The following is an 83,637-nucleotide window of genomic DNA, read 5'->3' as shown; positions in this document are numbered from 1 at the left end:
AGAGCGAAGGCGAAAACTAGAGCGGAGGTGTAAACAAACTTTTTCATAATAGTAGGATTTTGGTATTGTTATTTCGTATTGACAAGACAAACATACGACACAGAACACATGTGAACGACAAAATGCATATATATTTAACAATAAATTAACAAATAGAATGATCAAGCGGGGTTAAAGATGATCATAAATCGCGCTAAAATAATTTTATAACTATCATGATATCAGCATTATAATTACTAAATAAACAGTTAAACGAGTTGACGAGTGTATTTCATCGATGAAAGTTCATTGTGTCGGTGAAGTACAAGTAATGAATAATGCTTTAGTAAATTTGTTTCATCACAGGGCCTGTTTCTTTAGAGAAATCCTTTCTATTATATGTAATATCAAATCTTGGATCTGAAACGTAGGGCATACGTTTAAGCATCGTGACTTCAATGGTTATAAAATCAAATTCTGAAACTACCTTACCTGTAATTTTATAAATACCTTTTCCACTAAAGGGATACCTTTTAGCTACAGGCGGAAAATGAACTGTATCTACCCAGTAGCCTTTATAATCTAGAAAAGTTCCAAAGTACATTCGATCTCCTTTTGAAGTGCGTGTATTTTTAGCTGTGACTAAATATCCATAGATAATAATTTGTTCATTGATATAATTAGCTAAATCATCTGCTGCAAGTGTTGAAGAGATTGATTTTTCCAGTAGAATAAAAGGATATTGAAGTGTAAAGTGTAATAATTCTAATTGATCAAAAGCTTCTTCTAAGGGAGTAATATTAAAAGCAGGTAATGAAACTTTTTTAGAACCTAGCTTAAATAATTTTTGTTGGTTGTTATTTGTATAGCTGATATGATGAGATCGATAAGCTTCCCATAACAAAGTGCGTTTGTCTTTTCCAAAACTTCTCATTGCATCAATACGTATTAGCAGATCAAGTTGGTCTATGCTAAGTGAAACGCGTTCCATAAAATCATCCATAGAGATGAATGATTTAAAGATTCGTGCATTTACTATAGCGATCATATTTCGCTTTTCTAATCCTTGAATGTGTTGAAATCCCAGGTAAATGTCTTTTCCTGTAATAGTGGTTTCAATATTACTTTTTTCAATACACGGTGGGTGAATTGTAGCGCCGTGTTTTTTTGCTTCATGAATGTAGGTGTCAACCCTATAAAATCCACCTCCATTATTTATGGTAGCTACCATATACTCTAATGGATAATAACATTTTAGAAAAAGACTTTGATAGGATTCAACAGCATATGATGCAGAGTGTCCTTTAGCAAAAGCATATCCTGCAAAACTTTCAATTTGTCTCCATACTTCAAAGATTACTGTATCAGGTTCGCCGTTTTTTCTACAGTTGGAAATGAATTTATTTTTTACTGTTTGAAACTCTTCCCGCGATCTGTATTTACCGCTCATTCCTCTTCGTAAAACATCTGCTTCTCCAAGATCGAGATTAGCATAATGATGAGCTACTTTTATAACGTCTTCTTGATACACCATTACGCCATAGGTATCTGGCATTATATTCCATAAAACCGGATGAGCTTTTTTTCTTCGTTCAGGATATTTATGTCGTAAAATATATTCGCGCATCATTCCGCTCTTTGCGACTCCGGGGCGTATGATAGAGCTTGCTGCTACTAATGATAAATAGTTATTTACACCAAGTTTTTTTAACAACATGCGCATTGCCGGAGATTCTACATAAAAGCATCCAATACATTCAGCTTTGGAGATCATCTTGTTAATCCTTTTATCGGTAAAAAAAGGCTTTGCATAATGAATGTCTGGCAGAGTTACATCGGGATGGTTTTTTTTGATAATAGCGATAGCATCTTTAATTTTTCCCAAACCGCGTTGGCCTAAAATATCAAATTTATAGAGTCCTATATCTTCAGCAATGTGCATATCAAATTGCACCGTAGGGAATCCCTTAGGAGGTAGGTTTGTAGCAGAAAAATAATGAATTGGTTTTTCTGAAATTAGAATACCCGCTGCATGAATGCTTATATAATTTGGTTTTCCGTTCAAGTGCGTGGCATACTTCAATACTAATTTAGATAGCTCATCCAGTGTATTCAAATTGTATTTTCCATCACTTAATTTATCAATCTCATGTTTAGGTAGTCCAAATACTTTCCCTAATTCTCTAACAGCTCCACTGTGTTTGAACGTTACGTAGGCTCCTAACAAAGCAGCATGATAGTTCGTTCCAAAGGTCTCAAAAATGTATTTGGTGACATCTTCACGATCCCAGGTTGAAAAGTCAATATCAAAATCTGGCGGACTTGAACGATAAAGGTTCATAAATCGTTCAAAATATAGATCAAGCTCAATGGGGTCTACATCTGTGATTCCTAATAAATATGCCACGATACTGTTTGCACCACTCCCTCTTCCTACGTGGTAGAAATCTTTTTCTTTTGCATAGCAAATAATTTTCCAGTTGATTAAGAAAAAACTTACATAATCCTGTTGTTTAATCAGTAAAAGTTCTTTTTTAAGGCGTTCTTGAATTTCTATAGTAATTTCATCGTATCGTACAGGCAATTGTTGCTGGCATAACTTTACAAGGGTTGAATAATCAGCTTCAGGCGAACCAAATACAGTTTTTAAGTTTTGATTTTTTCGACGTGGACCAAAATCAAAGTGAATTGTGCAATCCTGTAGAAGCTTTTCAGTATTTTTTATAATTCCAGGGTAATCAGCAAAATTTCCGCATAAATCATTTATAGGAATCATTTTATGAGTTGGAGATCCTTGTTCTTCCTTTGGAAGCTTACTCAATAACACATTTTTATCTATTGCCCTAAGTAAGCGATGAATATTATATTCCTTCTTGTTTCTAAAGCTAACGGTATGTAGTATAACTAGTTTTTCTTTATATAAACTTAGCTTAGAAAACCGAAGCTTATTAATATCTTCGATACGTATACCGATGTATTCATTTGTAGAGAAATAGTTCTTTTCATAGGTCAACACTTGTTCAAAAGGATAAATGACATGACAATATTTAAAATAGGGTGCTTGAGCGGGAAACTCTTTTTTGTGGTGTAAATGATCTGATAGAAATTGATTTAGTTCTAAGAAACCTTCGTTATTTTTTGCCAAGCAAACGTATAGTTGCTGATTTTGATTTCTAACGTCAATACCGACACCAGGAATAATATTATTTTTTTGAGCTATTCGAACAAAATTCAAACATCCTGATGTGTTATTAATATCAGTTAAGATAAACTGCTTTAGTCCTTGTTGCAGGGCAAGTTGTATTAGGTCATCTTCTGCAATTGTCCCATAACGTAAACTATAATACGAGTGATTATTAAGAAACATATCTGCTTATTGATGTCTATGCGCAAGTACAATTGGCGGTTCACCGTTGAATGGATTGGTAAAATTACCTATGGTTTTAGCGCCTTTACCAATGGTAGCAGCTCTTGTGATACTTCGATCTCCAAACCGTATTCGTATATCATCCATCGCCCGGTATAAGTTCACCGTTTTTTTCTCATCATCGAATAAATTAATTTGATACGTGCCTGCTGTCAATGCGCTATAGCGAACACCTACCAGTCTAATGAGCATCCTACGCTCATAAAGCCGCTCAAATAACTCTATTACTTTTGGGATTAGATGATGGTCAGCAGAGGTGTAGGGGATTTTGAGCTGTTTTGAATAGGTTTGAAAATCAGAATACCTGATTTTTACGGTAATACATGAAGTTAATTTCCCACCGCGTCTTAATTGAAATGCTAAATTTTCGGCCATCGCTATAAGGGTAGTTTTGAGCATGGTAAGATCAATCGTATCTTGGCCATAAGTACGCTCACTTGAGATAGATTTACGTTCATGATATTGAGTCAATGGACTGTGATCAATACCCTGTGCCCGCTGCCAGATAATTTGTCCATTTTTTCCAAACACAACCTGCATCATTTCAAGAGGCATTTGTTGTACTGTATTAACTGTTTTTATCCCCATGTTACATAATGTTCTAAATGTTTTTTCGCCTACCATGGGAATCTTCTTAACAGAAAGCGGTGCTAGAAAAGCCTTTTCAAATCCGGCATCAATTTTTATTTGATTGTTTGGTTTTGCTTCATTTGTCGCAACTTTTGAAACTGTTTTATTGATCGATAATCCAAAAGAGATAGGCAATCCAGAATCCTTAATAATTTTAGTCCTGAGTTCTGATGCAAATTTGTAACAACCAAAAAAGCGATCCATACCGGTAAGATCTGCATAGAATTCATCTACACTAGACTTTTCTAGTACGGGGACATGGCTTTGAAGGATTTCGGTTACTTGTTTAGAGAATTTTGTATAAGTTCCTGCATTTCCCCTAATGTAAATTGCATCAGGACAAATCTCACGCGCCATTTTCATAGGCATCCCAGAATGTACCCCATACGCACGTGTTTCATAACTTGCTGCACTCACAACGCCGCGGTCCCCTGTCCCGCCAACAATGACAGGTTTATTATTTAGCCTGCTATCAAGCAATCGTTCACAGGATACAAAAAAAGTATCTAAGTCTAGATGGAGAATAGTTCTTAACATATTATGGAATAAAAACAAAATTATGGATTTATTCCATTTAAAATCCAATAGAGGGATATTTTTTAGTTAAATTTAAATAGGGCTTCAATTATCAACTGCTATGTACTATTCAAGTATTTATACGTGAGTTTTAGATTTTTATAGAAAACTCAATACATTACATATAAAAAGTATCTCTATTTTAATGTAGGAGACATAAAAAAACCCCACTTAAAATAAGTGAGGTTCATATAGCATAAAAAATTGTCTTAGAATGAGTAACTCAGTCCAATCAACCAATAGCTTTGTATTTCATTATCTATGGAGTCAAATGTAGGTTGTTCAAAATCAGCAGGAGGAGGATCAGATACAGCCGCAAGTGCCTGAGCTCTTTCAAAAGCCAGTGTTTCTTGTGAATTGTCTCTTAGACCCAATTCAAACCCAAGCCCAATTCCTTTCCAAAAAGTGTAGTTTAATGTGTTTATCCACGTCCAATTAGATAAATCAGAATCCTCATAGCTTTGAAAAGTAGAAAAATTACTTTTTAGATTGAGCTTTCCAATTTTACGAGTATAATCTGCAACTATTTTGGCACCTAATGATGATTGAAATATTTCGTCATTATCAGCAAAAACAAAGTTATAGTTTAGAGGATGAGCAACGATGATTAAATTTGTAATAGGTTTCCATGTGGCCCCGATCCCTACATCCAAATAACCAGGATTATTTGTATTATCTAAAAGTGTTGTTCTATATTCTGCCAATGCAGAAGCAAACAATTTCTTAGTAATGGTTCTACCATATAATGTTGAAATATTAAAGACATCTGTAGCTTCTCTGTAACTATCATCGTCTGTATCATCGTCTTCATCATCAAACTTTAACCATTGAAGGTTGGTATTAGCAGTGTTATTCCAAAAGAACTTTTCTTGTTTTAGATTCGCAAAAGCATTTAAAGTGATAGCGATGTTGCCAGAAGATACATTAGGAGTACCTTGAGAATACCAATTATTAAATTGAGAAATATTACCCCCTATAACTCCAAAAGCTCCAATACGCCATCCCGGAAGATTATCGATTTGAGCTTGTAATGCGTCTACTTCATTTTGTAATTCAGAAATACTATCTTTTTTAGGCTTCATTTGAGCTCTTAATTCTTCTGCGGTTTGCGCTGAAGATATGCCTACCATGGTAAGCAGACATACGATCGTCATTATTTTTTTCATGAGTAATTAGTATTAGTTAGTATATAAAAATAGAAATCCTATTTTAAACTAACGAACAATCTAACCTGAAATTACTTTATGGGCTAACTGCGTTTTTTCTTATACAGCGGAACAGCAGAACATGCTTCACCAAACATGATGCTTTTGGCAAAAGGCTGTAACTTCTGTAAAAGTAAGAGATACGCATTTTGAGGCACGGGTTTATAGGCGCAACCTTTAATGATGACAGGTTGATCAAGGAGTTCAGAGAAATCAAGAGAATCAATTAGTTCAGTATATAAGATAGTTTCTAATTGAACCAGATCCCCTACGATTGTCTTTTTTGCAATGCCATGTAAATGACTAGAGAGTAGAATATAAGCCCATGTCGGAATGATTGCATCTGTAGAACAATGTAAGGCAACATATGCATCCTTGTATTGTTGCCAATCACGAGTGTTGGCCTTTGCTCTAAACTCTTTTTCTTTTAAGATAAGACCTTCATATAACCAATCAGAGATATCGATCGGAATACGTTTTCCTACAGGATAAAAATCTTCCAAATCTACAGTCACGAGTTTGCTCTGGGCGACTCTATTGATGATCTCTCCTTCTGCCATCTTAGAGCATTCCTAATTCTAATTTGGCTTCTTCGCTCATCAAATCCTTGGTCCAAGGCGGATCAAAGGTAATTTCAACTTCACAGTCTTTCACCATATCCAGCGATTTGACCTTTTCTTCTACCTCAAGCGGAAGTGTTTCTGCCACCGGGCAGTTAGGCGTAGTCAACGTCATTAAAATCTTAGTGTCATAATCTTCATTCACAAAAACATCATAGATTAGACCTAATTCGTAGATATCTACAGGAATCTCGGGATCGTAAATGGTTTTAAGAACGCGAACGATTTTTTCTCCTAATTCTTCGGTATTTATTTCTGTGCTCATATTAATTTAATTGAGTTTGATAGGCAATCGCATACATTTTAAGTTGCTTAATCATGCTTACCAATCCATTTGCCCGGGTTGGTGATAGATGTTCTTTCAAACCGATTTCATCAATAAACGAGGTGTCAGCTTCAATAATATCCTTAGGATATTGGTTAGAGAAGGCTCTTATCAGAATAGCGATAATCCCTTTCGTAATAATCGCATCACTATCAGCGGTAAATTTCACTTTTTTGTCATCCATTTCGGCATGTACCCATACCTTGCTTTGGCAACCCTTGATGATGTTATCTTCAGTTTTGTACTTGGGATCGATCAAAGGTAGCGACTTTCCTAAGTCAATCATATATTCATAGCGTTGCATCCAATCATCAAACATGGCAAACTCCTCTACGATTTCCTCCTGCTTCTCTTTAATCTCACTCATAGGTTGCTTTTAAAAGAATATTATTTTCATCATCATACAACATAAAAATACGATCTTTTACGCTAAAACTTCTGGCGGAAGCTAACGCACTAAAAAAATCTTTTTCGTTATCCATTTTACCTTCGCACCACATTTCGGTAGCTATAGGATAGTTAAATTTGATCGTATTTCCTGAAAGTGTATAAGGAGCCGAAAATGTATTACAGCCCGCAAATCCAAACGCCTTATTTTCTTTGACGTTAAACTGAAATTTTGGGTGATCTCTTTGCACTGTGCGATCTAAAACTTCTATTACGGTCATTTTTTCTTCAGGAGCGAGATACACTTGCTTCCCGGGTCTGTTTCCGCAGGAAAAGAAAAATAATAAACCTATGGCTATTAATACTGGTCGTATCATGAAAGCATCATTTTTGCCTTATTCACTGCTTTAATAAAAAGGTCAATCTCTTCTTTTGTGTTATAGAATGAAAAGGAGGCCCTGATTGTTCCTGGGACATGGTAGTAATCCATAATGGGCTGTGCACAGTGGTGACCTGTTCGCACCGCAATGCCCAATTTATCCATAATTGTTCCCATATCATAGGGGTGGACACCATGTATATTAAAAGAGATCACGGCAGTTTTTTGTTTTGAAGTGCCTATAATTTTGACTCCGTCAATTTCCAATAATTTATCAGTCGCATAGTGAAGCAATTTCTCTTCATAGGCAGCGATTTGATCAAAGCCAATTCCATTCATATAGTCCAGAGCAGCTCCAAAAGCTATTCCACCACAAATATTTGGTGTTCCAGCTTCAAATTTATGAGGCAATCCTGCGTACGTTGTCTTTTCAAAACTCACCTGGTCGATCATCTCCCCACCACCTTGATAGGGTGGAAGCTTTGTTAACCACTCTTCTTTTCCATACAGCATGCCTACTCCCGTGGGACCACATACTTTGTGTGCAGACATGGTATAAAAGTCAACGTCTAATGCCTGTACATCTGCTTTTATATGAGGTGCTGCTTGCGCACCGTCAATCAATACAGCAGCACCAACTTCATGAGCTTTTTTGATAATCTTTTCAATCGGGTTAATGGTTCCTAAGGCGTTAGAAACATGATTCACCACAACAAGTTTTGTACGATCTGAAAGCAATTTGGCATACTCCTCAAAAGAGAGTTCTCCTAAGGATGTCATAGGGATCACCTTGAGCTCAGCACCTGTTTTTTCACAGAGCATTTGCCAGGGGACGATATTAGAGTGATGCTCTAAAGCAGACACAATGATCTCATCACCTTTTTCTAACATTGTGCTAAATCCACTAGCTACTAAATTGATACTGTGCGTAGTGCCAGAGGTCAATATAATTTCGTGTACGTGAGCTGCATTAAAATGGGCTCTTATGGTTTCACGTGCTTGTTCATACTTATCTGTGGCTACTTGCGATAAGTAATGAACTCCACGATGAATGTTTGCATTATAATTGGAATAATAATTCACAATCACATCAATGACCTGCTGCGGAGTTTGAGAAGTGGCCGCATTATCAAAATAGACCAAGGGATTTCCATTGATCTCACGCTGTAGAATAGGGAAGTCTTTCCTGATTTTTTCTACATCAAATGATATTTCTGCGGTTTTTGTGTTCATAGGATTAAAGGTTAAACCCAAGATTCACGTTTAACTTCATGGCGATAAGCTTAGTTATCCTCTTTTTCATCTCAGGAATTCGAACACTTTCCAATACATTATTCGCAAAAGCGTACATTAATAATGCTCTGGCCTCTTTAGCAGGAATTCCGCGAGAACGCATATAAAATAATGCCTCATCATCCAATTGTCCAATGGTACAACCATGACTGCATTTTACATCATCTGCAAAAATCTCTAATTGGGGTTTAGTGTTTATGGTAGCTTTGTCATTCACCACAATATTATTATTGCTTTGAAATGCATTGGTTTTTTGCGCCTCTTTTTCTACAAGTACTCTACCGTTAAATACACCAACAGCACGCTCATCATATATTCCCTTATAATCCTGATGACTTTCGCAATTAGGTTCAATGTGATGCACTAAGGTATGGTGATCAACATGTTGTTTACCTTCAATAATGGTCACACCTTTTAAGGTTGAATTGATATGTTCTCCTCGCTGATAAAAATTGAGGTTATTTCTGGTTAATTTCCCACCAAAAGAAAAGGTATGTACGCTACAATTGCTTTGACCTTTCTGCTCAATAAATGTGTGATCAATTAGAGATGCATTAAGGTGATCATTTTGAATTTTATAATAATCGACAACCGCACTTTTATCTGCAAAAATTTCTGTCACTACATTGGTCAACACCGAGTTAGACGTTAAACTTTGATGGCGTTCAATGATCTGCACCTGTGAATTCTCGCCTACCACAACTAAATTTCTAGGTTGAACGAGTAGACTGGCCTCACTACCGGTACTAAAACTAACAATTTGAATGGGCTTTTCTACGATAGTATTCTTTGGAACAAAAACATATGCCCCTTCTTGAGAAAAAGCTGTATTCAACGACGTCATTCCATCTTTTGCTACTATCTTATTGAAATAATTCTCAATCACAGATTTGTACTGAGGCTTATTTAGAGCCGATGACATGGTACATACATCAAACCTATCGTGCGTTGTTTGAGAGAGGTAAGAAGAGTACTTTCCGTCAATAAAGACTACTTTGTAGGTGTCAATATCATCGACAAAAAACCGCTTTACCGCACTGTATTCTAGCGCATTCTCTACTTTAGGAAAAATGGTGAAATCCTCTTTAATTAAAGAGTTGAGCGAAGTGTATTTCCAATCCTCCAGTTTTTTGGTAGGAAAACCTTCTTCTTCAAAATGCTTTATAGCCTCAGACCTGAGCTCATGTATATCGACATTAGTGTCGATCTGCTCTTCAAAGGCCATAAAGGATGATATCAATTTATCTTTTAATTCCATTTAATTGTTTCATGTTTGATGTTAAAAGTTTCAAGTGTTTTATTCCTTAAATTTTAACCCTTTAAAATCTTTCTTATTCAAATACTGTATAAAAGAGGAAATCCTTTTACTTAAAACTTCATACTCATTTACGAGATTTTGTAAATCTCCTTCATCAATATATTCTGAATCGTAAATTCGATATATTTGAGATCTCGCTTCACCTGCCGAACCTTTAGCAAAAGAAAGAAATTGTCTAAATTCTTTATTCCCATCTCTCTCGAAACCTTCAGCTATATTATCCATTACAGATCCTGAGGATCCCTTTATTTGATCTTTTAGTTTATAGTCTATCTTTAGGTCTGTGTTTTTTGATATATCAATTATTCTTTTAGAGAGTCTTCTAGCTTCCTTCCAAATATCTAAATCTTCAAATTTCTTTACAGTAGCCATGATATTATATTATTCAAACCTGAAACCAAAAACCAAACCTAAAACTTAAAACCTGAAACCAAAAACTACAAACTACTTACTTCCTGCTTAATCCAGTCGTACCCTTTTTCTTCCAATTCTAGAGCAAGATCTTTGGTGCCGGATTTCACAATTTTACCATCGTATAAAACATGTACGTAATCTGGAACGATATATTCTAATAGACGTTGGTAATGCGTAATAACAACAACAGCATTATCTTCACTACGTAATTTATTGACTCCGTTAGCTACGATTCGTAGAGCATCTATATCAAGACCAGAATCAGTTTCATCTAAAATAGCAAGCTTAGGTTCTAACATGGCCATTTGAAATATTTCGTTTCTTTTTTTCTCCCCACCAGAAAATCCCTCATTAAGCGATCTGGATAAAAACTTACGGTCAATCTCTAATAATTCAGATTTTTCTCTAATTAGCTTAAGCATTTGATTAGCCTTCATTTCTTCTTGACCATTTGCTTTTCTCGTTTCGTTAATGGCGGTTTTAATAAAGTTTGTTACCGAAACACCGGGAATCTCAATAGGATATTGAAACGAAAGAAAAATACCTTTATGTGCTCTTTCTTCAGCATCCATTTCAGAAATGTCCTCACCTTCAAAAAGCATTTCACCTTTAGTAAGATCGTATTCCTCTCTACCAGCAATGACAGAAGCCAACGTACTTTTACCAGAACCGTTTGGCCCCATAATCGCATGAACTTCTCCCTTATTGACTTCAAGATTGATGCCTCGCAGGATCTTTTTACTCTCAATGTTAGCGTGTATATTTTTAATCTTCAGCATAGCTGTATTTCTTAGTTTTTCTTGTTTGATGATAATTTAACGGCATCCTCTTTTTTAGGAGGAGATACCTTAATAATCTCTTTTATGGTGACTAATTCTTTCCAACCTTCGGCATTTTTGCTGCTATCTACTTTTCCTCTAATAACAACAGGAACCATATCCATTTCTTCGCGCTTTAAACGCTTTGTTTTTTCATTGAGTTCTTTGGCAAGACTGTCTATCACCACTCCATAGATAAATGATTTTCCCATGAGTACAGCGGCCTCATCGGTGTAAAAAAACTCACCAGAAATCACTTTGATAGAATCTTGAACAACTTCCTTATTTTCTTCGGAAGCTTTTTCAGGCTGCTGAGCATTTTCTTTACAACTAAGCACCATTAGAACAATTAAACCAGCGAAAACAATCGTTTTCATCTTACTGAAGCTTTTTTGCGACGGGTAAATGTTTTTTCTCATGTTGAATAATAACGTTAGCTTTCGTTTCATCTACAAAGGCTTCAAACTGTTTAATGGATTCTTCGGTTTCCGGAATATCATAATTGAATTGAGGCACAATGCGTTTTTCTCTGTTTTCTATAAAATGATACATGTCTCCAGCAAGAATTACAGGTCCTGCTTGAGGTAATTCAAGATAAAGTACTTGGTGACCAGGGGTGTGACCGGGCATAGATTTTATGATGACCGTACCGTCTTCAAACAAATCCAGATCACCACTAATTTGTTTTACGTTGTTGAGTTTAGAGAAACTATCTGGCGCATAGAAGGAATTGCCCTTAATGCTGTCTCCCTTAGCAAAGGTATACTCTGATTCCTGAACGATCCATTGCGCATTCTCAAAATGATTTGCTGCACCGGTATGATCGAAATGTATGTGAGAAAAAGCGATGTGATCAATATCTTCTATCGCTAATCCTTTTGCGTTTAATTGATTTTTGATTGAATCTTTACGAGAAATCGTAAATGCACCACCTTCAGGTGTAACGTCTCCCTGACCTACAAGACCTTCAGGCAATCCGGTATCCCAAATTAAGGTGCCTTTTGGGTGTTCAATTACGTAAAATGCATCGGCTAATGCTTTACGCTGTCCTTTGTAGGTGTCCCCTTGTGCAAACAAATTGAGGTTATTAGCCATGATGCTTCCGCCATCAAAGGTATGAAGCTTTATGGCTACTTTCTCTTCAGCAACTTGTTCTTTGGTTCCTTGAGTAGCTTCTTTAGTCTCATTTTTACAGCTGATTACCAGCGTCGAAAAAATAGCCAGTAGTATTAGAATTCTCATAAGTATATGGATGAATTTTCGATGATGTATTATCCTACGCTGCCTTCAAGGCTTATTTCCAATAATTTTTGTGCCTCTACAGCGAATTCCATGGGGAGTTTATTCAAGACTTCTTTACTAAAACCATTTACGATAAGCGCGATGGCTTTTTCAGTATCAATTCCGCGTTGGTTGCAATAAAAAATTTGATCTTCACCAATCTTACTCGTTGTTGCCTCATGCTCAATTTGTGCAGTACTGTTTTTAGCTTCGATATAAGGAAATGTGTGAGCACCACATTTGTTTCCCATCAACAGGCTATCACACTGCGAAAAGTTACGGGCATTTTCTGCTCTGGAGTTCACTTGAACTAAGCCGCGATAACTGTTTTGAGATTTACCCGCAGAAATTCCTTTAGAAATAATTGTACTCCGCGTATTTTTTCCTAAATGAACCATTTTAGTGCCTGTGTCAGCCTGCTGATAATTATTGGTAACCGCGATAGAATAAAACTCGCCAATTGAATTGTCCCCTTTTAAAATACAACTGGGGTATTTCCAGGTTATAGCGCTTCCGGTTTCTACCTGTGTCCAGGATATTTTAGCATTTTTCTCGCATAATCCACGCTTGGTCACAAAATTGTAGACTCCGCCTTTTCCTTCTTCATTTCCTGGATACCAGTTCTGAACGGTTGAATATTTAATTTCGGCATCATCCATGGCAATCAATTCTACCACTGCGGCATGTAATTGATTTTCGTCGCGACTAGGTGCGGTACAACCTTCTAAGTAACTCACATAACTACCCTCATCTGCTATCACCAAGGTGCGTTCAAACTGACCTGTACCCGCTTGATTAATTCTAAAATAAGTAGATAATTCCATTGGGCATTTTACGCCTTTTGGAATATAACAGAAAGAACCATCACTAAATACTGCCGAATTTAACGCCGCGTAAAAGTTGTCTTTTTGTGATACAACAGAACCAATGTATTTTTTGACCAGTTCTGGGTGTTCCTGAATAGCTTCAGAAATAGAACAGAAAATAATTCCTTTTTCGTTCAAGGTTTTTTTAAAGGTAGTGGCTACAGAGACTGAGTCAACCACCACATCCATAGCAACACCCGTAAGCTTTTTTTGCTCATCTAATGAAATGCCTAATTTCTCGAACGTTTTTAATAGTTCTGGATCAACTTCATCAAGGCTTTCATACTTAGCTTGTTTTGATGGAGCAGAGTAATATGAAATTGCTTGAAAATCTGGTTTAGTGTAATGCACATTTGGCCATTCTGGCTCAATCATCTTTTTCCAGCCTCGAAAAGCTTCTAATCGCCATTCTGTCATCCATTCAGGCTCATTTTTTTTAGCTGAAATACCACGTACCACATCTTCATTTAATCCAACTGGAAAAGTATCCGACTCAATATCTGTGTAGAAACCGTATTCATATTCCTTGGTTTCTAATTCTTTTTTTAAATCATCTTCGGTATATGCCATGCTTATCGATTCAATATTGTTTATTCAAAATTCAATGATTGTATTTTGAACCTTTAAATTCACTTGTTGACAGATATTTCATGAATCCGCCAATTTTTGAGCTTAATAATTTTGCTTGTGATTTGAGTTTGTCGAACTCATCCTCTGTAATAAAATTTCTATCCTTTACGCGATACAGTTGTGATCTTGTTTCGCCACAAGACGCTTTGGCAATAGATAAAAATTGAATGAACTCTTTATTGCCATTTCGCTCAAAGCCTTCAGCGATATTATCCATAACTGATCCAGATGATCTATCAATTTGCTGTGCTAATTTGTAATTTTTTTTCAGAGGAGTATTTTCGATTATTGTATAAATATTACTGCATAGCGAACGTGCATCTTGCCATATTCCTAAGTCTTCAAACTCTTTTATCGTTGCCATTGCCTTAATCCTAAATATTAAATTTTGAATCTTAAATTTCTATAACGAAAAACTCTCCCCGCAACCGCAGGTGCGTTGCGCATTAGGATTGTTAAATACAAATCCTTTGCCATTCAATCCACCTGAAAATTCAAGCGTAGTTCCGACCAGGTATAGAAAGCTTTTTTTATCCACGGCGATCTTTACGTCATTGTCTTCAAAGACTTTATCAGTCTCTAAGGTATTGTCATCAAATTTGAGTTGATAGGTAAGACCAGAACAACCCCCACTTTGAACCCCTACCCGAACATAATCTTTAGCAACATCAAATCCCTCTTCGCTCATTAAGACCGAAAGCTTTTGCTTTGCTTGTTCACTAACCTTAATCATATTCATTCTAAATTACGTGCAAATATACCACATCGTAATGGCTTTACAATGCGTGGTAACATTATTCTAACTTATCTTCACATAGGACTTGGCTATGCGATTTTAGGCTGGGAATTAGTTTGGATTTTGATAGGACGGATTACTGACAAAACCCTCATCAGTTAGGGACAATAAAAATGCTTTTAGATCTTCTTTTTGTTGGGGTGTGAGTTGAACTCCGCCCTGAGCGATACTTTTCATTAAGGGATCAATCGTTTCAGAAAACTGTAGTCCCTCACTATAATGATCAATAACTTCTTCTAAGGTTTCAAAACGCCCATCATGCATGTAAGGGGCAGTGTAGGCTAAATTACGTAAGCTGGGAGATTTAAAAAGGCCAAACTGAGAAGGATCTCCGGTTATCCCACCTAGTCCCAAATCATCAAACGCTTCGTCCAATCCATTGTTATGAAATTGATTATCTGTCCAGAGCGGATTATTTGGATTTCCATGGCAATGAAAACAGTCGCCTTTTTCTTCATTCATAAAAATTTCCAGTCCGCTTAATTCTTGAGGAGTCAGCTCAACTTCTTCACGCAAATACTGATCAAATCTAGAGTCGCCTGAAACTAGCGTACGAATAAATTGTGCAATGGCTTTAGAAACTGCAGTAGAATCAATGCGATTAATGGCAAAGGCCTGTTCAAAGAGTTGAGGGTATTCATCATCTGCATTCAGCTCATTTTCAACGGCTTCCCAGGTGTGATCCATTTCAATGGGATTGGTGACCGGTTCGAATATTTGCTCTTCTAAGGTGACGGCACTTCCGTCCCAGTTAAATCTATTGGAGATGTTCCACGCCAGATTCATTAACGGCATCGAATTTCTGATCCCTTTTTCCTCGTCCAGACCGTCACTAAAGCGTTTTGAATCTGAAAAAGCGTTTTGCGGACTGTGACAATCTGCACATGCAAGCGTATTGTCACGTGAAAGAATAGGATCAAAAAAGAGCTTTCGGCCCAAGGTAATGCCTTCTTGAGTTAAAGGGTTTTCCTGCGGAATGACAGGCGGAGGCAATAAACTTTGAAAGGTCGTAGGGAGCTCAATCGTTACCGGAATAGGTTTATATTGCTCCTCTCTTTCCGAAGAACAAGAACATAAACATAAAAAAAACAGTATGCCAAGGATTAGCTTCATTATTCTACCGATACTGAAAAAACGCTCTGGGCATTGTCCTGCATCATTTTTTGCGCGGTATAATTGGGCATGAGTTGCGTATCTAACTCATTGAGATTCCACGTATGCGGATTTTTAAACCATTCTGCTATATCCATATTGATCGTGATCATCGCCGAATTTTCTCCAATTTCAATATCATCAAATGAAAATGGCACAAAATTCTGCTCAAAGACTCCATCGCTAACTCTTGCAGTGCCATTATGAAAATTAAACGGACTGGGCTCTATGTTTACGTTATATGAACCATCCATCTGTAAAAAGTGATATCCCCCACCAAGCATCTCTGGCCAGTTCCAGGAAACGATGTTGAGATTTTCATACTCACCATCAATATTATCTTCTTCACTAAAGCCATAGATAAAGGAAAGCTTATAGGTGCCGGGAGGAACAGTAAAACCAAGTGAAGGGGAGGTGCGAGTTGTTTCTGAAATATCTCTTAAGAAAAATCCAGCCCCAGATTGGTAGCTTTGTCCAGTTTCATTGTTAGTAAGAACCATGTTCGAGATTAAATACCTTAATCCGTCAAGTTGAAGATTATCACCGTTTTCATTAGTAAAAACTGTTGCATTGAGATCTGTAAATGTTACTGGTGATTTGTCCCAACTCTCTGAAAAAGTAATCCCTACGCCCTTATTAGAAGTTTTATCATCATCATTATCACAACTCCAAAGTGTCATGCTTACCACGAGTAATACGATTATCTTTTTCATCTATTTGTATTTTACGAGTAAGATGTCCTTTCCTCCTTTATTTACAGCAATATCTCCGTCTGTACTTTCAGTTGATCCTACCACATACAAGACGTTATTTTCAGTAAAGGTAAACGCATTAAAAAAATCCAGTCCTGAACCTCCGATAGTCTCTTGCCAGATCACATTCCCTTCTAGCTCTAGCATCAAGATCCAGGCATCGTTTTGCCCATTATTCACAATTCCATCTATATCTTCGCTTCTGGTATTCCCGGCGATAAATAGATTAGTTGGGCTAGCGATAATTGATTGAGCTGAGTCGAACCCTGTGCCGCCATATGTGTATTCATTTAATAGCGTTCCTTCCTGATCTATTTGAACTAACCAAGCATCGGCATTTTCGCCATTAGAATTGCTAATGTCACCGTCATTGCTTCGGGTAACGCCAATAAGCATCATGTCGCCATTGGGTAGCATAGTAATTGCTTTCCCCTGATCAATAGCTGAGCCACCGTATGTATTTTCCCATAATTTGTTTCCTGCTTGATCGACAGCAACCACCCAATATTCATAGCTCCCATTGGTTTGAGAGATATCAAAATCTTCACTTTCAGTATGACCCATGAGGATAAAATTACCGCTCTGATTTTCGACTACATCATAACTCTGATCGTTATTGGTACCTCCAAAATACCTTCGCCATTCAAGCTCACCTTTTATATTGAGCTTTATTCCCCAAAATTCTCCGATCCCATGTTCGGCAGATTTTATAGAAGTTATTTTACCATCTTCATTGCCCTGTCCACCGCTTGCTGTTACATCAAAATAGCCGGTTAAAAAGTAACCCCCATCTTTAGTTTGAATAAGTGCCTGACCACGATCGCTTCCATCAAACCCAAAGGTTTTTTGCCATTGAATTGTTCCGTTAAGATCTGTTTTTACCATCCAGTAATCGTAAAAGCCGTTGTTTATGTTCACATCACCATCAAAAGTTGTTGGATTATCATCTCCGCTTCGTGTAGAACCTATCATAGCAAAGCCACCATCATTGGTGAGAATGAGGTCACTGGCTTCATCATTCTGACTACCACCATAAAATTGTGACCATATCAAATTTCCTTCAGCATCAATTCGCATTAATACAAAGTCCTTATCATTTCCAGTTCTGCCGGCAAAATCTCCATCTGTGCTTCTTGTGTTGCCTAATACGGCTAATCCGCCATCTGGTAAGTGTATTACTGAAGTTGCTTCATCTTCATCGCTACCGCCAAAAGTTTTGACCCAGTCCAACTCTTGTGAAAACGGCACAATAGTATTTGTAGTATCTCCAGTTGTGGATTCATCTTCTTCACAACCTGCAACAAAAATTACCAGAATGATATGGAGAAGATATTTTTTCATTACTGAATAATTAATTTTTGAGATGTATCACCATTAACTTGAACGATATAAATTCCTGAAGCTAAGGCAGAGATATCGATTTGTTCTGCTACACCAGATAATTGATTAAACTCGGCTACATTTTTTCCTAACACTGAAAAGATTTTAATGGTTTGAAGGTCTGTGTGATCAGATGTGATAGTAACTTTTGAAACGGCTGGGTTAGGATAAATTGTAAAATTAGACGTTTGAGGTTCTTTGACTGACAAAGGACTACTACTATCCCTTACTAAATAGAATCCTGTATTGATATCACTGATAACAATATTACCGCTATCAAAAAAGGGATAGATGTTCCAGACTCCATCAAAACCAGCCCCGTCAGAAGAAGGATAAGAATCGAAGAAACCTATTTCTTGTAAATTGCCATTTTCAATATCACTAATATCAATAACGCGCATCCCTGCCCTGTAGTTGGAAAGATAATATTTATCCCCAACAACATATCCATTATGATCTACTGCCGGAGAAGGACCGAAGTATTCTGAGCTTAAAAACGGATCATCAAGATCACTCACATCGAATATAAGGGTTCGAGTATTAAAGCCAAAACTCAATTCATCAATTTCATCTCCAACGATAAAATAGCGCTGATCCTCGGTAAACCATCCTTGATGCGTATAGCCTGTATTTCCATATCCTAACCCGCTGATTCTCGAAGGATTATTTTTATTTGTAACGTCAACAATGACTAACTCATCTTCGTTGCTTCCAAGATATAGTTCCTTGTTTTGATGATCGGGATCAGGACCAGAGTAGGTAATGACTTGTGCATCATGGGTATATCCATCATTTGAGTATCCGCCAGCAGCTTGTGGATTCGTAGGAAATTGAATATCGACAAAATGAGCGCCACCAGAGAAAGTATTTGTTCCAACCCCGTATGCATAGCCAGTACTTTCATTTATGACGATATTATGTGCGCTGCCAAATCCATCGTAATGACCATCTTCTGTAAAAACTACAGGAGGATTTGTTACATTTCTTAAACGCGTTAAATCAAATACCTGCATACCATGATCAAAGGCCTCACTTACAACAAACACGTGATTTAAATACGTTTTTGCGTCCCTCCATGTACTGGAAGAAGTATGGGTGGGTAATTTACCCAGATACACAGGATTAATTGGATCGCTTATATCAATAAATGCCGTCCCGTTAGTAAGGCACATGATCGCATACTCTTTTCCATCTAATGGATCTGTCCATCCCCAATTATCATTCGCTTCAAAGGCATCCAGCTCATTGAGGTCAATAGCAGAGAGTAAATCATATCCATCACACGGATATTGTCCTGCAAGACCATTGTCACAAGGTGTTTGCGCTTGTATAATAAAACTAAAAGAGAATGTAAAAAAGAGAATAAAATTTTTCATAAGGTTTGATCGCTAAAGAAGTACCTTTGCAAGATATAACTAATGATTGGTAGTTTTAAATTTAGGCATGTTAAAATCAAAAGAATACACTAGTACAAGTCTCTCACAATTAGGGGAATTCGGATTAATAGATCACCTTACTCAACACATAAAACTAACTCAAAAATCTACCATTAAAGGTGTTGGTGATGATGCTGCTGTACTAGAGGTCAAAGATCAGCAGATGGTCCTTACCACGGATTTACTGATCGAGGGAGTTCACTTTGACTTATCCTATATGCCTTTAAAGCATCTGGGATACAAAGCTGTCATGGTAAACCTTTCTGATGTGTACGCCATGAATGCGCAAGCTTCTCAACTCACCATCTCTATTGCGGTATCTAATCGATTTCCGTTAGAGGCAATTGAAGAATTGTATGCAGGTATTTATCTTGCTGCAAATACCTATGGCGTTGATGTAGTGGGGGGAGACACCACCTCTTCTACGAGTGGGTTATTGCTTAGCATTACGGCTGTTGGTCACGCTGTCGCGGAAGACATTGTCTATAGAAGTGGCGCTAAACCTACCGATTTGTTAGTCGTAACAGGCGACCTAGGGGCAGCTTATATGGGCTTACAAATTTTAGAGCGCGAAAAAGAAGTGTTTAAAGTCAATCCTCAAAATCAACCTGATCTTGATCCCTATGCCTATTTGATTGAACGCCAGCTAAAGCCCGAAGCGCGTAAAGATGTCATTGAGCTCTTTAAAAAAATGGAGATCGTACCCACCAGTATGATTGATGTGAGTGACGGCTTATCCTCAGAAATTATGCATTTGTGTAAGGCGTCTAAGGTTGGGGCAAAGTTATATGAAGAAAAAATCCCATTAGATCCTGCCATGATCAACGTTTGCGAAGAATTTAAGCTGGATAGTACAACGATTACGTTGAGCGGAGGCGAAGATTACGAATTGCTCTTTACGCTTGATCAAAAGGATTATGACGCGATCAAAGGCAATCCCAATTTCACGGTAATCGGTCATATGACCGAAGAAAAAGAAGGCGCTCACTTAATCACCAGAGCCAACCAACAAATTAAACTGGAAGACAGGGGCTGGAACTCCTTTGAAGAATAAAATTAGACTCCAACGTTTTTAAAAGCTTTTAGGTTTTATTCTTTGAATAATTCCACTAGAATACCTCTAAGTTGAGCTGTATCCTCCAAATAACTCATATGCCCCCCAGGTAATTCGTAATACTTGGTTCCGGTTTCTTTCGCAATTTGCCTACTTTCCTGTACAGGAATTAAAGGATCATCTTTTCCGGCGATAAACGTTTTTTTACCTGTAAAATTCGTTAGAATGTCCGTGCGATCCGGGCGGACTTTCATGCCTTGTAATGCGGCGATAATACCTTCGCTGGGAAACTTTTTTGCGCGCTGCTTCAGCTGAGTAATTGTCTCTTTAAATTTCTTATGATTTTCAGGCAAAAACAAATTTGAAATGGCCATGCTTATAAAGACGTCCTTATGTTTCGCTACCTGGCGAATGCCCCGGTCCCGGTTCTGCTTCCGCGTAAGCGAGTCTGCTTTAGTGGTTGAATTTAACAGGATGAGGTGATCAAGAAGCTGCGGATATTTTTCGACGAAAGCCAATCCTACATAACCGCCCATGGAATGACCGATGAGCGTAATATGTTGAAGCTTGTGTTTTGTACAGTAATAAAACACCACATCTGCCATAAGTACCATCGTATGCACCTCTGCCAAAACAGGCGCATCACCATGCCCAGGCAAATCCATAGTGTGAACCTCAACATGCTGTTCAACATGCGGAATGATCTCCTGCCAGATGTGACTGGATTCTAAAAAACCGTGTAAAAAAAGTACGACCGGCTTAGCCATTCATAAGATCTTCAATCTCTTCAACCTCAATAGGAATATCGCGCATGAGGTTGAAGGGTTCACCCTGTTCTTGAACCACCACATCATCTTCTAAGCGAATGCCAAAGCCCTCATCCGGAATATAAATTCCCGGCTCAACGGTTAAGACCATATTGGGTTTGATGGGTTCGTGTAAGAGTCCGTAATCGTGGGTATCCAATCCAATGTGATGTGAGGTGCCGTGCATAAAGTATTTTTTATAGGCAGGCCAGTCTGGATTTTCATTCTCGACCTCTTCTTTGGTGATTAACTTAAGGTCAATCAAGGCTGAGGTCATCATCTTGCCTACTTCCATATGGTATTCTTCCCAAAGTGCGCCCGGTACTAAGAGTTGAGTGGCTTCATTTTTCACCTTAAGAACCGCATTGTAGACTTTTTTTTGACGATCGGTAAATTTACCCGAAACCGGGATCGTACGCGACATATCGCTTTTATAATTGGCATATTCTGCCCCAACATCCAACAGGATCAACTCTCCTGCTTTACACTCACCTTTATTTTCAATATAATGCAACACATTGGCATTTTGGCCAGAAGCAATAATGGGTGTGTAGGCAAAACCGCGGGAGCGGTTATTGATGAACTCGTGTAGAAATTCGGCTTCAATGTTATATTCCGTCACTCCGGGTTTAACAAAGCCAAGCACTCGTCTAAAGCCTTTGTTGGTAATATCACAGGCCTGCTGCATCACCTCGAGTTCAATGGGATGTTTTACTGCTCTTAGGCGTTGTAAAATAGGATTGCTTTTGGCTACCGCATGTGCAGGATACTTCTCCTTGATATCCCGAATAAAACGATCTTCACGGGTTTGGGTTTCAACCGCTGCACGGTAATGCTCATTTTTGTTAAGGTAGATGGTTTCGGCTTGTGCCATGAGTCCAAAGAGTACCTTGTCAAAATCTTGCAGCCAATACACGGTTTTGATTCCGCTGGTTTCAAACGCGGCTTCCTTGGTGTATTTTTCACCTTCCCAAACGGCAATATGTTCGTTGGTTTCTTTTAAAAATAAGATTTCGCGGTGTTTTTCTTTTGCTGCATCTGGAAACAAGACCAAGATACTTTCTTCTTGATCAATCCCGCTTAAATAAAAGATGTCCCGGTGTTGCTCAAAGGGCATGGTGCTATCTGCACCCACGGGATAAATATCGTTGGAGTTAAAGACCGCGATGCTGCTTGGCTTCATTTGAGCCATAAAGTTGTTGCGGTTATGGATAAAAAGTTGGGAGTCTAGTTTTTCGTATTTCATCTATTTGAAAATTTTATTGTTAAGCATGTTATCTAAAATTTTCTGCTTAGATCAACCGCTTCGCTTTCGCATTAAAAATTTAATTGCTTAGTTAGAAAGTAAACAATTAATTTTTTAATGCTCATTTCATATTTATCTTCCGCGAAAGCGGAAATCTTTTTAATTAGTAAAATTTTTATTCAGAAAGATTTTTTTGTCTCATAATTACCTGGCATCAAAGACTTTTCAAAAATTCGTGTGCTGACATAATGGGTAAGGCTGATTTTTTAAACTCCTTGGCATTTCTAGTAATTATGATGGCGCAATCAGAGTCTAACGCACAGTAATATTGAAGCGCATCTTCAAAATCCTTAAAATCTGATTGAAGTGATTTCTCAACAGTCATTTTATTGATAGACGAAATTTCACAAATAACCTCAAACTTTCTTAGTTTCTCCTTAGCTATTTTTTCATTTTCAAATTTAGTCAAGAAATAATTTACTGTTGCAAGCGAAATAGGGGAAACCACTAAGGTTAGTTTGTCTTTTTCAGCTAACGTAGCAATTTTTGCAATGGCCTCATAGTATGGCTCTCTGTCACCAAGTAAATCCAACATGATGTTTGCGTCAAGAAAAAGGCGCTTTTTCATGTATATTTTTCGTTTAGAAAAGAGCGATAACCTTCTTTAGCGTCAATATCTGAAGGGATCTGAGTCCCTGTTGATATGCTCTTAACAAATGCTGAAATTTCTAATGTATCCTGTTTTTTATCTGAAACTAACGACTGTAAATACGCTTCTATGATTCTAGATAAACTCATTTTTCGTTTAGCAGCATACTTTTTTGCCTGCTCAATAACCTCTTGATTAAGTTTTAATGTAAGCTTTGTATCCATGAGATGCTTATTATACGTGCAAATATACAAAATTAAGACGTATCGCAAGCTAGTTCGATTTTTTTGTGTCCGGTGCATTTTTGCGTGGTATGTTAGAAAACATTATTTTCAAGGATTCTAAAACAAACTTATGTCACCACAATTATTTGTTATCAAGACCAACTTAAAAGGGTTTTTCTCTCTTTTCCCATTTCTCTTTTCTTTTGTCATTGCAGCACAGTCAACTTCCAGTTCGTCAGGCGAAGTGATGCAAAGTAATACTCAACGCGCAATGCTTCAACAACAATCTCTGGTGAAAAATGTACCTTTTAGAAACATAGGACCCTCAGTCATGAGTGGTCGTGTGGTTGATGTAGCAGTCAATCCGGATCGCCCTCAGGAGATGTATGTGGGATATGCCAGTGGAGGGTTATGGTACACCACTAATAATGGGACCACCTTTACTCCGGTGATGGATAATGCGCAAACCATCAATGTAGGCGATATCGCGGTAGACTGGAAAAATGATGTGATTTGGGTGGGTACCGGCGAAAATAATGCCTCCAGATCGTCTTATGCTGGTATAGGAATTTTAAAATCTACTGATCGCGGGAAGAGCTGGAAACATTTAGGACTTCAAGATTCCCATCATATCGGGCGAATCTTATTGCATCCTACGAATCCAGATCAAGTAGTGGTCGCCTCTACGGGTCATTTATATACTCCAAACGACGAACGCGGAATCTTTAAAACTACCGATGGTGGTAAAACCTGGTCAAAGACACTTTTTGTTAATAATGAAACAGGAATCATTGACCTTGCCATGTCACCAAATAATCCTGATATCATGATGGCCGCAGCATGGGAAAAAGATCGAAAAGCATGGAATTTTAAAGAAGCCGGTAAAAGTTCTGCGATCTACAAAAGTACAGATGGAGGCTCAACCTGGGCAAAAATCAGCGAAGACAGCGGCTTTCCTACGGGTGATGGTGTGGGTAGAATTGGGCTGAGTTATTATGATGATGCCACTATTTATGCCGTGCACGACAGCCAATTTAGACGGCCTGCCGATAAAAAAGATGGAAAAGACGATCGCCTGAGCAAGGATGACTTTAAAACCATGAGTAAAGAGGACTTTTTAGCGCTAACCGATAAAAAACTCAATGGTTTTTTAAAAGAAAACGGCTTTCAGGAAAAGTACCGGGCAGACAATGTGAAAGCCATGGTGCGTAGCGGAGTCGTAAAACCTGCAGATTTAGCCAGTTATTTAGAAGATGCGAATTCTCTGCTATTTGATACGCCTGTGGTGGGTGCCGAAGTATACCGAAGCGATGATGGCGGAAAAACCTGGAACAAAACACACAACGATTACCTGGATGATATTTTTTACAGCTACGGGTATTACTTTGCTCAGATCAGGGTGAACCCGAAGGACAAAGATCACATTTATATTATGGGTGTTCCTATTTTGACCTCAAAAGACGGTGGAAAAACCTTTAAAAGCATTAGTGCAGAAAACGTGCACGCAGATCACCACGCACTATGGATTAACCCAAAAAATCCTGATCATATCGTGAACGGGAATGACGGCGGACTCAACATCTCGTACGATGGCGGTGAAAACTGGATCAAGAATAACCAACCCGTCGTGGGGCAATTTTATGCCATACAAGTTGACAATCAAAAGCCCTATCATGTCTACGGCGGGCTGCAAGATAATGGGGTTTGGGTTGGCGCTCACACCGCGCAGGAGAATAAACGCTGGCAACAAAGTGGCGAATATCCATGGAAGAGCATCATGGGCGGTGACGGGATGCAGATTGAAGTAGATAACCGCGATCCAAATATTGTGTACACCGGTTTTCAGTTTGGAAACTACTTTAGGCTTAATCGCAAAACCGATGAGCAAACATACATTCAGCCAAAGCACGAGTTGGGAGAACGCCCCTATCGATTCAATTGGCAAACCCCCATTCTGCTTTCTTCACACAATCAGGATATTTTGTATTTGGGCGGAAACAAATTGATGCGTTCCATGAATCAGGGCGATGATTTTACTGCCATTTCTAAGGATTTGACGCAAGGCGGAAAAAAAGGCGATGTGACCTATGGGACGATTACTACGATTAGCGAGTCTCCCTTTCAGTTTGGATTGATCTATACCGGAAGCGACGACGGACTCATTCACGTAACTAAAGACAGTGGCGGAAGCTGGAAAAATATCTCTGCCGGTTTGCCTAAAGATTTGTGGGTAAGCAGAGTGGTGGCTTCACAGCATGATAAGGCAACCGTATATGCTACGCTTAATGGATACCGCAACGACAATTTCACCTCCTATATTTATAAAAGCACGGACTATGGTATGACCTGGAAAGATATTTCAAGCAATATCGCTGATAGCCCGGTGAATGTTATTGCTGAAGATCCCAAACAAAAGGATATTCTCTACGTAGGAACTGATAATGCGGCATATGTGAGCCTTAATGGCGGAAAGGACTGGCAGTTATTTAACAATGGATTACCACCTGTTGCGGTGCACGATATTAAGATTCAGCCGGAAGCGAACGACTTATTGTTAGGAACCCACGGCCGAAGTATTTATATCGCGAACCTAACGCCTGTGCAGGCACTTTCTGATTTATCTGCTAAAAATGAGGCGCTTTCAATTGTTGAGGTGCCTAGCGGAAAATGGTCAACCCGCTGGGGAAGCTCATGGAGTAAATGGTTGGATGCGTATGAGCCGTCAATTACGCTTCCGGTGTACGCTAATGCGGCAGGTGAAGTAACGATGAAAGTACTTTCGCCTAAAGGAAAAGAGTTATATACAACCAACTTTTCAGCTGAACAAGGACTCAATTTTGTGGAGTATAATCTATCCCTTTCCGAAAAAGGAAAAAAAGCTTTAGAAAAAGAACGTGACGATGTTCGGATTTCAAAAAGTAAAAATGGGATGTATTATTTGCCTAAGGGGGAGTATACAATTGAGGTAGTTTCTGGAACATCAAACGATAAAAAGGAGTTCAAGGTTGAGTAAATTTTAAGTTTGGTGTTAATGCCACTAGTTAGAGGATAGTGTTAGTGGTATTGTAATAAAATAGATTGAGGAGGGTGAGTATTTATAATAGCAAGTTAATATATATCTTACTAAATATAATGATAGCTGTAATCCTATCATCGTGTGGTAAATCTAACTATTGTAGTAAAGAAATAATTAGACTGACGAGTATAAATTTACCAGATGAAGCATACCTTCAAAATATTGAGTGTTATGATAATCTAGAGTATCAATTCATATTTGAATATCAAATCTTGGACTTTTCTGTTATAGATCAATTCATTGAGCAAAATGAATTAATTCAATATTCAAATGAAAAGTTATCTCCCATCGATAATGAACAGTATTCAATCATAAAAGCGTTAGAGGAATATTTCAGTCCAAATAGACATTACCCGAGACAAAAATCAACTTATTATATACAAAGAGAAAATTATTCTATAGTCCTTGATAAAAATAATGGGAAGTTCATAGGAGTTGTAGAGAACTAATTTTATTACTGGTTTATTTACTCTACCCAGTTCCCGCTAGCCTTTGGCTAGTGGTTTCAAGTATAAATACATAATAAGAACTCCGCTAGCTTGTGACTAGTGGCCATAATTATAGACGATAGAACAATAAAGAATAGTAGCTCATAAGCTGTTTTACCATAAAGGGATTAATCCGTTTTAACCCATTTTTGTATTTTACACACTATGATTAGAAACTACAAGTTTAATAATAAATCAGGGCTTTATTTTGTAAGTTTTGCTACCGTGTATTGGATTGATGTTTTGTTCGCGAAGCATATCTGTCTATTTTGGCAGACAGCATTTCCTACTGTAGAAAGCATAAAGCTATGGAAGTGTATGCATATTGTTTTATGCTATCTCATGTGCATTTAATCTTTAGATCAGGCGATGAAAATCCATCAGGATTATTAAGAGATTTCAAAGGATTCACGTCTAAAAAGATAGTTGAAGCTATTGAGCATAATCCAAAAGAAAGTCGAAAGGAATGGATGCTAAATATGATGAGTGAAGCTGGCCAGAAAAAAGCGACCGTAAAGAATAGGCAATTTTGGCAACAACACAACCACCCCATTGAACTTTGGAGTGAGAGCGTTATTCAGCAAAAAATTAAGTAAGAAATGAGATATAGTAATAATGGATTAGTAATCTTGTTTATCCTCCTTGCTTCATGCGTATTCAAAAACAACGATGAAAAATTTGATATTTATGGTTTTGAAAAAATAGATACTCCTTTGCTAATTTATTGTTACGATGGCAATGTGTCAAAATTACACGATTCTATTAAGGCTAAAGTGATCAATAAAATAGTCAAATCATTCAAACAAGAAAGAGATATTTCAATTTATACTTATACAAGAATTGAAGGGCAACGAGATTTTGCAGAAATATTTGATGGAATGGAAGAAAACTTGGATTATTATATTGATGTAAATAAAGATAAAAAAGACCGTTTGATTTTCAATTATTTTTATAGGGTTGGAGACTCAAATTTTAGAAGATATTACGGTGCAAGTATTATGGACGGTAATGATAGGGATTATTTTGTGTCTATTTTAGAGCTACATGGATTTTGTCAATAGGAGATTCTGATAAGCCCACACTCTTTGTTCCCGCTAGCCTGAGGCTAGTGGTTTCAAGTATCAATAAAACCTCAAAACACCACGTTTCTGTTCAATCCTTTCCCGTAAACCTCAATCGTTTTCGCCCTTACTCCTTAACAAACATTAAATGATCGTAAATGCAGCATGATAAAGTTTGTGTAAGAGCGGGTTGAGCCGTATTTTTGTTCCCCGAATAAAACCAATTCAACATGAGTATAATTTCCTCTTCCATTGCTAGAAAAGTAGTAATGGCATTGTCAGGACTTTTTTTAGTCGTCTTTTTAGCACAACACTTTACCATTAACATCACCTCGGTCATTGCGCCAGACACCTTTAACGAGTGGTCGCACTTTATGGGGTATAATCCCTTAGTTCAGTTTGTGTTGCAGCCTATTTTAATTGGCGGTGTAATCGTACATTTTGCCATGGGGATTTATTTGGAGATCAAGAACAATAAGGCCAGACGAGTAAAATATGCGAAATACAACGGGGGTGCCAATGCACCTTGGGTTTCACGCAACATGATTTACACAGGACTAGTTGTACTTGCTTTTCTTGGGTTACATATGTACGACTTTTGGGCCCATGAAATTGCCTATAAATTCATCAATGCTGTTCCCGAGGATGCTACACGTTACCACGCAGAAACCGTGCATAAGTTTGAGCCTATTTGGCGTGTCGTACTTTATGTGATTTCATTTGGTTTATTGGCCTTGCATTTATTGCATGGATTTGCCTCTTCATTTCAAACGATGGGAGTCAACAATAAATACAGTCCCGCTATCAATACCGTGACAAAAATATATGCGATCGCAATCCCTGCGGGGTTTGCATTTATCGCTATTTACCATCACCTAAATCCAATACATTAGATTATGGCAGTATTAGATTCAAATATTCCACAAGGCGAATTAGCGCAAAAGTGGACCCAGCATAAAAATAAAATTAACCTGGTTAATCCGGCGAACAAGCGTAACATAGATGTGATCGTGGTGGGTACGGGATTGGCCGGTGGTAGTGCAGCTGCTACTTTAGCAGAGTTGGGCTATAACGTAAAGACTTTTTGCTATCAGGATTCACCGCGTCGTGCGCATTCTATTGCCGCTCAAGGCGGAATAAATGCCTCTAAGAACTACCAGGGAGATGGAGATAGTGATTATCGTTTATTCTACGATACCATTAAAGGGGGTGATTACCGAAGCCGTGAAGCCAACGTACACCGTTTGGCAGAAGTTTCGGGTAATATCATCGACCAGTGTGTCGCGCAGGGAGTTCCCTTTGCCCGTGAATATGGTGGATTACTAGATAACCGTTCGTTTGGTGGAGTATTGGTATCACGTACCTTTTATGCCAAAGGGCAAACCGGTCAGCAGCTATTGTTAGGAGCATACTCTGCCATGAACAGACAGATTAATCGGGGTAAAATCACGCCGTTTAATCGTCATGAGATGGTAGATTTGGTCAAAGTAGATGGAAAAGCCCGCGGAATCATCGCCAGAAATTTAGTCACCGGTGAGATTGAGCGTCACGCTGCACACGCTGTAGTATTAGCTTCAGGAGGATACGGGAATGTATTTTTCTTATCCACCAACGCCATGGGAAGTAACGTCATGGCTGCCTGGAGAGCACACCGCAGGGGAGCGTACTTCGCCAATCCGTGCTATACGCAAATTCACCCGACGTGTATCCCAGTTTCGGGAGATCATCAGTCAAAATTGACCTTGATGTCAGAGTCCTTACGTAATGACGGACGGATCTGGGTGCCAAAGAAAAAAGAAGATGCCGAAGCTATTAGAGCCGGTAAATTAAAACCAACCGAACTTAAAGAAGAAGATCGCGATTACTATTTAGAGCGCAGATATCCTGCTTTTGGTAACTTGGTGCCTCGTGATGTGGCCTCAAGAGCGGCCAAAGAGCGTTGTGATGCAGGTTACGGAGTAAACAAAACCGGTGAAGCGGTATATCTTGATTTTGACGCTGCAATTATGCGTTATGGTAAAGAAAAAGCATTGGTGAGCGGGATGAAAGACGCTAGCGATGCAGAGGTGAGAGCACTAGGAGAAGAGGTGATCGAAACCAAATATGGGAACCTCTTTGAAATGTACGAGAAGATCGTTGATGAAAACCCGTATAAAACGCCGATGATGATTTATCCTGCGGTGCATTATACCATGGGAGGAGTTTGGGTGGATTATAATCTTCAAACAACAATCCCGGGATGTTACGCCATTGGTGAGGCTAACTTTAGCGATCACGGCGCGAATAGATTGGGAGCCTCAGCCTTGATGCAAGGATTGGCAGATGGGTATTTTGTATTGCCCTATACTATTGGTGATTATTTGGCAGATGACATTAGAACCGGAAAAATTTCTACCGAAACGGCAGAATTTGACGAAGCTGAAAAGTCCGTTCGCGCACGTATCGAAAAATTGATGAGTGGAGCCGGGAATCATTCGGTGGATTATTACCATAAAAAATTAGGTAAGATCATGTGGAATAAATGCGGAATGTCCCGTAACGCCACGGACTTGCAAAGTGCGATTGATGAGATTGCCGAGTTGCGAGAAGACTTTTGGAAAAACGTAAGCGTTCCCGGAAGCGCAGACAGTAAAAACCAAGAACTGGAGAAAGCCGGAAGGGTAGCAGACTTCTTAGAATTAGGAGAGCTTTTTGCACGAGATGCGCTGGAGCGCAATGAATCCTGTGGAGGGCACTTTAGAGAAGAATATCAAACTCCAGAAGGTGAAGCTTTACGTGATGATGAAAACTTTACGTTCGTTTCGGCTTGGGAATACACGGGTAAACCAGCAGATGCGGTATTGCATAAAGAAGAGCTGGTCTTTGAAAATGTTGAATTAAAGACTAGAAGTTATAAATAGAGGATTAGATGTCACCCTGAGCTTGTCGAAGGGTAGTTTGGGTACTGTGCTTCGACAAGCTCAGCATGACTCATCATCAAAATATAAAGGACGAAATAACAACACGTTATGAAATTATACTTAAAAGTTTGGAGACAAGAAGGACCTAACGCCAAAGGTAAAATGGTAGATTATACCATCGATGGCGTAGACGGCGATATGTCTTTTCTTGAGATGTTAGATATTTTAAATGAAGATCTAATTAATAAAGGAGATATTCCGGTAGAATTTGATCATGACTGCAGAGAAGGGATTTGCGGAAGTTGTTCCCTTCAAATTAATGGAGAGCCTCATGGACCACAGCGCTTAACTACTACCTGTCAATTACACATGCGTAAATTTAACGATGGTGACACCATTGTGATAGAGCCCTTTAGAGCGACAGCATTTCCTGTAGTAAAAGATTTGATTGTTGATCGAAGTGCTTTTGACCGCATTCAGCAAGCTGGAGGATATGTATCAGTCAATACTTCTGGAAACACGGTTGATGCAAACGCCATCCCTATTGAAAAAGACGATGCAGATGAAGCTTTCTACTCGGCAGCATGCATTGGATGTGGAGCTTGTGTAGCAGCATGTAAAAATGCGAGTGCGATGTTATTTACCTCAGCTAAGGTATCTCAGTTTGCATTGCTTCCGCAGGGTAAAGTAGAAGCCACAGATCGCGTACAGGCTATGGTGAAGCAAATGGATTTGGAAGGATTTGGTAACTGTACTAATACCGGTGCATGTATGGTAGAATGTCCTAAGGGCATTAAACTAGAAAACATTGCCCGTATGAATAGAGAATATCTTTCGGCTAGTTTAGAGGGGTAATTCTTTTTTATATATTAAATCAAATCCTGTCATGTTATGGCAGGATTTTTTAATTCATATAACCTAAAGTAAAAACTGGGCGTATTCTATGCTTAAATTAGAACTACCAAACAGTGAACCTAATCACTTCTCAATCCCTCAATCATAACCTGTACCATCTTTTTTAGATCATACGTTGATGACCAACCCCAGTCTTCTTGTGCAGCTGTATCATCAATACTACTAGGCCAGGAGTCTGCAATAGCTTGTCTAAAATCTGGAGCATAAGAAACACTAAATTCTGGAAGATGCTCTTTTATTTCTCGGGCAATTTCTTCAGGAGTGAAACTAATGGCTGCTAAATTGTATGAAGATCGTACATTGATATTAGCTTCAGCTGTTTCCATGATTTGTATGGTTGCATTAATAGCATCATCCATATACATCATGGGGAGTTCGGTTTCTTCCGAAAGGAAACACTCATAATGACCATTCTTAAGAGCTTCATGAAATATATCGATGGCATAATCTGTCGTTCCGCCCCCGGGCAAAGTTTTATAACTAATCAAGCCGGGATATCGAATGCTACGTACATCAACTCCATATTTTTGATGATAATATTCGCACCAGCGTTCGCCGGTTTGTTTACTTATGCCGTAAACTGTTGTCGGCTCCATCACTGTAGTTTGTGGTGTGCTATGTTGCGGAGTTGAAGGTCCAAAAACTGCAATGGACGAAGGCCAGAATACTTTTTGAATTTTACCTTCCTTTGCCAGATTAAGCACATTAAAAAGAGAGTTCATATTGAGGTTCCAGGCTTTCATGGGGAATTTCTCCCCGGTTGCACTCAACATTGCCGCCATTAAGTATATTTCACCTACCTCATAATGTACAACTACATCTTCAATAGCATCAATATTAGTGGCATCCAATACCTCAAAAGGGCCTTTAAGAAGTGTTTGATCGTTAGGTTCTCGTATATCGCTTGCGATAATATGATTATTTCCATGTTTTGCACGTAAGCTGGCAGTTAATTCTGATCCAATTTGACCACAAGCTCCAATAATAAGTATGGTAGAAGGCATTGATGAAGTTTAGGGTTAAAGATATTTAAATTTAGGCGTAAGAATCGTTTAAATAATGAGAATTATGAACTGAAATAGTGTGATTAATGATAATACCACAAATTCTTTAAGGTAAACAAACCAGAATAGTGACGTAAGCCTTAAATTCACAGGATATTATGACTATTTTTGTTGGAATGAAAAAAATGCACATCATCTATTTCTTTCTTCTTCTAATACTATCCGCCGGTTGTAAGAAAAAAAAAACAGATATAGCTGTCGCTGGAAATAAGGTGGATACGATAGCGGTGATCCAGCCGGATCAACTCAATGATCGGGATTTAGTAGCGCTTAGCGCGGAAGCTGAAGAAGAAGTTTCAAAGTGGTTGGAGTATATTACAGCAACGGCAGAAGTTAAACGCTTACAGGAAGCCAAAGTTTCCCAGATTAGCGGAATCATAGAAACACTCCTCCTGATAGCCGAAGAATTAGAACGTAGTGTTCCTAAAAGATTTGAGCGATTGCCCGTAGAGTCACGAATATTGGTATTTGTAACAAAGATTAATGTCCTTAATGCCGCAGTTAACGAACGTAAGCCTGATCAAGAAAAAATCAGAGTAAACGCAGCTGAGGTAGTTTCGGCGTTTGATCATCTAACCATCCAATTAAATGAAACGTTTTTAACTTCTATTGATGCGTTTGAAATTGAACTTGACAAGGATGCAGAAAAAAATTTGTTAGACGAAATGCCTGAAGAGTTACTCCCAAATCAACAGAAACCTTCTGTTTTAGAGCCTAAAAAAGAGAATCAAAAAGAACTATTACTAAGGGAGTCGATAGAACGTAGAAAGAAAAACGATTGACATGAAACATTTTTTTTTACTCTTTACAGGGTTATTTTTTATTGGCATAAATGCGCAGAACAACGTTAAAAAAAGTATTAATAATACGCTGGAAAATTGGCATGAGGCCGCCGCAGAAGCAGATTTTGACGCCTACTTTAATTTAATGACTAAAGATGCGGTATTCATTGGAACAGATGCGACTGAAAATTGGCAACTAGAAGAATTCAAATCCTTTTCCAAGCCTTATTTTGATAAAGGAAAAGCCTGGAGTTTTAGCCGTCTTGAGCGTAATATTTATCTTGATAGGAACGGGACAATCGCATGGTTTGACGAATTACTGGACACCCAAATGGGAATTTGTAGAGGCTCTGGAGTAGTAGTTAAAACCAACGATGGATGGAAAGTAAAACACTATATATTGTCTATTGCAATTCCAAATGAAAATGTCTCTCAAGTGACCGCATTGAAAAAGAAATTTGACGAAATATTGAAAGACAAGTTGCGTAATAACGAAAATTAAAAAGTATACAAATGAAGAATCTTATTCTAAACCTCTTACTATTACTTGGGTCAATTGCTATTCTTGCTCAAACAGGGATGAACACACCCTGGATGCAGGAGCTCTCAGCCGAAGGCGATAAATCAAGCGCTATTGATTTTAGTACAATCCAACAATCGTTTGAGAACTACTGGAAAGGAAAAGATACGACCCTAAAGGGGATAGGATATAAACAATTTAAACGTTGGGAAGAGCATTGGAAATATAATTTGCACGAAAACGGTACACTGATCACTCCTGCTGAGTTTTGGCGTCTTTGGCAAGAGAAAAATGCCATCTCAAATAGGATGAATGATGAAAGTGATTGGACCTCATCAGGACCTTATGATCATGTAAATTCAGGTTCTTGGTCTTCAGGGCAGGGAAGGCTAAATGCAGTAGCTGTAGATCCTCAAAATGCGGATGTTATTTATGTAGGAGCTCCTGCTGGTGGTATTTGGAAATCTCTTGATGCCGGACAGACCTGGGAGCCTTTGTCAGATTACTTACCGCAGATAGGTGTTTCGGCAATCGCTATTCACCCAACTAATACTAACATTATTTACATAGGTACCGGGGATGACGATGCAGGAGACACTTATAGTGTTGGGGTTTTAAAAACGATTGACGGTGGTATAACCTGGAATATGACCGATCTTAGTTTTAATGGGACAGGTAAACGAATTAATGAAATTTACTTGGACCCGTCTGATTCAGATAAAATTTTTGTTTCATCTAACAATGGTTTTTATCGATCAACAGATGCCGGGGTGAATTTTACCAGGACCTTATTTCAGGATTTAGACGATATGAAATTAATGCCCGGTAATTCTGACGTTATCTATGCAGCTACTGCAAACAGAGTTTATCGATCTACTGATAACGGCGTTTCATTTTCGAATCAATCAACGGGTTTACCTGTTTCAGGTGGTAGAACAGTTTTAGCAACAAGCGCTGCTGCACCTAATAACGTATATGTTTTAAAGGCGACTAACGGATTTAATTTTCAAGGAGTCTATCAATCGAATGATGGGGGATCGTCATATGCAAGAATTGATAATGGCACAGATATTTTTGGAGGTTCCAGCCAAGCATGGTATGATTTAGCTTTTGATGTGTCTGATACAAATCCCAATGAGATGTTCATGGGAGTAGTAAACGTTTGGAAATCTGCCAATGGCGGTCAATCATTCTCCCAGTGGAATAGTTGGAATGCTCCCAACTCTGCGCGATATACACATGCAGATATTCATCAAATACGTTACATTGGGAATACGTTATTTTTCTGCACAGATGGAGGTCTATACACCTCAATGGATGGCAATACTACAACAGATCGTACTGAGGGTCTTGTAATCAGCCAGTTTTACAGAATTTCGGTAGCTGAACAAACTTCACAAAAAATGGTGGGGGGCTTACAGGATAATGGCGGATATGGCTACACGAATGATATTTGGCATAATTACTACGGTGCAGATGGAATGGATAATATCATTAATCCAAACAACGAGAATGAAATATGGGGTTTTACACAATTTGGAGGAGGATTATATTACTCAAATAATGGTGGGCAATCTATAGCAGGAAGCATTTCTGGTGCCGGTGGAGGTAATTGGATAACACCAATCGCGATTAATGGCGATGAAGAGATATTTGCCGGTTATGGAAGGTTGTATCAACTCAATGGGAACTCTTTTACACAAATTTCAAATAACACGGGTACCATCGATGTGCTTGAGCTTGACCCATTAGATACAGATATAATGTATGTTGGCGTTAACAATTTACTCAAGAAGAGTACAGATCATGGACAGTTGTTCACAAACGTTTCAAGTTTTCCAACAAATATTACTAGTATTGAAGTAAATAATAATAACAATAATCTCATTTATGTGACTACGTCTGGCAGCAACGGAAGAGTATATAAATCTGTTGATGGAGGATCATCGTTTCAAAATATATCTGAAAATTTACCCAACACGCCAAAGCTGGTGATTAAGCATCAAGCGCAACACCCGGATAATCCTTTATTTTTAGGAACTAGTCTTTCTGTGTACCGTTATGATGATGTGAGTGGAGACTGGAGTGTGTTTGCCAATAATCTTCCTAATGTTCCAATTAGGGATTTAGAGATTAATTTAGCTGATGGGAATCTTACAGCTGCTACGTATGGTCGTGGAGTTTGGCAATCTGATATACCTATAGTTCTTCCGGCTTATGACATTAGACTTTTATCTGTTGAAGTAAACAATGAAATTTCATGTGGGTCGTCTTTGCCAAAAGTACGTGTTGAAAACAAAGGTGTAAATGATATTACGCAGATTGTATTTGACTATATTTTAGATGGAAATTCAGATCAATTTATCTGGAATGGGAATCTATCTTCGTTAGAAGAAACCACGGTTGATTTTCCAATAACTATATCCTCTTCAGGACTTCATAGCATAGCTGTTATTGCGACTATTGCTAATGATACGTATCCTGCAAATAATGAAGGAGCAACCACATTTTCTATCAATAGTTCTGGTGTTCAAAATGACATCTATGATTTTGAAGGCGATGGTGATGATTTATTAGTAGTTCAGTCCAATGGTCCTGATTTATGGGAGAGAGGTGTTCCAACGGGGAATGTGCTGAATAATGCAGCTTCAGGAACCAGAGTATATGGAACAAATCTTGACGGCCAACATGGCAATAATGTCACATCTTATTTGTTATCACCTTGTTACAATTTATCATTGATGGATCAACCTGTTCTTAAATTTGAAATGGCGTTTCAGCTTGAATTAAATTGGGATGTCGCCTACGTTGAGTACTCTATAGACGGAGGTAATACCTGGGATATTTTGGGAACTGCTAATGACGCTAACTGGTATAACAGTAATTACTCGCAATGTACATTGTGCACAGGCGCCCAGTGGACCGGTGAAACAAGTACCACAATGGCATCCTACAGTTATGATTTGACCGCATTCTCTAATGAAGAAGAATTTATAGCCAGGTTTGTATTCAAATCTGATCAGGCAGTTACGCGTGAAGGAGTCGTGATCGATGACTTTGTGATCGAGAGTCAACAACTTTCTAATCCATCTGTAGAACTTGACGGTATGATCTCCATTTACCCAAATCCGTCAAAAGAAATTATTAACATATCATATCCGGCTTACTTGAAGGATTTAACCATAGAAATGATAGATGTTACTGGAAAATTGATCAAATCATGGAGAAATAATGATGTACAAGAAAAGGAGGCAGCACTGGATATTTCTCAATTTGCGACTGGAGTATATTTTGTGAGGATAAACTCTAATCTAGGGTCGGTGAGTAAAAGAATTATAAAGCATTAAGAGTAGGAGCTGTAACAAAATTTAACTTTAGTGTACTAATGAAACGATTAAACTATAACTAATGAAATCAATCGCAAAGAATATTTCAATCGTAGCTGCAGGATTACTGTTGTTAACAGGTTGTAAAGATGAGAAAAAGGAGCAAGTAGCTCAAAACGAGATGCCTCCAGGTATTATACTTGAGAATATGGACACGCTGGTAAGTCCTAAAGAGGATTTTTACAATTATGTGAATGGAAACTGGATGAAAAACACTCAGATTCCTGATGATCGCACTACCTGGGGCGGATTTAGCGTACTAAGAAAATCTACTGATCAAGATGTGCTTGAAATTATAGCTAAAGCACAAAAAGAAGGTACTTATGATGCTAATACAGATCAAGCTAAAGCATTGGCTATTTTTGAAACCAAACTGGACACTGCTGCTAGAAATGAAGCTGGAATTACTCCCATAAAACCGGCTCTAGAAGAAATTGAAAAGGTTTCTAACCTCGAAGAATTACAAACATTATTAGCAAGAAACCCGGTAGTTTCTTCGCCTTTTATAGGATTTGGTGTTCAGGCTGATCTTAACAACAGCAAAATGAATGCGGTCTACCTTGGTGCAGGCGGCCTGGGATTACCAGATCGTGACTATTACCTTGACCAGGACGAGAAGTCCAAAGAGATAAGAGGAAAATATAAGGAGCACATCGCCAGAATGTTACAAATGCTTGGAGATAGCAAAGAAAAAGCGGTCAATGCTGCCGAAACTATCCTTGCGCTTGAAACCGCACTAGCTGAACCAAGATTGAACAAAGTTGAACGTAGAGATGCGCGCAACTATAACAATCCCCGAACCATCGAAGAAGTGGATAATATGTTAACTTCTATTGATATCAAAAAGATGATTCAGGATCTGGGAATGAAGAAAAAATTTGATACGATCCTAGTGACGCAGTTACGCTATGCAGATGCACTGGATCAATTCTTAAATGAAACTCCGATAGAGGATATCAAAACATTAGTGCGCTGGGATACATTTAATAGTTCAACAGGCAGATTGACGACAGATATTGAGCGTGCAAATTGGGAGTTTTACAGCAAATATCTTAGTGGAGCAAAAGAACAACGCCCTGCAGATGAGCGCGCGTTGGCAACGGTAAATGGTACTGTAGGTGAAGCATTAGGTCAGTTGTATGTAGATGCTAAGTTTCCGCCAGAGGCGAAACAAAAAGCAGAAACTATGATTTCAAATATCATTGATGCCTACAAAGACCGAATTAGAAAACTAGATTGGATGTCTGATTCTACGAAAGTGAAAGCAATCGAGAAGCTAGATAAATTCACCGTGAAGATTGGTTACCCTGATGAGTGGGAAGATTACTCGGCAATGGAAGTCTCTGCCGATAAGTCATATTTTGAAAATATGGCGGCGGTTCAAAAATGGGCAAAGGACAAGCAATTTGAAGATATTGGAGAGCCCGTAGACAAATCAGAGTGGGGGATGTCTCCACAAACTGTTAATGCCTATTTCAACCCATTGAATAATGAAATCGTTTTCCCGGCAGCAATACTACAACCGCCATTCTATAATTATACCGCAGATGAGGCAGTGAATTATGGTGGAATTGGCGCTGTGATAGGACATGAAATTTCTCATGCCTTTGATGACAGTGGATCGCGTTTTGACTCTGATGGAAACCTGCGTAACTGGTGGACCGAAGCTGATTTGACAGCATTTACAGATCGCGGTAATGCATTAGCGAATCAATACGATAATGTTAAGGTATTGGATAGCGTCTACGTAAACGGAAAATTCACTTTAGGCGAGAATATTGGAGATTTAGGAGGAGTGCTAGGTGCTTACGACGGACTTCAAAAATACTATGAAGAAAATGGTCGCCCTGAAAATATCGACGGCTTTACCCCAGAACAGCGTTTCTTTATGAGCTGGGCAACAGTATGGAGAACCTTGAGTAGAGATGAGGCCTTACGAACTCAAATTAAAACTGATCCTCACTCACCCGGTAAAGTACGTGCAGTACAGCCTTTATTAAATATTGATGCATTTTACGAAGCATTCAATATTGAAGAAGGTGATCCTATGTACGTCAAACCAGAGAACAGAGTCAGAATTTGGTAAAAGTTGAATATCATTAAGATAAGAAAGCCTTCAGAAATCCTGGAGGCTTTCTCTTTAGTATCGCAATCGTAATAATGTACTATTGCGATGACGGTAAAACACATAGAAATTATACTTTTTGTTGATAGAAGAAATTCGGGATAAGCTCTTCTGCTTTGGAATGTATAATTTTTCCTGTTGGTTTACCAGAATGTTCAAACGTTGGAGGCTTTAATCCTATCATTTCTGCTTTATCTTGATAATAAATCTTTTTTGGAGTGTGATCAGGGTAAACAACATTCAACGTAGGAATACTTTCTATCCATTTGAGGCTGTTAAGTATTAATGAAATCACATCATTTCGATGCACCAAATTGATAGGTGCTGAACCATTTTTTAACGTCTTACCAGCTAAGTTATGAACTGGGTGTCGATCTTCACCTATTAGTCCGCCAAGGCGAAGAATTAAAGACGTTTGGGGTAATCCTTTGATCAATTTTTCGGCAGCTAACAATTGCTCTGCTGATCGAGTTGAAGAGTATAATGTAGAGTCCTCTGTATGAGTTGGGAATGGATATCCTTCTGCGTAGACAGAAATAGAACTTGTAAAAACTATTTGTTCAATGCTGCTTAATACAATACAAGAGCATAATTGTTCAATTTTAGCTATAAAACTTGAATTTGGGTCTTTGCGCAATCCAGGTGGAATATCGACAATAAGAATATCCAATTCGTCTAAAAATTGAGTGATAGTACCTTGAATAACATCTTCAAAGAGTTCAATGTAATACGATTTGATTCCGTGTTCTTCAAGATCAGGTAGTTTCTGCAAAGAAGTAGTACTTCCTTTTACAGTATGCTGTTTTGAAACCAGTTTTTTTGCTAAAGGTAGTCCCAGCCAGCCGCAGCCTAAAACTCCGATCCTCATAATGAATTTCCTGGAGCTACAGTAAGCGAATCTTGTTTTGGCTTTCTATATAGCTTATTTAAATCTATAGTTCCAGTAACAATGGTATTATTATTCCCTCTCACAGATTTTGGAGTCATGTATTTAGCCCGCTTAGGAATACTAAATTGATCATTCGTAAGTAAATCATATTTATGCTCACTATACGTGATTAAGGGTAATTCCTGATCTCTTTTTAACTTAAATCTCATGTGTAAGGTATCCTTTGTAGCGATTCGTACGCTCAATAACCTATCGCTCCAGCGTTTTTCAAAAACATGAAAAGTGATGCCTTTATCTTCTATAGAAGGAGCAGATAAACCATTGACGATGAAATCCTCAAAACTAACTTGTTTATCAGCAAAAAAGTAAAGTCGGTTTGCATCGCGGTTAGAGATAAACTTGACGTGATAATAATCAGTTTCAACGGCTAATGTATCATTTTTGGTTACCTGGATTGAAGGTGTTTCTAAACGCTTCACTGGAGCTGCACTCGCATAAGTCACTGCGGTTCCATACTTATTATTTAAATCTAATTGTTGAGCATTGTTTGTTGAAGTATCTTCAAAATATCCCCTGGTCCATTCATCCAGCGTGGCATCATACGTTTTCCAATACGCTTTATTTGTTGCAGAGTCCAATTCATACATTAGACTATTTGGTTTTGGATTTTCTTCGGAAAAACCTGACTCAAGATGAGCCATAAAAAACACAGCTAAGGCTGTCAACAAACTCACTACGCCCCACAGGCGCTTCATTTTAAGTAATCCCACTACCGGAAGAAGTAAGCCAAACAGGAATACAGACAGTACCCCCGAAGCAACTAGAATTTTAAGACCTAATCCTACAGGGAAAAAATACACCAGCGGAGCTATAATAAAAATAGCCGGCAAACATAAAAGAGCCAGTAAAAGGGCGTTGGGCTTCTTTTGTTGAATAAGAACAAATAGAGCTATAAGTACAACGTAAAACGGAATGATAAAAAAAGCAGCACCCCTAAGCTGTAGTGCAACAATAACATTAATCAACCACCAAAAAATAAGGGGTGCAACAACAAAATTGGGGGTATCTCTTTCTTTATAAAAATACCGGTACGAAAAAAAGCAAATTGAAGTACATAAAAGGGTCAGAAAAAATATATAATAAGCTCCATTGTACGTAAATCCTTGAACAATTTCATTGTACTCAGGATACATGACTTTTAGCAATGGCCATGTGAAATTACCAATCAAACCGCACAGTATCAACGAAATCAAAAAAGGAAGAAAACCAACAGCAACGCGTTTTAAAGAAATACTTTTTTTAGAAACACCATATCCCACCAAGAACAATAATAATAGTAATCCTATGATAATCATCGGCCAAATCCAGGTGAATGGGTAATGTACCACTCCAAAAAGCGGAAGATTGGTATATACATCATCAGTCTCTGCTTTAAGCGAAGACAAATCAGCCTGCGAAAAATAAGTCAACATCGGCATGATATAACTACCCTGATGTCCCAGTGAGGTCATGTCCAGTCGCTCTGGGGTGTCTAAAGCCGTATGATAATCAAAATGATCATCAATAAACGCAAAGAAAAAGCTATCTACATCGGCAATTTCTCTAAATACCGTTGAATCAGTATCATTAGGAAGCATTTTATAAATACTGTAAAAAAGAGAAGATGCTAAAGGATGAGAAGGATTGGCCTTAGCAAATTCAGAAATGAGTTGAGTATTTCCTTGATTTGTTTCTAGAATCGTATTGGATGGTCCACCGCTTCCGCGGGCTTCAAAATTAAAAATGAGTTTAATGTCTTTAATCCAGGGATGATTCTTAACAAATAAATCTGCTCCATTGAGCCCAAACTCTTCGGCATCAGTAATAATTATAACAATATCATTTTTAGGGGATTCCTCTTTAGCTAAGTATGCTCTAATTCCTTCTATTACAGTAGCTACTCCAGATCCTGCATCTCCTGCGCCAGGCACAAAAAAATTTCGCGAATCATAATGGGACATTACGGCTATTGCATCCCCGTTTCCGGTTCCTTTAATTCGTGCTAAAATATTACGTGGATACGTGAATCCTCCAGACGCATTTAAGCTGTAGCCCTCTTGGGTTTGTACCTCAAGACCATACGACTGAAGTTCTTGCACAATATAATTTCTTACTTGCGTGTGATTAGCAGAACCTGTGGGATGAGGTTTTTCGGCAATTTTTTTAACATGTTCAAATGCCCGGGACACTGAAAATGTCGAATCATCTATGTTTTCATCATCGGGCTGTGGATGTGGGGTAAGACTGTAAAAGCTGTACCAAATGGCAACAAGTATCAGAAAAAATGCGAATAAAGTATACTGGCGTTTCATTCTTAAAAGGTTTGACTAAAAGTAGTGAAAAATATACCACATGTGTTAAACATGAGAATAGATAAGTAGTAAGTGATTTGAAATCAATAACTTTAGGTGAAATAAATGATACGATTATGGGAATTAAAAGCTTTCAAGGAAAAAGAGCAGAAACAAAAATCGATACCAGCGCACCAATCAAGGTAAGCGATTATATGACTAAAAAACTAATTACCTTTCATCCAGATCAACCTGTAATTGAAGTAATGGATGCATTGATCAAACATAAAATAACCGGTGGACCGGTAGTAAGTGAAGATGGCGAACTTGTTGGAATAATTTCTGATGCTGATTGTATGAAACAAATTAGTGAAAGCCGATATTTCAATATGCCTGTCTCGTCTGAAACAGTATCAAAATACATGTCTACAAATCTTGACACAATGGATATCAACGAAACAGTATTTGATGCGGCAACAAAATTTCATCAAACCAGCCATAGAAGATTCCCGGTGCTAGAAAACGGAAAACTTTGTGGAATGATTTCCAGAAAGGATATACTAATTGCGGGACTTAAACTACAAGGGCAACGTTGGGGAAACTAGCGATTACGCTTTACCAGTGCGTAAAAGTCATTTTCTAAAGGTAGATAACCCTGATCGTAAATGAAATAGTAGACATTACCGGCTTTAGTAGTGTAAATGCTGGTGAAGTAATTAAAATCAAACCCTCTTTCCAATAATTTGTATTTAGAGGTTTTTATTTTTTCGTTGGGGTTTAGGGCTTCGAGAATACGGTAGTTCTTTCTCAATCTGTTATTGATATTGCGCACCAGATTTTTACTGTCTTTATTTAATTTGTTATTATACGCATTACGACAATAATCGCTACAAAACTTTTTGTCGATACGCCCTACTATAGTTTCGCCGCATTCTAAACACTCTTTTTTCATGTATTAAAAGTACTAAAAAAGAAAAAACCTTCATTTGCAAAGCAACTGAAGGTTGATAGAATATAAAATAAAGTTGTTATTCTCTATTCGTGAATTACACGCACGTTGATTGCGTTCATACCTTTACGGCCTTCTGCTTCATCATACTCTACAACATCTCCTTCGTTTAAAGCTTCGCCATTTAGACCAGTTACATGAACAAAAATTTCATTTCCTGTGTCCTCGTTTACGATAAATCCAAAACCTTTAGATTCATTGAAAAATTTTACTGTACCTCTCATAATTGTAATAAAAATAAATTTAAAAAAACAAAAGTAATAATAAATTCAGTAGTAAGAGGTGTTTTACAAAATAATACCCCTGATTTACAATTATTTAATGTTGTTTTTATCGCGCATTTTTTTAATATTTTCATCACTAAGCGTATAATCTTTGAGATGTTTTCCCTTGTAGCTGGTGTAAATAAAGAGGGGTAAAAAGATGAACGAGGTGAATAATATCGTCACTCCGATGATTTTTTTACCCACATCTACATCGGTCGTCTCCTTAATCCAAAAACCAACGGCGATGCTTATTAAAATAGAGATAAATAATATGGCGATTATTTTCTTCACCTTACAATGTTACCTTAATGTTAAGTTCGTTAAGCTGTTCTTCATCTAACGCAGCTGGAGCATCGATCATTACATCCCTCCCGGCATTATTTTTAGGGAATGCGATAAAATCCCGTATTGTTTCTTGTCCACCTAGAATAGCAACCAGCCGATCTAATCCAAAAGCGATCCCGCCGTGTGGAGGTGCGCCATACTCAAAGGCTTCCATTAAGAATCCAAACTGTGCCTGAGCTTCTTCTTTACTAAATCCTAGTAGATCAAATAATTGACTTTGCACCTCTCTATCGTGAATACGAATAGAACCACCGCCAATTTCATTCCCATTTAATACAAGATCATACGCATTGGCATTAGCTTTTCTTGGATCAGTTTTTAAAAGTTCAAGATGTTCTGGCTTTGGTGCAGTAAAGGGGTGATGCATGGCATGATAACGATTAGTTTCTTCATCCCATTCCAACAATGGAAAATCTACCACCCACAATGGTGCAAACTCATGTGGTTTTCTCAAACCTAAACGTTCACCCATTTCCATACGTAAGGCACTAAGTTGAGTTCTTGTAGTATGGGCTTCGCCCGAAAGAACTAACATAAGATCGCCTTTTTGGGCTCCTGTGGCTTTTGCCCAGGCTTCTAAATCATCCTGATCGTAAAACTTATCGACAGAAGATTTATAACTCCCATCTTCATTACATTTAACGTAGACCAATCCTAGTGCGCCTATCTGTGGTCGTTTGACCCATTCAATAAGTTTGTCAATTTCTTTGCGCGTGTAAGATGCAGCACCTGGAACGGCGATTCCTACCACTAGTTCAGCATTATTGAAAACATTAAACTCTCTGTGTTGGGCCACTGCGTTGAGTTCCCCAAATTTCATCCCAAAACGTATATCGGGTTTATCGTTACCATAGGCTTTCATGGCATCTGCGTACGTCATTCTAGGGAAATCTTGAATATCAACTCCGTTAATCTCTTTTAAAAGATGACGTGTTAGCCCTTCAAATGTCTGCAAAATATCTTCTTGTTCCACAAAGGCCATTTCGCAGTCTATTTGGGTAAATTCTGGCTGGCGATCGGCACGTAGATCTTCATCTCTAAAGCACTTAACGATTTGAAAATATTTATCCATACCACCTACCATTAAAAGCTGTTTAAAGGTTTGAGGAGATTGTGGCAGTGCGTAAAATTGACCCTCATTCATACGGCTGGGCACCACAAAATCGCGGGCACCCTCAGGCGTGGATTTGATGAGGTAAGGTGTTTCTACATCAATAAATCCTTGATCAGAAAGATATTTTCGTACTTCCATCGATACCTTATGTCTAAAGATAAGGTTCTCTCTAACCGGTTTTCGGCGTATATCCAGGTAGCGGTATTTCATGCGTATATCTTCTCCACCATCAGTTTCATCTTCTATCGTAAACGGTGGAGTCTTAGCTGAGTTTAGAATGGTAAGTTTTTGTACTAAAACTTCAATATCTCCTGTAGGAAGCTGTGGATTCTTTGATTCGCGTTCAATAACCTCACCAGTCACGGTGATCACCATCTCTCTGGTCAATTTTCGCGCCTGCTCCATCGCTTCTTGAGAGCTGCGCTCCTCATCAAAAATCAACTGCGTAATCCCGTAGCGATCCCTCAAGTCTACCCAAATCATAAATCCCTTATCACGGGTTTTTTGTACCCATCCAGACAATATAACTGTACTGGTGATATCTCGAAGACGTAATGCTCCATTGGTATGGCTTCTATACATAATATTCTTACTTATAAGGTTGCAAAAATAGCAAGTATTATATCAGCTACATACCTTTTCGTTAAAATATAATCTCAAAATCTATAAAACGTATAAAAAATAAATAACATTAAGTAGTTGATTTTAAGTTAGATATATCTTCAATGTAAATTTAATGTTACCTAAACTTTGATTTAAAGTAAATATAACGTTAACTTTGTATCATCAATGAACCCCATAAATTAGAACCTATGAAAAAGATATTCATGTTAGTAGCTATTATGCTAGGGAGTGTATTAAACGCACAAGACGTCAAACCTTCTTTTGAGAAGCAAGGAGAATTGGTGAAAGGAACTTTTTTCTATGAAAATGGTACTGTTAAACAAGAAGGAACCTATAAAAACGGAAAATTACATGGTGAATGGGTTTCCTATGATCAACATGGAGATAAACTAGCCATGGCAGAATATGACCAAGGTGTCAAAACCGGGAAATGGTTTTTTTGGACCGAAGATGGTTTAGTAGAAGTGGATTATAATCGTAATGCAGTTACACAAGTGACGAATTGGAAAAACGGTTCTACCAGAGTGGTGAGCAACGAATAATAGATTTATAAAAACATTTAAAGCTGGGTCAGAAGAATTTCTTTGGGTCCAGCTTTTTTATTGTGCAATAATCTGATAATTTTCTGGTTATATTTGCCGACTAATTTTAAAATAGCAATGATGAAAAAAGTAAATGCATTATTATTAGGTCTTTTTGTTGCCTTTTCATTCTCTTGTGGAGATGATGACGATGGTGGACCAAGTGGACCTCAAGAAGAAGATTTTGTAGGAGTTTGGGCATTAGCCAATGTAGAAGGAAACGAAGATCAAGAGACAACGGTCGGGAATAATTCTACTCCCTTTTTCAATACTACTATTAATGATACAAACGATACAGATTTTACACTTGACTTCACAGCAGATCCGAATACCGTAGAAGCTGAAGGAACGTACACTCTTATTTCTCAAAAGGAGTTTGAAGATGGTAGCGAAGATGAATTTACGACGGTTACATATGTGGATGGGGATGAATTTTCTTCAAGTTGGTCATATAACAATGATACAGATGAAGTTACATTTTCTGGAGCAGGTGGTACTAGAACGTATACGTTAACAACAATCAATGATAATTCATTAGTTTTGACTTTTGAAAATGTCGTTGAGGTAAACGCCAATAATGCGATTACCACAACTAGGACAGAAATCACCTATACATTTACGAAGCAGTAAATTGTATCTAGTAAATAAAACCCCGCCAATTGGCGGGGTTTTTTGTTTTAAGCAGCTTTTTTATAATCCGCTTTAGTCTCATTCGATTCGGTAGGTTTACCGCGCCAGCTGCGTATCTTGATTTTTGTGCGATAAACGATATAGAATAATAAGGGAACGATGATCAAGGTTAAAAAGGTCGCAATTATTAGTCCGTAAATAACCGACCAGGCCAAGGGTCCCCAAAAAATTACGTTATCTCCTCCTAAGTAAAACTTAGGATCGAATTCTGCAAACAACGAGTAGAAATCTATGTTAACTCCTATCGCCAATGGAATTAATCCTAATACAGTCGTAATTGCCGTAAGAATTACCGGTCGAAGACGGGCACGACCCGCTTTAACAATAACATCTTGAATGTCTTCCTTAGAAAGCAAAGCATCATCTGGTAACTCTAGCGCCACAATCTTACGATCTATAAGCAATTGAGTGTAATCTAACAACACTACACCGTTGTTAACCACAATTCCTGCCAGTGAAATAATGCCCATCATGGTCATCATAATCACAAAAGGTGCCCCGGTAATGACAATTCCACCAAAAACACCAATAAAACTTAAAAAGATCGCAATCATAATGATGGTCGGCTTTGAAATAGAACTAAACTGAAAAATAAGAATAAAGAAGATTAAGCCCAGACCTCCAAAGAATGCACTCATTAGAAATGCCATTTGCTTATTCTGTTCTTCAATTTGACCGGTGTAGTCAATTTTGATTGACTCAGGTTTTTCAGTAAAGCTTTGCATTTCATTTTGAACCTGTTCTACCACTGCTCCTGCATCAGTATATCCCGGTGCCAAGGCCGAGTATACCGTTACAACACGTTTTGTATCCCTATGCTTTATTGCGCTAAACGAAGAGGTGTTTTGCTGGGTCGCAACAGCGCTGATAGGAACTTCCTTGATCTTACCGGTTGCCTGATCTCTGAATGTTATGTTTTGATTAAACAAGGCAGATGCGTCATACCGATCATCTTCATTAAAACGTACGTAGATATCGTAATCCTCTCCGTCGTTTTTATAGATTCCGGCTTTTTCACCAAACAAGGAACGTCTTAATTGGTTTCCCACCATTCCTGCGGGTACACCTAACTCACCAGACTTTTGACGATCAACCAGTACTTTAGTAGAGGGTTTTCCTTTATTTACATCAATCTTTAGTTCGTCAATCCCTGCGATATTCTTTTGATTGATAAAATTTCGCATTTTTTCGGCTGTATTAATCAGCTCATCATAGTCTGTTCCCTCAAGTTCAATATTAATGGGATATCCCGCCGGGGGACCTACTGCATCTTTCTCTACAGAGATGGCAACACCCGGGTAGATTCCTTTCAGGTTTTCCTGGACTTTTGCGCGTAGCACTTCAGAGTCTTTTCCTTTGCGGTATTTGTATTCTCGCATGGTAGCTGTAATCTTAGCACGATGTGGCATTTCTGCACTGCTTCCTCCATCTGTTTGGGGATTCCCGGCACCTTCACCTACCTGTGAAACAGCAGATTCAACTAAGAAATTATAGTTACTATCAGCCTTGTACTCATCATCATTTACTACATTATAAACACGCTGTTCAATTTCTTTGGTGATAGCATTGGTTTTATTAATGCTTGTTCCTTCCGGATACTCAATGTATACTATGATTTGGTTAGGCTTATTATCAGGGAAGAATTCAATATTAGTTCTCTTTGCACCTACCGACGCTCCAAAACCACCTAAGGTTAGGAAGAGTAAAAGAAATATTCCGACCACGAAGAAAACAGGCTTTTTACCCTTTAGGGCCCAGGTTAGAAAACGTTGGTAACGGCTTTCCAGTTTAGTTAAAAAATTCCGTTGAAAATAGGTCGCAGCTTTTTTTAGGAAGTAGGTATATACCCAAAACATAAGTGCAACAAAAATGATGAGCGTACCCAGAATTTTTACGGCTCCTCCAATCAACATGATTAAAATACCTATGGGAATCATAACTGCTGATAAAAAGATGAGCTGTTTTCGTGTAAGTCTGCGTTCACGTACGTCCATAAATCGTGAAACTAACATGGAATTAATGAAAATAGCGACGAATAACGAGGATCCCAGTACCACTGAAAGCGTTATAGGAAAGTATATCATAAATTCACCCATAACTCCCGGCCAGGTCCCTAAGGGAACAAATGCTGCTACAGTTGTTAATGTTGAAATAATGATAGGAAAGGCTATTTCCCCAATTCCCTTTTTTGCAGCTTCAATGCGCGACATCCCTTCTTCATCCATGAGACGATAGACATTTTCTACCACAACAATACCGTTGTCAACCAACATCCCAAGGCCCATAATCAGTGCAAACAAGATCATGGTATTCATCGTATATCCTAATGCCGAAAGTATCATGAAGGACATAAACATTGACATGGGTATAGCGAATCCTACGAATAACGCATTTCTAAATCCTAAAAAGAACATAAGTACACCCACCACCAAAATAATCCCAAAGATGATGTTATTTACAAGGTCAGTAACTTGATTTTCGGTCTTCTCACTCTGATCGTTAGCTTTAGATAATGTAAGGTCCGGCGGAAAAATGCGCTCTTCCATATCAGCCATGATGTCATCGATTTTTTCTACCGCCTCAATCATATTTTTGCCCGATCGCTTTTTTACATCTAGCATAACTACGCTTTGACCAAATTCACGGGCATAGGTGGTTTTATCTTCTTCAGAAAATGTAACATTCGCTATGTCTCTTAGGTAAATGGGGGCATCATTTTCTGTCTTAATAACAAAATTTTCTAACTCCTGCGGAGTTTCGATTTCACCTAATACTTTAATTGTCCTGCGTTGACCACTTGATATAAGGTTCCCCGCAGACATGGTCATGTTTTCATTTCTAATGGCATTAATGATGTCATTAAAGGTCACTTGAGCAGCCATCATTTTGTAGATGTCTACAGCTACTTCAACCTCTTTTTCTTGGGCACCTCTTATGTCGGCTGCTTTTATCTCAGGTAAATCTTCTATACGATCCTGAAGTAATTCAGCATACTCCTTCAATTTTTCTACGGGATAGTTCCCTGTGATATTGATGTTAAGAATGGGAATCTCTTCAGACATGCTTAAATCAAATACATTGGGCTCTACTTTCGCACCATTAAAAGTCGGCCAGTCTTCTCCTGCTTTCTCACTATCTACTTCATCTTTTACATCCTGCTTTGCCTGCTCAACCGGTATATCTTCATCAAACTCAATTGTAATAATACCATAATCTTCTTGTGAAGTGGATAGAATTTCTACCACACCACTTAAATTTCGTAATTCATCCTCAAGAGGATCCACAATGAGGCGTTCAATATCTTCACTCGTGTTACCGGGATAGGGAATAGAGATGTAGATTTTAGTTTCATTGATTTCAGGAAAGTTTTCTCTGGGCATACTAAAATATGCACTCAAGCCCAATACAAAGAAAAGTGCCATCATTACCCAGATTACGGTAGGATTATCAATTGCCCAACTGGAGAGCTTAAATTCTTTATCTACTTGTTTTTTCTTTGCACTCATTATTGTTGTCTTTAGTCAATAGTTAATGGTAATTAGTTGATAGAATTTAGTTCGTACTAAATTTTATTTCTTTAAATGCTTTTGTAACCCTTTTATCATTTTAGCTAGCTCAACTAAGCGAAATCTAGCTGACTGTAATTGATCCTCTGATGTATTTTTGTCTCTTGGCAATTGTTATGCATACAATACATTCCCTGATCGACCCTTGCGAAATATTTAAAAACCGGTTGAACTGCTGGTTTGTATCACCAGCTCCTTCTGCTATATTTAATGCAATGGAAGAAGAAGCTCTTAAAAATTGAGATGAAAGCTCAAAGCGTTCAACACTTGGAAAATCCTTTACTAAAGAATAAACGACATCAATAAAAGCCAGTGACTTTTGATATACATTTAAATCCTCAAAGCTAAAATGAGTGCTTTCCATTTTATTATATTTCTAATAACTAAAGGCTATCAACTAACGTCTTATTAGTATTCAACAATCGATACCTCTTGACCGTCTTTAACACTTCTTGCACCCTCAACAATTATCTTATCTCCACTCGCCAATCCATTGGTTACTTCGATAAAATCTTGTTGGGATTTTCCGGTAGAGATGATCTTTCTATTGGCAATATTGACATCACTATTCGTTGAATCCTGTTGAACGAGATATACAAATTGCTCTCCATCGGCATTTTCAGAAATAATATTTAATGGGATCAAGATCGCGTCTTCTTTGGTATAATCATTTATCTTAAGACGTGCTGTAAGGTTTGGCTTGATTAATCCTTTTTTGTTGGGTACTGCTACTTCAATGGAAAAAGTACGGTTACTAGGATTAATGTAATTACTGGTTTGACGTACTTTTGTCTTAATTTGTTCTCCTAAAATGGGTAGATTAACAATAACTTCTTTACCGGGTTGAATGTCCTTTATATAACGTTCTGGCACATCTGCCTTGATGTACATATCATCTAGATTTACGATTCTAAAGAGTTGCGAACCAGGAGCCACAACAGTTCCCTGCTCTGTAATGACATCATCAACTACTCCGCTAAAAGGTGCCCTCACCGAAGTTTTTCCTAACATACTTTTCATTTGGTTTACTTGATTTTGAGCGGCTTCATAATTACTTTTTGCCTGTAGATACTGAATTTCTGAACCGATTTGCTGTTCCCAAAGTGCTTTTTGTCGTTCAAAAGTTGTTTTAGCCAAAGCAGCTTGTGTTTCAACTTGAGCGACCTGGCTGGATAATCCTCCATCGTCTATGGTAGCTAATAATTGTCCCTTTCTTACGTTATCACCTTCTTTGACATACACACGTTGTAATACTCCCTGCATTTCGGGATAAACGATTACATTCTTTTTCGTGCTAACATTACCTTGCAATTCTACATAATGATTGAAAAGTGTATCGCTCACTTGTTTTACGGTGATCAAAGCAGCATTATCAGATTGATCTAATTTTTTAATCGCTGCATCCAGGCGGGTTAATTTATCATTAAGTTCAGACTGTTCTGTTTTTAGCGAAGACCGCAACTCCTGAATTTCTTCAAGGTTTTTTGAAGCAATCGTATCTTCGACTGACTTTTTCTTGTTGCCGCCACATGAAATTAAGAGCAGGGATAGGGACAAGAATTTTAAAAATGTGAGTTTCATATTGAATGTTTTAATCGTAGTTAGTTTTGGTTGGATACGTTTATTTGAGGGATACTCAAAATAGTCTCCAGGTCGGCTTTATAATTAATCAAATCAACCATGGCCTGTAACACTTCTTGTTGCGAGTCGTACAATTGAGTTTGTGCCTGGCGCAGTTCAAAGCTGGTAGATAGACCCTCAGTAAATTTTATTTGATTTTTATTTTCTATGCGTTCTGCTAATGACAGATTATTTTGAACTGTTTCCAGATTTTGTACGGCAAAGAGATAGTTGCTTCTGGCAGAATCAAGTGCCAATTGTATTTCCTGCTGAGTTTGATCAAAATCTGTCTTGGCTTGTTCTAATGCAATCTTTGCTCTTGCCGTTTGAGCGCTTCGCATTCCAGAACTAAATAATGGGATTTGTAAGGATACTCCAAGGATTGAAGATTCAAACCATTCTGCATCACTAAAAAAATTAAATTCATTGCCTGCCGCATTTGCTCCATAATTGATAAAACCTGTTAAGGAAGGTAAAGCAAAGCTTTTCTGTTGTTTGAGTTCAAGTTCACGTTGCTCTGTGAGGTTTAGGGCAATTTTATAATCAACATTATTCGTAATATCTAATTGTTGCTCGACCAGCTGCTTACTAGTATTTTGCAGCGCTAGCGACGTAAGATCGTCTAAAAGAGTAACCTCATTCTGTACATCTAAACCAATTGCCAGATTAAACATTTGATAAGCAATGGATTGGAGGCGTTTAGTATTTTCAAGCTGATTTTTAATTTGTGCCAGGGTAATTTGTAGTTGCTCTACGCTCTCTTCTTCGGTGAGCCCATTTTTGAAAATTTGAATAGTTTCATCAAGATTTTTTTGTAGATTTTTCACATTTTTTTCAAAAATGGAAATAGTTTCATTGGTAAGTAAAACGCTTCCATATGCATTAATCACTCCTTTCCTGACTTCAAGCTGCGTTTTTTCTAAGGCATTGTCAGAAAATTGTAAAAAGGTTTTGGCAGCCTGCAAAGCCACAAGATAAGAACCATCAAAAATTAATTGTGAAAGTGTAGCGGTAGCGGCCATCGATTGCTCAGGACTAAAAACAACAGGAATCAGCTCATCACCTGAAGCATTAGGGTCGAAGGCATTAGCAGGGATAAATGTAACAGGTTGCTTTAGCTGATTTTGGTAATCTACCCCACCGTTAATTTGTGGTAATCCCATCGCGGTAGTTTCCCATTTTTGCTTAATAGCCTTTGCCACATCCCGACGGGCATTAATCGACTGATAGCTGTTTTCTAAAGCAAAATCTATTGCTTCCTCCAAGGTAAAACTATATTCACTTTCTAACGATTGGCCCCGTACAATAAACAGGCTAAATAGTAGAAAGATACTGGTGGTCATTCGCTGTATCATTCGTGGTTGGAATTTATTAATTGGTTAAGTCGTTTTCTACCCTTTGGAGTTACAATGCCCCTTAGATGATATTCTAGGTACATCTCAAGAAGATTTTCTTTATGAAAAATGTTCTCATCGAACATGTCGTTATCCTTAATCCCTGTCATACCTATAAAATAAATACGAGAAACAAATTCAACATTGAGATTTTCTCTAAAAAGCCCTTGTGCAATACCTCTTTTAATATTATCAATCATACAATCCTGCATATGTTCAAATTGGCGCTTGCGTATTGAAGCATGAATTCTAGGATAGTATTTTTGAAGCTGGTAAATAGGGGATGATTTCTCTCCCTTTAGATGCATGAGCACAAATTTTTTGATCTCGTATAATTCTTCTATGGGATTTTGTCGTTGCTGTGTTATATGATCAATCCCATTGCAGATAAGATGGTACAGTGTCTCAACGCTTTCTTCGACAAGAATAGTCTTATTTTTAAAATGCTGATAAATGGTCTTTTTTGAAATTGCCATATCCTGTGCAATATCATCCATTGTTACACTTTTAAATCCTCGTTCCAGAAATAAATCTGTCGACTGTTTCAAAATTTCGTCTCTCATTGATGCCGCAAAACTACTACGGAAACTTTTAAAACTTTTTAAGTTTCCTTGGTTTTTACATTACTTTAACAATTCCTGTAACTTTTGATCGAGATAAAAACCAGTATTTTAGCAAAAAAACTATGGACGCAATCACGGTCTATCGTGAATTATTTCTAAGCTACTTACGATCAAAGATTTTAATAAAAGAGCCTAAGGGGTTATATGATCCCATAGCCTATATCTTGCAGCTAAGGGCCAAGCGAATGAGACCAATTTTGGTATTAATGGCGACCGATTTGTTTGGAGAGGAGCCCAAAAAGGCATTAGATGCTGCCCTGGCCATTGAGATTTTTCACAATTTTACCTTGATTCATGATGATATTATGGATGCTGCGCCACTGCGACGTAATCAACCTACAGTTCACGAAAAATGGGATATTAATACCGGGATTCTATCCGGTGACGCTATGTTAATCCAGGCATATCAGTGTTTTGAATCATATTCACCTTTAGTAAACAAACAATTGATCACCTTATTTTCTAAAACTGCTTTAGAAATTTGTGAAGGGCAGCAATACGATGTTGAGTTTGAGACCAGGGATGATGTTACCATTGATGAATATTTGAAAATGATCGAGTTCAAAACCGCAGTTTTGGTAGCGGCCGCTTTACAAATGGGAGCTATTATTGGTGGCGCTTCTGCGGAAGATCAGGAACACCTCTATAATTACGGGAGGCTGTTAGGCATTGCGTTTCAACTACAGGACGACTATCTGGATGCTTTTGGCAATCCCGAAACATTTGGCAAGCAAGTAGGAGGCGATATCATTGAAAATAAAAAAACATACCTGTATTTAGAAGCATTGCTCAATGGATCTGAAACAGATAAAACCACCATAAACGAATTGTTTTCCGCTACAGCAATTTCAGATACTAAAGTAGATACAGTTAAAGAGATCTTTGTGCGCAGCAAAGCCGATCTATCGATCAAAGCCGAAATCAAACGTTACACAGATAAAGCATTTTATGAGCTGGATCAAATCAATGTATCGCCTAAGCGTAAAAAAGGATTAAAACAATTTGGAGAATCCTTAATGCATAGAGAGGAATAGAATCATTATATCAATTACTAACCTTGTTTTAATTAATATTTAAGATTGTTTTATATATTTATGATCTTAAACCTAAATATATGGCAAAACGTCTATTTTTTCGTGTTAGTTTTTTTATTTTTATGGTCAGTTCCTGTCAAGATGACTCAGCAGATCATTACATTGACCATGATACGCACCAATATGAAGCACTTTATAATGGTAAAAAAAGAATAAGCATACACGCTAAAGATATACCTAATGTATTGGAACAGATTGCCAAAGAAGATAGAGGATATTTGCCCATATTAGAAAAGAAGTTAGGTCTTACCGGTCGTTCAACGGGATTTGATAATCCCTTTGGTACATTAAATACGTCAACAATTCAAGCGCTAGAAGATCCCGCACAAAATAGAACCTATAGTTTTTTATTGACTCCTATTATACCTATGGATAACGTAATCTATAATTTAATTGTAGTGACAGATGCAGATGGGAACATATTGAAAAGTTACGTTAAGAAATATGAGGGTGTAGTAGATGGATTTGTAGGTTCAGAGTATAGTGGTAGAACGACATCGTTTGATTTAGATGGTACAGAGCTTCGCAGTTTTAATTTTGATTTAGGAATAGCAGATGCGACTAATTGTGTGGATTGTATGTTAGGAGACGATCCAGATGATCCAAATGATCCAGGAGATGATGACGATAATAGTACAGGAGGATCAAACTGGGATGACCCTACAGATCCAGATCCTACCGATGATGATGGCGGTAATGGCGGTTGGATAGATGGAGGGATAGACAGCTGTAATATCTCAATAGATGTACAGGCTTGCAGTGTAGGAGGCACAACTCCACATGCTCCTATACCGCAGGGGGATGGTAGTTGGAATTGTGGAGGTACAACTAGCATTATGATAATTGACTGTGGCAGATCAGATACCTCATTATTTACTATAGATGCATGCTGCGATGATGATGTGGTGGTGATTGATGATGATGCTCCTGAGATTACAGACCCAGACGACCTGGCGACATGCCAAAATATAAGTGATCTAATAAATGACCCTGACTACCAGGCTAAAGCCCAGGAGTGTAAAGATAATTTTGGCGGTGAAGATGAAAAAGGCTTTGTACAAAAGACAGATGGAACCTTTGTAGATGCACCGGTAAGTGATAATGGTCATACAGTTAGCTTTCCTACAGGAGCAGATAAAGTAGGCTATATACATAATCATCTTAATGATAAACCAATACCAGATTTTGACGGTGATGGTGAACCTGACCTAGAAAAACGGGTACGCCGACATTCTCCTGAAGATATACGTACCTTTATCACATTGGTGCAAATTGCTCATAATACAGGTAGACCCACCGGGGATATTTACGGGGATATGTATAGTAAAAGTGGTAACTTTCAATTACGATTTAATGGTAATGTAGTTGATCTGCCTACCTTTACCGATGATCAAATTGATAATTTTAATATTAAGTACAAAGATTATTTTCAAAATACTGTATCAAACAAAAAGTGGTTTAAGTTTGTTCAAGACGTAATGCAGATTGATGATAGTAAGGGGATTGAACTATGGCAGGTAAAAGATAACGGTACAATATTAAAAATATCCTTAGATGATACTGGCAAAGTTGATAAAGAAAAATGTCCAAAAGATTAATGTTATGAAAATTACAAAGATTTTATTCATTCTGCTAATTAGCATGGGTTGTAAAGCTCAAAATATAGTGCCTGTAGAAGATTTAAGTATGTATCAAGATGAAGAGTATGAAGATTTTCATGATGGTAAATACTTTAAAGATGTAAACGGTAAGCTGTCCAAATTCTATGGGCACTGGAGGGCAACGACATCAGATGGGAAAGTAGTGGATTTTTATATTACACCATATGTTATGTCAGATAATTTTACCAATGGCACTTATGATAAATTAAGAATACGATATACCATCAAAAATCAAAGTGGGAATATACTGGCAGATACTACTGATCTACCTGATGAAAATTCATATGTAATAAGAGGCGGCTTTTTCGGACCTAATAAAGTGACCTATCAGATTTACTATCAGGGATTAGAAGCCCGTTGTGGTCAAAACGGAAATATTTTTTTAGCCGTAATAGGTTTAGAGAGTACTCAAATGAAATATTACTACAGTGTAGCGGGTAGTATTTACGGTAGTAATTGCCCACCGGGTGGTGTAGATCAGGTAATGCCAATGGAGCAATTGACCTTTATAAAAGATCCTATAGATGTATTCGAAGATTAAAACATTCTGTTTAGGGGACTACTTTATAACACTTAATCCTTTAGGATATCATCAGGCTTTTAGTGTTAGAATATAGTATACAAACCTTTGGTCACTCTTTATGTTTTACTACTTTCTTTTAAGAGCCAAAAAATACCGGCAGACCTACAGAGAATATTTAGGGCGATATGTACAGCAGCAGCGGCAACTTTCAACTACTATTTAGTGGAGATTCCGGTACTTTGCCACTTTATGATCGTCTATAAATTCAAGTTCCTACAATAAGATAGTTAGAGTATTTTCAAGAGCATGGGAGACTTTAAGTCTTGATGACAATAACGAAGTAATTAATACACCGTGTCAATAAAATAAGAAATTATGAAAAATCAATTGCTATACTTATCGTTATTATGTTTCACAGCTGGAATATCTCAAACACCTGTATTTCCTGTAGAAGCACTATATCCTACGGAAGAAAATCATCCGAATGTTAAGGAATATTATAAAGATATTGATAATTTATTTAATCAATATGAAGGAACATGGTTGCATGAGAGTGACGGGAAGTCTCTGAAGCTTGAGCTCAAAAAATTTGAGTTATCAGATCATAATGCATACTACATTGATTTACTTATTGGGGAATATCAATATAGCGAAAATGGAACTATTATAGTAAATACTCTATCGCAGATTGAGAACTCTTATACCAGTGGATGTCGACACAGTATTTGTGGATATTCAATTGAGGATAGTTGTTTTTACCATCCGGTATCAGATTGTATAGAAGGTGAAAAGCGAATTGTATTACATATGAGAGATATTAATGAGCCTGGTATATCCTATGAATTGATTCTTCATAAACGCATCATCAACTTACAGGAGGCTTTGAGTGTAAGTATGGGAGACGCTTATGTTCAAGCATCATTCAAAGAGAATGAAACTCCGCCGACATCAACCATAGATTTGAATTTTGATAATGATTTAATCTTTCTAAAGGTAGAATAGTAAAGGTCTTGATTCTATTTACTTATAAATTCTTATAGAGATAAAAAGAAGTTTCAAAAAAAATGAAGCAGTAGTTGCTACTGGAACTTGCTATATAAGCTCAATAAAAGCCATAAAATCACAAGTAATGGTATGTTTTCATAGTATTAAGTCAGGGTATTATAAATAGAGATATAACAAATAACTTTAAGTATAAGCTAGTTATAATTTTAGTAAATGCCGATGATATAGTTTGTGTGTTATAGTTAGGTGACTTCGCTGAGCTATGTTCGACTAGTTGCATGGATGGTATGATAGGTGACGATCCAAATGATGCCGGAGATAATACTAGATTGCGTTAGATTAGATACCTCACCATTTACTATAGATGCATGCTGTGATGATGCTCCTGAGATTACAGACCCAGATGACTTTGAAACATGCCAAAACATAAGTGACCTAATAAACGACCCTGATTACCAGGCCAAGGCCCAGGAATGTAGAGACAATTTTGGCGGTCAAGGTGAAAAAGGATTTGTACAAAAAACAGATGGAACCTTTGTTGATGCACCGGTAAGCGATGATGGGCATAGCGTTAGCTTTCCTACAGGAGCAGATAAAGTAGGCTATATACATAATCATCTTAATGATAAACCAATACCAGATATAAATGGTGATGGGATACCAGATGTTGAAAAGCGCATACGCCGTCATTCTCCCAAGGATATTCAAACCTTCATTACTTTTGTACAAATTGCGCATAATACAGGCAGACCAGTTGAAGATATTTATGGCGATATGTTTAGCAGCAGCGGCAACTTTCAATTACGCTTTAACGGTAATGTGGCTGATCTGCCTACCTTTACCGATCAACAGGTTAAGGATTTTACAGAAAAGTATGAAGATGAGTTTGAGGACAGAGTTTCAAATAAGATATGGTTTGATTTCCTAAAGGATGTTATGCAGATTGATGAAAATATAGGAATAGAACTATGGCAAGTAAAAAATAATGGTACGGTGTTAAAAGTATTTGTGGATGATAATGGAAAAGTAGATAAAGAAAAATGTCCAAAAGATTAGAGATATGAAAACAATAAAAATTATAATTATCATAATTCTTAGCATAAGCTGTAAAGCACAAACTATTGTGCCAGTAGAAAATTTACACTTATATCAAGATGAAGAAAATGCAGATTTTCAAGAAGGGAAGTATTTTAAAGACATTAATGGGAAGCTAGCTAAATTTTATGGGCACTGGCAAGCCACGGCAACAGATGGAAAAGTGTTAGACTTTTACATAACTCCATATCTTAAGACAAATACTAACACAACATATGATAAAATAAGAATACGATACACAATCAAAGATCAAAATGGAAATATCTTGGCAGATACTACTACGCTGCCAGAGGATGATTCAGAGGTTATTGATAGGGGCTTTTTTGGATCGAATGAAGCCACCTACCAGATCAGTTATATGGGATTTGAAGGTGGATGTGGGCAGAATGGTAACCTTTTTTTAGCAGTGGTGGGGCTAGGAGATTCGCAAATGAATTATTATTACAGTGTTTATGGTGAAATTTTGAGTGATAATTGCCCACCGGGTGGTGTAGACCAGGTGATGCCAATGGAGCAATTGACCTTTACAAAAGATCCTATAGATGTAATCGAAGATTAAAACATTCTGTTTAGGGGACTACTTTATAACACTTAATCCTTTAGGATATCATCAGGCTTTTAGTGTTAAAATATAATGTACAAACCTTTGGTCACTCTTATATTCTACTACTTTCTCCTAAGGCCTAAAAAAAATTACAGGCATACCTGTAGAAGATATTTATGGTAGTATGTATAGTAGTAGTGGTAAATTTCAATTACGATTTAGTGGAGATCCCAGTACTCTGCCACTTTATGATAGTCTAGAAATTCGAATTCTTACCAGAAAATAGTTAGAGTATTTCCAAGAGGATGGGGACAAAAGTATAAGGTTACTAAGGTTTACGAAAGACTCAATGGACCTTAATGGCATAGAACTATGGAAAATAAATGATAACGGAAAAATTAAGAAGCTGTCGTTAGATGTCGATGGTAAATTAAAAAAAGAAAAATGTCCAAATTAAATGATTATGAGATTAATTAATTTTTTTATACTACTATTTGTAATAGTCAGTTGCAAAGCTCAGATTGTACCAGTAGAGGATTTGGTTGATTATATGGATTCAGATCAATCAGCAGCTGACGGAACTTATTTCAAAGATATCAATGATAAACTAAGCAAATTCTACGGGCATTGGCAGGCAGTAACTTCAGACGGAAAACAACTTGATTTTTATATAGAGCCAAAGCTTATTGAAAGATCTGAGACTGGTAAAAAATATGATAAGTTGAATATAAGATACACCATAAAAGAGAATGGCGTATTACTTGTCGACACAACTAATCTTCCAGATAACGCAGTAGAGGTAATTAGTGGCGGTTTTTTTGGAACCAACAAAGCGACGTATCAGATACCATATCAAGGATTTAGCAGTGCCTGTGGCCAAAATGGATATTTACTTTTGGATATCGAGGGTTTAGCTGATACATCTATGACGTATTATTACTATGTAAATGGTGAAATTTGGAGTGATAATTGCCCACCCGGGGGTGTAGATCAGGTGATGCCCTTAGAGTGGCTTACTTTTACTAAACATTAAAGCTAGGTAAGATGAAAATTCTATTGGTAACCATGCTATTAATGATAGGGTATTCATCAAACGCCCAATCTTATGTAGAAAGTGAATATTCTATTGAATTAATAGGTAATCCACAAAAGGTCAGATTAGTGGAATATTCAGATTCAACCTATAAAGGTCAGATTATAACAAGTCTATCCAAAGGAAGATTTCCCCGAAACTTTGTTGGTAGATTATGGCATGACATCTGGAAAATTGAAAGTGAAGATGTAGAATATAATCAAGAAATACATCCAATAGTTGCTAAACGTGTTATGCAAAGGCTAAAAGAATTGGGTATTGAAGAAATTGAACCCTGTAAGAAATTCAATGAGGACTGTGGTAATCTCGCTTATTTGGACTCAGACAGTGTTATTTTTAGAATAAAGAAACCTTCAATTAATCGTGTGGTTAGTTATGAAGAAATCCACCCTTTGCAATTGACAAAAAGGAATGAAGAAGAGTCGCCTAAAAGAAAAAAAGCGCAAGAAATGATTTCTTACATTCATGAAGAATTGGATTTAAAGCATGTATATCGCAATTTGTGGGATAAACTTGAGCCTGATACGTATTATTACTTTAGAGGTTATTCCTTTATTATTATGAAAAAGAAAAAATGTCGATAGTTCTTTATACAAATATTTTTGGATGACTTATTTTACTTAAACATTTAATATTCTTTAAATAGTTCCTAAAAAAACACCCCGATGAATGGAATAAGCGCAGAGCCATATACGCCATCATCGTCATCAAAAAGTACATTATAACGTATTCCGGCAGTAATGTTGCCTGTAGTAAACCCGGCTCCTAAAAATAGCGCGGGATTCCAAAAATTATCTTCTATGTCTCCTTCGGTTAATTCTATGGTTTGATTTACACGCAGTTGCTCATATTCCGCCGAAAGGCGAAACCCTTGATAAGGTCTAAAAAAGAATAATGCCGAGGGGCCGTAAACAGCACTCTTAAAATTACGTCCATCAGTATAAGATCCGATTATTCCTATACCGGTAGAGAAGTATCGGTTGACATCATAAATAGCTGATGGCGCCAACATACCGGTAAAAAAGCCATTACCAAAACTTAGTCCTATATTTCCGCCAAACCTAACGTTATCCATAAATCGTGATTGCTTTTGTGGCGGTACGTCTGTTTGTTGAGCCAAGGTGCTTGTACCTGTAAGAAATAAGAGAACACTAATGGTCTTAAGGGAGTATTTCAGCAAGCCGTTAAAGTTGTCTAAAATCATACAATAAATATAAGTCATAAAAGTGAGGTTTTGTTAAATAGTGTATTTTTGTATTGTATTTTAATACACTACATTCCACCTATGGATAAATTTTCATTCCTTAACGCAGCTTCAACTGCGTATTTTGCAGAACTTTACGATCAATATTTACAGCATCCTGATAGTGTTGAGCCTAGCTGGAGAGCTTTTTTTCAAGGGTTTGACTTTGCACAAGAAAAATATAACGGTGATACGATACAGGATACAAATCAACCGGCTGCTGCAACAATTAGCAATGGAATTACCTCACAAGAAATTCCCCAGCATGTCCTTAAGGAATTTCAAGTTGTAAAACTAATTGATGGATATCGTACACGAGGTCACCTTTTTACGAAAACAAATCCGGTTCGAGAAAGAAGAAAGTATGCACCAACGCTGGAGAAAGAAAATTTTGGGCTTACTGATGCAGACCTCAACACTACGTTCAATGCGGGTGAAATCTTAGGAATTGGTGCAGCTACTTTAAAATCAATCATTACGCACTTGGAACGTATCTATTGCGATGCGATTGGGGTAGAATACATGTATATAAGAAAGCCTGATGAAATACAATGGATTCAGGATAAGCTTAATAAAAACGATAATCATCCAAACTTCACGGCCGATCAAAAAAAGCATATTCTTAAAAAATTAAATGAGGCCGTATCCTTTGAATCCTTTTTGCATACCAAATACGTTGGTCAAAAAAGATTTTCTCTTGAAGGAGGCGAAAGCTTGATCCCGGCACTGGACGCCTTAATTGAACAAGCGGCAGACCAGGGAGTGAAAGAATTTATCATGGGGATGGCTCACCGTGGGCGTTTGAGTACTCTTACCAATATTTTTGGTAAAAGTGCCAAAGATATTTTTAGTGAATTTGATGGTAAAGACTATGCACAGGATATTTTTGATGGAGATGTAAAGTATCACCTAGGCTGGACCAGTAGCCGAATGACCGATAGCGGAAAAGAAATCAACCTCAACATTGCACCTAATCCCTCCCATTTAGAAACTGTTGGAGCCGTTGTACAGGGTATCGCGCGGGCAAAACAAGATAGAGACCACCAGGATAACTTTAGTGAGGTGCTTCCTATTGTTGTTCATGGAGATGCAGCGATCGCCGGTCAGGGGATCGTTTATGAAGTCATTCAAATGGCCAAATTGGACGGCTATAAGACTGCAGGAACCATACATATTGTGATCAATAATCAAATTGGTTTTACAACAAATTACCTGGATGCACGTTCGTCTACCTATTGTACCGATGTAGGCAAGGTGACACTTTCACCCGTATTGCACGTAAATGCTGATGATGCTGAAGCTGTAGTCCATGCGATGACATTCGCACTGGATTTTAGAATGAAGTATAAGCGAGATGTATTTATTGATTTGCTGGGGTACCGAAAGTATGGTCACAATGAAGGAGATGAACCCAGGTTTACCCAGCCAAAATTGTATAAAGCCATTGCGAAGCACGATAATCCCAGAGATATTTACGCCAAAAAACTTCAGGAAGAAGGTGTAATTGATGGTGATTATGTAAAGAAACTTGAAAAAGAGTATAAAGACAAATTAGAGAAGAAATTAGAAAAATCCAGAAAAGAGGATAAGACTGAAATAACTCCAATTATGCAGGATGCCTGGAAAGGTATTGGTACCGCACAAGAGGGCGAAATGATGGCAGATATCGATACCAGCTTTGATCTGGAGACACTTACTTCTATTGCAAAGACGATCACGCATTTGCCAGAGGATAAAAAAATCCTTCGCAAAATTGCTAAGCTGATTGATGCACGTCGTAAAATGTATTTTGAAGATAACTCCCTGGATTGGGCAATGGCAGAATTGCTTGCGTATGGATCATTACTCAAAGAAGGATACGATGTTCGCATGACCGGTCAGGATGTAGAACGGGGAACATTCTCTCACAGACATGCAGTAGTAAAAGCCGAAGAAAGTGAAGAAGAAATCGTCTTGTTAAACGAATTAGATAAGGATCAGGGGCATTTTTACATATATAATTCTTTACTTTCAGAATATGCTGTGGTAGGATTTGATTATGGCTATGCCATGGCAAGCCCAAAGACATTAACCATTTGGGAAGCTCAATTCGGTGATTTTAGCAACGGGGCTCAAATCATGATTGATCAATATATTTCTGCAGCAGAAGATAAGTGGAAATTGCAAAACGGACTGGTGATGTTACTTCCACACGGCTATGAAGGTCAGGGAGCAGAACATTCTTCGGCACGTATGGAGCGCTATCTACAACTTTGCGCAAAGGATAACATGTATATTGCAGATTGTTCGACTCCGGCAAATATGTTCCATTTGCTTAGAAGACAAATGAAGGCAGACTTTAGAAAACCTCTCATTGTATTTACACCAAAGAGTTTATTGCGTCATCCCAAAGTTGTTTCTACTAAAGAAGAATTTGCGAACGGCAGTTTCCAAACTGTAATAGATGATCCAGATGCAGAGGCTGGTAAAGTAAAAAGTTTAGTCTTTGTCACGGGTAAATTTTACTACGATTTACTAGCGCATAAAGAAGAAAACAATCGTGATGATGTGGCATTAGTTCGTTTAGAACAGCTCTTTCCTCTACCGGCAGAGCGTATGCGCGAAATGATGAAAAAATATAAAAATGCTAAGGACGTGGTATGGGCACAAGAAGAACCCCGAAATATGGGAGCATACAGCTTTTTACTGCTTCACCTGCCCGAAGCTAAAGATTTTAGAGTGTGTAGTAGAAGATTTTATGGTGCTCCCGCAGCAGGAAGCGCAGTTAGATTTAAGCGCCGTCATGATAAAGTAATTGAAAGCGTGTTTAATCAAGACGCGAATTAAAAATAATATAACCAAGATAACCTCATAACTATGGCGTTAGAAATGAAAGTCCCTTCACCGGGCGAATCCATCACCGAAGTTGAAATAGCACAATGGCTAGTAGAAGACGGTGATTACGTAGAAAAAGATCAGACTATAGCCGAAGTGGATAGCGACAAAGCTACGCTTGAATTACCCGCAGAAGCTAGCGGAATCATAACATTAAAAGCAGAAGAAGGCGATGCAGTCGCCGTAGGAGAAGTAGTTTGTTTGATTGATACCGAAGCTGAGCCACCCTCATCTAATGAAAGTGCGTCAGAAAAGGCCGGTAGCGGTGATGAAGGTGGAGCAGGCAATGCCGCACCAGATCTGGATGATCAAAAAGCGAATAAAGAAAATACCAATGAAAAAGCAGAAGCTTTAACACAGACTCCTTCAAAGTCATCGACACCAAACCAGCAGCAGGATAAAACCTACGCCTCTGGTACACCCTCACCGGCAGCCAAAAAGATTTTAGATGAGAAAGGGATGGATGCCTCACAAGTTCCAGGCAGCGGTCGCGATGGAAGAATCACGAAAAATGACGCTGAAAATGCGACGCCATCTATGGGGACACCGGGGCCAGGATCACGAGGCACTAGCCGCACAAAACTTTCTATGCTACGTAGAAAAGTAGCAGAACGATTGGTGGCCTCAAAAAATGAAACCGCCATGTTAACCACCTTCAACGAGGTGGATATGTCGGCGATCTTTGAACTGCGTAAGCAATATAAAGAAGAATTTAAAGCGAAGCACGGTGTAGGATTAGGATTTATGTCATTCTTTACTAAGGCAATTACCAGAGCTTTAGAACTTTATCCTGCGGTAAACAGCATGATCGACGGTAAAGAAATGATCACTTATGAGTATAAAGATATTAGCATCGCTGTTTCTGGGCCTAAAGGATTGATGGTTCCTGTGATTAGAAATGCAGAGAACTTAAGTTTTAGAGGAGTAGAAGCCGAGGTAAAACGCCTAGCTATTCGTGCCAGAGATGGTCAAATCACGGTAGATGAAATGACTGGTGGAACTTTTACAATTTCCAATGGCGGAGTATTTGGCTCAATGCTTTCAACCCCAATCATCAATCCACCTCAATCTGGTATTTTGGGAATGCACAATATCGTAGAGCGTCCTGTAGCGATAGAAGGTAAGGTGGAGATACGACCAATCATGTATGTGGCTCTATCGTATGATCATAGAATTATTGATGGGAAAGAATCGGTTGGATTCTTGGTTGCAGTTAAAGAAGCCATTGAAAACCCCACAGAGCATTTAATGGATGGGAATGTCAAAAAGGCGTTAGAGTTATAGAAGACCAATTTTACTAGTATCAATCCCGGTGCGTTGCGTATCGGGATTTTTTGGTTCTAATCTAATTGTTTATCTTAGAGTAGATTTAATCTGAGAAAATGAAAACACCCGAAGAAGAAACCGGCACCACAAAACGCACCTCAACTTCTAATCCTAAAAGCAAGAGCTTGCTTAGTGTTATCCTAGAATTTTTGTTTGGCGGAAAGAAAAAATAATTATAGTTTATAAAACGTTCCCAGACTAAAGAATAATCTGGTAAAGGTTTCTTGAGCATAGTTTTCAAATCTGTATTGAGTCGTCAATTGTACTTTGAGATTCGAAAGGATTCTATTTCCAAGCGTTACACTAAAGCGTTGGTCTATTTCAGGTGAATTGGACCGATTTAAACTTAGTAAGGACTCCAAACTACCTGCGATATAAAACTCTCTGGCATCTAATTCTAATCCTTCTAGCGGTAAATCTGCAGAGAATTGATATCTCAACCGATGCGTTATATCATTTTCTCTTATGCGTTGTTCTACTCTTGCACGATGCACTAATCTCAATTGATTATATCGTTTCCCGTAACTGTATTGTTCTGTTATTCTTAATTCTTCCGGGCGATCTTTGTCAAATAGTTCTCTATACATGATCCCCAAGGCTACTTTTCCGTAAAAACCAACTTCATAACTTGTAAAATGGGCTAGTTGCACATGAAGCGCTTCCTTGTTTTCTTCAACTTCTGTTCTATTTTCAATAGCCGTATTAAACGACCACCGTCCCTTTGAAGGCCAGGCAAGATTCATTCCCGGTTCAACGAGAATCTGATCTGCAACTTGTGCATATATCCCGGTGGATAACAAAACAAAAATGAGAATCGTGCTCTTAGAATAAGATAAAATCATAGGCAATACGGGTTACTTTTCTGGATTTGAGCAATTTTCCCTGGCGATCAAAAAGTAATTCTAATCGGTAAATAGTGCGATTATTTTTAAAAGCGACGACCAGCTCATAATGATCAAAATTCTTATTGGCAATACGCTTGTTGAGCTCATTGATATTTTCATTAGGCAAATATTGCAATTGAATTCGTTCTATTTTATTTTGTTGATCTATGCTGTCTAATTTCTGCTGGAGTAATTTTCTTTCAGCTTTAGACATAGACCGTTTTTTTATTTCTTCCTCTACATCTTCAAGCCTGCCCTTAGCATCAAACTCTATGCTGTAATCGGGATCGGTTCTTTTGGTTTTAGCTTCGTAACTTACAATGTTTCCATCAATTTCTTTATAATAGGCGTACCTCTCAAACGGGAACGCCAGTAAAGTTTTTAATGAAGCTGCAGGCATGGCAGATTTTTCAATCCGTTCTTCCTTTTCTGCTTTGATATCTTCTTGCGCTTTCGCGGAAGCTATGCCTAAAAGACAACAAATAACGAGGTAATAGAGTTGTTTATACATATCAAGTTTTGATATAAGATGTAAATTTAACCAGTAAAATTGAAACATGTTAGTTTTATTAGATAATGGTCACGGCGGATTAATTAATGGAAGCTATCAAACCGCCGGAAAACGTTTCGATCACGGTAACGGAAACATCATTTATGAAGGAGAATTTAACAGAGCCATCGTAAATGGAGTTGTAGAGCAGCTTACGGTGCTTAATATACCTTATGTAGTTCTAGCGCCCGAGTATCGCGATGTGCGTTTAGCCACTCGTATCAATCGCGCAAATCAATATAATGATCAACCATGTTTTTATTTAAGCATACATGCCAATGCTGGTGGCGGAGAAGGAAGCGAAATTTTCACATCACCCGGTAATACTAGAGCAGATCAAATGGCGACGATTTTTGGGGAAGAATACAAGAAGGTTTTTCCTGAAAGAAAACTTAGAACAGATTTTAGCGATGGAGACCTGGACAAAGAGCGCAGGTTTTATGTGCTAACCAAAACGAGTATGCCGGCAATCCTAACCGAAAACTTCTTTATGGATAACAAAGAAGAAGCCTTAAGCATTTTACTTTCTAAGACCGGCCGTGAAAAAGTAATCGCTTATCATGTAGCGGCGATTAAGCGGGTTGTGGGGTATGGGTTGTAAGGTTAATTACTCCACCTATAATACCTAGCCCCTCTTAATACAGGATTTTCTTGCTCAACAAAATCTAAGACAAATTCATTCTTCAGCGTCAAAATGGATTGATCCAATTCTTTTTTATGCAGTTGTTTGTATTGTTCAACGGTGATTGGAGTGCAATTACCTAGTGTTTCAAATAGCTTTGTAGGGGCCAAAGCATCTCTCCAATCCGGCTGTATAACTCCTTCAAAGGCTTTAGATTTTGAGCCACTTCCATACGCTAAGAAACCAAAGGTCTTTCCTGTGATATCATCATCTTGCTCTTCGTGATGGCTTAAGGCAGAAAGTAAGGCCATAAAAATAGAACCGGCATACATATTACCAATTTGACCCGAAGCAATCTCTGTAGGATAAATCTTTTGCTGGATAAAATTCTCATACTCTTCAGATTTGGAAAAGGTCTTTAAAAAATCCTTAGGATCTTCAGCTGTTTTGTACGCTTTAGCATGACTAGAATCGGCTATATAAAGCTGCGTAAAAATCCTTCGGGCTTGAAAACAATAGGGTAGATGCATGACTACACTATGCCAGGTTTCGTGTAGAGAGCCTTCACTGTTTTTCATTTCCTTCAGCCTAGTATACGCGTCTTTAACACGATCTAAATAACATTGATTAGAATATTGTCCATCAAATACAGGCTGTTGTTTATGGATGCTTATTTCGGTTTCTAACACATCTTGCCAGGGATCGTTATTCTTTATTCCGATGCTCTCTTTTGAAACGGTATGATGCGGCTTAAAAAAATCAAAGACACCTTGTGTGCTCACTGCCCAATCCTCATTAAATGCCATGATTCTTGGGTTTGCAGTAATATATAATGCAACCGCTCCTGCCCCTTGAGTATATTCTCCAGTAGAGGCCAAGTCGTATTTTGCAATATCTGTGGTAATGACTACCGCTTTTTTCGTGGGATTAGCCTTGATGTAGTCCAGGCAGTTTTGTAAAGCGTCTACACCGCCAATACAAGCGAACATCAGATCCACTACATCGCAATGGCTTAATGCACCAGTTGTAAACAAGGTTTCTTCCATCAATGAATGTACGTAAGTGGCGATTGGCTTTGAGCCATCTACGGCGCTTTCTGTACCTACATAAATTCGGTCGATATTCATCGGAGTTAACTCGTGCTGTTCGATGAGTTTTTTTAGGGCATTAGCGGCAAATACAACGCTGTCTTGATGTACATCTGGAAAAGCCATTTTATGCAAGCCTAATCCTTTTTCTAATTTGGCGGGTTCTATGTTGCGGTGCTTTGCCAAGGAGGCAATGGGAAGATAAATGGAAGGGATGTCAAAGCTAATTGCGTCTATACCTATATTCATATGTGCTCAATCGTGATTTAAGATCAAACTTAGGCAATGACAATAAGTTATAAAACTTTAGGTTAGATTCACTACTTATTTTTATGGATTTGCTAAAAACGAGAGAGGTTTATTAAGATATCTTAATGATCTAATTAGGATTTACAGTCGCAGCTACGACATCCGGCCTTTTAAGTTCATGGACGTCACGGTCTGGACCAATGCCCAGACGACGTAATGTTACTTTACCTCTGCGCTTAAATTTTAGCAAGACCATGGCCGAAACATTCTTATCTTCAACATCCTCCCAAAGTAACAATTCATCAATAGCAAACTTTACGGTTTCAAGATCGAGTTCATCTTTGTTGAATTTGGTATCGTTATCAACACTCAACAAACATGATCTACCACCCTGATAGACCAAAATTTGAAACATGAGTTCGCCGCGAAGTTTTTTTCGGGCTCTGGGGTTGAGGTGTTCTACAATAATTTTTTTAATTGCCTCTGGATCTTTACGTGCAACTTCTACATCATTCTCTATAATAAAATCACGTATTTCACAGTCTTCAAAAGCAATAGGGAGTAAATCCTGTGCTTGTAATTGTCCCGTTAAGAGAAAAATTAAAGGGAGTAATATCTTCTTCATAATTTCGATTATAGTATAAAGTTAATTTCTCATTTTAATTCGTCCTAACTTATAAGAAAAGTTTAGGGAAATTTTACACCAAATTCTACTTAAGATAAAGGTTCTTTTTGCTGTAGTCAATAACGGCTTTTCCTTTTTTAAGGACATCTGCTCCTAAAATACCATGTACTTTTTTTGCATTATGTTCTTCAAGCGCTTGATTCACGTGTTTGAGATCAAACAAAACAAAATCAATTTTACGTTTTCTCCACGTGCCAATGGTAAGCTCATTTTTTGTCGAAACCTGCGTCAACATATTTACAGCTCCAGCTCCAGCTGCCTTTATATCACTATCTTCAGCCTCTAATTCAAAATGAGCTACACTGTCAAATCCAATACAGCTGCTGGAAGCGCCGGTGTCTAATATAAAACGACCTTCGATTGAATTAACGGCAACCACTAGTTCTAAGTGATTGGTAGAGATAAGCGCAAATTTAATACGATGATATCCTTTTGCGTTTAGAAGTTGAAGTAAACTGCTCATCAATTTTTGATCAAATGTACTACCTTAAATGAATTTGATCCTTATATAATCAACAGGATTGAAGGTTGTCATAAATATTTTATGGTATTACCTTTACCCACATGGTAATTACAGATACACATGTTCACTTATACAGTGAAGCATTTGATGAAGATAGAGATGAAGTAATAAAACAAGCGGTTGATGCAGGGGTTGATAGATTCTTTATACCGGCAATAGATTCTACCTACACTCAGCGCATGCATGATTTGAAAAACTCTTATCCCGATAAGATATTTCTTATGATGGGGCTTCATCCTACCCACGTTAAAGAGAATTACCAGGATGAATTAGATCATGTATATTCACAATTAAAGCAAAACAAATTTTACGCGGTGGGTGAAATAGGGATTGATCTATATTGGGATAAGTCGACTTTAGGAATTCAGCAAGAGGCTTTTGCACAACAAATACGCTGGGCAAAAGAGGTAGATCTTCCCATTGTAATTCATTGCCGCGATGCTTTTGATGAAGTTTTTGAGGTACTTGAGCAAGAAAAGCATGATCGCTTACGCGGAATATTTCACTGCTTCACAGGCAATAAAAAACAAGCAGTACAGGCCATTTCGTACGGCATGAAACTGGGCATTGGGGGAGTGGTAACCTTTAAAAACGGAAAAATCGATCAATTTTTGAACGAGATTGACCTAAAGCATATCGTAGCTGAAACAGATGCTCCATACTTAGCACCCACACCATATAGAGGAAAAAGAAATGATCCAAAATATATTCTAAATGTGATTGAAAAGCTGGCAACGCTATACCAAACTACTCCGGCAAGAATAGCCACAATCACAACAGCTAATTCTAAAGAGGTATTTAATGTCTAATGAAAGTCCAGTAATTAATTCTACCATCCTCCTTATATACACTGGTGGAACGATTGGGATGGTTAAGGATCCTGAAACCGGAGCACTTAGATCATTTGATTTTGATGAGCTATTACTCCGCATCCCCGAAATTAAGCTATTGGATCATGAAATTGACACGATTAGTTTTGAGCATCCCATAGATTCTTCAGACATGAAGATAGAAGATTATCTTCAGATAGCAGCTCTTATAGAAACCTATTATGATCAATACGATGGTTTTGTTATTCTACACGGCAGTGACACGATGTCCTACACAGCTTCCGCATTAAGCTTTATGCTGGAGAATCTCAAAAAACCCATTATTTTCACAGGGTCTCAACTGCCTATTGGTGATTTACGAACCGATGCCAAAGAAAATCTAATTACCAGCATTCAATTAGCCGGGCTAAAAGACAGAGGACGATCTGTAATTAATGAAGTAGGATTGTATTTTGAATATAAATTATACCGCGCGAATCGTACAACAAAGATTAACGCAGAGCATTTTGAGGCGTTTGCTTCACTAAATTATCCTGCACTCGCAGAATCAGGAGTACATTTATCCATTAATCATCCTGCCTTATTCATTCCAAACCGACGAAAAAAACTTAGGGTGCATAAAAAGCTTGATCAGCGTATTGTAGTGATTAAAATGTTTCCGGGTCTTACGCCCGAAGTATTTGATGCTATGATAAGCGCAGAGTCACTCAAAGGTATAATCCTGGAGACCTACGGAAGTGGAAATACCACCACAGCAGAATGGTTTATTACTAAGATTAAGGAATGTATTAAAAACAATATTCCCGTGGTCAATGTGACTCAGTGTAGTGGGGGTAGCGTTGCGATGGGACAATATGAAACAAGCGTACAATTAAAACGTATTGGAGTTATTAATGGTAAAGACATTACGACCGAAGCAGCTCTTGGAAAAATGATGCATCTTTTAAGCAATTTAGAGGATAGAGAAAGGTTTAAACAGATGTTTGAAACTTCGCTTAGAGGAGAAATGTCTTAAAAATTAACGCCCGTTCTTTGAATTGGACATATTTTTTTTGTTATTTGGCATTCCTTTTTGAGAGGATATTCAGAGAGGTGGCCGAGTGGTCGAAGGCGCACGCCTGGAAAGTGTGTAACCGCTAACCGCGGTTCGAGGGTTCGAATCCCTTCCTCTCTGCTAAAAAACGATTCAACGAATAACTCGTTTTTGAGGAAGTAGAAAGTAACGTTCAACTTATTTTCTACTGCATAAAAAGGTAAAGGCGTAGAGCTTTTATTAGATTGTATGCTTGATAAGCTAACGAGTAGGAGTGGGTATCAGTAAATTAATCTCTTGCTCTCTTATTAAAGGCATTCTAAAGTTCGGTATGAACTTAAAAAAGGATGTTACAGTAATATAGTTTGGGGAGAGTAAATTTAAAGATACCTTCCTGTCCTAAATTTTAATAAATTAATTTTTATATATTTAACCTTTAACTAATTTTAATTAAGAAATAATGAAAAGATTATTTTCTATCTTGACTATTGCTGCACTTATGGTTGTTGGAACTGTAAATGCAAATACTTCTAATACTACAGAAGCTTTTACTTCTACAACATTCGTTCAGGACGCTGAAGCTGCCGGTGCAGATGATGCCGAAGAAACACTAAACTTCCATCAAGAATTAAAGAAACGTTTTATTGAAGGTGGTGCCGGCTTTATGGGTATCGTATTAATCTGTTTGATTTTAGGATTAGCCATTGCCATTGAGCGTATTATTTATTTAAATCTTGCGTCAACCAATACTAAGAAGTTAGCACAAGATGTAGAAGATGCCCTTAATAGTGGTGGTATTGAAGCAGCTAAAGAAGTGTGCAGAAATACAAGTGGACCAGTAGCTTCTATCTATTATCAAGGTCTGGATAGAGCGCATGAAGATATAGATGCGGCAGAGAAGGCAGTAATCGCTTATGGTGGAGTTCAAATGGGACAGTTAGAACGTAATGTTTCTTGGGTTTCTTTATTTATTGCACTTGCACCTATGCTTGGTTTCATGGGAACAGTTATTGGTATGATACAAGCGTTTGATAAGATTGAAGCAGCAGGAGATATGCAGCCGTCCTTAGTAGCGGGTGGTATTAAAGTAGCACTTTTGACAACAGTATTTGGTCTTATTGTGGCAATTATCCTGCAAATTTTCTACAACTACATCATTGCAAAAATTGACCGTATTGTAAATGATATGGAAGATGCCTCAATCACCTTGATTGATATGTTAGTTGCTTACAAGAACAAAAGAAAAGTTTAATCTTTAAACGCAAAGAATGTCTTTACATAAAATTTTTAAATATATAGCCTTAGCGCTTGGCGTGATTGGTGCGATTTTATTGGCACGAGTAATCATAACAGGTGACACGACTATTGAAGAATCAGCAGATGTTCAATCCAGTGTGGTAGATCCATTCATGTATGTGTCTTACATTGTCTTAGCCGTAGTAATTGGCTTGGTTCTTGTGTTCGTAATTAAAGGATTGTTTAGTGGTGACATCAAGAAAACACTTATTTCGGTTGGTCTTTTTCTGGCCGTATTTGCATTAGGATACGTGTTGTCATCAGGTGATAATCTTAACCTTGAACCTTTTATAAAGAAAGGACAAGATGTAACCGAAAGTACCTCTAAGTGGGTAGGAACAGGATTAATCGTTTTTTATGTTCTCGCAGCAGCAGCCATATTATCCATGGTATTCTCTGGAGCTAAAAAAGCAATTTCAAGATAATTATGGCAAAAAGATCAGCACCAGAAGTAAACGCAGGATCAATGGCAGACATCGCCTTTCTTCTGCTCATCTTTTTCTTGGTAACAACAACCATTGAAACTGATAGTGGGATAAGTAGAAAGTTGCCACAAATACAACCTGAAGATATCGTTCCACCGATTTTAAAACAGCGAAATGTTTTTACGGTCCTTGTTAATAGTAATGGTGATTTACTGGTAGAGGATGAGCCCTTTCAGCTGGAGAATTTACGTGCGGAAGCTGTAGCATTTCTAGATAATGGAGGTGGAACCGGAGAGGAAAAATGTACCTTTTGTCAAGGTGCACGTGACCCGGACTCATCAGATAATCCAGAGAAAGCTGTAATTACGCTACAAAATGATCGTGCAACTGAGTATGGTGTTTATATCGCTGTGCAGAATGAATTGGTTGCAGCGTACAATGAATTGAGAGATCGTGAAGCACAACGTCTTTATGGTCAACTTTTCACCGCAATGGAAAAAGACTACGCTAATCCTCAATCACCACGTTTTAAAAGCGATGCACTAAAAGAGAAGATTGATAAGATTAAGGACATGATTCCTCAAAAATTATCTGAGGCAGAACCTAAAAAAACAAGCTAATATGTCAAAGTTTAGAAAAGGTGGAAAAAAAGAATTGCCGGCAATTTCAACGGCCTCTTTACCAGATATTGTTTTTATGTTGCTTTTCTTTTTTATGGTGGCTACTGTAATGCGTCAAAATACGTTGATGATTAAAAATACATTGCCATATGCTGATCAAACTGAGAAGTTGGATAAAAAAGATATGATCATGTATATTTACGCGGGTAAGCCAAGTGATCGTTATAAAGCTAGTGCAGGTACTGAGGCTAGGATACAGCTTAATGACAAGTTTGCCACGGTAGAAGAGGTAAAAGCGTTTATCTTTGCTGAAAGAGCTTCTAAACGTGAAGAGCTAATACCTTACCTAACAACCGCATTAAAGGTTGATGAAGAAACAAACATGGGATTAGTTTCAGATATTAAGCAAGAGCTTAGAGAAGCAGAAGCACTTAAAATTAATTATACGACGCGATCAGGTTCAGCCATGCAGAATCTTGAGAATTAAGGACTATTTAATCCAGTATAAACCCTCCATGGCCTAGGCGATGGAGGTTTTTTTATGCTATATTTGAACGTATGCAAATGCGATCCTTCTTTATCATAGTGTTTTTAGGCGCTGGCTTTGCAGGCTTAGCGCAGGATATATTCACAACGCCAATTGATAGTAGCTATCGCGAAGATCAATTCTACATTGGGTTCACCTATAATGTATTAGTTGATCGTCCTGATAATGTGAATCAAACAGGTTTTTCAGGAGGATTAAATCTAGGATTTATACGCGATGTTCCATTTAATAACAAGCGAACCCTGGGAATTGGAGTTGGCCTAGGATTGTCAGTCAATACATACGTGCAAAACTTGTTTATTGGTGAAGAAGCCCAAAACGAAACAACAATCTTTCGTGCCTTAGACAGAGATATTATAACCTTTGATACCAATCGTTTCTCTACGTACCTCATTGAAGTACCTTTTCACTTTAGATGGAGATCTTCTAATATAGAGAAGTATAAGTTTTGGCGTATATATACGGGACTACAGCTTGGATATATCTATCATTTTTCATCCTATTTTAATCAGTCAAATAATACAGTTAGGCAAACTGATGTGCCAGAACTTGAGCGATTTCGCTTGGGAACAAGCTTTTCATTTGGTTTTAACGCAGTAAATTTCCAAGTGTATTACGCACTCAATGATTTGTTTGATGCCGAGATTGATGGAGAACAAATAGGACTACAGCCTATAAAAGTTGGCCTAATTTTTTATCTACTTTAACCATAAACTCCACAGAACAAGCTGTGGAATAACTCCAGAAAGAAGCCCTAAACTAATCTCAGTCAACGTATGTGCTTTAGCTTGTAATCTGGCTGAAGCCGTCCAGCCTATACAAAAAACCAAAAATGCCAATGTAGCATTGAGATTAATCGCAAAATGAATACTAAGGGCTGCAATAAATGTAGCAATACCGCTGATGCCTATAGTATGCAGGCTAATTTTCATCTTTAATAGAACACCTATAAAAGCAATTACACCAGATAAAAAGATGCCCCCAAAGAATAAATAGAGCTCCATATAATTTTCAGGGGTTACAATTATTCTCATCGCAAGAATAGTGAGGATTAAGAAGAGCAGGAGAGGCAGCTTTCGTTCTTTTGTAATAGGCAATTTGATTGAACTAATTAATCCAATGGTTTTCATAAAAAAAAGCAATACTACGGGTAAAAATACGGTAATGATTGAAATCGCCAGTATCTTAGCTTTGATGTATGGAGCGGGGATATATCTGGGAGTGAGAATAAAATAATATACCGTTCCTGCTAACGGCATCCAGATGGGATGAAAGAGATAAGAAGCTATTTTAATAAAAGGAGACATTAGATTTCCTTACGCAAACGTGCAACCGGAATATCCAACTGTTCTCTGTATTTAGCTACTGTACGCCTAGCAATTGGATAGCCTTTTTCCTTAAGAATTTTGGCTAATTTCTCATCGGTTAAGGGTTTGCGCTTATCCTCTTCACCTATGGTGATTTCTAAAATCTTTTTGATCTCTCGGGTAGAGACATCTTCCCCCTGATCATTTTTCATCGATTCTGAGAAGAACTCCTTAATTAGTTTAGTTCCATAAGGAGTATCTACGTATTTACTGTTTGCCACACGCGAAACAGTTGATACATCCATCCCTATTTCATCTGCAATATCCTTGAGAATCATAGGCTTTAAATTACGCTCATCACCTGTAAGAAAATACTCTTTTTGATGATTCATAATCGAACTCATCGTTACAAAGAGCGTTTGCTGTCGTTGTTTTATCGCTTCTATGAACCACTTAGCAGAATCCAGCTTTTGTTTAATAAACATGACGGCATCCTTTTGCTCCTTTGACTTTTGCTTAGATTCTTTATAGCCCTTAAGCATGTTATTGTACGCAGGGGATACGTGCAATTCTGGTGCATTACGACCATTTAAGGTGAGCTCTAATTCGCCATCTACAATTTTAATCGCAAAGTCTGGTACAACATGTTCTACAATGCGCGTGTTGCCGGCATAGCTCCCCCCGGGTTTTGGATTGAGATGTTCAATTTCGTCAATAGCAGCACGTAATTGATCTTCAGTAATATTGAATTTCGCTAATAATTTTTTGTAATGTTTTTTTGAAAAGTGATCAAAAGATTGACTTAGGATATCTTCCGCCAGTTCAACAGATTCTGTCGGAGTTTTGCGCTCTAATTGAAGCAATAAACATTCTTGCAACGATCGGGCTGCAACACCAGCGGGATCTAATTGCTGAACCAATTTTAATACTTTTTCTACTTCATCTTCTTCGGCAAAAACATTTTGAGTAAACGCTAAATCATCTACAATATCAGGAATAGGTCTACGTATATACCCACTGTCATCTACGCTTCCAACCAAAAACTCAGCAATTTCCATTTGTTGATCCGTCAAGCGGAAGTTTTGCAGCTGTGTCTTTAAATGTTGAGTAAACGATGTACCTGAAGCATACGGGATTTGCTTATCCTCATCATCTGCGCTATAGTTATTTGCTCTTAGTCTATAGTCAGGAACTTCGTCATCACTTAAATATTCATCAACATTGATATCGGTTTCTATGCTTTCAGTTCCATAATCATCGTCAAAGTCTTCATTAGAGAATTCATCTTCATAATCCTGCGACTCCTCTTTTCCGTTTTCAAGACCCGGATTTTCCTCCAGTTCTTGTTTTACGCGTTGTTCAAATGCCTGCGTAGGCAATTGAATAAGCTTCATCAACTGGATTTGTTGAGGCGATAGCTTTTGAGATAATTTAAAATTAAGCTGCTGTTTGAGCATAGATGATTCAACTGAGTTTTTCCAAAAATAATTAATTCCCGTATGAGATCATCTTAAGATAAGCATAATCCCTTAGAATTCGGCATTGAGTGGAGTACGCGGATAAGGAATCACATCTCTAATATTTGTCATACCGGTAACGAATAGTACCAAACGCTCAAATCCAAGTCCAAAACCACTGTGTATACAGGTTCCAAATTTACGGGTTTCTAAGTACCACCATAATTCTTCTTTGGGGATATTAAGTGCTTTCATTTTTTCAAGCAGCACATCGTGGCGTTCCTCACGTTGTGAGCCGCCTACAATTTCCCCAATCCCCGGGAAAAGAATATCCATGGCACGAACGGTTTTGCCGTCGTCATTTAAACGCATGTAAAACGACTTGATTTCTGCCGGGTAATCAAAGAGAATGACAGGGCATTTAAAGTGTTTTTCAACTAAAAAGCGTTCGTGTTCACTTTGTAAATCTGCGCCCCATTCCTCAATAAGGTAGTTGAATTTCTTCTTTTTATTGGGCTTAGAATTCTTGAGGATTTCAATGGCCTCTGTATAGCTTACTCGTTTAAAATTATTCTCTACGACAAAATTGAGCTTATCTAATAGCGACATAGGTTCTCTTTGATCAGCAGGCTTTTGCTTATCCTCTTGCTCCTGGCGCTTGGCTAAAAACTCCAGGTCATCTTTACCATGCTCTAAGACGTAAGAAATTACACTTTTGATAAAATCTTCAGCTAGATCCATATTGCCGGCCAGATCGCAAAATGCAACCTCTGGTTCAATCATCCAGAATTCGGCTAAATGGCGAGAAGTATTAGAATTTTCGGCTCTAAAGGTGGGTCCAAAGGTGTACACTTTTCCTAATCCAAGGGCAAAAGTTTCTGCCTCCAACTGTCCGGAAACCGTCAAATTAGTTTCCTTGCCAAAAAAGTCTTCTTTGTAGTTGATGCTTCCATCTTCATTTTTAGCGGGATTCGCGGCATCAATAGTCGTAACTTTAAACGTTTCACCTGCACCTTCAGCATCACTACCTGTAATGATTGGAGTGTGTACGTTGTAAAATCCGTTTTTTGTAAAGTAATCGTGGACTGCATAAGAGAGCATGCTCCTTAAACGCATGACTGCACCAAATGTGTTCGTTCTTACGCGTAAATGCGCTTGTTCACGCAGCTTTTCAAGACTATGACGTTTAGGAGATAAAATAGTTAGTTTTACATCTTCTGGATCTGCAGTACCCAAAATCGTGATCTCATCTACCTCAATTTCTACGCGTTGTCCAGAACCTTGACTTTCTTTTAGTGTCCCTTTGACTTCAATTGCAGCACCCACAGTCACTTGATCTAAAATGTCTTTATCCATTTGTTCAAAATCGACCACACATTGAACGTTGTGAATGGTAGAACCATCATTTAGTGCAATAAACCTATTACTTCTAAAGGAACGTACCCAACCTTTTAAAGTATATTCTTGGTGGATTTTTTCACTCGCTAAAACGTTTTTCACTAAGGTGTGCTGCATGGTAATTTTTTTATCGCGGTAAAGATAATTTTTAGGGCTAAGGTCGGCAAGTTTGGATTACTTAATTTATGTGGAAATGTCGTTCTCTGCCTCCTCAATTTCGTCATCCTTTGGTTCGATGATTTTTAAGCTTGGTTCACGCAGTACACGTTTATTGGCAATACTACGTTCAAGCGATAGGAGTAGGGAGGGTAAAAGAAGCAAATTAGAAAGCATAGCAAATAATAAGGTAGCAGAAACTAAGCCCCCTAGCGCCACCGTGCCCCCAAAACTACTGGTCATAAAGACTGAAAACCCAAAGAACAAAACGATAGAGGTATAAAACATGCTTACCGCAGTCTCTCGTAAGGCGGCGTATACTGATCGTCTTATTTTCCAATGATTGGCTTTTAATTCTTGACGGTATTTTGCCAAGAAATGAATGGTGTCGTCTACCGAAATTCCAAAGGCTATACTAAATACCAAAATAGTAGAAGGTTTGATAGGAATCCCAACAAAGCCCATCATTCCAGCGGTTACAAGCAGCGGAAGAAGATTTGGTATAATGGAGATCAAAATCATTCTAAACGATCTAAACATCCAGGCCATGAACAGAGCAATAAGTAGTATGGCTAGTGATAAGGATACGATAAGATTCTTAATAAGATAATCTGTGCCTTTTTGAAAAATAAGTGCTTTACCGGTGAGAGAAATAGTGTAGCGTTCTTTAGGGAAAATTTTCTCGGTTTTTTCAAGTAGGTTGGCTTCAATTCGCTCAATCTCTGCAGTAGTTACCTCTTTCATAAAGGTTGTGATACGGGCGTACTGACCGGTTGAATCTACATAGGCATTGAGCAAATTATCAGTGCCTTTCATATTTTTAGCGTAGGACAAAATAAAGTTTTGCTCATTGGATTTAGGGAGTTGATAATACTTAGGATTACCATTAAAATAAGCTTGTTTGCTGTACTTTACCACGTTGACTACGCTCAATGGATCAGATAATTTTTCCTCATCTATGATGAGTTCCTGAAACTGCTCCATTCGCTTCAAAGTTGCCGATTTAAGCACGCCTTTTTTTCGCTTGGTGTCAACCATAATTTCTAACGGAAGAATACCGTCAAACTCTTCCTCAAAAAAACGAATGTCTTTAAAGAAGGTGGTATTCTTGGGCATGTCGTCTAAGATGCTTCCTGAAACTTTTATTTGATAAATCCCAATTATGCTCACAATAAGCAAACCAACTGAGGTAAGATAAATTGTAATGCGATGAAACCGTACTTTCTGCTCCATCCAACGCACAAAAGAATCCAGCCAGGTTTTCCCCAGATGTTTTAGATGCTTAGGTTTTGGGTGTTGCATGTAGCTGTACGCAATAGGTATAATAAGCAAAGACAGAATAAAAATCGCGATGATATTGATGGAGGCGACAAGACCAAACTCCTTAAGCAGCTTACTTTCAGTGAGGATAAAAGTAGCAAAGCCCGAAGCGGTAGTGACGTTCGTCATCAACGTAGCATTACCAATTTTAGCAATCACGCGCTGTAATGATTTTGCCTTATTCCCGTGATTTTTGATTTCTTGTTGGTACTTGTTGATCAGGAATATACAGTTAGGTATCCCAATCACAATGATTAAAGGCGGAATAATAGCAGTGAGTACAGTAATCTCGTAATTGAGTAGGCCAATGACTCCAAAGGACCACATTACCCCAATAATGACCGTAAGAAGCGATATAAATGTCGCCCTAAAACTTCTAAAGAAAAAGAAGAAAATAACCGAAGTTACCAGCAAGGCTAACAGCACAAAAATCCCAATCTCATCAATGATGTTTTGTGCATTAAGCGTGCGTATGTAGGGCATACCAGACACATGAATTTCCAGGTCATTTGAGTTCCGAAACTTCTCTAAGGTGGGCTGAAGTTTATTAACGATAAAATCGCGCCTCCCTTTTTTATTAACAATCGCTTTGTCTATATATAAGGCTGTTTGTACGGTTTTGGTATTCTTGCTGTACACCAATCCCTTATAAAACGGAAGATTTTCAAAGAGTACTTTTTTTATACTATCAACCTGCTTTTGGGTTTTGAGTGGTTTGGTGAGAAAAGGAGTAAACTCAAACCTACCTGGATTTTCTTTTTTTTCAAGCGTTTTTAGATTCCCTAGCCCGATCACTTGTTCGACTTGATCAAACTGCTGCAATGTATCTGCTAGTTTATTCCACGCATTAAATTTTTCGGGGGTAAAGAGATCTGGGTCATTGGTTGCAATGACAATGAGATTTCCTTCTTCACCAAAATGGTCTAGAAATTCTTGATATTCTTGATTTACCGGGTGATCATCTGGTAGTAAGTTCGCTTCCGTAAAGCTAAAGCGCATGTTTTTCCATTGAAAACCGAACAATACGGTAACAATGATAATTCCAATTATAATGGCAAGGCGATTACGTAAAATAATTCCGGCAAGGGTATTCCAGAAACCGTAGGTAAAAAGTTTGGCCATTGAGTAGTGTTAGCTAGCTACTGTAAATGTACTATAAAGAACGAGAACCAAAAAAA

The 83,637-nt window shown here is 37.9% G+C and carries 79 protein-coding genes and 1 tRNA gene; 34 read left to right on the top strand and 46 right to left on the bottom strand.

All coding sequences use genetic code 11. The features are described 5' to 3' along the window. Positions 1 to 322: 322 nt before the first annotated feature. The 20 genes from ABD000_RS03755 to ABD000_RS03660 all read right to left on the bottom strand — a co-directional run bounded on the left by ABD000_RS03755 (position 323) and on the right by ABD000_RS03660 (position 19,604). On the bottom strand, positions 323 to 3,346 hold the full coding sequence (locus ABD000_RS03755) for a DNA polymerase III subunit alpha (protein ID WP_343763987.1): 3,024 nt from the start codon (positions 3,344 to 3,346) through the stop codon (positions 323 to 325). Positions 3,347 to 3,352: 6 nt separating this feature from the next. Beyond that, entirely contained in the window at positions 3,353 to 4,573 is a 1,221-nt protein-coding gene (gene dinB / locus ABD000_RS03750; protein ID WP_343763984.1) for a DNA polymerase IV, read from the bottom strand. Positions 4,574 to 4,821: 248 nt separating this feature from the next. Continuing rightward, a complete protein-coding gene (locus ABD000_RS03745; RefSeq protein ID WP_343763982.1) occupies positions 4,822 to 5,778 on the bottom strand; it encodes a DUF3078 domain-containing protein in 957 nt (318 codons plus the stop codon). Between the two features lie 83 nt (positions 5,779 to 5,861). Next, positions 5,862 to 6,377 (bottom strand): DUF2480 family protein, encoded by a 516-nt coding sequence (locus ABD000_RS03740; RefSeq protein WP_343763980.1) that lies wholly within the window; start codon positions 6,375 to 6,377, stop codon positions 5,862 to 5,864. Between the two features lies 1 nt (position 6,378). Continuing rightward, on the bottom strand, positions 6,379 to 6,702 hold the full coding sequence (locus tag ABD000_RS03735) for a DUF59 domain-containing protein (protein ID WP_343763977.1): 324 nt from the start codon (positions 6,700 to 6,702) through the stop codon (positions 6,379 to 6,381). A 1-nt stretch (position 6,703) separates the two neighbouring features. After that, complete coding sequence (locus ABD000_RS03730; RefSeq protein WP_343763975.1) at positions 6,704 to 7,129, bottom strand: SufE family protein; 426 nt, start codon at positions 7,127 to 7,129, stop codon at positions 6,704 to 6,706. Further along, positions 7,122 to 7,526, bottom strand: a complete 405-nt coding sequence (locus ABD000_RS03725) for an META domain-containing protein (protein WP_343763973.1) — start codon at positions 7,524 to 7,526, stop codon at positions 7,122 to 7,124. Before ABD000_RS03725 ends, ABD000_RS03730 begins: the two co-directional genes overlap by 8 nt. Beyond that, entirely contained in the window at positions 7,523 to 8,761 is a 1,239-nt protein-coding gene (locus ABD000_RS03720; RefSeq protein ID WP_343763971.1) for an aminotransferase class V-fold PLP-dependent enzyme, read from the bottom strand. The genes ABD000_RS03725 and ABD000_RS03720 overlap by 4 nt, the downstream gene beginning before the upstream one ends. A gap of 4 nt (positions 8,762 to 8,765) precedes the next feature. Next, the gene (gene sufD / locus ABD000_RS03715) at positions 8,766 to 10,079 is read right to left on the bottom strand and encodes a Fe-S cluster assembly protein SufD (protein ID WP_343763969.1); all 1,314 of its coding nucleotides are present in this window, start codon (positions 10,077 to 10,079) and stop codon (positions 8,766 to 8,768) included. A 39-nt stretch (positions 10,080 to 10,118) separates the two neighbouring features. Beyond that, complete coding sequence (locus tag ABD000_RS03710) at positions 10,119 to 10,511, bottom strand: four helix bundle protein (protein WP_343763966.1); 393 nt, start codon at positions 10,509 to 10,511, stop codon at positions 10,119 to 10,121. Positions 10,512 to 10,576: 65 nt separating this feature from the next. Further along, positions 10,577 to 11,332, bottom strand: coding sequence for a Fe-S cluster assembly ATPase SufC (sufC, locus tag ABD000_RS03705; protein ID WP_343763964.1), 756 nt, complete (start codon positions 11,330 to 11,332; stop codon positions 10,577 to 10,579). Between the two features lie 11 nt (positions 11,333 to 11,343). Further along, complete coding sequence (locus tag ABD000_RS03700; protein WP_343763961.1) at positions 11,344 to 11,748, bottom strand: hypothetical protein; 405 nt, start codon at positions 11,746 to 11,748, stop codon at positions 11,344 to 11,346. A 1-nt stretch (position 11,749) separates the two neighbouring features. After that, a complete protein-coding gene (locus ABD000_RS03695; protein ID WP_343763959.1) occupies positions 11,750 to 12,613 on the bottom strand; it encodes an N-acyl homoserine lactonase family protein in 864 nt (287 codons plus the stop codon). Positions 12,614 to 12,642: 29 nt separating this feature from the next. After that, entirely contained in the window at positions 12,643 to 14,088 is a 1,446-nt protein-coding gene (sufB, locus tag ABD000_RS03690; RefSeq protein WP_343763957.1) for a Fe-S cluster assembly protein SufB, read from the bottom strand. Positions 14,089 to 14,119: 31 nt separating this feature from the next. Further along, positions 14,120 to 14,512, bottom strand: a complete 393-nt coding sequence (locus ABD000_RS03685) for a four helix bundle protein (RefSeq protein WP_343763955.1) — start codon at positions 14,510 to 14,512, stop codon at positions 14,120 to 14,122. A gap of 39 nt (positions 14,513 to 14,551) precedes the next feature. Then, positions 14,552 to 14,881, bottom strand: coding sequence for a HesB/IscA family protein (locus ABD000_RS03680; protein WP_343764030.1), 330 nt, complete (start codon positions 14,879 to 14,881; stop codon positions 14,552 to 14,554). A 114-nt stretch (positions 14,882 to 14,995) separates the two neighbouring features. Next, positions 14,996 to 16,057 (bottom strand): cytochrome-c peroxidase, encoded by a 1,062-nt coding sequence (locus ABD000_RS03675; RefSeq protein WP_343763953.1) that lies wholly within the window; start codon positions 16,055 to 16,057, stop codon positions 14,996 to 14,998. Beyond that, the gene (locus tag ABD000_RS03670) at positions 16,057 to 16,809 is read right to left on the bottom strand and encodes an MbnP family protein (RefSeq protein ID WP_343763950.1); all 753 of its coding nucleotides are present in this window, start codon (positions 16,807 to 16,809) and stop codon (positions 16,057 to 16,059) included. The genes ABD000_RS03675 and ABD000_RS03670 overlap by 1 nt, the downstream gene beginning before the upstream one ends. Further along, positions 16,810 to 18,189, bottom strand: a complete 1,380-nt coding sequence (locus ABD000_RS03665) for a hypothetical protein (RefSeq protein WP_343763948.1) — start codon at positions 18,187 to 18,189, stop codon at positions 16,810 to 16,812. Continuing rightward, positions 18,189 to 19,604 carry a choice-of-anchor B family protein gene (locus ABD000_RS03660; protein WP_343763946.1) on the bottom strand — a complete coding sequence of 472 codons (1,416 nt, stop codon included), beginning with the start codon at positions 19,602 to 19,604 and terminating at the stop codon, positions 18,189 to 18,191. Before ABD000_RS03660 ends, ABD000_RS03665 begins: the two co-directional genes overlap by 1 nt. A 67-nt stretch (positions 19,605 to 19,671) precedes the next feature. On the opposite strand from ABD000_RS03660, the gene thiL reads away from it, so the two are divergent. Continuing rightward, positions 19,672 to 20,718, top strand: a complete 1,047-nt coding sequence (thiL, locus tag ABD000_RS03655; protein ID WP_343763944.1) for a thiamine-phosphate kinase — start codon at positions 19,672 to 19,674, stop codon at positions 20,716 to 20,718. Between the two features lie 35 nt (positions 20,719 to 20,753). Here the strand turns inward: thiL and ABD000_RS03650 are convergent, their stop codons facing one another. The 4 genes from ABD000_RS03650 to ABD000_RS03635 form a co-directional block, all read right to left on the bottom strand. Further along, entirely contained in the window at positions 20,754 to 21,485 is a 732-nt protein-coding gene (locus ABD000_RS03650) for an alpha/beta fold hydrolase (protein WP_343763942.1), read from the bottom strand. Continuing rightward, entirely contained in the window at positions 21,478 to 22,770 is a 1,293-nt protein-coding gene (locus ABD000_RS03645) for an aminopeptidase P family protein (protein WP_343763940.1), read from the bottom strand. Before ABD000_RS03645 ends, ABD000_RS03650 begins: the two co-directional genes overlap by 8 nt. A 214-nt stretch (positions 22,771 to 22,984) precedes the next feature. Next, a complete protein-coding gene (locus ABD000_RS03640; RefSeq protein ID WP_343763938.1) occupies positions 22,985 to 23,398 on the bottom strand; it encodes a type II toxin-antitoxin system VapC family toxin in 414 nt (137 codons plus the stop codon). Then, on the bottom strand, positions 23,395 to 23,643 hold the full coding sequence (locus tag ABD000_RS03635) for a DUF6364 family protein (protein WP_343763936.1): 249 nt from the start codon (positions 23,641 to 23,643) through the stop codon (positions 23,395 to 23,397). The genes ABD000_RS03640 and ABD000_RS03635 overlap by 4 nt, the downstream gene beginning before the upstream one ends. A gap of 130 nt (positions 23,644 to 23,773) precedes the next feature. Between ABD000_RS03635 and ABD000_RS03630 the strand changes: the two genes are divergently transcribed. From ABD000_RS03630 to ABD000_RS03600, 7 genes are all read left to right on the top strand, one after another. Further along, positions 23,774 to 26,656, top strand: a complete 2,883-nt coding sequence (locus ABD000_RS03630) for a VPS10 domain-containing protein (protein ID WP_343763934.1) — start codon at positions 23,774 to 23,776, stop codon at positions 26,654 to 26,656. A 119-nt stretch (positions 26,657 to 26,775) separates the two neighbouring features. After that, positions 26,776 to 27,168: a hypothetical protein gene (locus ABD000_RS03625; protein WP_343763931.1), complete on the top strand. Its 393-nt coding sequence runs from the start codon at positions 26,776 to 26,778 to the stop codon at positions 27,166 to 27,168. A 308-nt stretch (positions 27,169 to 27,476) separates the two neighbouring features. Then, complete coding sequence (locus ABD000_RS03620; protein ID WP_343763929.1) at positions 27,477 to 27,803, top strand: transposase; 327 nt, start codon at positions 27,477 to 27,479, stop codon at positions 27,801 to 27,803. 3 nt (positions 27,804 to 27,806) lie between these two features. After that, positions 27,807 to 28,268 (top strand): hypothetical protein, encoded by a 462-nt coding sequence (locus tag ABD000_RS03615; protein ID WP_343763928.1) that lies wholly within the window; start codon positions 27,807 to 27,809, stop codon positions 28,266 to 28,268. 230 nt (positions 28,269 to 28,498) lie between these two features. Continuing rightward, positions 28,499 to 29,161, top strand: a complete 663-nt coding sequence (locus ABD000_RS03610; protein ID WP_343763926.1) for a succinate dehydrogenase cytochrome b subunit — start codon at positions 28,499 to 28,501, stop codon at positions 29,159 to 29,161. Positions 29,162 to 29,164: 3 nt separating this feature from the next. Continuing rightward, positions 29,165 to 31,168 carry a fumarate reductase/succinate dehydrogenase flavoprotein subunit gene (locus tag ABD000_RS03605; protein ID WP_343763923.1) on the top strand — a complete coding sequence of 668 codons (2,004 nt, stop codon included), beginning with the start codon at positions 29,165 to 29,167 and terminating at the stop codon, positions 31,166 to 31,168. 108 nt (positions 31,169 to 31,276) lie between these two features. Further along, entirely contained in the window at positions 31,277 to 32,023 is a 747-nt protein-coding gene (locus tag ABD000_RS03600) for a succinate dehydrogenase/fumarate reductase iron-sulfur subunit (protein WP_343763921.1), read from the top strand. 119 nt (positions 32,024 to 32,142) lie between these two features. Here ABD000_RS03600 and ABD000_RS03595 read toward each other — a convergent pair whose 3' ends face one another. Beyond that, positions 32,143 to 33,087, bottom strand: coding sequence for an NAD-dependent epimerase/dehydratase family protein (locus ABD000_RS03595; RefSeq protein ID WP_343763919.1), 945 nt, complete (start codon positions 33,085 to 33,087; stop codon positions 32,143 to 32,145). 158 nt (positions 33,088 to 33,245) lie between these two features. On the opposite strand from ABD000_RS03595, the gene ABD000_RS03590 reads away from it, so the two are divergent. From ABD000_RS03590 to ABD000_RS03575, 4 genes are all read left to right on the top strand, one after another. Then, complete coding sequence (locus ABD000_RS03590) at positions 33,246 to 33,929, top strand: hypothetical protein (RefSeq protein ID WP_343763917.1); 684 nt, start codon at positions 33,246 to 33,248, stop codon at positions 33,927 to 33,929. 1 nt (position 33,930) lies between these two features. Continuing rightward, positions 33,931 to 34,431 carry a nuclear transport factor 2 family protein gene (locus ABD000_RS03585; protein WP_343763913.1) on the top strand — a complete coding sequence of 167 codons (501 nt, stop codon included), beginning with the start codon at positions 33,931 to 33,933 and terminating at the stop codon, positions 34,429 to 34,431. 11 nt (positions 34,432 to 34,442) lie between these two features. Beyond that, positions 34,443 to 37,796 (top strand): T9SS type A sorting domain-containing protein, encoded by a 3,354-nt coding sequence (locus tag ABD000_RS03580; RefSeq protein ID WP_343763911.1) that lies wholly within the window; start codon positions 34,443 to 34,445, stop codon positions 37,794 to 37,796. A 61-nt stretch (positions 37,797 to 37,857) separates the two neighbouring features. Then, positions 37,858 to 39,921 (top strand): M13 family metallopeptidase, encoded by a 2,064-nt coding sequence (locus ABD000_RS03575; RefSeq protein WP_343763909.1) that lies wholly within the window; start codon positions 37,858 to 37,860, stop codon positions 39,919 to 39,921. 109 nt (positions 39,922 to 40,030) lie between these two features. Here the strand turns inward: ABD000_RS03575 and ABD000_RS03570 are convergent, their stop codons facing one another. Both ABD000_RS03570 and ABD000_RS03565 read right to left on the bottom strand, forming a co-directional pair. Then, the gene (locus ABD000_RS03570; protein WP_343763907.1) at positions 40,031 to 40,828 is read right to left on the bottom strand and encodes a Rossmann-fold NAD(P)-binding domain-containing protein; all 798 of its coding nucleotides are present in this window, start codon (positions 40,826 to 40,828) and stop codon (positions 40,031 to 40,033) included. Continuing rightward, entirely contained in the window at positions 40,825 to 43,200 is a 2,376-nt protein-coding gene (locus tag ABD000_RS03565; RefSeq protein ID WP_343763905.1) for a M28 family peptidase, read from the bottom strand. Before ABD000_RS03565 ends, ABD000_RS03570 begins: the two co-directional genes overlap by 4 nt. A gap of 77 nt (positions 43,201 to 43,277) precedes the next feature. Between ABD000_RS03565 and ABD000_RS03560 the strand changes: the two genes are divergently transcribed. After that, complete coding sequence (locus tag ABD000_RS03560; protein WP_343763903.1) at positions 43,278 to 43,784, top strand: CBS domain-containing protein; 507 nt, start codon at positions 43,278 to 43,280, stop codon at positions 43,782 to 43,784. Here ABD000_RS03560 and ABD000_RS03555 read toward each other — a convergent pair. The 4 genes from ABD000_RS03555 to aspS all read right to left on the bottom strand — a co-directional run bounded on the left by ABD000_RS03555 (position 43,781) and on the right by aspS (position 46,495). Next, positions 43,781 to 44,131 carry a hypothetical protein gene (locus ABD000_RS03555; protein WP_343763901.1) on the bottom strand — a complete coding sequence of 117 codons (351 nt, stop codon included), beginning with the start codon at positions 44,129 to 44,131 and terminating at the stop codon, positions 43,781 to 43,783. The two genes, ABD000_RS03560 and ABD000_RS03555, sit on opposite strands and share 4 nt — an antisense overlap. Before the next feature lie 83 nt (positions 44,132 to 44,214). Continuing rightward, complete coding sequence (locus ABD000_RS03550) at positions 44,215 to 44,412, bottom strand: cold-shock protein (protein WP_343763899.1); 198 nt, start codon at positions 44,410 to 44,412, stop codon at positions 44,215 to 44,217. A gap of 90 nt (positions 44,413 to 44,502) precedes the next feature. After that, positions 44,503 to 44,745: a hypothetical protein gene (locus ABD000_RS03545; protein WP_343763897.1), complete on the bottom strand. Its 243-nt coding sequence runs from the start codon at positions 44,743 to 44,745 to the stop codon at positions 44,503 to 44,505. A 1-nt stretch (position 44,746) separates the two neighbouring features. Further along, positions 44,747 to 46,495 carry an aspartate--tRNA ligase gene (gene aspS, locus ABD000_RS03540; RefSeq protein WP_343763895.1) on the bottom strand — a complete coding sequence of 583 codons (1,749 nt, stop codon included), beginning with the start codon at positions 46,493 to 46,495 and terminating at the stop codon, positions 44,747 to 44,749. 230 nt (positions 46,496 to 46,725) lie between these two features. On the opposite strand from aspS, the gene ABD000_RS03535 reads away from it, so the two are divergent. Together ABD000_RS03535 and ABD000_RS03530 are read left to right on the top strand one after the other, a co-directional pair. Further along, the gene (locus ABD000_RS03535) at positions 46,726 to 47,079 is read left to right on the top strand and encodes a toxin-antitoxin system YwqK family antitoxin (protein ID WP_343763893.1); all 354 of its coding nucleotides are present in this window, start codon (positions 46,726 to 46,728) and stop codon (positions 47,077 to 47,079) included. 120 nt (positions 47,080 to 47,199) lie between these two features. Then, a complete protein-coding gene (locus ABD000_RS03530; RefSeq protein ID WP_343763891.1) occupies positions 47,200 to 47,748 on the top strand; it encodes a hypothetical protein in 549 nt (182 codons plus the stop codon). A gap of 47 nt (positions 47,749 to 47,795) precedes the next feature. Here the strand turns inward: ABD000_RS03530 and ABD000_RS03525 are convergent, their stop codons facing one another. From ABD000_RS03525 to ABD000_RS03505, 5 genes are all read right to left on the bottom strand, one after another. Further along, entirely contained in the window at positions 47,796 to 51,314 is a 3,519-nt protein-coding gene (locus ABD000_RS03525; protein ID WP_343763889.1) for an efflux RND transporter permease subunit, read from the bottom strand. Between the two features lie 124 nt (positions 51,315 to 51,438). Then, the gene (locus tag ABD000_RS03520) at positions 51,439 to 51,738 is read right to left on the bottom strand and encodes a four helix bundle protein (RefSeq protein ID WP_343763887.1); all 300 of its coding nucleotides are present in this window, start codon (positions 51,736 to 51,738) and stop codon (positions 51,439 to 51,441) included. Positions 51,739 to 51,782: 44 nt separating this feature from the next. Beyond that, the gene (locus ABD000_RS03515) at positions 51,783 to 52,955 is read right to left on the bottom strand and encodes an efflux RND transporter periplasmic adaptor subunit (RefSeq protein WP_343763885.1); all 1,173 of its coding nucleotides are present in this window, start codon (positions 52,953 to 52,955) and stop codon (positions 51,783 to 51,785) included. A gap of 20 nt (positions 52,956 to 52,975) precedes the next feature. Next, positions 52,976 to 54,349, bottom strand: coding sequence for a TolC family protein (locus ABD000_RS03510; RefSeq protein WP_343763882.1), 1,374 nt, complete (start codon positions 54,347 to 54,349; stop codon positions 52,976 to 52,978). Next, positions 54,346 to 54,951 carry a TetR/AcrR family transcriptional regulator gene (locus tag ABD000_RS03505; protein WP_343763880.1) on the bottom strand — a complete coding sequence of 202 codons (606 nt, stop codon included), beginning with the start codon at positions 54,949 to 54,951 and terminating at the stop codon, positions 54,346 to 54,348. Before ABD000_RS03505 ends, ABD000_RS03510 begins: the two co-directional genes overlap by 4 nt. A 122-nt stretch (positions 54,952 to 55,073) precedes the next feature. On the opposite strand from ABD000_RS03505, the gene ABD000_RS03500 reads away from it, so the two are divergent. From ABD000_RS03500 to ABD000_RS03465, 8 genes are all read left to right on the top strand, one after another. Further along, positions 55,074 to 56,045 carry a polyprenyl synthetase family protein gene (locus ABD000_RS03500; RefSeq protein WP_343763877.1) on the top strand — a complete coding sequence of 324 codons (972 nt, stop codon included), beginning with the start codon at positions 55,074 to 55,076 and terminating at the stop codon, positions 56,043 to 56,045. A gap of 80 nt (positions 56,046 to 56,125) precedes the next feature. Beyond that, complete coding sequence (locus tag ABD000_RS03495; protein ID WP_343763875.1) at positions 56,126 to 57,703, top strand: hypothetical protein; 1,578 nt, start codon at positions 56,126 to 56,128, stop codon at positions 57,701 to 57,703. A 4-nt stretch (positions 57,704 to 57,707) separates the two neighbouring features. Then, entirely contained in the window at positions 57,708 to 58,307 is a 600-nt protein-coding gene (locus ABD000_RS03490) for a hypothetical protein (RefSeq protein WP_343763873.1), read from the top strand. A 357-nt stretch (positions 58,308 to 58,664) separates the two neighbouring features. After that, on the top strand, positions 58,665 to 59,291 hold the full coding sequence (locus ABD000_RS03485) for a DUF6705 family protein (protein WP_343763871.1): 627 nt from the start codon (positions 58,665 to 58,667) through the stop codon (positions 59,289 to 59,291). A 312-nt stretch (positions 59,292 to 59,603) separates the two neighbouring features. Beyond that, the gene (locus ABD000_RS03480) at positions 59,604 to 60,350 is read left to right on the top strand and encodes a hypothetical protein (RefSeq protein WP_343763869.1); all 747 of its coding nucleotides are present in this window, start codon (positions 59,604 to 59,606) and stop codon (positions 60,348 to 60,350) included. Positions 60,351 to 60,354: 4 nt separating this feature from the next. Next, positions 60,355 to 60,948, top strand: coding sequence for a hypothetical protein (locus tag ABD000_RS03475; RefSeq protein ID WP_343763867.1), 594 nt, complete (start codon positions 60,355 to 60,357; stop codon positions 60,946 to 60,948). 448 nt (positions 60,949 to 61,396) lie between these two features. Next, on the top strand, positions 61,397 to 61,966 hold the full coding sequence (locus ABD000_RS03470; RefSeq protein ID WP_343763865.1) for a hypothetical protein: 570 nt from the start codon (positions 61,397 to 61,399) through the stop codon (positions 61,964 to 61,966). An 11-nt stretch (positions 61,967 to 61,977) separates the two neighbouring features. Further along, entirely contained in the window at positions 61,978 to 62,610 is a 633-nt protein-coding gene (locus ABD000_RS03465; RefSeq protein WP_343763861.1) for a hypothetical protein, read from the top strand. 65 nt (positions 62,611 to 62,675) lie between these two features. Here ABD000_RS03465 and ABD000_RS03460 read toward each other — a convergent pair whose 3' ends face one another. After that, entirely contained in the window at positions 62,676 to 63,248 is a 573-nt protein-coding gene (locus ABD000_RS03460; RefSeq protein ID WP_343763859.1) for an alpha-ketoglutarate decarboxylase, read from the bottom strand. Positions 63,249 to 63,311: 63 nt separating this feature from the next. Between ABD000_RS03460 and ABD000_RS03455 the strand changes: the two genes are divergently transcribed. Together ABD000_RS03455 and odhB are read left to right on the top strand one after the other, a co-directional pair. Next, positions 63,312 to 66,095: a 2-oxoglutarate dehydrogenase E1 component gene (locus tag ABD000_RS03455; protein WP_343763857.1), complete on the top strand. Its 2,784-nt coding sequence runs from the start codon at positions 63,312 to 63,314 to the stop codon at positions 66,093 to 66,095. Positions 66,096 to 66,125: 30 nt separating this feature from the next. Next, positions 66,126 to 67,427: a 2-oxoglutarate dehydrogenase complex dihydrolipoyllysine-residue succinyltransferase gene (gene odhB, locus ABD000_RS03450; protein WP_343763855.1), complete on the top strand. Its 1,302-nt coding sequence runs from the start codon at positions 66,126 to 66,128 to the stop codon at positions 67,425 to 67,427. Between the two features lie 215 nt (positions 67,428 to 67,642). On the opposite strand, the gene ABD000_RS03445 is transcribed toward odhB, so the two are convergent. Together ABD000_RS03445 and ABD000_RS03440 are read right to left on the bottom strand one after the other, a co-directional pair. Further along, positions 67,643 to 68,311 (bottom strand): DUF2490 domain-containing protein, encoded by a 669-nt coding sequence (locus tag ABD000_RS03445; protein WP_343763853.1) that lies wholly within the window; start codon positions 68,309 to 68,311, stop codon positions 67,643 to 67,645. Next, positions 68,292 to 68,864: a hypothetical protein gene (locus ABD000_RS03440; protein ID WP_343763851.1), complete on the bottom strand. Its 573-nt coding sequence runs from the start codon at positions 68,862 to 68,864 to the stop codon at positions 68,292 to 68,294. The genes ABD000_RS03445 and ABD000_RS03440 overlap by 20 nt, the downstream gene beginning before the upstream one ends. A 46-nt stretch (positions 68,865 to 68,910) precedes the next feature. Between ABD000_RS03440 and ABD000_RS03435 the strand changes: the two genes are divergently transcribed. Then, a complete protein-coding gene (locus tag ABD000_RS03435) occupies positions 68,911 to 69,504 on the top strand; it encodes an N-acetylmuramoyl-L-alanine amidase (protein ID WP_343763849.1) in 594 nt (197 codons plus the stop codon). A 2-nt stretch (positions 69,505 to 69,506) separates the two neighbouring features. Here the strand turns inward: ABD000_RS03435 and ABD000_RS03430 are convergent, their stop codons facing one another. The 3 genes from ABD000_RS03430 to ABD000_RS03420 all read right to left on the bottom strand — a co-directional run bounded on the left by ABD000_RS03430 (position 69,507) and on the right by ABD000_RS03420 (position 72,010). Beyond that, positions 69,507 to 70,862: a hydroxymethylglutaryl-CoA synthase family protein gene (locus ABD000_RS03430; protein WP_343763848.1), complete on the bottom strand. Its 1,356-nt coding sequence runs from the start codon at positions 70,860 to 70,862 to the stop codon at positions 69,507 to 69,509. Positions 70,863 to 70,992: 130 nt separating this feature from the next. Further along, positions 70,993 to 71,487: a hypothetical protein gene (locus tag ABD000_RS03425; protein ID WP_343763846.1), complete on the bottom strand. Its 495-nt coding sequence runs from the start codon at positions 71,485 to 71,487 to the stop codon at positions 70,993 to 70,995. A gap of 85 nt (positions 71,488 to 71,572) precedes the next feature. Continuing rightward, entirely contained in the window at positions 71,573 to 72,010 is a 438-nt protein-coding gene (locus ABD000_RS03420; protein WP_343763844.1) for a retropepsin-like aspartic protease, read from the bottom strand. A gap of 101 nt (positions 72,011 to 72,111) precedes the next feature. Between ABD000_RS03420 and ABD000_RS03415 the strand changes: the two genes are divergently transcribed. The 8 genes from ABD000_RS03415 to ABD000_RS03380 all read left to right on the top strand — a co-directional run bounded on the left by ABD000_RS03415 (position 72,112) and on the right by ABD000_RS03380 (position 77,528). After that, positions 72,112 to 72,879: a TatD family hydrolase gene (locus ABD000_RS03415; protein ID WP_343763842.1), complete on the top strand. Its 768-nt coding sequence runs from the start codon at positions 72,112 to 72,114 to the stop codon at positions 72,877 to 72,879. Next, the gene (locus ABD000_RS03410; protein ID WP_343763840.1) at positions 72,872 to 73,915 is read left to right on the top strand and encodes an asparaginase; all 1,044 of its coding nucleotides are present in this window, start codon (positions 72,872 to 72,874) and stop codon (positions 73,913 to 73,915) included. The genes ABD000_RS03415 and ABD000_RS03410 overlap by 8 nt, the downstream gene beginning before the upstream one ends. A gap of 71 nt (positions 73,916 to 73,986) precedes the next feature. After that, positions 73,987 to 74,074, top strand: a tRNA-Ser gene (locus tag ABD000_RS03405). Positions 74,075 to 74,393: 319 nt separating this feature from the next. After that, a complete protein-coding gene (locus ABD000_RS03400) occupies positions 74,394 to 75,185 on the top strand; it encodes a MotA/TolQ/ExbB proton channel family protein (RefSeq protein WP_343763838.1) in 792 nt (263 codons plus the stop codon). A 16-nt stretch (positions 75,186 to 75,201) separates the two neighbouring features. Next, positions 75,202 to 75,654 carry a hypothetical protein gene (locus ABD000_RS03395; protein WP_343763835.1) on the top strand — a complete coding sequence of 151 codons (453 nt, stop codon included), beginning with the start codon at positions 75,202 to 75,204 and terminating at the stop codon, positions 75,652 to 75,654. A gap of 2 nt (positions 75,655 to 75,656) precedes the next feature. Further along, the gene (locus ABD000_RS03390; protein WP_343763831.1) at positions 75,657 to 76,274 is read left to right on the top strand and encodes an ExbD/TolR family protein; all 618 of its coding nucleotides are present in this window, start codon (positions 75,657 to 75,659) and stop codon (positions 76,272 to 76,274) included. 1 nt (position 76,275) lies between these two features. Continuing rightward, a complete protein-coding gene (locus ABD000_RS03385) occupies positions 76,276 to 76,761 on the top strand; it encodes an ExbD/TolR family protein (RefSeq protein ID WP_343763827.1) in 486 nt (161 codons plus the stop codon). Between the two features lie 77 nt (positions 76,762 to 76,838). After that, complete coding sequence (locus ABD000_RS03380; RefSeq protein WP_343763825.1) at positions 76,839 to 77,528, top strand: porin family protein; 690 nt, start codon at positions 76,839 to 76,841, stop codon at positions 77,526 to 77,528. Here ABD000_RS03380 and ABD000_RS03375 read toward each other — a convergent pair. From ABD000_RS03375 to ABD000_RS03360, 4 genes are all read right to left on the bottom strand, one after another. Beyond that, on the bottom strand, positions 77,520 to 78,128 hold the full coding sequence (locus ABD000_RS03375; protein WP_343763823.1) for a hypothetical protein: 609 nt from the start codon (positions 78,126 to 78,128) through the stop codon (positions 77,520 to 77,522). The genes ABD000_RS03380 and ABD000_RS03375 overlap by 9 nt on opposite strands. Continuing rightward, positions 78,128 to 79,585, bottom strand: a complete 1,458-nt coding sequence (gene rpoN / locus ABD000_RS03370; protein ID WP_343763821.1) for an RNA polymerase factor sigma-54 — start codon at positions 79,583 to 79,585, stop codon at positions 78,128 to 78,130. Before rpoN ends, ABD000_RS03375 begins: the two co-directional genes overlap by 1 nt. A gap of 72 nt (positions 79,586 to 79,657) precedes the next feature. Beyond that, positions 79,658 to 81,100, bottom strand: coding sequence for an asparagine--tRNA ligase (gene asnS, locus ABD000_RS03365; RefSeq protein ID WP_343763819.1), 1,443 nt, complete (start codon positions 81,098 to 81,100; stop codon positions 79,658 to 79,660). Positions 81,101 to 81,166: 66 nt separating this feature from the next. Next, positions 81,167 to 83,581 (bottom strand): efflux RND transporter permease subunit, encoded by a 2,415-nt coding sequence (locus tag ABD000_RS03360; RefSeq protein WP_343763817.1) that lies wholly within the window; start codon positions 83,579 to 83,581, stop codon positions 81,167 to 81,169. Between the last annotated feature and the right edge of the window lie 56 nt (positions 83,582 to 83,637).

Origin of the sequence: Gangjinia marincola, from assembly GCF_039523415.1 — a bacterium.
GTDB classification, from domain to species: domain Bacteria; phylum Bacteroidota; class Bacteroidia; order Flavobacteriales; family Flavobacteriaceae; genus Gangjinia; species Gangjinia marincola.
The sequence above is the reverse complement of the archived record's forward strand: the minus strand, read 5'-3'. Positions and strand labels throughout refer to the sequence as shown.

Bases quoted from the DNA above. Each gene is read 5' to 3' on its own strand.
- ABD000_RS03585 (WP_343763913.1), top strand. From the start codon at position 33,931: ATGAAACATTTTTTTTTACTCTTTACAGGGTTATTTTTTATTGGCATA.
- ABD000_RS03590 (WP_343763917.1), top strand. From the start codon at position 33,246: ATGACTATTTTTGTTGGAATGAAAAAAATGCACATCATCTATTTCTTT.
- ABD000_RS03395 (WP_343763835.1), top strand. From the start codon at position 75,202: ATGTCTTTACATAAAATTTTTAAATATATAGCCTTAGCGCTTGGCGTG.
- dinB (WP_343763984.1), bottom strand. From the start codon at position 4,573: ATGTTAAGAACTATTCTCCATCTAGACTTAGATACTTTTTTTGTATCC.
- ABD000_RS03460 (WP_343763859.1), bottom strand. From the start codon at position 63,248: ATGACTTATATTTATTGTATGATTTTAGACAACTTTAACGGCTTGCTG.
- ABD000_RS03380 (WP_343763825.1), top strand. From the start codon at position 76,839: ATGCGATCCTTCTTTATCATAGTGTTTTTAGGCGCTGGCTTTGCAGGC.
- ABD000_RS03605 (WP_343763923.1), top strand. From the start codon at position 29,165: ATGGCAGTATTAGATTCAAATATTCCACAAGGCGAATTAGCGCAAAAG.
- ABD000_RS03445 (WP_343763853.1), bottom strand. From the start codon at position 68,311: ATGATTTTATCTTATTCTAAGAGCACGATTCTCATTTTTGTTTTGTTA.
- ABD000_RS03615 (WP_343763928.1), top strand. From the start codon at position 27,807: ATGAGATATAGTAATAATGGATTAGTAATCTTGTTTATCCTCCTTGCT.
- ABD000_RS03730 (WP_343763975.1), bottom strand. From the start codon at position 7,129: ATGAGTGAGATTAAAGAGAAGCAGGAGGAAATCGTAGAGGAGTTTGCC.
- ABD000_RS03375 (WP_343763823.1), bottom strand. From the start codon at position 78,128: ATGTCTCCTTTTATTAAAATAGCTTCTTATCTCTTTCATCCCATCTGG.
- asnS (WP_343763819.1), bottom strand. From the start codon at position 81,100: ATGCAGCACACCTTAGTGAAAAACGTTTTAGCGAGTGAAAAAATCCAC.
- ABD000_RS03360 (WP_343763817.1), bottom strand. From the start codon at position 83,581: ATGGCCAAACTTTTTACCTACGGTTTCTGGAATACCCTTGCCGGAATT.
- ABD000_RS03710 (WP_343763966.1), bottom strand. From the start codon at position 10,511: ATGGCTACTGTAAAGAAATTTGAAGATTTAGATATTTGGAAGGAAGCT.
- ABD000_RS03495 (WP_343763875.1), top strand. From the start codon at position 56,126: ATGGCAAAACGTCTATTTTTTCGTGTTAGTTTTTTTATTTTTATGGTC.
- sufC (WP_343763964.1), bottom strand. From the start codon at position 11,332: ATGCTGAAGATTAAAAATATACACGCTAACATTGAGAGTAAAAAGATC.
- ABD000_RS03515 (WP_343763885.1), bottom strand. From the start codon at position 52,955: ATGAAACTCACATTTTTAAAATTCTTGTCCCTATCCCTGCTCTTAATT.
- ABD000_RS03390 (WP_343763831.1), top strand. From the start codon at position 75,657: ATGGCAAAAAGATCAGCACCAGAAGTAAACGCAGGATCAATGGCAGAC.
- ABD000_RS03575 (WP_343763909.1), top strand. From the start codon at position 37,858: ATGAAATCAATCGCAAAGAATATTTCAATCGTAGCTGCAGGATTACTG.
- ABD000_RS03660 (WP_343763946.1), bottom strand. From the start codon at position 19,604: ATGAAAAATTTTATTCTCTTTTTTACATTCTCTTTTAGTTTTATTATA.
- ABD000_RS03550 (WP_343763899.1), bottom strand. From the start codon at position 44,412: ATGAGAGGTACAGTAAAATTTTTCAATGAATCTAAAGGTTTTGGATTT.
- ABD000_RS03480 (WP_343763869.1), top strand. From the start codon at position 59,604: ATGCCGGAGATAATACTAGATTGCGTTAGATTAGATACCTCACCATTT.
- ABD000_RS03610 (WP_343763926.1), top strand. From the start codon at position 28,499: ATGAGTATAATTTCCTCTTCCATTGCTAGAAAAGTAGTAATGGCATTG.
- ABD000_RS03565 (WP_343763905.1), bottom strand. From the start codon at position 43,200: ATGAAACGCCAGTATACTTTATTCGCATTTTTTCTGATACTTGTTGCC.
- ABD000_RS03430 (WP_343763848.1), bottom strand. From the start codon at position 70,862: ATGAATATAGGTATAGACGCAATTAGCTTTGACATCCCTTCCATTTAT.
- ABD000_RS03680 (WP_343764030.1), bottom strand. From the start codon at position 14,881: ATGATTAAGGTTAGTGAACAAGCAAAGCAAAAGCTTTCGGTCTTAATG.
- ABD000_RS03385 (WP_343763827.1), top strand. From the start codon at position 76,276: ATGTCAAAGTTTAGAAAAGGTGGAAAAAAAGAATTGCCGGCAATTTCA.
- ABD000_RS03555 (WP_343763901.1), bottom strand. From the start codon at position 44,131: ATGAAAAAAGAGTGTTTAGAATGCGGCGAAACTATAGTAGGGCGTATC.
- ABD000_RS03625 (WP_343763931.1), top strand. From the start codon at position 26,776: ATGATAGCTGTAATCCTATCATCGTGTGGTAAATCTAACTATTGTAGT.
- ABD000_RS03415 (WP_343763842.1), top strand. From the start codon at position 72,112: ATGGTAATTACAGATACACATGTTCACTTATACAGTGAAGCATTTGAT.
- ABD000_RS03525 (WP_343763889.1), bottom strand. From the start codon at position 51,314: ATGAGTGCAAAGAAAAAACAAGTAGATAAAGAATTTAAGCTCTCCAGT.
- ABD000_RS03520 (WP_343763887.1), bottom strand. From the start codon at position 51,738: ATGGAAAGCACTCATTTTAGCTTTGAGGATTTAAATGTATATCAAAAG.
- rpoN (WP_343763821.1), bottom strand. From the start codon at position 79,585: ATGCTCAAACAGCAGCTTAATTTTAAATTATCTCAAAAGCTATCGCCT.
- ABD000_RS03685 (WP_343763955.1), bottom strand. From the start codon at position 14,512: ATGGCAACGATAAAAGAGTTTGAAGACTTAGGAATATGGCAAGATGCA.
- ABD000_RS03485 (WP_343763871.1), top strand. From the start codon at position 58,665: ATGAAAAATCAATTGCTATACTTATCGTTATTATGTTTCACAGCTGGA.
- ABD000_RS03640 (WP_343763938.1), bottom strand. From the start codon at position 23,398: ATGAAAAAGCGCCTTTTTCTTGACGCAAACATCATGTTGGATTTACTT.
- ABD000_RS03470 (WP_343763865.1), top strand. From the start codon at position 61,397: ATGAGATTAATTAATTTTTTTATACTACTATTTGTAATAGTCAGTTGC.
- thiL (WP_343763944.1), top strand. From the start codon at position 19,672: ATGTTAAAATCAAAAGAATACACTAGTACAAGTCTCTCACAATTAGGG.
- ABD000_RS03665 (WP_343763948.1), bottom strand. From the start codon at position 18,189: ATGAAAAAATATCTTCTCCATATCATTCTGGTAATTTTTGTTGCAGGT.
- ABD000_RS03455 (WP_343763857.1), top strand. From the start codon at position 63,312: ATGGATAAATTTTCATTCCTTAACGCAGCTTCAACTGCGTATTTTGCA.
- ABD000_RS03490 (WP_343763873.1), top strand. From the start codon at position 57,708: ATGAAAATTACAAAGATTTTATTCATTCTGCTAATTAGCATGGGTTGT.
- ABD000_RS03630 (WP_343763934.1), top strand. From the start codon at position 23,774: ATGTCACCACAATTATTTGTTATCAAGACCAACTTAAAAGGGTTTTTC.
- ABD000_RS03475 (WP_343763867.1), top strand. From the start codon at position 60,355: ATGAAAACAATAAAAATTATAATTATCATAATTCTTAGCATAAGCTGT.
- ABD000_RS03735 (WP_343763977.1), bottom strand. From the start codon at position 6,702: ATGAGCACAGAAATAAATACCGAAGAATTAGGAGAAAAAATCGTTCGC.
- ABD000_RS03425 (WP_343763846.1), bottom strand. From the start codon at position 71,487: ATGAAGAAGATATTACTCCCTTTAATTTTTCTCTTAACGGGACAATTA.
- ABD000_RS03745 (WP_343763982.1), bottom strand. From the start codon at position 5,778: ATGAAAAAAATAATGACGATCGTATGTCTGCTTACCATGGTAGGCATA.
- ABD000_RS03535 (WP_343763893.1), top strand. From the start codon at position 46,726: ATGAAAAAGATATTCATGTTAGTAGCTATTATGCTAGGGAGTGTATTA.
- ABD000_RS03530 (WP_343763891.1), top strand. From the start codon at position 47,200: ATGAAAAAAGTAAATGCATTATTATTAGGTCTTTTTGTTGCCTTTTCA.
- aspS (WP_343763895.1), bottom strand. From the start codon at position 46,495: ATGTATAGAAGCCATACCAATGGAGCATTACGTCTTCGAGATATCACC.
- ABD000_RS03645 (WP_343763940.1), bottom strand. From the start codon at position 22,770: ATGAAATACGAAAAACTAGACTCCCAACTTTTTATCCATAACCGCAAC.
- ABD000_RS03695 (WP_343763959.1), bottom strand. From the start codon at position 12,613: ATGAGAATTCTAATACTACTGGCTATTTTTTCGACGCTGGTAATCAGC.
- sufD (WP_343763969.1), bottom strand. From the start codon at position 10,079: ATGGAATTAAAAGATAAATTGATATCATCCTTTATGGCCTTTGAAGAG.
- ABD000_RS03400 (WP_343763838.1), top strand. From the start codon at position 74,394: ATGAAAAGATTATTTTCTATCTTGACTATTGCTGCACTTATGGTTGTT.
- ABD000_RS03465 (WP_343763861.1), top strand. From the start codon at position 61,978: ATGAAAATTCTATTGGTAACCATGCTATTAATGATAGGGTATTCATCA.
- ABD000_RS03700 (WP_343763961.1), bottom strand. From the start codon at position 11,748: ATGAAAACGATTGTTTTCGCTGGTTTAATTGTTCTAATGGTGCTTAGT.
- ABD000_RS03505 (WP_343763880.1), bottom strand. From the start codon at position 54,951: ATGAGAGACGAAATTTTGAAACAGTCGACAGATTTATTTCTGGAACGA.
- ABD000_RS03440 (WP_343763851.1), bottom strand. From the start codon at position 68,864: ATGTATAAACAACTCTATTACCTCGTTATTTGTTGTCTTTTAGGCATA.
- ABD000_RS03720 (WP_343763971.1), bottom strand. From the start codon at position 8,761: ATGAACACAAAAACCGCAGAAATATCATTTGATGTAGAAAAAATCAGG.
- ABD000_RS03435 (WP_343763849.1), top strand. From the start codon at position 68,911: ATGTTAGTTTTATTAGATAATGGTCACGGCGGATTAATTAATGGAAGC.
- odhB (WP_343763855.1), top strand. From the start codon at position 66,126: ATGGCGTTAGAAATGAAAGTCCCTTCACCGGGCGAATCCATCACCGAA.
- ABD000_RS03725 (WP_343763973.1), bottom strand. From the start codon at position 7,526: ATGATACGACCAGTATTAATAGCCATAGGTTTATTATTTTTCTTTTCC.
- ABD000_RS03580 (WP_343763911.1), top strand. From the start codon at position 34,443: ATGAAGAATCTTATTCTAAACCTCTTACTATTACTTGGGTCAATTGCT.
- ABD000_RS03410 (WP_343763840.1), top strand. From the start codon at position 72,872: ATGTCTAATGAAAGTCCAGTAATTAATTCTACCATCCTCCTTATATAC.
- ABD000_RS03600 (WP_343763921.1), top strand. From the start codon at position 31,277: ATGAAATTATACTTAAAAGTTTGGAGACAAGAAGGACCTAACGCCAAA.
- ABD000_RS03420 (WP_343763844.1), bottom strand. From the start codon at position 72,010: ATGAGCAGTTTACTTCAACTTCTAAACGCAAAAGGATATCATCGTATT.
- ABD000_RS03635 (WP_343763936.1), bottom strand. From the start codon at position 23,643: ATGGATACAAAGCTTACATTAAAACTTAATCAAGAGGTTATTGAGCAG.
- ABD000_RS03675 (WP_343763953.1), bottom strand. From the start codon at position 16,057: ATGAAGCTAATCCTTGGCATACTGTTTTTTTTATGTTTATGTTCTTGT.
- ABD000_RS03670 (WP_343763950.1), bottom strand. From the start codon at position 16,809: ATGAAAAAGATAATCGTATTACTCGTGGTAAGCATGACACTTTGGAGT.
- ABD000_RS03570 (WP_343763907.1), bottom strand. From the start codon at position 40,828: ATGAGGATCGGAGTTTTAGGCTGCGGCTGGCTGGGACTACCTTTAGCA.
- ABD000_RS03500 (WP_343763877.1), top strand. From the start codon at position 55,074: ATGGACGCAATCACGGTCTATCGTGAATTATTTCTAAGCTACTTACGA.
- ABD000_RS03510 (WP_343763882.1), bottom strand. From the start codon at position 54,349: ATGATACAGCGAATGACCACCAGTATCTTTCTACTATTTAGCCTGTTT.
- ABD000_RS03755 (WP_343763987.1), bottom strand. From the start codon at position 3,346: ATGTTTCTTAATAATCACTCGTATTATAGTTTACGTTATGGGACAATT.
- ABD000_RS03595 (WP_343763919.1), bottom strand. From the start codon at position 33,087: ATGCCTTCTACCATACTTATTATTGGAGCTTGTGGTCAAATTGGATCA.
- ABD000_RS03650 (WP_343763942.1), bottom strand. From the start codon at position 21,485: ATGGCTAAGCCGGTCGTACTTTTTTTACACGGTTTTTTAGAATCCAGT.
- ABD000_RS03740 (WP_343763980.1), bottom strand. From the start codon at position 6,377: ATGGCAGAAGGAGAGATCATCAATAGAGTCGCCCAGAGCAAACTCGTG.
- sufB (WP_343763957.1), bottom strand. From the start codon at position 14,088: ATGGCATATACCGAAGATGATTTAAAAAAAGAATTAGAAACCAAGGAA.